At 40.3% G+C, this 115,343-nt stretch carries 91 protein-coding genes, 2 tRNA genes, 1 other RNA gene, 13 pseudogenes and 1 riboswitch (2 of these 108 running past the window's edge); of the genes and pseudogenes, 32 read left to right on the plus strand and 75 right to left on the minus strand.

Going from position 1 to position 115,343, the window contains the following annotated elements:
- From RS130_RS17970 to malQ, 10 genes and pseudogenes are all read right to left on the minus strand, one after another.
- A protein-coding gene (locus RS130_RS17970; protein WP_316027063.1) for an ABC transporter substrate-binding protein crosses the window boundary here: on the minus strand, nucleotides 1-203 show its beginning. 961 nt of this gene lie to the left of the window's left edge; 203 of the gene's 1,164 nt are visible here — the first part of the coding sequence; it begins with the start codon at nucleotides 201-203; its stop codon lies beyond the left edge, outside the window.
- A gap of 22 nt (nucleotides 204-225) precedes the next feature.
- Nucleotides 226-3,036 carry a DUF349 domain-containing protein gene (locus tag RS130_RS17975; RefSeq protein WP_316027064.1) on the minus strand — a complete coding sequence of 937 codons (2,811 nt, stop codon included), beginning with the start codon at nucleotides 3,034-3,036 and terminating at the stop codon, nucleotides 226-228.
- Complete coding sequence (locus tag RS130_RS17980) at nucleotides 3,026-3,319, minus strand: YeaC family protein (RefSeq protein ID WP_316027065.1); 294 nt, start codon at nucleotides 3,317-3,319, stop codon at nucleotides 3,026-3,028. The genes RS130_RS17975 and RS130_RS17980 overlap by 11 nt, the downstream gene beginning before the upstream one ends.
- 3 nt (nucleotides 3,320-3,322) lie before the next feature.
- Entirely contained in the window at nucleotides 3,323-3,649 is a 327-nt protein-coding gene (locus tag RS130_RS17985; RefSeq protein ID WP_316027066.1) for a hypothetical protein, read from the minus strand.
- 73 nt (nucleotides 3,650-3,722) lie between these two features.
- Nucleotides 3,723-5,390, minus strand: a pseudogene (locus RS130_RS17990) (alanine/glycine:cation symporter family protein).
- A 45-nt stretch (nucleotides 5,391-5,435) separates the two neighbouring features.
- A complete protein-coding gene (locus RS130_RS17995) occupies nucleotides 5,436-6,566 on the minus strand; it encodes a M14 family metallopeptidase (RefSeq protein ID WP_316027067.1) in 1,131 nt (376 codons plus the stop codon).
- 427 nt (nucleotides 6,567-6,993) lie between these two features.
- A complete protein-coding gene (msrB, locus tag RS130_RS18000) occupies nucleotides 6,994-7,377 on the minus strand; it encodes a peptide-methionine (R)-S-oxide reductase MsrB (protein WP_316027068.1) in 384 nt (127 codons plus the stop codon).
- A pseudogene (gene glgX, locus RS130_RS18005) lies at nucleotides 7,378-9,464 on the minus strand (glycogen debranching protein GlgX).
- Between the two features lie 5 nt (nucleotides 9,465-9,469).
- Nucleotides 9,470-11,657: pseudogene (glgB, locus tag RS130_RS18010) on the minus strand (1,4-alpha-glucan branching protein GlgB).
- 58 nt (nucleotides 11,658-11,715) lie between these two features.
- Nucleotides 11,716-13,911: a 4-alpha-glucanotransferase gene (gene malQ / locus RS130_RS18015; RefSeq protein ID WP_316027069.1), complete on the minus strand. Its 2,196-nt coding sequence runs from the start codon at nucleotides 13,909-13,911 to the stop codon at nucleotides 11,716-11,718.
- 608 nt (nucleotides 13,912-14,519) lie between these two features.
- On the opposite strand from malQ, the gene gap reads away from it, so the two are divergent.
- Both gap and RS130_RS18025 read left to right on the plus strand, forming a co-directional pair.
- A complete protein-coding gene (gap, locus tag RS130_RS18020; protein WP_316027070.1) occupies nucleotides 14,520-15,515 on the plus strand; it encodes a type I glyceraldehyde-3-phosphate dehydrogenase in 996 nt (331 codons plus the stop codon).
- A gap of 234 nt (nucleotides 15,516-15,749) precedes the next feature.
- Nucleotides 15,750-16,586, plus strand: a complete 837-nt coding sequence (locus RS130_RS18025) for a D-hexose-6-phosphate mutarotase (protein ID WP_316027071.1) — start codon at nucleotides 15,750-15,752, stop codon at nucleotides 16,584-16,586.
- Between the two features lie 319 nt (nucleotides 16,587-16,905).
- Here RS130_RS18025 and RS130_RS18030 read toward each other — a convergent pair whose 3' ends face one another.
- A complete protein-coding gene (locus tag RS130_RS18030; RefSeq protein ID WP_316027072.1) occupies nucleotides 16,906-17,655 on the minus strand; it encodes a hypothetical protein in 750 nt (249 codons plus the stop codon).
- 439 nt (nucleotides 17,656-18,094) lie between these two features.
- Between RS130_RS18030 and RS130_RS18035 the strand changes: the two genes are divergently transcribed.
- Together RS130_RS18035 and RS130_RS18040 are read left to right on the plus strand one after the other, a co-directional pair.
- The gene (locus tag RS130_RS18035; RefSeq protein WP_316027073.1) at nucleotides 18,095-18,463 is read left to right on the plus strand and encodes a glycoside hydrolase family protein; all 369 of its coding nucleotides are present in this window, start codon (nucleotides 18,095-18,097) and stop codon (nucleotides 18,461-18,463) included.
- Entirely contained in the window at nucleotides 18,393-18,881 is a 489-nt protein-coding gene (locus RS130_RS18040) for a glycoside hydrolase family protein (RefSeq protein WP_316027074.1), read from the plus strand. Before RS130_RS18035 ends, RS130_RS18040 begins: the two co-directional genes overlap by 71 nt.
- Before the next feature lie 102 nt (nucleotides 18,882-18,983).
- Here RS130_RS18040 and RS130_RS18045 read toward each other — a convergent pair whose 3' ends face one another.
- The 4 genes from RS130_RS18045 to pnp form a co-directional block, all read right to left on the minus strand.
- Entirely contained in the window at nucleotides 18,984-19,133 is a 150-nt protein-coding gene (locus RS130_RS18045) for a hypothetical protein (protein ID WP_316027075.1), read from the minus strand.
- Nucleotides 19,130-19,453, minus strand: a complete 324-nt coding sequence (locus tag RS130_RS18050) for a hypothetical protein (protein ID WP_316027076.1) — start codon at nucleotides 19,451-19,453, stop codon at nucleotides 19,130-19,132. Before RS130_RS18050 ends, RS130_RS18045 begins: the two co-directional genes overlap by 4 nt.
- A 174-nt stretch (nucleotides 19,454-19,627) precedes the next feature.
- Nucleotides 19,628-19,804 carry a hypothetical protein gene (locus tag RS130_RS18055; RefSeq protein ID WP_316027077.1) on the minus strand — a complete coding sequence of 59 codons (177 nt, stop codon included), beginning with the start codon at nucleotides 19,802-19,804 and terminating at the stop codon, nucleotides 19,628-19,630.
- A gap of 204 nt (nucleotides 19,805-20,008) precedes the next feature.
- On the minus strand, nucleotides 20,009-22,129 hold the full coding sequence (gene pnp / locus RS130_RS18060; protein ID WP_316027078.1) for a polyribonucleotide nucleotidyltransferase: 2,121 nt from the start codon (nucleotides 22,127-22,129) through the stop codon (nucleotides 20,009-20,011).
- Nucleotides 22,130-22,439: 310 nt separating this feature from the next.
- On the opposite strand from pnp, the gene RS130_RS18065 reads away from it, so the two are divergent.
- Nucleotides 22,440-22,922 carry a LamG domain-containing protein gene (locus RS130_RS18065; protein WP_316027079.1) on the plus strand — a complete coding sequence of 161 codons (483 nt, stop codon included), beginning with the start codon at nucleotides 22,440-22,442 and terminating at the stop codon, nucleotides 22,920-22,922.
- Nucleotides 22,892-23,338 (plus strand): family 16 glycosylhydrolase, encoded by a 447-nt coding sequence (locus tag RS130_RS18070; protein WP_316027080.1) that lies wholly within the window; start codon nucleotides 22,892-22,894, stop codon nucleotides 23,336-23,338. Before RS130_RS18065 ends, RS130_RS18070 begins: the two co-directional genes overlap by 31 nt.
- A 364-nt stretch (nucleotides 23,339-23,702) precedes the next feature.
- On the opposite strand, the gene RS130_RS18075 is transcribed toward RS130_RS18070, so the two are convergent.
- From RS130_RS18075 to hemA, 6 genes are all read right to left on the minus strand, one after another.
- A complete protein-coding gene (locus tag RS130_RS18075; RefSeq protein WP_316027081.1) occupies nucleotides 23,703-24,521 on the minus strand; it encodes a SirB1 family protein in 819 nt (272 codons plus the stop codon).
- Nucleotides 24,522-24,601: 80 nt separating this feature from the next.
- A complete protein-coding gene (locus RS130_RS18080) occupies nucleotides 24,602-24,979 on the minus strand; it encodes a SirB2 family protein (protein ID WP_316027082.1) in 378 nt (125 codons plus the stop codon).
- Between the two features lie 14 nt (nucleotides 24,980-24,993).
- Complete coding sequence (locus RS130_RS18085; RefSeq protein ID WP_316027083.1) at nucleotides 24,994-26,556, minus strand: DUF3369 domain-containing protein; 1,563 nt, start codon at nucleotides 26,554-26,556, stop codon at nucleotides 24,994-24,996.
- A gap of 102 nt (nucleotides 26,557-26,658) precedes the next feature.
- Nucleotides 26,659-27,531 (minus strand): peptide chain release factor N(5)-glutamine methyltransferase, encoded by an 873-nt coding sequence (gene prmC / locus RS130_RS18090; protein WP_316027084.1) that lies wholly within the window; start codon nucleotides 27,529-27,531, stop codon nucleotides 26,659-26,661.
- A 12-nt stretch (nucleotides 27,532-27,543) separates the two neighbouring features.
- Nucleotides 27,544-28,629, minus strand: coding sequence for a peptide chain release factor 1 (prfA, locus tag RS130_RS18095; RefSeq protein ID WP_316027085.1), 1,086 nt, complete (start codon nucleotides 28,627-28,629; stop codon nucleotides 27,544-27,546).
- Between the two features lie 68 nt (nucleotides 28,630-28,697).
- Nucleotides 28,698-29,960, minus strand: a complete 1,263-nt coding sequence (gene hemA / locus RS130_RS18100; RefSeq protein ID WP_316027086.1) for a glutamyl-tRNA reductase — start codon at nucleotides 29,958-29,960, stop codon at nucleotides 28,698-28,700.
- Between the two features lie 123 nt (nucleotides 29,961-30,083).
- Between hemA and lolB the strand changes: the two genes are divergently transcribed.
- The 7 genes from lolB (at nucleotide 30,084) to ychF (ending at nucleotide 35,453) form a co-directional block, all read left to right on the plus strand.
- Nucleotides 30,084-30,713, plus strand: coding sequence for a lipoprotein insertase outer membrane protein LolB (lolB, locus tag RS130_RS18105; RefSeq protein ID WP_316027087.1), 630 nt, complete (start codon nucleotides 30,084-30,086; stop codon nucleotides 30,711-30,713).
- Complete coding sequence (ispE, locus tag RS130_RS18110; protein ID WP_316027088.1) at nucleotides 30,704-31,612, plus strand: 4-(cytidine 5'-diphospho)-2-C-methyl-D-erythritol kinase; 909 nt, start codon at nucleotides 30,704-30,706, stop codon at nucleotides 31,610-31,612. The genes lolB and ispE overlap by 10 nt, the downstream gene beginning before the upstream one ends.
- A 54-nt stretch (nucleotides 31,613-31,666) precedes the next feature.
- Nucleotides 31,667-31,741 (plus strand) — tRNA-Gln (locus RS130_RS18115).
- Between the two features lie 111 nt (nucleotides 31,742-31,852).
- The gene (locus RS130_RS18120; protein ID WP_316027089.1) at nucleotides 31,853-32,800 is read left to right on the plus strand and encodes a ribose-phosphate pyrophosphokinase; all 948 of its coding nucleotides are present in this window, start codon (nucleotides 31,853-31,855) and stop codon (nucleotides 32,798-32,800) included.
- Between the two features lie 205 nt (nucleotides 32,801-33,005).
- Nucleotides 33,006-33,644, plus strand: coding sequence for a 50S ribosomal protein L25/general stress protein Ctc (locus RS130_RS18125; protein WP_316027090.1), 639 nt, complete (start codon nucleotides 33,006-33,008; stop codon nucleotides 33,642-33,644).
- Nucleotides 33,645-33,649: 5 nt separating this feature from the next.
- Nucleotides 33,650-34,246, plus strand: a complete 597-nt coding sequence (gene pth, locus RS130_RS18130; protein ID WP_316027091.1) for an aminoacyl-tRNA hydrolase — start codon at nucleotides 33,650-33,652, stop codon at nucleotides 34,244-34,246.
- Nucleotides 34,247-34,361: 115 nt separating this feature from the next.
- A complete protein-coding gene (ychF, locus tag RS130_RS18135; protein ID WP_316027092.1) occupies nucleotides 34,362-35,453 on the plus strand; it encodes a redox-regulated ATPase YchF in 1,092 nt (363 codons plus the stop codon).
- Between the two features lie 153 nt (nucleotides 35,454-35,606).
- Here ychF and RS130_RS18140 read toward each other — a convergent pair whose 3' ends face one another.
- The 4 genes and pseudogenes from RS130_RS18140 to RS130_RS18155 all read right to left on the minus strand — a co-directional run bounded on the left by RS130_RS18140 (nucleotide 35,607) and on the right by RS130_RS18155 (nucleotide 42,566).
- A complete protein-coding gene (locus tag RS130_RS18140; RefSeq protein WP_316027093.1) occupies nucleotides 35,607-36,611 on the minus strand; it encodes a zinc-binding dehydrogenase in 1,005 nt (334 codons plus the stop codon).
- Nucleotides 36,612-36,776: 165 nt separating this feature from the next.
- The gene (locus tag RS130_RS18145; protein ID WP_316027094.1) at nucleotides 36,777-38,180 is read right to left on the minus strand and encodes a TolC family protein; all 1,404 of its coding nucleotides are present in this window, start codon (nucleotides 38,178-38,180) and stop codon (nucleotides 36,777-36,779) included.
- Entirely contained in the window at nucleotides 38,173-41,370 is a 3,198-nt protein-coding gene (locus RS130_RS18150; RefSeq protein ID WP_316027095.1) for an efflux RND transporter permease subunit, read from the minus strand. The genes RS130_RS18145 and RS130_RS18150 overlap by 8 nt, the downstream gene beginning before the upstream one ends.
- Before the next feature lie 10 nt (nucleotides 41,371-41,380).
- Nucleotides 41,381-42,566: pseudogene (locus RS130_RS18155) on the minus strand (efflux RND transporter periplasmic adaptor subunit).
- 120 nt (nucleotides 42,567-42,686) lie between these two features.
- Between RS130_RS18155 and RS130_RS18160 the strand changes: the two are divergent.
- The gene (locus RS130_RS18160; protein WP_316027096.1) at nucleotides 42,687-43,628 is read left to right on the plus strand and encodes a LysR family transcriptional regulator; all 942 of its coding nucleotides are present in this window, start codon (nucleotides 42,687-42,689) and stop codon (nucleotides 43,626-43,628) included.
- An 84-nt stretch (nucleotides 43,629-43,712) separates the two neighbouring features.
- Here the strand turns inward: RS130_RS18160 and argS are convergent, their stop codons facing one another.
- The 4 genes from argS to RS130_RS18180 all read right to left on the minus strand — a co-directional run bounded on the left by argS (nucleotide 43,713) and on the right by RS130_RS18180 (nucleotide 48,983).
- Nucleotides 43,713-45,449 carry an arginine--tRNA ligase gene (argS, locus tag RS130_RS18165; protein ID WP_316027097.1) on the minus strand — a complete coding sequence of 579 codons (1,737 nt, stop codon included), beginning with the start codon at nucleotides 45,447-45,449 and terminating at the stop codon, nucleotides 43,713-43,715.
- Nucleotides 45,450-45,480: 31 nt separating this feature from the next.
- Nucleotides 45,481-47,067: a peptide chain release factor 3 gene (gene prfC / locus RS130_RS18170; RefSeq protein ID WP_316027098.1), complete on the minus strand. Its 1,587-nt coding sequence runs from the start codon at nucleotides 47,065-47,067 to the stop codon at nucleotides 45,481-45,483.
- Between the two features lie 163 nt (nucleotides 47,068-47,230).
- Nucleotides 47,231-48,145, minus strand: a complete 915-nt coding sequence (locus RS130_RS18175) for a nucleotidyl transferase AbiEii/AbiGii toxin family protein (RefSeq protein ID WP_316027099.1) — start codon at nucleotides 48,143-48,145, stop codon at nucleotides 47,231-47,233.
- A gap of 1 nt (nucleotide 48,146) precedes the next feature.
- Nucleotides 48,147-48,983: a type IV toxin-antitoxin system AbiEi family antitoxin domain-containing protein gene (locus RS130_RS18180; RefSeq protein WP_316027100.1), complete on the minus strand. Its 837-nt coding sequence runs from the start codon at nucleotides 48,981-48,983 to the stop codon at nucleotides 48,147-48,149.
- Between the two features lie 901 nt (nucleotides 48,984-49,884).
- Between RS130_RS18180 and RS130_RS18185 the strand changes: the two genes are divergently transcribed.
- The 4 genes from RS130_RS18185 (at nucleotide 49,885) to RS130_RS18200 (ending at nucleotide 52,581) form a co-directional block, all read left to right on the plus strand.
- Entirely contained in the window at nucleotides 49,885-50,151 is a 267-nt protein-coding gene (locus RS130_RS18185; RefSeq protein WP_316027101.1) for a helix-turn-helix domain-containing protein, read from the plus strand.
- A gap of 113 nt (nucleotides 50,152-50,264) precedes the next feature.
- The gene (locus RS130_RS18190) at nucleotides 50,265-50,882 is read left to right on the plus strand and encodes a hypothetical protein (protein ID WP_316027102.1); all 618 of its coding nucleotides are present in this window, start codon (nucleotides 50,265-50,267) and stop codon (nucleotides 50,880-50,882) included.
- Nucleotides 50,883-51,108: 226 nt separating this feature from the next.
- Nucleotides 51,109-52,092 carry a hypothetical protein gene (locus RS130_RS18195; protein WP_316027103.1) on the plus strand — a complete coding sequence of 328 codons (984 nt, stop codon included), beginning with the start codon at nucleotides 51,109-51,111 and terminating at the stop codon, nucleotides 52,090-52,092.
- A gap of 234 nt (nucleotides 52,093-52,326) precedes the next feature.
- Entirely contained in the window at nucleotides 52,327-52,581 is a 255-nt protein-coding gene (locus RS130_RS18200) for a helix-turn-helix transcriptional regulator (protein WP_316027104.1), read from the plus strand.
- 52 nt (nucleotides 52,582-52,633) lie between these two features.
- On the opposite strand, the gene rimI is transcribed toward RS130_RS18200, so the two are convergent.
- The 21 genes from rimI to RS130_RS18305 all read right to left on the minus strand — a co-directional run bounded on the left by rimI (nucleotide 52,634) and on the right by RS130_RS18305 (nucleotide 76,723).
- On the minus strand, nucleotides 52,634-53,092 hold the full coding sequence (gene rimI / locus RS130_RS18205) for a ribosomal protein S18-alanine N-acetyltransferase (protein WP_316027105.1): 459 nt from the start codon (nucleotides 53,090-53,092) through the stop codon (nucleotides 52,634-52,636).
- Complete coding sequence (locus RS130_RS18210) at nucleotides 53,089-53,667, minus strand: hypothetical protein (protein WP_316027106.1); 579 nt, start codon at nucleotides 53,665-53,667, stop codon at nucleotides 53,089-53,091. The genes rimI and RS130_RS18210 overlap by 4 nt, the downstream gene beginning before the upstream one ends.
- A gap of 39 nt (nucleotides 53,668-53,706) precedes the next feature.
- A complete protein-coding gene (locus tag RS130_RS18215) occupies nucleotides 53,707-53,928 on the minus strand; it encodes a hypothetical protein (RefSeq protein WP_316027107.1) in 222 nt (73 codons plus the stop codon).
- A 1,028-nt stretch (nucleotides 53,929-54,956) separates the two neighbouring features.
- Nucleotides 54,957-56,405, minus strand: coding sequence for an Ig-like domain-containing protein (locus RS130_RS18220; RefSeq protein WP_316027108.1), 1,449 nt, complete (start codon nucleotides 56,403-56,405; stop codon nucleotides 54,957-54,959).
- Nucleotides 56,406-56,526: 121 nt separating this feature from the next.
- On the minus strand, nucleotides 56,527-60,060 hold the full coding sequence (locus tag RS130_RS18225; RefSeq protein ID WP_316027109.1) for a TonB-dependent receptor: 3,534 nt from the start codon (nucleotides 60,058-60,060) through the stop codon (nucleotides 56,527-56,529).
- Between the two features lie 595 nt (nucleotides 60,061-60,655).
- Nucleotides 60,656-62,977 carry an alpha-amylase family protein gene (locus RS130_RS18230; RefSeq protein ID WP_316027110.1) on the minus strand — a complete coding sequence of 774 codons (2,322 nt, stop codon included), beginning with the start codon at nucleotides 62,975-62,977 and terminating at the stop codon, nucleotides 60,656-60,658.
- Nucleotides 62,977-64,392 (minus strand): arylsulfatase, encoded by a 1,416-nt coding sequence (locus RS130_RS18235; protein ID WP_316027111.1) that lies wholly within the window; start codon nucleotides 64,390-64,392, stop codon nucleotides 62,977-62,979. The genes RS130_RS18230 and RS130_RS18235 overlap by 1 nt, the downstream gene beginning before the upstream one ends.
- Nucleotides 64,393-64,429: 37 nt before the next feature.
- Nucleotides 64,430-64,651 (minus strand): beta-galactosidase small subunit-related protein, encoded by a 222-nt coding sequence (locus RS130_RS18240; protein ID WP_316027112.1) that lies wholly within the window; start codon nucleotides 64,649-64,651, stop codon nucleotides 64,430-64,432.
- Nucleotides 64,648-66,270, minus strand: coding sequence for a beta-galactosidase small subunit-related protein (locus RS130_RS18245; protein ID WP_316027113.1), 1,623 nt, complete (start codon nucleotides 66,268-66,270; stop codon nucleotides 64,648-64,650). The genes RS130_RS18240 and RS130_RS18245 overlap by 4 nt, the downstream gene beginning before the upstream one ends.
- A complete protein-coding gene (locus RS130_RS18250) occupies nucleotides 66,242-67,711 on the minus strand; it encodes a sugar-binding domain-containing protein (protein WP_316027114.1) in 1,470 nt (489 codons plus the stop codon). The genes RS130_RS18245 and RS130_RS18250 overlap by 29 nt, the downstream gene beginning before the upstream one ends.
- A 66-nt stretch (nucleotides 67,712-67,777) precedes the next feature.
- Complete coding sequence (locus RS130_RS18255) at nucleotides 67,778-68,080, minus strand: hypothetical protein (RefSeq protein WP_316027115.1); 303 nt, start codon at nucleotides 68,078-68,080, stop codon at nucleotides 67,778-67,780.
- On the minus strand, nucleotides 68,062-68,835 hold the full coding sequence (locus RS130_RS18260; RefSeq protein WP_316027116.1) for an alpha-1,3-galactosidase-related protein: 774 nt from the start codon (nucleotides 68,833-68,835) through the stop codon (nucleotides 68,062-68,064). The genes RS130_RS18255 and RS130_RS18260 overlap by 19 nt, the downstream gene beginning before the upstream one ends.
- Before the next feature lie 52 nt (nucleotides 68,836-68,887).
- Entirely contained in the window at nucleotides 68,888-69,073 is a 186-nt protein-coding gene (locus RS130_RS18265; protein ID WP_316027117.1) for a hypothetical protein, read from the minus strand.
- Nucleotides 69,033-69,659: a glycoside hydrolase family protein gene (locus RS130_RS18270; RefSeq protein WP_316027118.1), complete on the minus strand. Its 627-nt coding sequence runs from the start codon at nucleotides 69,657-69,659 to the stop codon at nucleotides 69,033-69,035. The genes RS130_RS18265 and RS130_RS18270 overlap by 41 nt, the downstream gene beginning before the upstream one ends.
- Before the next feature lie 1,760 nt (nucleotides 69,660-71,419).
- Nucleotides 71,420-71,495, minus strand: a tRNA-Trp gene (locus tag RS130_RS18275).
- Between the two features lie 127 nt (nucleotides 71,496-71,622).
- Entirely contained in the window at nucleotides 71,623-72,459 is an 837-nt protein-coding gene (locus RS130_RS18280; RefSeq protein ID WP_316027119.1) for a phosphotransferase, read from the minus strand.
- A 15-nt stretch (nucleotides 72,460-72,474) separates the two neighbouring features.
- Complete coding sequence (gene pnuC, locus RS130_RS18285) at nucleotides 72,475-73,089, minus strand: nicotinamide riboside transporter PnuC (protein WP_316027120.1); 615 nt, start codon at nucleotides 73,087-73,089, stop codon at nucleotides 72,475-72,477.
- The gene (locus tag RS130_RS18290) at nucleotides 73,089-73,346 is read right to left on the minus strand and encodes a hypothetical protein (RefSeq protein ID WP_316027121.1); all 258 of its coding nucleotides are present in this window, start codon (nucleotides 73,344-73,346) and stop codon (nucleotides 73,089-73,091) included. The genes pnuC and RS130_RS18290 overlap by 1 nt, the downstream gene beginning before the upstream one ends.
- Before the next feature lie 70 nt (nucleotides 73,347-73,416).
- The gene (locus RS130_RS18295) at nucleotides 73,417-74,133 is read right to left on the minus strand and encodes a TonB-dependent receptor (RefSeq protein WP_316027122.1); all 717 of its coding nucleotides are present in this window, start codon (nucleotides 74,131-74,133) and stop codon (nucleotides 73,417-73,419) included.
- Complete coding sequence (locus RS130_RS18300) at nucleotides 74,130-75,563, minus strand: TonB-dependent receptor (RefSeq protein WP_316027123.1); 1,434 nt, start codon at nucleotides 75,561-75,563, stop codon at nucleotides 74,130-74,132. The genes RS130_RS18295 and RS130_RS18300 overlap by 4 nt, the downstream gene beginning before the upstream one ends.
- Before the next feature lie 88 nt (nucleotides 75,564-75,651).
- A riboswitch (TPP riboswitch) is annotated at nucleotides 75,652-75,755 on the minus strand.
- 101 nt (nucleotides 75,756-75,856) lie between these two features.
- The gene (locus RS130_RS18305; protein ID WP_316027124.1) at nucleotides 75,857-76,723 is read right to left on the minus strand and encodes a hypothetical protein; all 867 of its coding nucleotides are present in this window, start codon (nucleotides 76,721-76,723) and stop codon (nucleotides 75,857-75,859) included.
- Between the two features lie 416 nt (nucleotides 76,724-77,139).
- Here RS130_RS18305 and RS130_RS18310 point away from each other — a divergent pair.
- Together RS130_RS18310 and RS130_RS18315 are read left to right on the plus strand one after the other, a co-directional pair.
- Nucleotides 77,140-78,104, plus strand: a pseudogene (locus tag RS130_RS18310) (tRNA(Met) cytidine acetyltransferase TmcA domain-containing protein); the annotation flags it as partial.
- A gap of 162 nt (nucleotides 78,105-78,266) precedes the next feature.
- Nucleotides 78,267-79,103: a GNAT family N-acetyltransferase gene (locus RS130_RS18315; RefSeq protein WP_346433347.1), complete on the plus strand. Its 837-nt coding sequence runs from the start codon at nucleotides 78,267-78,269 to the stop codon at nucleotides 79,101-79,103.
- A 365-nt stretch (nucleotides 79,104-79,468) separates the two neighbouring features.
- Here the strand turns inward: RS130_RS18315 and RS130_RS18320 are convergent, their stop codons facing one another.
- From RS130_RS18320 to RS130_RS18360, 10 genes and pseudogenes are all read right to left on the minus strand, one after another.
- Entirely contained in the window at nucleotides 79,469-81,313 is a 1,845-nt protein-coding gene (locus RS130_RS18320) for a spermidine synthase (RefSeq protein WP_316027127.1), read from the minus strand.
- A 383-nt stretch (nucleotides 81,314-81,696) separates the two neighbouring features.
- Complete coding sequence (locus RS130_RS18325; protein WP_428982867.1) at nucleotides 81,697-82,980, minus strand: tetratricopeptide repeat protein; 1,284 nt, start codon at nucleotides 82,978-82,980, stop codon at nucleotides 81,697-81,699.
- Nucleotides 82,980-83,591, minus strand: a complete 612-nt coding sequence (locus RS130_RS18330; RefSeq protein WP_316027129.1) for an energy transducer TonB — start codon at nucleotides 83,589-83,591, stop codon at nucleotides 82,980-82,982. The genes RS130_RS18325 and RS130_RS18330 overlap by 1 nt, the downstream gene beginning before the upstream one ends.
- Before the next feature lies 1 nt (nucleotide 83,592).
- A complete protein-coding gene (locus tag RS130_RS18335) occupies nucleotides 83,593-83,991 on the minus strand; it encodes an ExbD/TolR family protein (protein ID WP_316027130.1) in 399 nt (132 codons plus the stop codon).
- Between the two features lie 12 nt (nucleotides 83,992-84,003).
- Nucleotides 84,004-84,528 (minus strand): MotA/TolQ/ExbB proton channel family protein, encoded by a 525-nt coding sequence (locus RS130_RS18340; RefSeq protein ID WP_316027131.1) that lies wholly within the window; start codon nucleotides 84,526-84,528, stop codon nucleotides 84,004-84,006.
- 1 nt (nucleotide 84,529) lies between these two features.
- Nucleotides 84,530-85,882, minus strand: coding sequence for a MotA/TolQ/ExbB proton channel family protein (locus RS130_RS18345; protein WP_316027132.1), 1,353 nt, complete (start codon nucleotides 85,880-85,882; stop codon nucleotides 84,530-84,532).
- Nucleotides 85,883-85,887: 5 nt separating this feature from the next.
- Nucleotides 85,888-86,653, minus strand: a pseudogene (locus RS130_RS18350) (DUF3450 domain-containing protein).
- A gap of 642 nt (nucleotides 86,654-87,295) precedes the next feature.
- Entirely contained in the window at nucleotides 87,296-87,490 is a 195-nt protein-coding gene (locus RS130_RS23910) for a transposase (RefSeq protein ID WP_428982868.1), read from the minus strand.
- 108 nt (nucleotides 87,491-87,598) lie between these two features.
- Entirely contained in the window at nucleotides 87,599-87,724 is a 126-nt protein-coding gene (locus tag RS130_RS18355) for a hypothetical protein (RefSeq protein WP_316027133.1), read from the minus strand.
- Between the two features lie 215 nt (nucleotides 87,725-87,939).
- On the minus strand, nucleotides 87,940-90,945 hold the full coding sequence (locus RS130_RS18360) for a TonB-dependent receptor (protein WP_316027134.1): 3,006 nt from the start codon (nucleotides 90,943-90,945) through the stop codon (nucleotides 87,940-87,942).
- Between the two features lie 268 nt (nucleotides 90,946-91,213).
- Between RS130_RS18360 and RS130_RS18365 the strand changes: the two genes are divergently transcribed.
- Nucleotides 91,214-91,483 (plus strand): late competence development ComFB family protein, encoded by a 270-nt coding sequence (locus RS130_RS18365; protein ID WP_316027135.1) that lies wholly within the window; start codon nucleotides 91,214-91,216, stop codon nucleotides 91,481-91,483.
- A gap of 12 nt (nucleotides 91,484-91,495) precedes the next feature.
- On the opposite strand, the gene ffs is transcribed toward RS130_RS18365, so the two are convergent.
- Nucleotides 91,496-91,591, minus strand: an RNA gene (gene ffs, locus RS130_RS18370) — signal recognition particle sRNA small type.
- Nucleotides 91,592-92,027: 436 nt separating this feature from the next.
- Between ffs and RS130_RS18375 the strand changes: the two genes are divergently transcribed.
- Nucleotides 92,028-92,495, plus strand: a complete 468-nt coding sequence (locus RS130_RS18375; RefSeq protein WP_316027136.1) for an Lrp/AsnC family transcriptional regulator — start codon at nucleotides 92,028-92,030, stop codon at nucleotides 92,493-92,495.
- A 10-nt stretch (nucleotides 92,496-92,505) separates the two neighbouring features.
- Here the strand turns inward: RS130_RS18375 and RS130_RS18380 are convergent.
- From RS130_RS18380 to pspA, 6 genes and pseudogenes are all read right to left on the minus strand, one after another.
- Nucleotides 92,506-94,025: pseudogene (locus RS130_RS18380) on the minus strand (sigma 54-interacting transcriptional regulator).
- Between the two features lie 84 nt (nucleotides 94,026-94,109).
- The gene (locus RS130_RS18385; protein WP_316027137.1) at nucleotides 94,110-95,162 is read right to left on the minus strand and encodes a YcjF family protein; all 1,053 of its coding nucleotides are present in this window, start codon (nucleotides 95,160-95,162) and stop codon (nucleotides 94,110-94,112) included.
- On the minus strand, nucleotides 95,159-96,589 hold the full coding sequence (locus tag RS130_RS18390) for a YcjX family GTP-binding protein (protein WP_316027138.1): 1,431 nt from the start codon (nucleotides 96,587-96,589) through the stop codon (nucleotides 95,159-95,161). The genes RS130_RS18385 and RS130_RS18390 overlap by 4 nt, the downstream gene beginning before the upstream one ends.
- 71 nt (nucleotides 96,590-96,660) lie before the next feature.
- Nucleotides 96,661-97,125: an envelope stress response membrane protein PspC gene (gene pspC, locus RS130_RS18395; protein ID WP_316027139.1), complete on the minus strand. Its 465-nt coding sequence runs from the start codon at nucleotides 97,123-97,125 to the stop codon at nucleotides 96,661-96,663.
- Nucleotides 97,122-97,358 carry an envelope stress response membrane protein PspB gene (gene pspB / locus RS130_RS18400; RefSeq protein WP_316027140.1) on the minus strand — a complete coding sequence of 79 codons (237 nt, stop codon included), beginning with the start codon at nucleotides 97,356-97,358 and terminating at the stop codon, nucleotides 97,122-97,124. Before pspB ends, pspC begins: the two co-directional genes overlap by 4 nt.
- Before the next feature lie 43 nt (nucleotides 97,359-97,401).
- Nucleotides 97,402-98,069, minus strand: a pseudogene (pspA, locus tag RS130_RS18405) (phage shock protein PspA).
- A 210-nt stretch (nucleotides 98,070-98,279) separates the two neighbouring features.
- On the opposite strand from pspA, the gene pspF reads away from it, so the two are divergent.
- The 6 genes and pseudogenes from pspF to RS130_RS18435 all read left to right on the plus strand — a co-directional run bounded on the left by pspF (nucleotide 98,280) and on the right by RS130_RS18435 (nucleotide 104,684).
- Nucleotides 98,280-99,377: a phage shock protein operon transcriptional activator gene (gene pspF / locus RS130_RS18410; protein ID WP_316027141.1), complete on the plus strand. Its 1,098-nt coding sequence runs from the start codon at nucleotides 98,280-98,282 to the stop codon at nucleotides 99,375-99,377.
- Nucleotides 99,361-100,995 (plus strand): ABC transporter substrate-binding protein, encoded by a 1,635-nt coding sequence (locus RS130_RS18415; protein ID WP_428982803.1) that lies wholly within the window; start codon nucleotides 99,361-99,363, stop codon nucleotides 100,993-100,995. The genes pspF and RS130_RS18415 overlap by 17 nt, the downstream gene beginning before the upstream one ends.
- Nucleotides 100,992-102,023, plus strand: a complete 1,032-nt coding sequence (locus tag RS130_RS18420) for an ABC transporter permease (RefSeq protein ID WP_316027142.1) — start codon at nucleotides 100,992-100,994, stop codon at nucleotides 102,021-102,023. The genes RS130_RS18415 and RS130_RS18420 overlap by 4 nt, the downstream gene beginning before the upstream one ends.
- Nucleotides 102,010-102,907: pseudogene (locus RS130_RS18425) on the plus strand (ABC transporter permease subunit). The gene RS130_RS18420 and the pseudogene RS130_RS18425 overlap by 14 nt, the downstream one beginning before the upstream one ends.
- On the plus strand, nucleotides 102,904-103,902 hold the full coding sequence (locus RS130_RS18430) for an oligopeptide/dipeptide ABC transporter ATP-binding protein (protein ID WP_316027143.1): 999 nt from the start codon (nucleotides 102,904-102,906) through the stop codon (nucleotides 103,900-103,902). The pseudogene RS130_RS18425 and the gene RS130_RS18430 overlap by 4 nt, the downstream one beginning before the upstream one ends.
- On the plus strand, nucleotides 103,899-104,684 hold the full coding sequence (locus RS130_RS18435; protein ID WP_316027144.1) for an ATP-binding cassette domain-containing protein: 786 nt from the start codon (nucleotides 103,899-103,901) through the stop codon (nucleotides 104,682-104,684). The genes RS130_RS18430 and RS130_RS18435 overlap by 4 nt, the downstream gene beginning before the upstream one ends.
- Before the next feature lie 68 nt (nucleotides 104,685-104,752).
- On the opposite strand, the gene rplS is transcribed toward RS130_RS18435, so the two are convergent.
- The 6 genes and pseudogenes from rplS to gshA all read right to left on the minus strand — a co-directional run bounded on the left by rplS (nucleotide 104,753) and on the right by gshA (nucleotide 109,744).
- Nucleotides 104,753-105,112 (minus strand): 50S ribosomal protein L19, encoded by a 360-nt coding sequence (gene rplS, locus RS130_RS18440; RefSeq protein WP_158972930.1) that lies wholly within the window; start codon nucleotides 105,110-105,112, stop codon nucleotides 104,753-104,755.
- Nucleotides 105,113-105,131: 19 nt separating this feature from the next.
- A complete protein-coding gene (gene trmD / locus RS130_RS18445) occupies nucleotides 105,132-105,911 on the minus strand; it encodes a tRNA (guanosine(37)-N1)-methyltransferase TrmD (protein WP_316027145.1) in 780 nt (259 codons plus the stop codon).
- Complete coding sequence (rimM, locus tag RS130_RS18450) at nucleotides 105,911-106,441, minus strand: ribosome maturation factor RimM (RefSeq protein WP_316027146.1); 531 nt, start codon at nucleotides 106,439-106,441, stop codon at nucleotides 105,911-105,913. Before rimM ends, trmD begins: the two co-directional genes overlap by 1 nt.
- A 34-nt stretch (nucleotides 106,442-106,475) precedes the next feature.
- Nucleotides 106,476-106,724: a 30S ribosomal protein S16 gene (gene rpsP / locus RS130_RS18455; RefSeq protein WP_316027147.1), complete on the minus strand. Its 249-nt coding sequence runs from the start codon at nucleotides 106,722-106,724 to the stop codon at nucleotides 106,476-106,478.
- Nucleotides 106,725-107,437: 713 nt separating this feature from the next.
- Nucleotides 107,438-107,980 (minus strand): annotated as a pseudogene (locus tag RS130_RS18460) (transglycosylase SLT domain-containing protein).
- A 184-nt stretch (nucleotides 107,981-108,164) separates the two neighbouring features.
- A pseudogene (gene gshA / locus RS130_RS18465) lies at nucleotides 108,165-109,744 on the minus strand (glutamate--cysteine ligase).
- 424 nt (nucleotides 109,745-110,168) lie between these two features.
- Here gshA and RS130_RS18470 point away from each other — a divergent pair.
- The 3 genes and pseudogenes from RS130_RS18470 (at nucleotide 110,169) to RS130_RS18480 (ending at nucleotide 112,237) form a co-directional block, all read left to right on the plus strand.
- The gene (locus RS130_RS18470; protein ID WP_316027148.1) at nucleotides 110,169-110,534 is read left to right on the plus strand and encodes an Hpt domain-containing protein; all 366 of its coding nucleotides are present in this window, start codon (nucleotides 110,169-110,171) and stop codon (nucleotides 110,532-110,534) included.
- Nucleotides 110,535-110,604: 70 nt separating this feature from the next.
- Nucleotides 110,605-111,280, plus strand: a pseudogene (locus RS130_RS18475) (TIGR01621 family pseudouridine synthase).
- Nucleotides 111,281-111,286: 6 nt separating this feature from the next.
- Nucleotides 111,287-112,237, plus strand: a complete 951-nt coding sequence (locus RS130_RS18480; protein WP_316027149.1) for a ketopantoate reductase family protein — start codon at nucleotides 111,287-111,289, stop codon at nucleotides 112,235-112,237.
- A gap of 75 nt (nucleotides 112,238-112,312) precedes the next feature.
- Here the strand turns inward: RS130_RS18480 and RS130_RS18485 are convergent, their stop codons facing one another.
- Nucleotides 112,313-113,272 (minus strand): DUF4862 family protein, encoded by a 960-nt coding sequence (locus RS130_RS18485; RefSeq protein WP_316027150.1) that lies wholly within the window; start codon nucleotides 113,270-113,272, stop codon nucleotides 112,313-112,315.
- 199 nt (nucleotides 113,273-113,471) lie between these two features.
- Between RS130_RS18485 and RS130_RS18490 the strand changes: the two are divergent.
- A pseudogene (locus RS130_RS18490) lies at nucleotides 113,472-114,453 on the plus strand (transposase).
- A gap of 709 nt (nucleotides 114,454-115,162) precedes the next feature.
- On the opposite strand, the gene serB reads toward RS130_RS18490, so the two are convergent.
- Nucleotides 115,163-115,343, minus strand: partial view of a phosphoserine phosphatase SerB gene (gene serB / locus RS130_RS23915; RefSeq protein ID WP_428982805.1) — the 3' portion only. Its footprint extends 209 nt past the window's final position; the window shows 181 of its 390 coding nt (coding positions 210-390); its start codon lies off the right edge, out of view; its stop codon occupies nucleotides 115,163-115,165.

Raw genomic sequence — 115,343 nt, forward strand, 5'->3', positions numbered from 1 at the left:
AACGCATCACCGACGGCTTGATAAAAATCGACTTCACTTTGCCAAAATGGAAATGTGTCATCAGCGTTGACCAATAAAACAACCTCTGTTTGTGAGCTTTGCCCATCATCAGCTAAGACGCTAGAACAAAACACACTTACAGCAAAGTACAAGCCCAGAGGCAAACAGAAGGAAATCATTGTCCCTATGAATTTAAAGTACATAACGCTTCCTTGTGGAAATACTCTAGACTAGGTAGACTTTTTCTAAGCGTGGTAACAACTGTATACTGTCATGATCTAACACTCCACCACTTATCCAGCGCTTTAACAGCGTACTGAGCTCGACCCCCTCACCTGTTTGAAGTTTTTGCGCCATTAACTGCATTTGTACATGTTGTCGAGTGGCCGCTTCTTCCTTGGGAGACTCTATTTGCGCTAATATTTCCATTTGTAAAACAAGTGTATGGCGGTCAACTGAATCTACTAAATTGACGAAGCTTCCTTGCCAAGACTTAGGCAACACATTGATTCTATCTGTTATGTCTGGATCGCCATGCCAATCTTTCAAAATGGCAAATATGTCTCTAAAGTGCTGACGTTTTTCAGCGCTTTTAATGGCCGCTAATTTGTCCCTCTGCCTTTCTACTGCAGTTTGTAAGCGCCTTTCAATATCTTTTTGTTGCGCAATAGGCAAGGCAGCTGCTAGGGCCAAAATATCCGACCTATTTTGCAGAGCATTTTGAATATCAGCTTTGTCTTCTGCTTCAAACAATCTGCCTTCAAGTTCTGTTACTTGCTGTTTGACTAACTCAACCTGTTGTTGTTCCCGCTGTTTATGTTGTTGATTCTCAGCAGTTCGCCTAGCAAACACGTCATCATTTGCTTTTCTAAAGGCAGGCCACAATACCGCTTCTGCTTTTCGTCCAGCGTGCTCAATCGTTTTCCATTGAGTTTGCAGAACTTTCACTTGCTCAATTGCCTCACTCACCGACTCTAACTCAACTAAAGCCTGTGCTTTGTCTAATAGTTTTTGTTTTTGCTCTTGGTTAGCTTGGTAAAACTGATTAACTTTCTCTCGTAACGGTGAATACAACGCTTGATACTGATCAAACACGGTGGTTCGTAGCTTATAATCCACCTCACCTATTTTCTTCCACTTTTGCTGTAAAGTCCTTAAGGATTTCGCCAACTCTGACGTGGCGACAGTTGAATCAGCCAGCGCTTGCAGGTCTGTAATAATTTTCTGTTTGGCCAATAAATTCTGTTGCCGCTCTTGTTGTTGCTTATCGTAGTGCTGGCGGCACGGTTCAAAGGCCTTTTCAATGGCTTGGTCAAAAGCTTGATTAAGAGCCTGATCAGACTCAGAGTCTAATTTTCCTAGGCTATTCCATTGTGCTCTTAGCGCTTTAATTGCCCTTGCTTGAGCGTCGATAGCAAAAGGTTGCGTAATCAATCGCTCAACCTCATTAAGTAACGCAGGCTTACGCGGAGCAGCGATGTATTCTTGCCAGTCTTGCAGATTCTCAATTTGCTCTTTCACTGACATAAAAGACTTTTCAAGCGACTGCTGCTGTTTTTCGGGCAAAGCATCAAACCACACTTGGACTTTTTGATACAAGCCCATAGCCGCCTTAAATTTACCTTGACGCACTAAACTGTCGACCGCTCTAATTTTGTTTCTACAGCGGGACACTTCTGCATTAACGGCTTGTTTTAATTGCTTTAAGGCCAATTGCCATTCTTTATTTCGGCTATTCCAACGCTCAATTAGCGTATTCGGTAATTGAGATTGGTAATTGCCTATTGCCTGTTGCCATTGTTTTTTTGTTTCGTAGGCAAAGTCTTGTGCCGCCTCTATCTGACTTTGATCAGTTGGCAAAGTTAAGTCTGTAAACTTAGTTAAAATTGACTCAGCAGCGTGAATCGAATGTTGGAACTCAGCCAAATTAGCCAATGTATTTTGACCTGTCATTAACTTGTTCTGCAATTGCTCTAATTGTTTGTGCAGCTGCTGATCATGCTTATCGACTTGATGAATCAACGATTGAAGATCCTGGCTATGTGTCGCTAGCTGCCGGGCCAACGTGCTTGCTTCTGTTTCCGTAATGTCACTAATTCGTGTAGCCAGTTGCTCAGACAAATGACTCAAGCTCTGGTTGACGTTTTCAGAAACACTGTTGATGCTCGAGCGCAACGCTTTGTCTGCTAATTTTGCTTGCCATTCGGGTAACAGTAAATCTATGGTGCGTGTCACTTTTTGCGAAATGTCAGCGTATTTCTGTTCGAGCTCTTGGCGTTTAACGTCTGTCAAACAAGAAAACTGACTAGTTAAGCGTTGATATTGTGCCACTAAATCTGTTTGTTGCTGTTGAATAAGCGGTAATTCATTACCGTCTTTCAAGGCTAAAAGCCGAGACAAGATCATTTTAACCTGCTGCTCTATTTCTAGGGGTAAGGACTCCGCCACTAACCAATCATCTAAAATACGCTTGCTTTGAACTTTAATCGCTTCTACTGGGCTTTTTTTAATGAGTCTATTTAGTAGTTTTCTTTGCTGAGTCCCATCACGTAACTGCTCTAGTAAGCGCAATTGCAATGGCTCATTTTGACTCTCGAGTAGCAATTTCTCCTGTACTTGAGGCTTATCTAATTTTTGCAACAACTCTAACGTCAAATCAGTATCTTGCTGGATCCAGTTTTGTTGCAGTAATTTTTCCAGCAAGCGATTGTCTCGACATTCCTGCACAAACTTACGTTTATCACCAGCGCTCAATAGCTCAGTTTGATCAGCTAATAACGTCTCTTCAACTACTCTTTGCGCTCGTTTTAATACTCTCTCGTTCTTAGAGATTTCCGACATTTTGTACCACAAAACAAAACTATCTAGTTTTTGCAGTGCTGCCAAACTGACATTTACGTCGGCATCATTAAATGCTAATTCATGTAAAATAGATTTCTGCTCAGGATCTTGTTTATTCAGATTGTCGATGGCCTGAATACGTATTTGAGGATTAGGACTTTGATGTTTGGAACGAAAAAGATGTTTAAAGATCATCTTGTTTAAACCGCGCTATTGTTTGATTGTTGGTTGAGTTGTTTGCAAACTCTTGTTTGAAGGATTCACGGCTTTTATGCACTATTTCGCCATTTTCACCCACAGTCATATGCTGCTCAGATTTTAACACCTTGGATTGATACATCATCACTGCTTGCATACTGGTTTCACGTTGCGATTCAGTCAATGGCGAGCCATCTAACCACTTTCCGGTTTCAACGGCTTGTCGCAATTTTTCATACACCTGAGGTGACATATTGCGTAAAAGAGCGTCTTGTAGCATAAGTTAATCTGACCTTTTCAAGAATACCAATCGCACACGATTGACGATATACCAAACAAAGCCAATAATTGTCACTGCGACAGCCAGTTTATATTGCAGATCTTGTTGAGCCGAACCGCCCCAATACATAAAACCGAACCCGGCTACAAATAGTAACATGGCCACCATAGATTGGGTTTGTATGCTTTGTTTCTTCAAATATTTTCTTAAATCCTGCTGACGAGCGATATCTTCAGCACTCGCATTGCCTAGATTAAAATCACAATGCTGACAACTCTTTGCTTTATCTGAAATTTTTTTATTACAAGAAGGGCATTCAACTACAGCCATACTTTTCACTCCGTTAATACATTGAAAAACGCGGCATCTAGCCGCGTTTTTTTACTTAAATACAATTTATCAGTTATTTATCTTTATTAAATCTGTCCCAGTAATCCGCAACTGAGTCTTTCATTTCTTTACGCAATAAGAAAATACCAAATAAATTAGGTAATGTCATGACAACAATTGCGACAGCAGACAAAGTCCAAACTAAGGTGGTATCTGATACAGCAGCCCACACAAAACCAGCAACATAGATCACGCGATATGGCATAACCGAACGAGGCCCAAATAAATACGTCATTGCCCTATCGCCATAATAAGACCAAGCAATGGCGGTAGAAAAGGCAAACAATAACAAACCAACAGAAACGATATACTTACCAGATTCCCCAAAGAAACCTTTGGTGAAGGCTAAAGCAGTCAGACTAGCGGAGTGAACAAGTGACTCACCTCTTACAATAATGCTCTTCTTAACCAGTTTACCGTCTTCAACGTTTAAGCTACCAGAAAAGCTATCCACTGGCTCGCCAATGGAGAAAGTAACATTATCGGCAAATGAGCGAGCGTTGATAATAGTAAAATCACCGCTGACCGCCTTACCATCAAGTACTTTAATCTGCCCATTAAAATCGGTGACGTTATGCCCTTCTAGACCATTAATATATTTATACAAAGCTTCTTTGTCTGCAGGATTAGACTCGGAATAGTTACCCGCCAATATGTGCATATCAGAACGATCGAAAGTGTTCATGTGTTTTTCTTTCCAAACACCAGAAGACAAAATAACCAAACCTGTAATAGTACAAATAATAATAGTGTCGATAAAAGGCTCTAGAATAGATACCATGCCTTCTGATACTGGCTCTTCTGTTTTTGCTGCGGCATGGGCGATAGGCGCTGAGCCTTGACCCGCTTCATTTGAAAACAACCCACGATTTACGCCTTTGTTAAAAGCATAAGCGATTGTCGCTCCTAAGAAGCCCCCCGTTGCGGCTGAGCCGGTAAAAACATCAGAAAAGATAGAAGCAAAGGCTGGCCCAATATTTTCTACATTGGCAAAAATAACAGCAAAGGCCCCCACGATATAAATTAATGCCATTAATGGCACTATTTTAGAGGTGACCGCGGCAATTCGGGTAATCCCCCCAAAATAACGAGCGCAAGTAGAATGCCTAAAACACTTCCCACAATAAGTGGATCAAAACCAAAAGTTGCTTCCACACTGGTCGCAATACTGTTACTTTGCGGTAAATTACCAGTACCGAAAGAACTGACAACGGTTGCTACTGCAAAGGCAATAGCCAGCCATTTCATATTTAATCGTTTGTCCATGTAGTACATAGGTCCCCCCGCCATGGAACCATCAGGCGTTTTGTCTCTATATTTATGAGACAAGGTTACTTCGACAAATTTGGTCGTCATACCAAAAAAAGCAGTCGCCCACATCCAAAATAAAGCCGCCGGTCCACCTAGGAATAGGGCAAAAGCCACCCCTCCTATATTTCCGGTCCCCACAGTTCCTGACAGTGCAGTGGTTAATGCCCGAAAGTGAGTTGTATCGCCAAGGTGCATCATCTTTATCAAACTTCCCCGTAACAACTTTCCACGCATGTTTAAAATATCTAACTTGTGGAAATTTAAGGTACACAGTAAAAAATAGCCCCGTACCTAATAACACATAAGGAAACCACCACGCGCCCCCTAACATGCCATCTAACAACTTTAAAAAACTATGAAACGTTTCCAATTTATTCCCCTTTTAAGCTCATTATTATTTTTAATATATTTTTTATTATTGATTTAACTGAGCCAATACTGCTCGCATAGCAATTAAAACATCTTCTCCAAGCTGTTTACAACGAGCCGGAGACCAGCCGTAAACAGAGTCAGGTAATTCAATATTGTCTTTAAATGGCATTTCCAATGTATACGACAAACAGTCAAATTCATGCCCTATTGCATTGGCAGCCAAGGCTAAATTACCCTCGCCTTTTTTATCCTTTTCATAACCGTAGACATCTTGAAATTCCGGCGTGGCATTCAACAGCGCCGTTTTAAAGGTATTTTCAAGTGCCATCAGTCTATCGTTATAGTTTGGATTGCCTTCACAGCCAGCCACAAAGTTATAGGGTAAGGCTTCATCACCGTGCACATCTAACAACATATCAACGCCAGTTTGGTGCATTTTTTGTTTGACCAAGTACACTTCAGGGCTATTTTCCATCGTAGGATTTGCCCACTGACGATTTAAATTAACTCCCTTGGCGTTTGTTCTAAGGTGTCCGCGAGCAGCCCCATCTGGATTCATATTCGGTACCACATAAAATACAGCTTGCTCTAGCAATAACCGTGACAATGCGTCATCTTCATCTAATAATCGCTCCAACAATCCTTCTATTAGCCATTCGGCCATTGTCTCGCCAGGATGCTGCCTAGCGGTAACCCATATGGATTTCTTACCTTCTTCTGGTTGTCCAACAATTAACAAAGACATATCTCGATTGTCTAACGTAGCGCCCAAATACACGGGTTTACAATGAATCGATTGTTGCGCCCAAGCGAGCAAATCTAAATGGCGCTCGTAACTGTAAGGTGCGAAATATGCATAATAGACATGATCAAATTCGGGTGTGTGTTCAATCGTTAAATTATTACCATCAAATTCTGTGTCGACTCGAAACCATTCTTGTCGATCGTAAGATGCCACCGCCTGATAATTTTCCCAGCCACCAGGATAAGCTGACTGAGCCAAATCAGTGATAGTAATGGTATGGGAAATAAAGCTTGAGCTTTCTAATTTGAAATGAAACCACTGGTAAAAATCTGACTGGTTATCTTTTTGAATACTAAGTTGAATATTATTGGGGTCATCAGCAAGAATAACTTGAATATTCCCGCTATCAAAATTGCTACTAATTCTCACGTTTTCAATCCTATAAAGGTCATACCGTTAATCTATCACAATCTGGATTCACTCGCCTAGAGCCTTTAATTAATTGCTCAGAATTGACCTTAAAACAAACACAATGCCAGCAGACTTTCCGCTAGGTTGACGAAATTTCAAAAGCAACAACCAATCCTTCACACCGGCGTTTTGTGAAAAACCGCTGGATATATTCTGAGAGATCACTCACCAAGATGGAATGCTATAAACTGTAGTGCCCCGCTTGCCCTTACCGTAATCACAAGTGCAAAACGCTAGCCAAACCACACTGAGCGTTGTCACAACACCTTGAAAATAAAAAAGGACCCATAATAGGTCCTTTGCAATGAGGCTAGTTTTCATAGCATCAATATAATCCGTTACCTACCTGCTACACCAGCTACTTATTTACCAACTATATACTTAGCTACTTGGCAGAAAACTGAAGAGATACCGAATTAACACAATATCGTTTACCACTGGGCTGCGGTCCATCATCAAATACATGACCTAAGTGCGCATCGCAATGTTTACAGACGATTTCCACTCGCTGCATGGCCAAAGAATCATCAGCATGGTACTCAACGTTTTGCTCGTCACTTTGGGCGGAAAATGAAGGCCATCCACAACCTGAATCATACTTAGCCGTTGAATCAAATAACTTGCTATTGCAACAGGTACAAACGTATTCGCCGCGACCGGTTTCATCTAATAATTTTCCAGTAAAGGGTCTTTCAGTACCTTTCTCTCGGCACACTCGGTACTCTTCATCGGTCAACTTTTGTCGCCATTGTTCATTTGATAATTTCATTTATTTCTGATCCTTAGGCACACATTGGAATACACAAATGCTACGACCAGCTTGAAGATGTTTGTGCTTAATTTTAACGTCAGGTTGGTCAGACCATTTTGCGTAACGGGTGTCTAACTTTATCTGCCAACTGTCTCCTTCACAAAAAGTAGGTAATTGAAAACATACGTCATGATCGCTGGCATTAAAAATAAATAACCAGTGTTCTTGATGTATTGATCCTTCAACTGGCCGCCCTCTTAGTTCCAAAGCAAAAGCTTGGTTATTATGATCTTGCCAATCATCCTCTACTTTTCTCTCACCATCTGGTCGATACCAATAAATTTTCTCTACATTATGTCCACTTTTGAAATCATCATCCTTCAAATTTAAATGATGTAGGATTTCACTTTCTTTTCGCAAGTTAATGACCTTTTGGCAAAACACTAAAAAGTCTTTCTGGGTTTCATCTAATGACCAGTTAAACCAATTGATTTCATTGTCTTGGCAATAGGCGTTGTTGTTACCTTGTTGTGTACGGCTAATTTCATCTCCACCCAAAACATGGGGCGTACCCTGCGATAATAATAAGGTCGCAAATAAATTCCGTTTCTGTCTTTCCCTCATTTTGCGGATTTCTTGGTCTGTGGTTTCGCCCTCCTCACCATAATTGGCTGAAAGGTTATGCCCATGACCATCTCTATTCTGCTCGCCGTTAGCTTCGTTATGACGCTCTGCGTACGTGACCATATCGTGTAAAGTAAAGCCGTCGTGATAACTCACATTGTTAACTGAGGTTAAAATTGAACGGTTCTCTTTCGAAAATACGTCTCTGGAGCCTAATAAACGCGTAGCAAAATCACTAGTTTGCCCCTTGTCTCCGCGCCAAAATGAGCGCACTGTGTCACGATACTTATCATTGCATTCCAGCCAATTCGACGGAAACTGACCTAAACGATATCCACCATGTCCTATATCCCAAGGCTCGGCAATCAACTTAGTTTCAATTAAAACCGGATCTTGACGCAAAGTTCTAAAAAACCTGATAAGTTTGAAAACTCATAGGGATCTCGTCCTAAGCTAGCCGCTAAATCAAACCTATACCCATCGACTCCCATTTCTTGAACCCAATAACGTAACGAGTCCATTACCATTTTTTGAACATAGGGAAAAGCGGTATTCACGCTGTTACCACAACCTGAGTTGTTCACGTATTTCTCGTAATCTACCGCGCCAAATTCATTACGTTCAAACAAATAAAATGAGGAGTTATCAAAGCCTTTGAAGGACAAAGTAGGTCCATCACTGCCCCCTTCAGCTGTATGATTAAACACAACATCAAGCACGACCTCAAGACCAGCTTCGTGCAAACAATCTACCATGGTTTTAAATTCAGCTACCCCGTCATTAACCACATACCTAGGTTCAGGACAAAAATAGTTAATGGGGTTATATCCCCAGTAATTGGTTAACCCTTTATTAGTAATAAATGGCTCTGGCATAAAAGCAAAAACAGGCATAAGTTGCACGGTCGTTATGCCTAGATCCTTGAGGTGTTGAATAATTGCAGGATGACAAACACCTAGAAATTTCCCTTTATGTTTATTGGGGACATCAGGATGTAACTGAGTGAGCCCTTTGACATGTGCTTCGTAAAGTACCGTGTCTTCCAATAATACCTTAGGCTTGGCCACTCTGTTTTCTGATACGGGCGGCGCTAACACTACGCCTTTCGGGATCATGTTTTGGCTATCACCTTGATATTTTTTGCTATCCCATAACAAAGGTTTGCTCAGTGCTTTGGCATAGGGATCGATCAACAATTTATCATGATCAAATTTCATCCCCATATGCCTGTGATTATCTCCACGCACCCTATAACCATAAAGCAAACATGGTGCAGTGTTATCTAAAAAGCAATGCCAGACCTTGCCCGTTTTAGCGGGCATCGGAATGACGGCAAGTTCTTTCTCGGATTTTTTATCAAATATACAAAGATCCACACCATCTGCAAGCGGGCAATGCACGGCAAAATTCACCCCTTTTTCGAAAATGTTAGCCCCTAACGGATGCGGCTGCCCCGACAAGATCTTATAATTTGGTTTCACAAAAACTATCCTTTATAAATAATAAATAAACTCGCAAGAGGCGGTAATGGTACAGGTATTGACTGTGCCTGATTATTCCAAGGAATAGCAGCTGATTTGGTTTTCTTAATGGTTTTATACCCACTGCCCCAATACTTTTTGTCATCTGTATTCAAAATAATCTGATACTCGCCTTCATCCTGTACTCCGAGTCTAAAGTCATCGTAAGGAACAGGCGTAAAGTTGGTAAGTACATATATTTTTTGATCTTTGGATTTTCTTACCATCGACAATACGCTCTGATCGGCATTGCCATGATCAATCCAATCAAATCCTTCGTGACTATGTTCTAGCTCATACAAGGCTGGGTACTTACGATAAGTTTTATTTAAATCTCGGTACAGGTCTTGTATCCGCTTGTGTTTTTCAAACTCCAACAAATGCCAATCAATCGAACTTTCGTGATTCCATTCTTCAGATTGACCTATTTCGTTGCCCATGAAATTTAACTTTTTGCCAGGATGACCATACATAAAGCCAGCATAAGCTCTTAAGTTAGCTGCCTGTTGCCACTCATCGCTAAGGCATTTTGCGTAATAATGAGCCTTTCCCGTGGACCACTTCATCGTGAGAAATAGGTAACACAAAACTCTCATCAAATGAGTACACTAAGCTAAACGTGATCTCATTGTGATGATAACGACGATAACTCGGATCTTTAGCAATATAGTGCAATGAGTCATTCATCCACCCCATATTCCATTTAAAGCCAAATCCTAAGCCACCTTCGAATACAGGTTTAGACACTTTAGGAAATGAAGTGGACTCTTCAGCTATGGTAATAGCGTTCGGGTATTTTGCATATACTTCTCTATTCATCCATTGCAAAAAGCTGATGGCTTCGTAATTGTGATTGCCTCCATCAACATTAGGGATCCACTCGCCATCATCCCGCGAATAATCTAGGTATAACATAGAGGCGACTGCATCTACTCTCAATCCATCAATATGGAATTTATCTAACCAATACAAAGCATTGGCAACGAGGAACTGACGCACGGTGTCTTTACCAAAATCATAAATGCATGAATTCCAATCTGGATGCCACCCCTTACGTGGATCTTCATACTCGTAAACGTGTGTTCCGTCAAATCGCGCTAAACCATGACCATCCTCTGGGAAATGCGCAGGCACCCAATCAATAATCACCCCGATATCATTTTGGTGACACTGGTCGATAAAATACTTGAAATCATCAGGTGAACCAAAACGGCTGGTAGGTGCAAATAATCCGACGGGTTGATAACCCCATGAACCGTCAAATGGAAACTCTGAAACTGGCATTATTTCGATATGGGTATAGGCCATATCTTTAACATACGGGATGAGTTCATCAACCAATTCACGATAGGTAAGGAATTTTTGATTTGACTCTGGGTACAGGTTTTTCCATGAACCAAGATGCAGCTCATAGAAACTCATAGCCTGCTTATATTTATCTTTTTTAACTTTATTGACCCATTTATCATCATTCCACTGATATTGATTATGGTCGTACACGACAGAACAATGAGACGGATATTGCTCCGCTGAAAACCCTACTGGATCAGCTTTATGTGGCAAGTCAGCACCATAGGCATCTTTAATCTGATACTTGTATTTTGCCCCCGCACTAATGTCAAGGGACGACTAAGACCCAATAGCCAAAGTCTGTTTTTTGCATGGGTAGACATGAACCATTCCAATAGTTGAAATCACCAATTAGTGAAACAGCACTAGCATTAGGCGCAAATACAGCAAATCGTGTAGCCTGAATAGGCTCTTCTAGACCAACATCAAGAGAAACTAATTGCGCACCAATTTGTTGGTAAAGATTCTCAGGACTGTGATCGACAAAGTGTTCTGCATGGTAGGCTTGTTCTTGAAACTGATAAGGATCAATAAGTTGGTAGTCTCCCCAAGCGTTAGTCACGTTAAATGCGTATGCTACTGGTGCTTGTTCTACGGTAAATGAACCTTGAAATAAATAACTGTCATCTGCATTTTTCAAACTACCAAGTTCTCTACCCGTACCAAGATCCACCAGCACAACTGATTTTGCACCCGGTATCCAAGTAGTAACAGAAAATAGAGAGAAGAATCTTGAAAATGCGCGCCCAAATGGGCAAAAGGAAATGTACAACTGGCTTTAGATAGAGCGTATTCTAACTGCATATTTTCGCCTTTTAGTGGGTAGCTTTGCCATCGCAACAAAGCTACATAATGAAACTAATCACACTGAGGATGTTTTTCTAACCTCTGTTAAATTAGCTGCTAGTTTGTTTAATGATGCATCAGTAAAGATGTCTTGTAAATTAGATGTTAATTTTCGACGCCAATTAGGGTATTCATTAAAGGTCCCAGGAACATTAACGGGATTATCCATTTGTAACCAATCTTCTAACTGTAAACTTAATAACTCACTTGATCCACCCGCCATGTGCAATTGCATGCCATTATTTAACGCCTCACTCATACCCACATAATTCACGTCAGAACTAATATCTTGACTGATTGAAGAATGGCCATGTAACGTATCTAAAATCGCTTGTTTATTTTCATGGCGATCTGCGTATAAGGTTTGCAAAATTTCTTCTGTGGGATACAAACCGAGTTCTTTACCTAGTTGTAGGTCATGACAATGCCAAAACCCCGATAGTGTCGGCATGTCATGTGTGGTAAGGGTAGACATTGATTGTTCTGGGTAATGTGCAGGCGAATAAAATCCACCATCCTCGGCTTGCTCAAAAAAGAACACACGATAGGAATAAACACCGTTTTCGGCTAGTTTGTCTCTGATTTCTGGCGGTACAGTCCCTAAATCTTCACCAATTACCATGCTTTGATGACGGTGACTTTCTAAGGCTAAAATACCTAAGAGGTCATCTACAGGATAATAAACATAGCCGCCTTGTTTGGCGCTATTCTCTTTCGGCACCCACCATAAACGTAGTAATGCCATTACATGATCAATTCTAAGGGCTCCAGTAGCGTGCATATTAGCGTTAAATAAATCAATAATAGGCTGATACTGTTGTTGATAGAGCTTTTCTGGATCCATCGGCGGCAATCCCCAGCTTTGTCCCAAAGGCCCTAAAACATCTGGAGGCGCCCCAACACTTGCATCAACACAATATAAATCTTGATTACCCCATATTTCGGCACTGCCTTCACTAACACCGACTGCCAAATCTCGGTATAAACCAATATGCATGTTATTGCTTGTGGCGATATTATTTGCTTGCTCTAACTGCAGCGCGGCCTGCCATTGCAGCCATAAATAGAACTTAATTCTAGCGGCATATTTTTTGGCAAAGGTTTTCACTTTGGGCAACGAGTACTCAGCATACTCTTTTGGAAAGACTGGCCATCCCCAACTATCTTTACCTTGTGCCGCCAAATGCTCTTGCAATGCATCGTATACAGCTAAAGTCTGTAAACTCTCACCACCGTCAGCAATGAAAGACTTAAAAGCCTTATTTAACTTACTATTGCTTGATAGGTATTTCTTATTTTGGTAGGCAAAAACAGCTTCTAAGGCCTTAAGTTTTAAGGCTGTCACAGTCGAGTAATCAACTAAATCAGTATCTCTGGCTTCTTTTAGTTTTGCCTGAAATTCGTCATTATTGACAATAGCTTGTACCGCAGTTTGTGTATATCCATCCACTGCCGTTACATCAATATAGATAAAATTTAACCACCGACGAGACGACGGCCCATAGGGACTGCAAACATCAGGATTAGCAGGATACAAAGCATGTATTGGATTTAAGCCAATAAAATGTGCGCCTTGTTTAGCGGCGTTTTCTAATAGGTAACTTAAATCCGTAAAATCTCCAATCCCCCAATTAGTCTCACTTCTTAAGCAATATAGTTGGACACTTAAGCCCCACACTTTTTCACCTTGAACTAACGCTTCAGGTTTGAAGCACGCAACTGGCGCCACGATCAAACGCATAGTCGCCAACTCATCGTCATCAATCACCAATGCCAACGAGTGGTAACCTAAAGGCAAGTCAATTGGTAAATCAATAATGTATTCTTGAAACTCAATATCTTCAATATGGCAAACATTGGCTAATTGGCCATCAATAGGCGAAAACGTAAATGATTTGACTTGCCCCTGCTCTGTTGTAATTTGAGCCTGATATTCGTCTGTTACCAGCTCTATGGGTAACCGCACCGATATTTGTAAATCCTGATTGTTGCGAATAACTTGAACAGGGTTAAGAGGCGAGAGCCAGCTTTTATTAACAGAATCTTCTATCTGCTTCTCAAGTAACTCAGCGTTATCAACCTGATAACCCATCACCTGCAATAATTTTTTCTTGGTGCTCATATCTATTGTGGTTGGTTTACCCCAAGCATCAGTGTAATTAGATTCTATTCCACAATTGGTCACTAGATAGTCTATTAAAGAAGCCGTCATTATTAATTTATCCCTTAGATGTTTAGAACACTATTATCAGTCATATTTCTGCTGTAAGCCAATTGAATACGTTTTCAACATTGAAAGGCGATTGCTTACAAAATTACCATGTCAACTGGGAGTAAAATGGTTAAAAGATGGGGACTATTTAACCACTTATTTCGACCACCTATTCATTTTACCTAAAGACAATTCAAGCTATATCAATTGTTCTGCTTCTTGAGCAATTGTCTAGCGCACTTCATTTCGGCCCTAGTGACTCATTTAGCTGAGGTTATGTAGACAAAACATATTAAATCATTGAATTATATTGATATTGCTTAGCGTAAACTACTGATTAGCTTAAACGGGACTTCTTATCCAGAACTCTAGTTACTTAAAGTAACAACATTCGCGCAAGATCTATTCGAAATTTACCGTAGATAGCCCTATATTGGTTGCGGTCAATCCACCATTTTGCCGTGTTTTTGCACATATCTGTAATTAAATAACATATATTCGGGAATATTTTGCCTTATTTGTGCAATTAGTCCATAATTTTGTAATTATATTTCAGGGGGATAAAATCCCCCTACACGCCATTTTATCTAATTACAGAGGAGCACGGCATGACAATTAAGGTAGGCATCAACGGTTTTGGACGTATCGGTAGATTTGTATTCAGAGCGGCTTGTGAGCGCGATGATTTAGAAGTAGTAGGAATTAACGATCTACTAGACGCTGATTACATGGCTTACATGCTTAAATATGACTCAACTCATGGTAAATTCAACGGTACAGTTGAGGTAGTTGACGGACAATTAGTGGTAAATGGAAAAACAGTTCGTGTAACTGCTGAGCGTAATCCTGCGGATCTAGCTTGGAACGCCATCGGAGTGGATGTAGTTGTTGAATCAACTGGTCTTTTCTTAACCGACGAAACTGCACGTAAACATATTGAAGCCGGAGCCAAAAAAGTCGTATTGTCTGCGCCTTCTAAAGATGCAACGCCTATGTTTGTTATGGGTGTTAATGCTGACTCTTACGCTGGTCAAGACATTGTATCTAATGCCTCTTGTACCACTAACTGTTTAGCACCACTAGCTAAAGTTTTAAACGACAATTTCGGTATTGTTGATGGATTAATGACGACAGTTCACGCAACCACAGCGACGCAAAAAACAGTTGATAGCCCTTCTGCTAAAGATTGGCGTGGTGGACGCGGTGCGTCTCAAAACATCATTCCTTCGTCAACTGGTGCAGCTAAAGCGGTAGGTAAAGTTATTCCTGAGCTAAATGGTAAACTGACTGGTATGGCTTTCCGTGTTCCAACTGCTGATGTTTCAGTTGTTGATTTAACAGTAAACCTAGCAAAACCAGCTTCATATGCTGAAATTTGTGCAGCGATGAAATCAGCTTCTGAAGGTGAATTGAAAGGCATAATGGGTTACACAGAAGATGCTGTAGTATCTCAAGACTTTATTGGCGATGTACGTACTTCAGTATTTGACGCAACAGCTGGTATCGCACTAACAGACACCTTCGTAAAACTTGTTTCTTGGTACGATAACGAAATCGGCTACTCTAACAAAGTGCTAGATTTAGTTGCTCATATTAGTAAATAATAATTGAAACTATAAATTTGCCGTTTAAAATAAGCGGCAAATTAAATGAAAAAGGCGACCACACAATAGTCGCCTTTTTTGATCTATGCCAATAATCATTGAATTGACACAGCCTCGGGCAAGTAAATGACGGCTTTGCGCTTGCTCATACTAAGCGAGGGTGCGAACAGAAAAGCCAACAAGCATGCACTTTCAACAATGAAGGGTAAACATTTATAGCTAACAGGACCCACTATGCTACTGACTGACTCAACCACCATAATTACTCGGTCTACTATTCAAATTCTACAAATTGATAACGCTCTCGCTACCGCAGAGATATCATTATTTGGCGGTCATATTCTCAGTTTTGTACCCAAACGTGACAATAGAGAGCGCTTATGGGTCAGCCCGAAGGCAGCACTTGACGGTAAAAAAGCTATTCGTGGCGGCGTGCCCATATGTTGGCCTTGGTTTGGCGATCATAAAGATAGCCACTATCCTGCACATGGCTACGTGCGTAATCAAAACTGGCAAATAATCAATAGTAAAGACAGCACGACAGGCACAACAGTTACGTTAAGACCTAACGCCAGTGTCGATGATGGCTTTAGTGGCGATGCGCAACTTACTTTAGTGGTAGAAGTAGGCGAAAATCTAACTATTCAACTACACACAGAAAATTTGGGGAATCACACTTTCAGTTATAACTGTGCATTACATAGTTACTTTTCAATAGTGGATATTAACCTATGCCAACTGGCCGGAATAGAAGGGGTTTATTTAGATAAGACCCGAGGTTATGATAGTTTTGATACGCCAGCACTTTATAATTTTAGCGAAGAAACCGATAGGGTTCATTTGAATAAAACACCACAAGTAGATATCACAGATGGCCCTTTATTAACTAGCGTATGCTCTACAGGTCACGACAGCATAATTGTATGGAATCCATGGCAGAAAAAGTCCATTAGCATGGCTGACATGAGCGATAATGGCTATTTATCTATGGTGTGCGTCGAAACTGCTATTACCCAAGGTCAAACGGTAAATCCTGGAGAGACCCACGTAGTAGAACAAGTTATTAGCTAGTGAATTGGCTGAAAATTCTAGCTATGCAAAAAGGGCATACTTTAAAATATGCCCTTACTTAACTAGAGCTCTGGATAAGAAGTATCGTTTACGCTAAGCAATATCAATATAATTCAATGGCTTAATATGTTTTTGTCTACATAACCTCAGCTAAATGTTGCTCGGCAACGAAATTTTTGGTGTATAGCAAGGCAGATTGTTGTACGCAATAACGTGTTATTGCGTACAACAATTCAACGCCGCTCGACGCAAAAAGAGCGTTATCGAGAGGTTCGGCTTACCCTGGATTCAGGTTATTTACACATTTCTTTGTCAAATATTAGAATCGGTAACCTATTCCCAAAGCAATCACTGGGTAGTATTCGAAGTCTGAGATATCTTCTTCAAGATTTGCCTTTTCTTTGTTAATTTCTGCACGAAATAATTGAGCTTCAGCGCTATCCCCTGTAACGTCAAATGATGAATTTGGATCGCCAACTCGCTCTGCCGTTCCACTATAATTTAGTTCTACCTCAGGTGTACCGGAAAACAACACGCCTAGCTCGAATGAAAACATCCAGCCAGTCGGATCCGAGTTCCCCCAACCTAAACCAAAATACCCGGCTGTTCCACTGCCCAAAGCGACAGACGCCTCTAAAGCTAATGGTTTGTCTCCTGAGCTGCCACGGTATTCCTGATCACCAATTTCAAATATTTCGGAACCGTCACTAGTAGCACTGCCCCTTAGCTCATTACTGTTTGAATAGGCGCCACCAGTGAAACGAAAGGTTCCTCCAAAAGGGCGTACATCAAGTAATATGCCATAATTTGATAAATCTAACTCACCGTTATAATCAATGCCATCTTCCTCGAAATCATCATCGTAAGAGAAGCTATTACCCTGTAATCGAAAGTTAAAATAGTCATTCACCCGGTAATCTAGCTCGAGACCTGGACCTAATGTCCCAACTTTCACACTTAAACCTACACCTGCAGAATTACTGTCCTCGGCAGCCGCGGTAAAAGAACAACAAATAGCTAAACAACTTGCTGCTATGACTGATTTAGACCTAATTTTATATGTGCTCATAGTGTTCCTTTAGTTGGATTGTGTTTTATAAATTATTGTTAATTATCAAAATTACTTACTCAGATAGAGCTTAAAGGGTAAATTATTTGCAACCAAGAATACATTATATTTTTTCATAACAAAGTGTTGAACTTAACAAGTGACACAATGCTAAATGGATTGAGGTAAACTCGAGCGATGTCAACTAAAATCCACTTTTAATTAACAAACTTTACATTTAAATGCATTTTGTTAAAAAATGCTGCTCAATCTATCATCAACTTACATGTGAACTGCTAGAAAAATCGTGGCAACAATAGCTATAAAACTGTGTGGAATTATGCCGCCCCGTTATAAGAATATAACTTACCGCCGTACTACTACATCTACAATGATACTGTTATTAATGAGCGCAGATGACCAAGAAGCGCCGTTATTAACAAGAGAGTAGTTTAAAACTTTGTTCGGTTTTGCTCCTCATAATGATATTGACAGACAACATCTTCGTTTTGGCGCGCCTGAAGATGTCAATTGTGGCGCTAAATTGTTAGCCCAAACCGTGGTTTCTTATGCTGACTCACCAGATGGACCTTGGACACCGGCAAACAAGGTCATAATACCGAACGGAGCAGAAGGCGAATGGGATCAAAATACCGTACACGACCCCTACCCTTTGGTGCACAACGGCAAAATTTATCTTTACTACAAAGCTGACTTTGGCCGTTTTCGCGATCAGCCAAGAAAAAAATCTAGTACGCATGCAAGGTTTAGCCATTGCAGACAACCCACTAGGCCCCTTCACCAAACATCCATTGAATCCACTGATTAACTCAGGACACGAGACAACATTATTTCCTTTTAAAGAAGGCATTGCCGCTATTGTTATTCGAGATGGCAATGAAAGTAACACCATTCAATATGCCAAAGACTGGGTTAACTTTGAAGTAGCTGCTCATACCGAGCTATTACCCAATGCCGGAGGCCCATATGTGCCAGATGCCTTCACAGATACAAAGTATGGACGTGGGATTACTTGGGGGATTTCTCATTTCACAGCAGTCAATGGCTATAAGACCAATCACTCAATGCTCACCCGTTTCGATACAGATTTAAGCCTTGATATCGATGATCAACAGATGAAGAGCCACGGTATCATAAACACACCTGAATACCATTGGCGTCATGGCTTAACTAGACAACAAAAGAAACGCATTGCAGAACAAAACAAACAACTAATAAATAAATAGCGCGCTAAAGTCGTCCTAAGAAAATATAAAAAAGGAGCACTAATGCTCCTTTTTTATGGATAACCTGACCGTACTATTATATCCACCATATTGTACTAAATACTAAGCAAGGAGCTTTTTAGCTTGGGCTTGCCAAGTGTTATATCCTCGCACTTTTTCAAATTGTTTTAATGCAGTTTTTACTGGGGCGGGAGGATTAGCAATTTGCGCTAACGTCGTAATACCGGCCTCGGCTAACTTTTTCTGAGTCATTGGGCCAACACCAACGATTGACGCAACGCTTGGTTTTTTACCACTCTAGGTTTTGCTGGCGCCGTTCTTGGTTTAGCCGCTGCTGGGCTTTTGGCGACGGTTCTTTTAACCGCTGCTCTGACGGTTTGTTTGGGTTCGGCAGCAGGGCTTTGGTTGACTGCAGTTAACTCAGCAACACGCTTATCGAAGTCAGCCTGCAGTTTCGCTAGCTTTTTGCTAAATCCGGTCTCTCGTTCTTTGTGTAACTTACTTTTTAGTTTGCTAGACTTTTTACTCAATTTATCGACTTGACTGGATAAATCGACTATCTTTTTTTCCAAGTCTTTTTGTGTTGATTTTAGTTTCTTAATCTTTTTCGCATCTTTTTTATCGGTTTTAGCAGTATTTTTTTAGTCACAACTAAGCTCTCTTTAATGGATTGAGGTTACATTTCAAAAATGTTGTGATGTAGCATTACACCTTTCATTTATCGAAATAATAAATTAGCGAATCGCTTAATCTTCAGATTGATGCTCCGCTATAAAGCGACGAATATATTTTCTTAATTCTCTCGCAGCACTGCTATCTAAATCGTCACAAAGCGACACAAAATCGTCACGTTCTTTACCGTTAATACGAATAACTAACTGACTATCTTTTTTGCCTAATTTCGAAGGTTGCTTTTTTGTCATTTCACTTGGCCTGTTTACTAGATAGCTAACATTACGTAGTAAAATCACGCAATGTATATACAAACAATATACCTTGTCGATAATTTAGTCAACATTTTGCGGAGCCATTTTTCTATAGCTTGTCATCCCTGTCAGCAGTGCGCACTACAAACAAAAAAGGAGCCTTACGGCTCCTTTATTATTTAGGCGTTATTTAACGATAAATTATTCGTTACCTTCAGCTGGTGTTTCTACAGGTGCAGGCTTTTCTATTAAGTCTTTAATACTTAAGCGAACACGGTTCTGACGGTCAATTTCAACAACTTTAACGTCAAGTATTTGGCCTTCTTCTAAGAAGTCAGACACCTTGTTAACACGCTCATGAGCGATTTGGGAAATATGTACTAGGCCTTCTTTACCCGGTAAAATTTCAACAAATGCACCAAAATCGACTATACGTGTAACTTTACCTGAATAGGTTTTACCCGCTTCAACTTCTGCAGTCACTTGTTCAATCTTGCTAATTGCAATTTGCGCTTTCGCTAATTCGGTAGCAAATATCTTAACTGTACCGTCATCTTCGATTTCGATATTACACTCAGACTCTTCAGTAATAGCACGGATCATCGCACCACCTTTACCAATCACGTCACGGATCTTATCTTTATCAACTTTCATTTTGTAGATACGTGGAGCGAATTCAGACATCTCTTCACGGTGACCAGAAATAGCTTGATCCATGACACCAAGAATATGCAGACGTGCTTCTTTAGCTTGCTTAAGCGCAACTTGCATGATTTCTTTAGTGATACCTTCTATTTTGATATCCATTTGTAGTGCAGTGATACCATTAGTCGTACCAGCAACTTTAAAGTCCATATCACCTAAATGATCTTCATCACCTAAGATGTCTGAAAGTACTACGAAATTCTCATCGTTTTTCACTAGACCCATTGCAATACCAGCAACAGATGCCTTAATTGGTACACCTGCATCCATCAGTGCTAAAGAAGTACCACAAACAGAAGCCATTGATGATGAGCCATTTGATTCCGTGATTTCAGATACCACACGTACTACATATGGAAAATCTTTCTCAGACGGCATGACCGCTTGAATACCACGTTTTGCCAAACGACCATGACCAATTTCACGACGCTTAGGAGAGCCAACAAAACCAGTTTCACCTACACAGTATGGAGGGAAGTTATAGTGAAGCATGAAACGACTGTCTTCTTTACCGTTTAAACCGTCAATCATTTGTGCGTCACGCTCGGTACCTAACGTAGCTGCAACGATTGCTTGGGTTTCACCACGTGTAAACAAAGCAGAACCGTGAGTACGAGGTAACAAACCAGTTGCCACGTCTAAAGCACGGATCATAGCAGGATCACGACCATCGATACGAGGTTGACCAGCTAGAATACGTGAACGAACTACGTCACTTTCAAGCTCATGAACTAATTCAGCAACTTCTTTCGCATCTTGCTCTTCATCAGCAGCAGTAATTGCTTCAACTGTTTGATTAGTCAAAGCAGTGATGGCGTCTTTACGCTCCATCTTGTCAGAAATTTGGTAAGCTTCAGTGATACCCGCTTCAGCCAACGCTTTGATTTTATCTTTCAGCACAGTATTTTCTGCTTCTGGTGCCCAATCCCACTTAGGAGTATTCACTTCAGCAGCAAATTCATTTACAGCGTTAATCACTGTTTGCATTTGTTCATGGCCATACATCACCGCACCCAGCATCACTTCTTCTGACAACACGTCAGCTTCAGATTCAACCATCAATACCGCGCCTTCAGTACCGGCAACCACTAAGTCTAGGTCACTTGCTTCAAGCTCAGATGTACGGGTATTTAATACGTATTGTTCATTAGTATAACCAACACGAGCAGCACCAACTGGACCGTTAAAAGGCATACCAGAAACAGCAAGAGCGGCAGATGTACCGATTAACGAAATGATGTCAGTAGGTATTTCTGGGTTTGCAGAAACAACAGTCACAATAATTTGAACTTCGTTCATGAATCCGTCAGGAAATAATGGACGAATTGGACGATCGATTAAACGAGAAGTTAATGTTTCATATTCTGAAGGACGACCTTCACGCTTAAAAAACCCACCAGGAATTTTACCCGCAGCGTACGTACGCTCTTGGTAATTAACTGTTAGCGGGAAGAAATCTTGACCAGGTTTAGTGTCTTTTTTACCAACAACGGTTACTAAAACTGTTGTGTCATCCATGCTTGCCAATACAGCAGCAGTGGCTTGGCGAGCAATTACGCCAGTTTCAAGAGTAACAGTATGCTGACCATACTGAAAAGATTTAGTAATAGGAGTCATTTTTATCCTTTAAAAATTTAATGTCGAATAACCCAATGGAGTTATCCATATATGCTTTGTTTTTATCGCTTTCAAATGCGGCGCATAGTATAGCCGCTCAAACTCAGTAAAAACAGTAATGGTTTATTAATTAACGTCAAAAATGAGATTTTTTAGATAAAATGACAGGATCATACATATCCAAAGAATAGGGATATTTTGAAAGATGCCACCCATTGCCTTGCAATAACCCAAACATCATATGTTTATATTATTAATAACTTTATTTTGCTAAACTAACTACAATGACTTTACAACGGTGGATTAAGTGATGAGATATAAAACAAACAAATATGCAACTGTCATACTAAATGTAGCACTAACCTGCTTTACCTTTGTTTCTTACAGTTATGCTGAAGATGTGCATCCCTTAAACGCATTAGACGGTGAAAATTGGCAACTAGATCCTAGCCGCTCAGACGAGTTTAATGGTACATCCATAGATTATAATAAATGGATTAAGGCGCCTAAGCATGTGCAAACTTGGAGTTGGGACAACGATAATAACGCGAAATTAAGTAATGGCCAGCTAAGCATACAAATGACGTATTCGCCCCACAGCAGAAATATCAGCAACGCCTGCTCGCAAGGCGACTCCATTCCTAACTCTGCGCTTTACTTCAAATCAGCCATGCTACAAAGTAAGGCAGCTGGCACTATCGGTTATTACGAAGCTCGGATTTTAGGATCTAAAAAATTTCTTGGCTTCTCCCTGCTTTTTGGATGTATAGCCAGTTCGATGACACACAATTAACCGAGGGTGCAGTAAGATATAGTGAAATTGATGTAGTAGAAATGCAGCAAAGGCAAAACTTTAAAGTTGGCAACGAAAAAATAACCGATCACAACTTACACACCGCCTTGACGAAGAAAAATGCCAAAGCAAACTCAACGGGTAGAGACTGGCGCCGGCCTAGTAAATACCATGAACAAGAGAATGTACATGTGCTAACCGACGATCCTGGCCAGCAATATCATGTCTATGGGGCCAAAGTGAGCGAGCAAGAAATCATTTGGTATGTGGATAGAAAAGAAGTAGGACGAGCAGAGAATAAATACTGGAAACAAATTCCAATGCAAGTTGCCCTATCTTTAGGATTAAGAAAACCATATACCGAATTTAAATGTAATGGCTTTATCCCCATCAATCCCATTGACAATATTCCATAGGCTTCGATCCCAAAAAATTCAATCAAACCGCCCCAAGCATGACGGTCGACTACGTTAGAGTGTGGACTAAACACAACTAGCCTGAATTTTGGATAAGCCGAACCTATCGATAATGCTCTTTTGTGTCTAGCGGCGTTGGATTATTTAGTAATAACACCTTATTACGCACCACAATCCGCCTTGCTAGACACAAACATATTAAGTCATTGAATTATACTGATATTGCTTAGCGTAAACGATACTTCTTATCCAGAACTCAGGTTAGGTGGCATGGTATATTGTTTAAAATCGAATATGTTCAGATTCCTGTTAAAACGTAACCGCTTTTCCCTTTAATACAGCGACAATGACATGTGCCATTAACTCAATGAAACACGACTGGCAACTGCTCATTTAATTGCTCTAACTGCACTTGTAATACTTCTGCACAAGGATCTTTCGGGCATTTTCGAATGAAATATTGATAGTCTGCAATGGCCACTTGGGTACAATCTAATTTATGCAATAGAAAGCCCCTATCCCTTCGTTCATATGGATTATTCGGACAAAGCGCCACTAAGAATTCAACCACCATTAGCGCGGGAGCATATGATTTTTCGTTCATGTAGCAGGTTTTCAAATTATGTAAAAGCTTAATAATTGTTTCTGCACAACTCGCTTCATTTAGCGCTTCCTCAGGCATCACTTCATTCTCTATTTCTTGCAAAATAGAGAAATACAATGCATGTAAATCCTGCCTTTGCAACTGTTTGCCATTAAGAGGATCTAAATAAATAGTGTCTTCGTTTTCAAATTGACACTTGAGAATAAAGTGTCCTAAAAAATTCACGCCACACACATTAAACCCCACGGCTTTGGCTAACGCTTCAAATACGATAGATAAGGTGACAGGAATACCTGTACGATAATCCATCACTTGGTTTAGCAAATTAGGCGGTAGCGAAAACTCGTTTTGCTCGGTACCACTGAACGCCAAATTAACGTAAAAATACCGGATAAACTTATGAAAAGAACTAGAATTTAAAATGAAGGGATCAATATGTTGTCTCGCATCATTCGCCCATTGTCGAATAGTGCTCAAATAAGACTCGGGACAAAACGTCCCGGCTTGAAAAATATTAGCTAACCGCAAACTTGCCATTAAACAATCATTGTCTGCAATGGCCTGTTTTAACTCTCTCACTTACCTTCCCCAATAAAACAATCCCTCTTTTTTATCGGGTTAATGCCGCAGATCTTTACTACTAATTAAATAAAATCTACTTATCCAAATAATAGAGGGGTTTTACTCACTGCAACCATTCCGGCAAAAGCAACCCAACTCAACGCACCAACAAAACCTACGATGCGCATTAAGGTCGTTTGTGCAAGTTTTAGCGCCAAAATAACCATAAAAACATACATGACTAGTGCAAACAACTTTTCGGTTACCCAAGCATCAACGAAAGGGTATTGCTGCAATAATACACACAAGGTAGCGGCACTCAATAATAGTAACGTGTCCACAACATGGGGCAATATTTTAAGCCATTTCTTTTGTAACATGGGAGATTTTAAAGACAGCAACAAAAAACGTAACAAAAATAAAATAACGCTTAAAGCGATTGCGGTTAAATGCAGGTGTTTTACAAAAGTATACATAGTATTAGAAAACCTTAGATTGTTCGTTCAATTGCAGTGTTGCCGTCGTCTGGCAAGTTTTGAATAATTTGCTCTATTTCTTCAATATTAGTCAGTAAAATATCCACTAAATTGGGATCGAATTGCAGCCCTTTTTGACTTTTGATGATCTCCACAACCTGTTTGATATCTCGCTCTTTCTTGCTATATAAAGTATCAAATGCATCAGCTAAACTTGTTATACGACAAAATATATGAATATTACTGCCAGACTTCCCTTGCGGATATCCATTACCATTCCAATATTCGTAATGATCTCTGGCAATTAATGCAGCAGTTTTAATAATTGGGCGGTTTGAATCTTTAAGTAAGTTATAGCCAATTTCGGCATAACTACTCAATGTTTCCCATTCTTCACCATCAAGCTCACCGATATCAATAGCAATGTCATTAGGTAATTTGACTTTACCGATATCGTGTAACGGCACGGCTAAACATAAGGTATTTAATTCTGCTTGAGATAACCCTGCGTGTCGGCCGATTACATCGCATATTTTCACCATGCGTTGAATGTGCTTCCCGACTCCAAAATAGTGTTCCATGGCTAGACCAATACGTTCAATGACTTCCTTTTGTGTGTCTTCAATCTCTTTGGTTAACATCACATTGTCAAAAGCCACTTGCACATTCTGAGAGAATATTTCAACTAATCGTTTATCCGATTCGTTCAATGCTCTTGGCAAACCAGACATATACAATAAAGAGCCGGTTTGAGACTTACTGCCACAATAAGCAACCAAGTACTCATTCTCGAACACTAAACATTTATTTTGATATGCTTTTTTACAAGACGCTAGTTCAGCGCCAGTGATAACTTGTTCAAGTTTTTCACCTTCTTTGTTTTCATATGCTCCTTTTCCAGTAAACACGTACAACTCGCGTGAATCATTTGATTCGAAAGGTTTAGGGCCCGCCACGGCTGCAGTTAAATAAACTGCACCTTCGGTCCCGCCCAATATCGAGCCGAGTTGTTGTACGATACCTTCGATAAAATTTTCAAGAGACAAAATACTGAACAAATCGGCTGAGCCTGAAATAATTTTCTCTAAGCCTTTACGATTTTCTTCAATAGAATTGATGTCACGGTAGGAGCGTAATGCAGAAATGACAACAGTAAAAAGTTTTTGTGCCGTTAATTCCGTTTTTGATTTGTAGTCATTAATATCATAATTAATGATCACATCTCGTTCAGGCGCCTGACCAGGTTGGCCAGTACGTAGAATGATACGAGTAAAATGGTTGTGTAAATCATTTCTAATAAAATCTGCGACTTTCAATCCCGCATCGTCCGTTTCCATGACGACATCTAATAACACCACAGCAATGTCATTATGCTCACGGAACATCTGCATGGCTTCTTGGCCATTGTGTGCACTGATAAATTCCAAGCTTCGGTCTTGGAATACGAAATCGCCTAGCGCTAATTTGGTAACGGCATGAACTTCGGGTTCATCATCAACAATCAACACTTTCCATCTAGCAGAACTACCGAACTCTTCTTCTTCAGTATCCTCTGCAAATAAAATTTCATCAGACATAACACATCCTGTCAATCCACGAGGCCAAACAAATTTTAGTTAGCACAAAATAAAGGTAACTGAGCATAAGAACAAGCTATATCGTTAATTATTAAGATAAATTTATAAAAATCTAGCTAATGTTACTCGTGGTTGATTGTCAACATCCCGTTCCGTACGTATCTTATCAAAGCCATGTAATTCAAGAAGTTGGGCAACAGCATTGGCTTGTTGGTAGCCATGTTCAATCACTAACCAGCCTTTAGGGAACAAATACCCAGTACTTTGTTGCACAATTAATTTGATGTCATCTAACCCATCCTCACCAGAAATCAGTGCACTTTTTGGCTCAAACTGAACATCGCCCTTTTCTAAAAAAACACTATTTGATTCAACATATGGTGGGTTAGTCACAATCAAATGATATTTCTGCTGTTCAACTGCTGAAAACCAATCGCTTTGCTTAAAGTCCACGCCCGTTAGCTTGTTAACCAGCGCATTTTCTTTTGCTAGCGCAACAGCAGCATGACTTTTATCGACGCCTGTGACTGTCCAATTGATTTGCTCTAAGGCCAGTGACAAGGCGATTGCGCCAGTACCGGTGCCTAAATCCAATACCTTAGCGTTGTTAGGAATGGGTAATGCTAACGCCACTTCTACCAAGCATTCTGTATCGGCTCTGGGAATTAAAGTGGCGGGAGATACTTTTAGGCGTAATGACCAAAAGTCCCGATAACCCACAATGTAAGCTACAGGCTGACCAGTTAGGCGTTGTGCGATAAATTGCTTAAAGGTTTTCTGTTGCTCAAGCGTTAACTCTTTTTCAGGCCAAGTGAGTAAATAAACTAACTCACAGTCTAATGCGGCGCAAAGTAAGAGCTTACTGTCGATAATAGAGGAATCATAGTCACCATCATCACTCACCCTATGGCTGCTTAATTGGTGTTTAGCCCACTGTAAAACCTGAGCAATAGTTTGTGGACTATCGCTCACCATTGAGTATTTGGGTTATTCATCTGAAAGCGAAGCAAGTAAGTCGGCTTGATGCTCTTGGCGAATAGGCTCTAAGACTGCACCTAATTCCCCAGCAATAACGTCGTCTAAACGATAAAGTGTTAGATTAATTCTATGATCTGTCACCCTACCTTGCGGGAAATTGTAGGTACGAATGCGTTCGGAGCGATCGCCACTAGCCACCAAATTACGGCGAGTGGAGGTTTCTTCCGCTTGACGCTTCTCGTCTTCAAGTTGGGTTAATCGAGCTTGCAGCACAGACATGGCTTGGGCTCTATTCTTGTGCTGTGAACGCTGATCTTGACACTCAACAATTAACCCCGAAGGTATGTGAGTAATTCGAATGGCCGAGTCGGTTTTGTTTACGTGCTGACCACCCGCTCCTGATGCTCGGAAAGTATCAATTTTCAAATCAGCTTTATTGATTTCAATCGCTTCTGACTCTGGTATTTCTGGCATCACTACAACCGTACAAGCCGAAGTATGCACTCGACCTTGAGATTCTGTCTCTGGCACTCGCTGCACTCTATGCCCACCAGATTCAAATTTCATAATGCCATACGCACCATCGCCTAGAATATTAGCAATCACTTCTTTGTAGCCACCATGTTCACCTTCATTGGTAGTCACGACTTCTACTTTCCATCCTTGCTTTTCAGCATAACGGCTGTACATGCGGAAAATATCGCCAGCAAAAATAGCGGCTTCGTCACCGCCGGCACCTGCGCGTATTTCGACAAAACAGTTGCTGTCGTCGTTCGGATCTCGAGGCAACAATAATACTTGTAAATCTTGGCTTAACACTTCGATTTTCTGCTTAGCGGTTTTAAATTCTTCTTGGGCCATTTCGCGCATTTCTGCGTCGTCTTCTTGCATCATTTCTTGTGCTGATTCAAGATCTTGCTGCGCTTCTTGATAATCCCGAAAACACTTCACGACATCTTCTAACTGAGAATACTCTTTAGTTAAACCACGATATCTGTCTTGGTCGGCAATCACTTCGGCCTCACCAAGTAAAGCTTGCACTTCTTCAAAGCGCTCAACTAGTGTTTCTAATTTATGTTGAACAGATTCTTTCATTATTTTCCTGTAAGCATTGACGTCATACGTCTTAACTAAAGTGTTGGTTAGATTTTTTGGATAACATGTTAATTATCCAGATTTTTCAGCCCTAATGCATCTTTTAATATTGCCAAACTTTGGCTGTCTTGTTCATTTGCGGCTTTTTTTAATGCCTTTGTTGGAGCATGAATTAAGCTATTAGTCAGTTTGTTGGCAAGCTCTATCAACACTTTATCAGCTTGTTTGCCATCCGCTAATTGATTGATAGCCCGATTGACGAGAGAATCCCTTTGTTCTTCACTTTGATCTCTAAAGTTCTTTAACACGTCAATAGATGACTTGCCTTGCTGCCACTGCACAAACTGCTGAACCTGTTGTTCTACCATTTCATTGGCTAATAGCGCAGCATCTTGTCTTGACGCTAGGTTTTTTTCAACTATCTGTTGTAAATCATCCACTGTGTACAAATACGCATCATCTAATTCAGCGACTTCTGCTTCCACATCTCTAGGCACCGCTAAGTCAACCAAGAACATAGGTTTGTGCTTGCGTTCTTTTAAAGCACTTTGCACTAACCCCTTACCTAAAATCGGCAGTTGGCTCGCTGTAGAACTAATGACAATGTCGGCATTTTTCAAATGACTGGGAATTTGCGCTAACGTCAGTACATCACCGCCCAATGGTTCAGCGATAGCTTGGGCTCGGGCTAGGGTACGGTTTGCCACTGTTAGCGATTTTACGCCTTGTTCAGACAAATGTTTAGCCACTAACTCGATAGTATCGCCTGCGCCAATCAACAACACTCTACTTTTCTCTAAAGAAGAAAATATGTGCTTAGCTAATTGAACCGAAGCATAAGCGACTGAAACTGCGTTAGCGCCAATTTCTGTTTCACTACGAACCCGTTTAGCAACAGAAAACGTATGTTGAAACAGACGCTCAAAGTCGCTACCAATCACCCCAGAGTTTTTGGCATCGGTAAACGCTTGTTTAACCTGCCCTAAAATTTGCGGCTCCCCCAACATTAGAGAATCTAAGCCACACGCCACCCGCATAATATGTTCGGCCGCTTGCTGCTCTTGGTGCATATAACTGTTATTTTTTAATTCGTCTGCAGCAATGCCATGAAAATCGGCCAACCACTGCGTAATATCAGCCGCTTGTTCTTGGGCAATTTGTGCGTAAATTTCTGTACGATTGCAGGTAGAAACGATGACTGATTCATTGGCCCCTGTTATGCTTTTTAAAGAGGCAAGCGCATCCACTAGAGTATCTGCAGAGAAAGCTATTTTCTCTCGCAACTCAACAGAAGCCGTTTTATGATTGATGCCAAAAGCGATTAGGGTCATTGATTACTATATAAATTACTACAAAATTTTCGCGGCATTGTACGCAAAAGGTAAAAGTATTGAAAGAGCAGTCACTTGTATGTTCATATTGTACCCCTAAATTTTATACTTTCAGAACTTAAATTGAAACAAACTCTCCTTCATAGTCGTTTATCTACATCATATCTGTCATGTTTAATTATTAGCAGCCTAATTTTTATTTTATTCGGTTGCGCGCAACCAGATCTTTCACAAGTAGACATTAACTCCTTGCAACATCAACAAAAATTGATGCAACTGCAAAAATGGCAAATCAAAGGCAGGCTTGGCTTTACTAGCCAACAAAAAAAACAAAGTGCCAGTTTTAGTTGGCAACAAGATAACCAAACCTACAAACTAAACCTAACCTCTATTATTGGCACCTCGCTACTAAAAATGACCGGCAATAGTCAACAGGTCACGTTAGAGGCTGATGACCAAATATACCAAGACACCGATGCCAGTTTTTTAATATGGCGTATCACAGGTTGGCAAATACCGGTGAATCAATTTCCGACTTGGGTGAAAGGTCAAATAACTGAAAATGCTGAAGCGGTCACTGCAGATCAAGGTTGGATCACACAAATCAAACCCAATTGCGAAAGCTGTGAAGATTGGCTGATCAACTACGACAATTATAAATTAGTAAACAATATATGGTTACCTCACAGTATCAGTTTCATCAATCGTAGTAATAATAATAGATTATTAATAAGAGTAAATTCATGGTTATAAATGCCTCTCTACACCCAATAAAAAACCAAGCATCCCCATCAACCGGGCTCACATGGTGGCCTAGCCCTGCTAAATTGAACTTGTTTTTACATATTAATGGCCGCTATCAAAATGGCTATCATCAATTGCAAAGCTTGTTTCAATTATTAGACTTTGGCGACAAAATTGCGTTCGAAGTAAACGCCAGTGGACACATTACCTTAGCCCAATCCATCCCTGGGGTTGCAGACCAGGACAACCTAATTGTCAAAGCAGCCAAATTATTGCAAAACCACGTGTTGCCAGAAAAAGCCAAAAATTTAGGTTGCCATATTCACCTAAATAAAGTCTTACCCATGGGCGGTGGCATTGGTGGAGGTTCCTCTAATGCGGCCACAACGCTAGTTGCACTTAATTCTTTATGGAAGCTTAATTTACCTGATGAAACCCTAGCTGGCATTGGACTGCAATTAGGTGCTGACGTCCCTATATTTATCTTTGGTAAAACAGCTTTCGCCGAAGGAGTCGGTGAGCAACTGCAAGCGGTTGAGTTACCCCAAAAGTACTATTTAGTGGTATTTCCAGATTGCCATGTTTCAACAGCAGAGATTTTTCAACTAGCAGATTTACCTCGAAATACCGCAAGAATAGAGTTTAGCGACTACAAATTCGACAATACACACAATGATTGTCAAGAAATAGTCTGTGAACGCTATCCGAATGTTGCAAACACATTACAGTGGTTGTTAGAATACGCGCCGTCGAGAATGACCGGTACCGGTGCATGTGTATTTGCTATTTTTGAACAGCAACAAGATGCCCTAAACGTGCAAGCTAAACTGCCCAAAGGCAGTACTAGTTTTGTTGCGCAAGGTCGAAATATTTCGCCATTGTATGCAGAGAAACAGCCAAATACATAGATACAGCCAAGATAATTGGTATAGTTAACATGCGACTCGGGATTAAAATTTATTTGGGGTATAGCCAAGTGGTAAGGCAGCGGGTTTTGATCCCGCCATTCGTTGGTTCAAGTCCAGCTACCCCAGCCATTTTTACTGATTAATGTATGCTGCATGAATTTTTAATTTTAGCTTCATCTACAAACTAAAATTAAAAACATCCAGCCACCGCCTAAAATTTATGCACTGAGGAATTGAATCGTGCCAGATATGAAGATTTTCGCTGGAAATGCAGTACCTGAACTAGCTCAAAAAGTGGCAGACAGACTCTACACTAAACTTGGGCACGCAAGTGTTGGTAGATTTAGTGACGGTGAAATCAGTGTCGAGGTACATGAAAATGTCCGTGGTTCTGATGTATTTATCATTCAATCAACTTGTGCACCTACAAACGATAACTTAATGGAATTGATCGTGATGATCGATGCATTTCGTCGTGCATCGGCTGGTCGTATAACTGCGGTTATCCCTTACTTTGGCTATGCTCGTCAAGATAGACGAGTGCGTTCAGCTAGGGTGCCAATTACAGCTAAAGTAGTGGCTGACTTTTTGTCAAATGTGGGAGTGGATAGAGTATTAACTATCGACCTACACGCCGAGCAAATTCAAGGGTTCTTTGACGTACCGGTAGACAATGCCTTTGGCACGCCAATTCTACTTGATGACATGCGTCGCCGTAATTTTGAAAACCCCGTCGTAGTATCTCCTGATATTGGTGGTGTAGTACGTGCTAGAGCGTTGGCTAAATTAATGAATGACACAGATTTAGCTATCATCGATAAACGTCGTCCTAAGGCCAATGTCGCACAAGTTATGCACATTATTGGTGATGTACAAGATAGAGACTGTATTATTGTCGATGACATGATTGATACGGGTGGCACACTTGCTAAAGCCGCTGAGGCATTAAAAGCACATGGCGCAAAAAATGTGTACGCCTATGCCACTCACGCTATCTTCTCAGGTAACGCCGCACAAAATATTCGTGACTCCGTTATTGATGAAATTATCATCACAGACAGTATTCCCCTTGATCCGGAAATTGGCGCAATCCCTAAAGTCAAACAGCTTACCTTGTCGAATATGCTAGCCGAAGCTATCAGACGAGTGAGTAACGAAGAGTCTATTTCGGCTATGTTCGAATACTAAACTCCATTAATGTTAAAAAAGGCGACTTTTGAGTCGCCTTTTTTATGTCTTCATATTGTGTCGGCCTACTGCTAGTGTTAATATTCGCCGCCCTTTTTTGAGGGTGTAATGGATTGTTATTTTAAAATAGCGACAATACATTATATTTACGTAGATTTTGGTCGCAAAAATCTACACACATTTACTTATATTTGGAGTTATCTCAATGTCTGATGGAATTTTTACTCTAGACGCAGAAGTCCGTACTGATTTAGGGAAAGGTGCGAGCCGCCGCCTACGTCACGCTGGTAAAGTACCTGCTGTCTTATACGGAGCGGATAAAGAAGCCGTTTCTTTAACACTTAGCCATAACAAAGTTTTTCTTGCTCAAGCATTTGAAGCTTTTTATTCTCACGTTTTAACGCTAAACATTGCTGGCGAAAGTGTAGAAGTATTGGTTAAAGACATGCAACGTCATGCGTTTAAACCTCTAGTTATGCACCTTGATTTCTTGCGTGTTGATGCGAAGAAAGAGCTGCATACTAACGTACCTTTACACTTCATTAACGAAGACAAAGCCGAGTCAATTAAAACTCACGGTGGCCATGCTGAGCACCATATGGTTGACGTTGAAATTAGCTGTTTACCAGCTGACCTTCCTGAGTTTATTGAAGTTGACTTGAATAACGTTGAATTAGGTCAAACTCTTCACCTTTCTGATTTAACCCTACCTAAAGGTGTTTCTTCAGTAGAGCTTAACAAAGGCGAAGATCATGATTTAGCTGTAGTAACAGTTAAATTAGCGAAAGGTCCTAAAGCTGAAGACGAAGACGACGCAGCTGAAGAAGAAGCAACTGAGGAATAAGTTGCTTGGCTGAATCTGATAACAGTATTCAGTTAATCGTGGGCCTAGGTAATCCGGGCCCCGAATATCAGCATACCCGGCACAATGCGGGTTGGTGGTTGGTTGAATCACTAGCAAAAACTTACAACTGCACATTAAAACTCGAAAACAAATTTTTTGGCTACACTGGTCGCATCTCGATTGGCGGTCAAGACATTCGTCTATTAATCCCCACAACATTTATGAATAAAAGTGGTCAAGCTGTTGCAGCTATGGCTAAATTTTATCGTATTCCCCTCTCAGGGTTATTAGTTGCATTTGACGAGTTAGATTTACCTCCCGGCGTTGCAAAATTCAAAATTGGCGGCAGTTCAAGCCAAAATGGTATTCGCGATATTGTCAGCAAAATGGCTAATAACCGTGACTTTTTGCGCTTACGCTTAGGCATAGGGCACCCAGGCGATAAAAATCGCGTAACGGGGCATGTGTTAGGAAAAGCACCACAAAAAGAACAACAACAAATCGAAGAAGCGATCGACGAAGCAATACGCTGTGTTGAAGTATTAGTGAAAGACGATTTAAAAAAGGCGATGAACCGCCTGCATTCTTTTAAAGCAGAATAGATTGTTGGCCATAAAACCAAGAACATACTGACTACAAACGATTTATAAAAATTAACTTTTATTGGCTAATTACAGTATCAAGCGGTCAATATTATACGGATAAGAGGATTACAGAATGGGTTTTAAATGTGGCATTGTTGGCCTACCAAATGTAGGTAAATCTACGCTTTTTAATGCATTAACTAAAGCAGGCATCGAAGCGGCAAACTTTCCATTTTGTACTATCGAACCTAACACAGGTGTCGTTCCTGTTCCTGACTTGCGTTTAGATAAGTTGGCTGAAATCGTCAATCCTAAGCGCATCATTCCTACAACAATGGAATTTGTCGATATTGCCGGTTTAGTAGAAGGCGCGTCTAAAGGTGAAGGTTTAGGCAATAAATTCTTAGCTAACATCCGAGAAACAGACGCGATTGGTCACGTAGTTCGTTGTTTCGACAATGAAAATATCGTTCACGTAGCCGGTAAAGTTAGCCCTAAAGATGATATTGAAATCATTAATACCGAGCTGGCGTTGTCGGACCTAGACACCACTGAAAAAGCGTTATTCAGAGTAGCTAAGCGCGCTAAAGGTGGCGACGCAGACGCTAAAGCCGAAATGAAAGTGTTAGAGAAAATCAAACCACATTTAGATGAAGGCCAGTTACTGCGTTCACTAGATTTGGATAAAGATGAAATCAAAGTCATCAGTTATATGAATTTTTTAACACTCAAGCCAACCATGTACATTGCAAACGTAAATGATGATGGTTTTGAAAATAACCCTTATCTAGATCAAGTAAGAGAAATTGCCGCCAGTGAAGGCGCAGTAGTAGTGGCTGTTTGCGCTGAAATTGAAGCAGAAATAGGCGAACTAGACGAAGAAGAAAAAGCCGAGTTTATGGCCGACATGGGGTTAGAAGAACCTGGCTTGAATCGCGTAATTCGCTCTGGCTACGAACTATTAACTTTGCAAACTTACTTCACAGCAGGCGTTCAGGAAGTGAGAGCATGGACCTTCCCAGAAGGCTCCACTGCCCCGCAAACGGCAGGGATTATTCACACAGACTTCGAAAAGGGTTTTATTCGCGCTGAGATCATAAGCTACGAGCATTTTGTTGAATTCAAGGGTGAACAAGGTGCTAAAGATGCTGGAAAATGGCGCTTGGAAGGAAAAGATTATATCGTTAAAGATGGTGACGTAATCCACTTTAGATTTAATGTGTAAACTTAATTCACCGTTTACTAAAGGCTCTTATTTAGAGCCTTTTTTATGCCTGCAATAAGCAGATACATGTGCAAGTTAGCCTACCAGACTATGTATTGAGCTAGATTACGCTTAACCCAACCCACGAATAGAACACGTTACACGTCTAATTTTCTACCCTGTGACTGATACAACTTGTTTTCCAAATACATCCCCTTGCAACTGGCGCTGCAAGGCTTGAGTAATTGCCTCAGCTTCGTAGGCAATAGGAATAATAGATGGTGTTTTAATGCTGCCATCATTCACACTGTTCATGAGTAAATTTCCCATAAAACTCATACGTTGTTGGGCACATAAACTGTGGGTTAAATACGCACCACTAAGAGAGACGATATTGATCATTGGCGCCTTAAAGAATAACAAATCTGGCGGTATAGCAGGCAAACCATTTAAACAGGCAATTTTTCCACAAAAACGTACTAGCTCAATATTCCGAATGGTGTTATCGCCACCTATGCTATCAACCACTGCATCAAACTCACTATGACCAAGGGCCATTTTGAATTTCTTTAGTAACTGTTTGTCGTTGTAGTCAAAACACTCATCAGCACCTATTTTTTTCAAGTAGGTGTGCGTTTTTTTTGCTGCTGTAGTAAATATAATGGCGCCTCTTTGTTTGGCAAACTGAATAGCAAATTGACCTACCGCCCCTGCCCCAGCTTCTACTAGCAACTTTTCGCCGCCTTTTATTTGTAACTTGTCTAGGGCAACGAGTGCAGCCATCCCAGCACTAGGCAGCGCTGCGGCTGTTTGTGGCGATAACCCTTCAGGCAATTTGGACACAGCAAAATTAGGAACCGCTACGTAATCGGCTAACATTCCTTGTTGCCGAATATTGGCATGCCACATAACTTGATCGCCAACATTGGGGCTAACATCAACAGGCGCATCAACTACAGTGCCAACCGCATCTAAGCCCAAAACGTGGGGATACTGCCATTCAGCAAAACCACTTTTTGCTAATTTCGCGTCGATAGGATTTAGGCCAACGTATTCAACCCGGATCAGCAGTTCACTTTCTTGGCGCACGGGTGTGGGCACTTGTTGCTTACGCAATATAAAGTTTTCTTCAGCTTTTGCCAAAGTAATTGCTTGCATCGAATTTGCTACGTTAGCCATGTCTATTTACCTATTTTACGACTTTATTTTAAAGCAGTTTATCTAATAACTTGCTAGCTGTTAGTTTACCTTACCGCTTAGCATACACGCCTTAGATACTACTTTACCAAGGTGTTATTTTACCAAGTGCTTAGTTAATTAGTTTGAATACCAGTATACACAACACTACTGCACTAAGGTTCTACTCCAACCACCACTAAAGGCTTTGTAAGTGGATATTTTAGCCAGCATATAAGCTATTTTTGCATCTACCGAAGCTTCCTGCGCCACTAACGCATCTTGACGAGCTGACAGCAAGTCAAGAAATGGCATTTGCCCTTCCTCGTACATAGCTTTGGCTTGATCGTGTGCTTGCTCAGCGTAAAACAACCTTTTATCAGCAAACTCATGCAGGGTTTGTGACTGCTTCATACTAACTAAAGCAGTTTGTGATTCTGCTATTACACTGACAATAGTATTTTCGTATTCGGCTAGCGCAGCTTCAGCTAATGAACTCTGGGCCTTAGCCTGAGCTTTTAGCGCGGGCCAACTTAAAATTGACCAATTGAGCTGTGGTGTCACTGACCAAGCATCATCATTCTTAGATAATTGACTGCCCACTGGGTTAAGTAATCCAGCAAATCCAGATATGGATATATCTGGATACAACGCCGCATCTGCTGCATCAGACAAAGCACTTTGTTGCATGAGCTGATAATGAGCGATACTAATTTCAGGCCTTAGGCTCACCGCTTTTTCTGGTTGCACTAAGGTGACGGGTTGAATCAAGTTATTGGACAGTAAATTTTCTTCAAAGCTTAGCTGTATTTGTTCGGGTGTCTGCCCCAACAATACTGCCAATGTTGCTTTGTTTTGGTAAAGTGCTGTCTCAATTTTCGGTAACAATGCCTTTTGTTGATTTAACTGAGCATAAGTGCGGTTTACATCTAATTTTGATGCGAAACCTTCATCAACTCTAGCTTGCAGTACATCAATACTGGCTAGAATAGCGGCAATCTGTTGATTAACAATTTGTCGTTTGAGCTGATTACCTTGCCATTCAAAGAAACTTCTGGTGACACCACTCACAACCTCAGCCGCAAGTTGGTGTTTTTGTTGCTGTACCTGCAAGCTGTTAGCTTCGGCTGCCTGAATTAGGGCAGAAATACGACCAAACAAATCAAGTTGCCAAGTTAAATTAGCGCCAAACCTAGCAGTGCTATCAATGTCACCGGCGACAGATTCTCGCGTAGCTGCAGCTTGTAAGCCTCCTTGAGGCCAATACTGGGCTTCTTCATAGCCTAACTGTTGAATAGCGGCTTTGAAACGAAGTTGAGCAGCGGCCAAGTTGCGATTTGATTGCAACGCAGTAGCCACTAATTCATCTAATTGTGCACTATTGTAACTTTGCCACCAATGACTATTGGCATCATTTTGGGCAAGCTCTGCTGCGTAGTTTTGCTCTGCAAAGAAGCTATTTTTCAAGGTGCTTGCTTGCTCTGAATGTTGGCTACTTGCGCAGCCAGCTAGTGTTAAGGCCATGGCTAAGGCAGAAAGCTTAGCTTTTGACATAAGATTAAGCTTACCCATGAGTCGCTTCCTTATTATTTGTTACTGCATTTACAGAAGTTTGGCTGTCGCTAGTTGTTTTTGAAGCCGTTTCTTTTGCCACCAAGGCGTAGAATACTGGCGTAAACAACAAGCCAAAGATGGTCACCCCGATCATGCCTGAGAATACCGCGACGCCCATCGCTTGACGCATTTCAGCACCTGCTCCAGAGGCCAACACCAATGGAATAACACCCGCGGTAAAGGCAATTGATGTCATCAATATTGGTCGCAAACGCGTGCGTCCAGCTTGAATAATGGCATCTAGTCGACTTAGCCCAGCGTCTTGTTCTTCTTTGGCAAATTCAACCATCAAGATGGCATTCTTACAAGCCAATGCCACCAGCACTATCAGCGCAATTTGTGTGAATATATTATTGTCACCGCCAATTAGCCACACACCAAATAACGCAGAGAATATCGTCATAGGTACAATTAATATAATCGCTAATGGCAAGCGTAAGCTTTCATATTGTGCAGCCAATACCATAAAGACCAATAACACGACTAACGGGAATATGTAGACCATAGTATTACCCGCAATGATCTGCTGATAGGTCACCTCAGTCCATTCGTAGTCAATGCCGTCTGGTAAGTTTTTAGCTAACACTTCTTCAATCGCTTGTTGCGCTTGATCAGAGCTATAGCCCATTGCAGGGTTGCCATTTAACTCTGCGCTTGGGTAGCCATTGTAGTGCATAACACGATCTGGACCTCGGGTAGGCGTAGCGCTTAGCACCGCGCCTAAAGGCACCATATCACCTTTAACGTTGCGCACTTTTAGATTGAGGATTTGTTTTTCGTCTAATCTAAATTCAGCGTCCGCTTGAGCGTTAACTTGGTATGTACGACCAAACATATTAAAATCGTTCACGTACATTGAGCCTAAATAAATTTGTAGAGCATCAAACACTTGGTCTAAAGCAATACCTTGTAACATGGCTTGTTCGCGATCTATTTCAATATCCATTTGCGGCACTTGAATACGGAAGCTAGAAAATAACCCCATCAATTCTGGACGTTGATTCGCTTCTTTAATCACAGTTTGTAAGCTATTAAATAAAGTTTCAAAGCCTTGGTTACCACGATCTTCGAGTTGTAGCTTAAAGCCGCCCGTTGTGCCTAACCCTAAAATTGGCGGCGGTGGGAATACAGCCACAAACGCTTCATCGATTACAGAAAAACGTTTGTTTAGTTCTGCAGCAATAGCCCCTGCCGACATGCCCGGACCTTGACGCTCCGAGAAATCTTTCAGTGGCGTAAAGATCACTGCACTATTGGTACTATTAGTAAAACCATTAACCGATAATCCTGAGAATCCAACAATGTTCGCCACACCAGGAACTTCTTTGGCAATTGCCGACATTTGTTTCACTACATCTTCGGTTCTATCCAAACTAGAGGCATCTGGCAACTGTGCGATGGCCACTAAATATTGCTTATCTTGAGGTGGAATGAACCCGCCTGGAACAGTGTTAAACAAGGTAGCCGTAGAGCCTAATAGAGCAAAGTAAACGACCGCCACAATAATGCTAAAACGAATTAACTTTTTAATCGAAGCTTGATATGCAATCGAGCCTTTTTCGAATAAACGGTTAAAAGGAGTAAACAGAAAACGACCAAAAATTTTATTTAATACACGAGTCAGAATGTCTGGCTTGGCACCATGTGGTTTTAGTAACAACGCTGATAAAGCAGGTGATAACGTTAGCGAGTTAAAAGCTGAAATAACAGTGGAAATCGTAATCGTTAACGCAAACTGCTTATAAAACTGGCCTGTTAAACCAGTAATAAAAGCGGTCGGAATAAATACAGCTAGCAAAACAAGCGCAATAGCAATGATTGGTCCCGTCACTTCGGTCATAGCAACACGAGTTGCTTCGTATGGTGTTAGGCCTTTTTCAATATTACGTTCGACATTCTCTACCACGACTATGGCATCATCTACGACTATCCCTATGGCCAATACTAGACCGAACAACGATAAAGTATTAATACTTACACCTAACCACTGCATCACCGCAAAGGTACCGATAAGCGATACTGGTACAGCAATTAATGGAATGATCGACGCGCGCCATGTTTGCAAAAAGACAATAACCACTATTACCACCAGTGCAATGGCTTCGAGTAAAGTGGCTATGACCGCTTCAATTGAACCACGTACAAATACAGTTGGGTCATAAACTATGTCGTAAGCGACATCTGCTGGAAAAGCCTTAGATAAAGATTCCATCGTGGCACGCACTTGATCTGACAATTCAATGGCGTTAGAACCAGGGCGCTGAAATACCGGCATAGCGACTGCGTCTTGCCCGTTCAATAATGAACGCAAAGCATAGTTATCTTGGCCAATTTCCACTCTAGCAATATCTTCTAGACGAGTAATCGCTCCGTTATCGGCCACTTTAATAATGATTTTTTCAAACTCTTCGATGCTATCTAAACGCCCTTTAACATTCAGCAAAACTTGGAACTGAGCAGAGTTTGGAACGGGTTGTGCACCGATAGAGCCAGCGGCTACCTGTTGGTTTTGTTGCTGCAACGAACTCACAACATCGCCAGCGGTTAGTTGTCGAGCCGCTAATGCATCTGGGTTCAACCATACTCGCATTGAAAATTTACCACCACCAAACACACGTACTTCACCTACACCACCAATTCGTGCGATTTGATCCTTAACGTATAAATCCGCGTAATTAGACAAATAATCGGTTTCGCGGCTTTTGTCTGGTGAAAATAAATGCACAACCATGGTTAAATTTGGCGATGCTTTTTTAGCCACCACCCCAAGACGTTGTACTTCTTGAGGCAAACGCGGCACCGCACTGTTGACTCGGTTTTGAACACGTACTTGGGCTTGATCCAAATCGGTGCCTAGTGCAAAAGTCACAGTGAGCGTCATACGACCATCACTGGTTGCTTGCGAGCTCATGTACAACATGTTTTCCACGCCGTTAATTTCTTGCTCTAACGGAGTAGCTACAGTTTCAGATATGACTTTAGGGTTGGCACCTGGGTAGTTAGCAGTCACCACTACTGTTGGTGGTACCACTTCTGGGTATTCACTAATAGGCAGTTGAAACAAAGAGATTGCGCCACCGATTAAAATAATCAGGGACAATACGGCAGCGAAAATCGGCCGTTTTATAAAAAAGTGAGAAAAGTTCATTAGCTGGCTCTTATTGCTTAGCAGTTAATAGAAGTGAGTTTGCTTGCGCATCTAGAGTGAGCGCTACAGCGTCAATATTTAATTCTGTATTACGTGGCGCAATCGGCATACTCAGGTCCGACTCGAGCTGGGCCATTCACAGCAATTCTATCCTCTGCACTTAAACCAGAAGTAATAGCACGAAATTCACCGTACCGATCACCCACGGTAATTAGCCGGTATTGCAATGTATTGTTTTCGTCGACCACCAATACAAACCTGTTTTTAAGATCGGTACCTATCGCTCTTTCTGGGATTAATACTTGTTGTTTAGCTTCTTGGCTGGCCAAACGAATTCGAGCAAACGCACCACTGCGTAATTTGTTGTCTAACACATCAAACACAGCACGAACCCGTAAAGTTCCCGTAGATGAATTAATTTGATTATCAATAAAATCCACATTTCCTAGGTAATTAAAGCTATCAGCACCAATCAATTGCATCACAACGGGCAAATTGTCTTGCGCTGACGTTTGCTCAAAATGACGATTCCAAGTACGTTCATCTATATCAAAATAAGCGTACATTTGTTGATCTGACACAATATTGGTCAATGTGCTTTGATTAGCGTTAACAGTATTACCCTTAGTAATTTCCGCACGAGAAATAACACCATCTATGGGTGCGGTAATTTTGCTAAACTCTAGATTAAGTTGGGCTGTCACCAACTGTGCTTGAAGCGCCGAAATTTGCGCTTTGGTTCTTTTAACGGCTGTCGCTCTTGACTCTGCTTCTTCTGATGAAATTGCATCACGTTTACGCAAACGTACTGCCCGAGCAGCCTCACTTTGCGCTTGCTTGTGTTCTGCGTAAGCACTCATCACTTGCGCTTGTAAACGCTCAACCTCGGCAACGAATGGTCTTGGATCGAGGCTAAACAACAAGTCCCCTTGTTTTACTTTTTGCCCTTCTACAAAATTAATGGTATCTACAACACCCGATACACGTGGTTTTAACGCAACCTGCTGCGGAGCTTCTAAACGTGTTGTATAAGTAAACCAAGGCTGCACAGGCTTAGATACAACTTTCGCTACATCAATTGGCGTAAGAGGTCGTTGTGCTGGCGCAGCTGCCTGCTCAGGCACATCGCTACATGCTACTAGCATGGTAAGTAGTGCACTGATAATAAGAGTTTTTCTGTGTTGAATGCGTGACATATTTAGTTCCTGCGAAATTAATTGCGGCGATAATAAGATGTATTAACCATATTAAATAGTCACCATTTGACATTTTATTAGTGCTAAAATGGCACCAATATTAATTTTAAGAGAATAATTGTGGACACAACCAGTCGACTAATGATGTTTCTAGACGTGGTAGAATTGGGCAATTTTGCTAAAGTGGCAGAAATTCGAAATATTGATCGCTCAGTTATTTCTAAACAAATCAACAAATTAGAAGAAGAATTGGGAGTAAGGTTACTAAACCGCTCGACACGTACTTTCTCATTGACCGCAGCGGGCGCTGAAATGGTTAAAAAGGCCACCGAATTGCGTTTTTTGCTGAGTGAAACTCTGCAAGTAGCAGAAAACTACCATACAGAGCCCAAAGGATTATTACGGATCACCAGCTCCTCTATTATTGCTAGGCGTTATTTACAGCCAGTGATCAATGATTTTCAACAACGTTTCCCGCAAGTAGAAGTTGAACTACGAGCAGAAGACCGAATGGTCGACGTTGTGGGTGAAGGGTTTGACTTAGCCTTTCGTGTAGGTGAGCCCAAAGTGTCAAATTTGATATCTCGACCCATCGCACGCAACCGTCTAGTAATATTGGCGAGCCCAACATTTATTAATACCTACGGAGAGCCCGCAAACATTGAGGAGCTGGCGAAACTGCCAGCAGCGAGCTATTCAAGTAACAGTTTACGAGTGAATGAAATCTCCTATATTAGCAAACAAGGTAATGAAATTTCTGTACCAATGAATAGCACTTATAGAGCAAATGATGGGGATTTACTGTTGCTAAAAATACTAACGGGCAATGCATATTTCGTCGCCCCTTCCTTTTTGATCGGCAATGAGGTTAAACAAGGTTTATTAGTTCCGATTTTAACCCATATTAAACTACCTGAATTTCGCCACTTGTATGCCATTTACCCACACAGAGATTTACCGGTACGAACACGTTTATTTTTTGATGCTGTTCGAGAGCATATTGGCAAAGATAAACCCATTTGGGAAGAGAACATTCATGGCTTTGATAACATGTATCAATAATGGCAATACAAACAAAAAACCGCCAACAGGCGGTTTGTCAATTCAAGTAGCGTATAAGTTTACCTCTTGGTTTATAGCGAAAGCCTACATTTTTTCCATAGTATCAATACCCAGTAAATCTAAACCAGACTTAAGGGTTTTAGCGGTTAATTGAGCTAACATCAAACGGCTATTTTTAGTTTCTTCGGCTATACCCTCTTTTAAGATTGGGCAAGCTTCATAGAACGTCATAAATAAACTTGCTAGTTCATAAATATAGGTACACAGCACATGAGGAGTGGCATCGCTGGATACTTGTTTGATAGCTTCAGCATATTGCATTAATTTTACGGCAAGTAGCGCTTCTTGGCTTTCCTGCAAAATGATATCCGCTTCTAGGTTTTCATTCGTTACTTGCGCTTTCCTAAAAATACTTTGCACACGTGTATAGGCATATTGCAAATACGGTGCGGTATTTCCTTCAAAGCTAAGCATAGTATCCCAATTAAACACATAATCTGTTGTACGATTTTTACTAAGATCGGCATATTTAACCGCACCGATACCGACTTTACTGGCAATCAATTTACGCTCTTCGGCAGATAAATCAGACTCACGTTTGTTAATTAACGCTTCAGCACGTTCTACGGCTTCGTCTAACAAGGCAGCTAATTTGACGGTACCGCCAGTTCGAGTTTTAAAAGGTTTGCCGTCATTGCCTAGCATCATGCCAAATGGGCAATGCTCATAACTTTGGCTGTCTTTGATAAACCCTGCTTTACGGGCAACAATTTCAGTTTGTTTAAAATGTAGAGCCTGACGGGCATCGGTGAAGATTAACGTTCGATCTGCGCCTAATACGCCATTTCGATAACGAATAGCGGCTTGATCGGTGGTGGCGTATAAATATCCGCCTCCTGTTTTTTGCACAATATAAACGGCAGGATTACCGTCTTTATCAGCCATTTCCGGTAAAAATGCTACTTGTGCGCCTTCACTTTCTACAACGACACCCGCTGCTTGTAGATCAGCTACGGTATCGGCTAAATCATCGTTGTAGGCACTTTCACCTTTAATGTCTTCCGCTTTAAGCGTGACATTGAGCTTCTCATATACTTCTTCGCTGTGTTTAATCGACACATCGATAAAGTTTTGCCATAGCTGCATGCACTGAGGATCGCCACCTTGTAGCTTTACCACAAAGTCTCGAGCTCGGTCTGCAAAACCTTCTTCACTATCAAAACGTATTTTAGCTGCGCGATAAAAATCTTCTAAATCAGATAAAGCGGTTTCGGCCACTTCGTTAGCAGCTAGTTTGTCATTTAAATGGGCTAGCAACATTCCAAACTGGGTTCCCCAATCGCCCATATGATTTTGACGAATTACCTTGTGCCCTAAGAACTCTAACGTTTTAGTGACGGCGTCACCAATGATAGTGCTGCGTAAATGTCCGACGTGCATCTCTTTAGCAAGATTGGGGGCCGAGTAATCTACGACTATGGTTTGGCTGTCTTCTGCTTCGATAGACAAACGAGGATCCAAATTGGTTGCTTTTAACCGAGTGGCCAGCCATTTAGGGCTTAAATGAATATTAATAAACCTAGGACCGGCAATTTCCAATTTTTCTACTACGCCATCTAACTCCACAGCATCCACAATTTTCTGCGCGATTTCCCGAGGATTTTGTTTCAGCACTTTAGATAAAGCCATGGCCCCATTGAACTGATAGTGACCAAAACCAACCCTAGTGCTGCGGCTAAGCGGCGCAGGACTGTCTTCTGGCGCGCCGACTGAGGTTAAGGCGGTTTTAAACTTTGCTAATAAAAATGTTTGTATATTCATCTGTAATCTTCGTCCAACAAGCCTAATTCTATTAGTGCTCTCTAGTATTGTGGAATGTAATGTCTGGGTAACGCTCTTGTGCTAAGGACAAATTCACCCGAGTTGGTGCTATATAGGCTAAGTTGTCTCCGCCATCTAATGCAAGGTTTGCCTCTGCTTTACGCCTAAAGTCGTCTAATTTGGCAGGAGTTTCAGCCGTAACCCATTGGGCAGTATAAACATTTATATGTTCGTACATTGCATCAACGTTATATTCACCTTTTAGCCTTGCGACAACGACATCAAATTGCAGCACACCAACAGCACCTACAATCAAATCGTTGTTTTGCAGTGGCCTAAAGACTTGCACTGCGCCTTCTTCGGAAAGCTGTATCAAGCCTTTTTGTAACTGTTTCTGTTTTAGCGGATCTTTTAAACGAATCCGTTTAAACAGTTCAGGTGCGAAGTTTGGAATACCAGCAAAGCGGAACTTTTCGCCGGCGGTAAAGGTATCCCCTATTTGAATAGATCCATGATTATGCAAGCCAATGATATCGCCCGCATACGCTTCTTCAAGTAGTGCCCTATCTCCAGCCAAAAAGGTTAACGCATCTGAAATTCGCACGTCTTTACCTATACGGCTGTGATGCATTTTCATGCCTTTTTCGTATTTTCCAGACACGATACGACAAAATGCGATACGGTCGCGGTGTTTTGGATCCATGTTCGCTTGGATCTTGAACACAAAACCACTGAATTTTTGTTCACTCGATTCAACTTTGCGATCGCTGGTTTCTCGACCTTGAGGCAATGGTGCCCACTCAGTCAAGCCATCTAACATATGATCAACCCCAAAGTTCCCCATAGCAGTGCCAAAAAAGACTGGAGTCAGTTCGCCTGCCAAAAACTCTTCATGATTAAATTCATGGGACGCCCCTTGCACTAGTTCAAGCATGTCCCGAAGCTCTTCAGCGTACGAACCAATGGCATCGTCTAGTTCTGGATTGTCGATACCTTTAACGATGCGAACGTCTTGAATGGTGTGCCCCATACCGGTTTGATACAGAATAGTTTCATCACGTAGTAAGTGATATACACCTTTAAACTCTTTCCCCATGCCGATTGGCCAAGTGATTGGAGCACATTTTATATTCAGGACATTTTCTACTTCGTCCAATAAATCAATAGGATCACGTGTGTCCCTGTCAAGTTTATTCATAAAAGTGATAATGGGAGTATCACGTAAACGCGTAACATCCATTAACTTAATCGTTCGTGCTTCTACGCCTTTAGCTGCGTCAATAACCATCAAGCAAGAATCAACCGCAGTGAGAGTACGATAAGTATCTTCCGAGAAATCTTCATGGCCTGGGGTATCTAGTAAATTGACAAGGTGGTCACGATACGGAAATTGCATCACTGAAGTAGTAACCGATATGCCCCGCTCTTTTTCCATCTCCATCCAGTCAGATTTAGCATGCTGCCCTGACTTCTTACCTTTTACAGTGCCGGCTTTTTGTAAAGCATTCCCGAATAACAGTACTTTTTCAGTTATGGTCGTTTTACCCGCATCCGGGTGAGAGATGATAGCAAACGTTCTTCGTTTATTGATTTCATTGATAAAATTGGCTTCAGCCATGTATCTAAATTCCCATTTTGTACAAGTATTTGTACAAATAAATAAAGTTAACTCTAAGCCCTGATTTCCAAGTTGTCTGCCACGGCCTACAGCCAGCAAAACCTCCCATCAAAGCATTGAAAAATTTGAACGCTATTCTAGCAAAATGACTAAGCGTTATAAATCAAACACCCAGTACTTCTTTTAGCTTTTCTAACGCTAGCTTATGTTTATCATCTGGCATTTTGGCCAGATTAATCTGTTTCCATTTAATGGCCGGAAGATCACTTACATCTTCAAGCTCAAGTAAAGCCCAATCCGGCTCACGGTTTTTAAACGATAGTAAAAAACCTTTTTCACTATCGGTAAGCCCTTGGTGAATAAGCTCCACCAAACGCTCTCGAACAGCTACCAGCTCTTCAAGTGGTACGTCCGTCTCGGCCATATTTGCAAATTCACCTGCATAGATGGCTGATATATCTTTAAATTGCGGCCTTAACAATTCGGCCATAGGCCTATTGTGGCTGGCGAGATAGATAATTAATGCTTTTCGTATCTCGTCATTTAGGCATTCATTTTCCAAGAGCCACTTCACATCAAATAAATCTCTTGGGTGCTGCCTGTCTAATGCCGCACAGATTTTGCCAGCATAAAGATCAGCTAGAGCCACGACAGGCACTTCTGCATAACCAAACTCATCTTCTACGGCGGCGCATACTTCCATCATTTGCGGTTCGTAAACCGTGCCTCTAAATACGGCTGATAACTCCACTTTAATCTGTACACCATTGCGGCCAACAATCAGCCTTAGCGAATCACGTTTTGACTTATAGGCCTCGGTGAGCTCTATATCTTTAAGCGCGGCCTTTAAATCCGCGCTAATAGCATCTAGCGCTTCACTAATATCTTGTAATGCTTCATCACGCCCTTTCATCGGCAGATAGACCAAATCAATATCAACCGACAAGCGAGGAAAATCTCTAACAAACAGATTGATAGCCGTACCGCCTTTAAGCGCAAAGTATTCTTGCTTGGCGACGAAGGGCAAAACCTGCATCAATAACTGCACTTGCTTGTAATAAATACTGTTTCTGTCCATCTTAGTTTTCGCTTTCCTTCGCCATATGTGACGGCACAGTGATCAAATAATCTGTATCCAATTTACCGCCTTTAGCCACAACACGCTTGCCTGAGCCTAAGTCATAATCCTTGACGTTTAGCTTGTTAAACCAAGGATAGGATTGACGTGTAGCCAACCAGAAAAACAAGCGTTTAACCTTGACGCTTTTACACGCTTTTAGAAGCGTATCGAGCTTTCTAGGCGATAAGTTCACCAGCCCCTGCATAAGCTCATCAGCATGCTCAAAGGTCACGTTCTCTGGCAGATCCATCAGTAACTCTAACATCGCTTTCTCTGGACATGAGAAATATACAGGCGGTAATTCAGCCTCCCACTCATACGCTTTGATAAAAGCTTTGTCAGGTAACAAACCTTCAGGCCATAACCTGCTTGTACTATGCCCTTCAAACTCAAATGGCAATGACAAACGTGCCATCCATGTCGGCAATTTACCTGCCGCATAGAGATGAATATGCGTTTCATTGCCCAATGACAAATACTGCGACAAACCAGATAAAGAAAGCGCTGATAACCCGCCAACCACAACGGGCGGCACACCAGCCCCCTCGTTTTGCTCCATACGCTGCATAGAAGCAACTACGCCTTCCCAGCTCACAGAGCGGGAATACTGGCTATATACACCTGTTGCTAACAGCAATAGGGTGTCTGTTTTTACAGCATTATCTATGGCATGAGCGCTTAAGCCCTGCTCGGCCAGCCACTTTTTAGTGGCCAACATGCCATAAGGTAAAAGCACTTTAAGCGACTGCTTATATGCGCCTTTTACGCCATCGTCCTGTAAAGTTGTGCTATTCACTAAGCGCACCGACCTTTCTATGGTTTTTGGCTATCAAGCCACTAAAACATCTAAATAGTTTACAATTTATACTATTTGCGGCGAAAAACGCCGCAAATATCAATGAGTATAAACTATCACAATCCAAATAAGTTTACCAATGTTATTTTATACGGCGCATTTCGCCGTAAAAAGAAGAAAACTTAAACCCGCAGGGTTCATGATTACCTGACATCAGTACTGAAAGTAGCGAAAACCAGCCTTATTCAAACTTTTGTGGCTTAAGCCTGACGACAGCGGAGACAGTACCAGCGAAGTATGAGCGGTATAGCCGACAGGCCTCTTAAGCCCCAAAAGCGCAATAGCATTCCCCTTACCCCATAAGAGTAAGAACTTTGACTGTTTAATGGTTCCAGAAAATATGCACTTCCTTATAACCCGTCTCAATGCTGAAGATATCAGTGCCAAGGGGTATGTCACGCCCCAATTATCAACGCGCGCATCTCATTATAATAAATCTGAATACGCTGAGATCTGTGGTGTCTGTTTCGGTATAACTAATAGGACATAACAGCTTACAAAATAAACAGGTTATATAATAATTTGCCAGCGCATTGCACACGAGAACACTGAGAAATCACTTTCACATTGTTATTTCATTCATTGTGATAAATAAACCCTACTCAACATTTGTCTATTTTCTTGACATTGAAGATGACGCTAATTCTTGCATCTACTAATGGAGCATTTCAATAAACTACTATGTAGGTTTTCCATCCCTATACGACCCCAGAGTCGCTCATACTGCCCCGAGACAAACTCCATAATAAAAATATAAAATAAAGTATTTACTAAAACTCCAGATTAATTTATATTCGAACAAGGTAAATTTTCATCTCTAAAATTATTCAGGGTTTTATTTATGTCACGTAGAAAAATGTTAAGTGGCGCGCAATTAAAAGCACTTCGCAAAGAGTCAGGGTACACCCAAGGAGAGCTCGCTTCACGGATAGGAATTAGTCGTGAAACAGTTTCTGCTATAGAAAATGACAAACCTGAAACCATGAACAATATAGGCATGGAAGTCATCAGCAAGTGGTGGTCAATTTGTCGTCAGAAAGCCTCTGAACAAACAAGAGAGTCATTTTTCTCTACTGTCATGGATTATTTTGGCTTTAATTTAAGTTAAACATACCTTACCCTAAGGCTATGTTGCTACGCGCCTACTTACCCAAGTTTGTTACAGCCCTTTTCGGAGGGCTTTTTATTGCTTTAGGTATTTTTTCCTTTGGCGATGCTCGCGTGTTTGATCATATTTTTATAGCAGTACTAATCTTTACCGCATTTGTCTGTCGAGAGAATATAAACGTGGTGTCTGTAGTTGCTATCATAACCTTTCAATTGGTTATTGATCAGTTGGCTTGGCCACTGATGAACTTACTACCTTATTTTAAATTTTTCCTGTATATAATTGCTTTTGGCCTCATTTACTACCTTCAACACGACAAACTTATCTACCTGATTTTACCTGTAACAATTTTAACGGCGTTAACTGAAATATATTGGCAAGTAACCGAATATTCTGGTCCACAAATTACTTGGTATGTATGGTTAATGATATCTCAACTTATTGTTAGACACCTTCTATTCATTCGAGTGGCTATCGTTGATAGTTACTTTTCTAAGCAAGGGGTTTCAATCAACTTAGATTGGGTTATCTACAAGTTAGCAGCATTAACAGTGCTGGTTCAAGCAATTATGTTACTTGAGTATTTAGCTCGACATTTAGGAGATTTGTCAGATCTACTAATGATGTATGCCGCGTTCCCTTATATCGTTCAATGCATAGGAACCATTACAATATGGGTAGTGTTTCACGAAAGTTACAAACTATTATTACCGAAACTATTGAAAGTATAATTTGATTTTTCTATGCCGTGGAAAAGCAGTATATTCCTGTCATGTAGGTCTCCTACCCGCTAGCAATAAGTACTTAAATAGCTATTTGTACAGAATAATTTCCACTTAACCCAATTAATTGAAATATTGACTACTGCATTAGATTAGCAATTCCTCTCCACATCTGTAAAAAAACCGACATAATCCATAGGTGGGAATTTTCTCATCCAAATTTTAAGGAAATGTTATGAAAGGTTTAAAGATCGTACTATCAACAATTGCACTAACTTTGACATCAACTAGTAGTTTCGCCTATTTAACGGTTCAAAATACACAACAAACTGATTTTAAAGGTGTTAGCCAACTAGACTTATCGACTGAAGTAGCCGTCAGCAGCTCTCGTCGCACGCCACCTGTTACTGAATTAGCGGTCAGCAGCTCTCGTCGTACTCCGCCTGCAACTGAATTAGCGGTCAGCAGCTCTCGTCGTACTCCACCAGCAACCGAATTAGCCGTCAGCAGCTCACGTCGCACGCCGCCTGCAACCGAATTGGCCGTCAGCAGCTCTCGTCGCACGCCGCCTGTAACCGAATTGGCTGTCAGAAGCTCTCGTCGCACGCCGCCTGTAACCGAATTGGCTGTCAGCAGCTCTCGTCGTACTCCACCAGCAACTGAATTGGCTGTCAGCAGCTCTCGTCGTACTCCGCCTGTTACTGAATTAGCGGTCAGCAGCTCTCGTCGCACGCCACCTGTTACTGAAGTAGCTGTCAGCAGCTCTCGTCGTACTCCACCTGTTACTGAATTAGCGGTCAGCAGCTCTCGTCGTACTCCGCCTGCAACCGAATTAGCGGTCAGCAGCTCTCGTCGTACTCCGCCTGCAACTGAATTAGCGGTCAGCAGCTCTCGTCGTACGCCGCCTGCACCCAAATTAGCCGTCAGCAGCTCTCGTCGTACTCCGCCTGCAACTGAATTGGCTGTCAGCAGCTCTCGTCGTACTCCACCTGTTACTCAATTAGCCGTCAGCAGCTCTCGTCGTACTCCGCCTGCAACTGAATTAGCGGTCAGCAGCTCTCGTCGTACTCCGCCAGCAACCGAATTAGCCGTCAGCAGCTCTCGTCGTACTCCGCCTGCAACTGAATTAGCGGTCAGCAGCTCTCGTCGTACTCCGCCTGCAACTGAATTAGCGGTCAGCAGCTCTCGTCGTACTCCGCCAATTTCTTTGTTAAGTTAGTATAGGGTGATAAAATCATACCTAAAAAGACAATAAATTGGCCTCGATGACAGAGGCCAAAAACATTTACCTATATAAATCATAAAGTTACAATTTTTTTTATAATAATTTTCTTTTGTGGAACCGAATCCACATTTAGTTGCATACAATAATTCCCGAGATAGAAAAATTGAGTCAAAAATTAATAATAATTATGACTCTGCTGTTGTTTCAATAATCGAAGAGGAAATTTATATGTATATTAGCGGCATAGATTTAAGAAAAATGCGTTTAGACGCGGGGTTAACTACGGTTAAAATGGCTAAACTAGCCAATGTTAAAACACGTAAAACTTACGAAAACTGGGAAAAAAATATTGGTTCACCGAGTATGAATCAATTCATAGAAATGTGTGTGGGTTGTAATTACAACTCAGCTAAATTTGTTAAGTTAGCAGTTGAGCACCAAGGCAATCCAGAAGCACTTAACGTGACTGCTGCACGAAAGTAAAAAAGAAAAATTTAGTAGGGGGAAGCTAGCCTTCCTCCCTATCAACGCCCAGTTATGGTTGATAGAATCTTAATTCTAAACACATTATATAGGCATCTTCAGTGCCCACTTTTGCAGGATAATAATCCCTTCTAGTTTCGACAATATTAAACCCTACAGATTCATATAAACGAATAGCCGCAAAATTAGACTCTCTGACTTCTAACCACACTTTTTGAATATTATCTCTTCGACATGATTCTATAAAGTGCTCGAGTAATTTTCGTCCCGCTCCTTGCCCCCGGTTTTTCTTGTCTACCGCAATATCAATCAATGTGGCTTCATCCACCACTTTCATGCCTATAAAATAGCCTAAAAATTGATCTTCAAATTCTAAATAGTAAGCAAAATAAGGAGGAGTTAAGCAATCATCGTATACATTACGTGACCAAGGTTTGAATTGACTATTAGAATGAATTTGAAACCCAAGCTGGCTATTCTCTTCGGTTAATGGGGTAAAGTGTAAGCTCATTGTTTGTTAGGGTTATGACAATCTTGAATGATTTGCCACAATAACTTTTTATTGAGTGGATCTTGAAGTATAGGCAAGTCAGGAGTAGACAAAAATTTCCCTTCCAGTTGTATTTTATCCTTAATCTGCCAAGCCAGTGAGTAATCAGAATATTCAATTAACTGTGTAGATTTAACGAACATTTTATCTTTGCCCTCAAGTCCAATCGCTAACAGAATATCTTGCACAAATAATGAATATTCAGTAGCAGAGAAAGACAATAATAGCTTGTCTATTTTGCGAACTTTATTATTGGGCTCAGCCACCACAGCTTGTTCCCTAGGTAGTTCAGTCTTTGCAGTATTAGACTGTTTTAACGCAGCTAACCGACTTAACGCATTCTTGACTGAATCCACAGTATTTTCATTTTGACTAACTGTCCCATCGGGAACAAAGTGATTAGTTATAGGTTCATGATCACTTTTTTCATCAAGTCCGGTTTTTGTTTTAAGCAAGCCCCACAGCTGAATATCCATCTCTGTCAAAATGGCTTTTTGGTAATTGCTTAACTTTATTTTAGAAGTTTGCTGCATCAAACAAGATTAACATGAAAAAGCTCAATTAACGTAACAATTTTAATTACTTGCGCATCGTTTACTTAACCTTCCAGTTAGGATCATAAATATGCGCGGCTTTAAATTTTGCTCAAACTCTTTAATTGATTCAGGATATTGATCTGCTAGGTCATAACTTTCTGATAGATCATGTCTAACATCATATAATTCCATTTTGCCTGTAAACATAGGTTGCTTGATGGCCTTAAATTCACCATCTCTAATAGCTTGACGCGATCCCATTCGTAAAACTCCCATCACACCTGCAATAAACTATTAAGTAATAATCGAACGATACGAAGTCGTCAGCCAAGCCACCAATACCAATACCAATAATATCATCAACTTATTATTGCCTATGGCTAAAGAAATTGTTTTCAAAAACTTAATTTTAGAAACGTTCAGTTTAATTGGTTGTTTATTCTCTTGCCCCTAAAAAATTACAGAAAATAACCCTAAAACTCCAATGATGAATTATTGAAGCAAACTTGTTAAACATTGCCACAAAGGCTATGACACCTGTTCGCTCATTTTCATATTTGGTTGATTAAAAGGTCATACTCGTCATGGGAATGACATAAAAAGTCGAACACAAATGAAATGCAAAGGACAAGACAAATAACCTGAATCCTGAATAGGCCGAACCTCTCGACAACGCTCTTTTTGTCTCTAGCGGTGTTGGATTGTTTAGCAATAACACGTTATTACGTACAACAATCCACCTTGCTATACACGAAAAATTTCGTTACTGATTAACAGTTAGCTGAGGTTATTTAGACAAATAACATATTAAGTCATTGAATTATATTAATATTGCTTAGCTTTAACTAGTATTTAGATTAAACGATACATCTTATCCAGAACTCAAGTTAAATAGGTAAGTTGATATTGTTCAGGCCAATCAACAGACACTGCCCAAATTAGCCCGTACAAAACACCGTATAAAAGGCACGAGATAAGCATAAAAGGCTTTCGACGCCTATAACGGCTTTGACGATGATCAGACAAATAGCTAACCCAAGGCCCAATCATAGTCGCTAAGCTGAGAAGAAAGGGAGCAATTCCCAACTCATTTGATAAAATGGGGAATGCTAATATCCAAATGCCTTGATTAATAAAGAATATTTAGATGTGCCCTGTGTCTAAGCTTTAATATTTAAACATTGAGTTGTTGGTGACATAAGGTCTTTCAATAATTGGCAGTCTTTTTCTTTAAAAAAGGCGACAATAAGTTTGTCGCCATAAAATATAAACAGAACGACCAATTAAGCCTAAGATGCAGGTACTTGATAGATGACCATATCATCAATTATCACATCTGACGTCGTTGCCAAAGAAGGCAACTCCCACTGCAACCAAATCACTTGACTATTGTCCCAAGGTTTCGCCTGAAACGGTTCAAACTCGATATACTGCCACTCATCACTTACTGGAATGTCAGCAGTTACATCAAGTGTATCTGCATGCCAACCACCTACCCATGCACGCGCGAACAATCTAATTTGACTGGGAGAATCCCCCATATTTTTAACCCAATATGCCAACTTAAAGTAATTGTCACCACCAACACCAATCTCAGGAATAGCAGGATTACCACCAGACCAATCAATTAGTCGGGTATTCATACCAGATCCCGCTGAAGCTTGAAGGCGCATAGCGTTTGAATCATTTAACCCAAGTGGTGAATCAGATTTACCTGGATTGCCGTTCCAAGGCCAAGCAGACACATTAGTGAAATCAAAGTTGCTATTAGCTGCATTATTACAAGCAATATTATTGGCGATGGTGACACTTACCTGATCACTTAATCCTTGATCATTGGTTGCCGTAATCGTAACCGCATCTGGAGAAGCCGAACCAATTGCAAAGGTTAACAATCCATCATCAGATACTGTAATTTTGGTTTCATCAGAGCTAGTCCAAGAAACTGGATTAGTAAATCCACTTTCTACAGGTAGTTGCTGAACAGACAAGGCGTAAGTAGCACATTCAGGTAAGTTTGCTGCTGCCCCTATATCCATGCCCATAGAATCAGTAATCACCATACCAATTGGGTTTGGAATATCAAAGGTCACTTCTACAGGCACTGTCACTGTAGCTTGTGCATTATCAACTGATGTCGCTGTTAAGCTAGTAGTACCTTCCACTAAACCTGTCACTACACCGTTAGCATCTACAGTCGCAATACTGGTATCAGCAATTGACCAATTCACAGACTGGTCAGTAGCAAATACGGGAGAAATATTAGCTGAGATAGGCAAGTCAAAATTAGGTGGGACTAAAATTTCACCATGACTTAAAGACAAAGCTTCAACCGGATCTTTCACCCCTACAACAGTAACCGAAATATCACGTGAAATTTCATTTCCATCAGCATCACGCTGTGCGCCACCACCATTTTCAATAATATAGCTGTATTGGTAAGTTAGCTCTTCACCCAATACCACCATACGAGCAAAAGCGTCAGTATCAATGACTAAGTTGTTGCCAGTCACCAATATCGCGTTTTCTGGCGGCACTAACGATTCATCATCACGATAAACATTTCGTAAAACTACGGTTTCTCCCTCGGAAACAGAAGAACCTTCCAAAAGGTCGTGTACATATACACCAGACTCTTCGTTCACAGACACAACCACAGGTCCGTCAAATGTTATCTCCTCTGTTCCACTTAACCCTGTTGAAACACCTTTTTCAGCACCACCACAACCAGTAAGCACTAAACCAATAGCCGTTGCTATGGATATTTTTTTAGTAAGTTATTATTCATCTTACCTCTCCAATTTATAAGACGACCGATCACTACCAGCCGTTAAAAAACAATAAATACAAACCACAGTATTAGAATTTAACGCGAGCACTTATCCGAAAGTTACGACCCGTTTTAAACTGTGCGAAGATCTTACTTTTGTCCACATCGCCATCAGTCATGGGATTACCTTCGTCATAAAGAACGGACTCACCATTGGCATCTACATGCCCTAAATCTAAACTCTTAGAAGTAAGGAAACTCTTAGTCACATCATCTGTCAAATTAAGCGCATGAAAACTAAAGCTCACATTTTTGCTGTAGTTATAATTTGCACTTAAATCTAAACGACTACTGGTATCTTGCCATTTAGCGGTAGTAGCCGACTCAGACATAAATTGAACACCGGTATATCTATGTGCTAAGCGCACCTCAACACCGTCTTTATTCCAAAATACAGTGCTATTGGCTGAATGTCTTGGTGTCCAAGCTTGAGGAAGTGGTGCTAGATATGTGCCTGTATTTTCGACAAATTCAGGATCGTTTTCTGAATCTTGGAAGGTATAATTAAAATTAACACCTAAGCCAGAGAGTAAACCTGGTAAGTTTTCAAAGGTATCTGTATAGCCAATTTCAATACCTTCAGTGGTTGTACTTTTACCGTTTCTTTGCACCCCTACGTTCAACTCATGGCAGCCAAATTCGAATGCTTGCTGTGTTTGGCTTTGCGTATGTCGAACTGGCATACAGCCGTCGGCTGGTGTTTGTCCATCAGGTGCAATGAGTAACTCATCAACAGCGATACTTTCTAAGTCATATTCTTCACGTATATCTTTCCAGTAATAAACATCATTGACACTTTGCAAGAAGTTACTCATGTTTTTCTTGAAGTAAGCAAACGACAACATGCCCGTTTTATCAAAATACCATTCAATCGATAAATCGAGGTTTTTTGATTCGAGAGGTTTTAACGACGCGCTACCAGTGCGACCCCAACCACGATCTCCCCAAATACTTTCATTAATTGTGGCACCGGGTGTTAACGCATTAAAATTAGGACGAGCCATAGTTTTTGATACGGCAAAACGTGCAATGACTTCTTCGTTAACTGCATAATTTAAGTTAAAACTTGGCAACCAGACTTCATTCTTAGATTCGCCTGAGGTAGCAAAACTACGTTGCCAGTTTTTGAAAGCTTCGCCACCCGTATATTTATTCGAGCTAGGCACGTCTACATTATTAGTAGAATTGTCCACCCAGCGACGTATCCGCCACGGCATACGAGGGGCGTTATAGTTTTCAAAATCCACGTGAGAATTAAACGGGTCATTACGGTTAACACTGACTACATTACCGCTCGCATCATAGGTCACGTCCAACAATTGCGCGCCTGTCCCCCCATTTAATAAGATCCCGTTTTCATCCCATTCTGGATGCCAATTTTCAGCCTTTGCAATATTTCCATCATATAAATGAGTCAGATACTCTTCGTGACAACCACCATTTAAAATGACATCAGCTGGTAGCGCATTACTGGTTGCGCCAAAGTCACAATCAGGTAATGTTGTGTTAGCGAGACCTTTTCGATAGATTAAATCGTATGGGGTCAAATTATTATTACTATTGTTATAGGTAACAGACGTATAAGAACTAGCTTCAATCTCGGTTTCTACATACCGCACACCAAAGTTACCGGTTAATCTAGAATCCATAAGTTCAAAATTGAATTTGGCATATGCAGATTGATTATCTTGACCAATCACTTTTGATCCTGCTGGATTAGGTATTAATGCAACATTTTCGTTCCCCAAGAACGCAACAGAAAGTGCCTTTTCTGGGTCTATTAGCCCCCAGCCCGCTCGTAATGGAAAGTTGTCGTGAGCCACATCATCCATAAAGTTATTAACTGGAAACGATTCTGCACTCAAAAACTCGGTTATTCTTATATGTTGCGGGCTACTACCAGACACAATTTCTTGCCCATCAGCATTAAACACAGGTACTTCCGTGCCGGTTAAAGATTGTTTATCAATAAGTACATCTTTTTCACGTGACGAATATTTGTAACCGAATTCAACTTTAATGATCGGACCAAACTCAACATCCCAATCAAAATCTGCAAACAGAGACTTGTTAGTGTCTTCGTTGACATTATTGTACATAGTCAAGCTACTTAAATGATGTACAGGAAGATCGAACGGATTGAATTGGGTGTTGGTCACAAATATAGAACGTTGATCTTCTGTAACCGGTGGTAATGCTCCTATTGAAGAACCAAAAACGAAATTACAGTTGTCAGTGCCATCGGTACAATCATATCCCACGGGCTCTACATCGGCTCCTTCTATGCCGTCTAATCCCCCATTTAGTGTATTCCATGTGGCCGTACCGGCATTTATGTTACGAAGATTCTCATCTGTGGTTTTTGAATAACCGGCGGTTAAGTCAAGGCGTAAATATTCAGTAATGTCTTGAGCTATTTTTAAGGTGGCAACTTTACTTTCAACCTCTTTACCACCAATACCACGATTCATTGCACCTTTAGTGCGACGCGATGTGTTTTTTAGCAAAATCTGACTTCGACTATCAATGGTATACCAATCACTTTCAGGATCATCGACTAAATTACCTGTGTCATCATTTGAAATCGTGGTATTAAAACTAATAGTATGTTTGTCTTCTTGAATATCTTGTTTGGTGTAACTTAAATCTAACTGAACATCAGTACTCTCTGTGGGCAAAAACTGAATACCCAAAGTAGCTGTTTTTCTATCGCGCTGATTCAGATTCAAACTATAGCTATTATAAGTTTTATGAAATGCTCGCGTATCTTCAGCAAGAAGGCTGCCAGTCGCGACATCGTAAGCATGCCCAGCTTTAATAAGTGCACTTTCGTTATCGTTCCAGTTTCCCCACATGGAATCGCTACGTGTGTGCGCTGTTTCCGTGGCTGCAGTTAATACAAAACCTAAAGTGTCGTCTAAAAACTTATTAGAAAAAGATGCACTTAGCTTTCCATCTCCTTGATCTGAATAGTCATTATATCGCCCCTGTACAGTGAACGATCTGATAGGATCTTTTACTGACAAAGGTTTAACCGTTCTTAAAATTACGTTTGCTCCTAAGGAGCCTTCGTCATGATCGGCTGATGGTGTTTTGATTACATCAATAGACGACAAAATGTCTGATGAAAACGAACTTAAATCAACACTTTGATTAAAGTCAGGACTATCCCCACTGCCAGACAAACCACTAGTTAGTGCCACGCCATTTAAACTAATTTGATTTAAATGTGATGCTGCACCACGAACTGAAATACGCGTCCCTTCACCATCTTGTTCTTGCACCGATACACCAGTAATTCTAGATAAAGCATCAGCTATATTTTGATCAGTTGATTTACCGATGTCTTCTGCATGTATAGTATCGATTACATTCTCTGCAAAACGCTTTTGGTTGATGGCTTTTCTTAAGCTGCTAGCAAAACCAGTCACTTCAATGACTTCTACTTCATCTTCATTATCTATTTTATTTTTTTCAACATCAGTTTGAGCATCTTGTGCATATGCCCCCATTGACGCTGCTAGAGCGAGTGCTAATGCACTTAACTTAAATTTTGAATTCATTAATGTATCTCCCAAGTTACTGTGCCAATGTGTTACCTCATTTACTCTTAGCCGACTTAGTTTTTACTTATTGAACCTAGCCAAAAGCTGAACAAATCTACCGTAGCCTGTTATTAGTTTCATATTAGGCAAATAACACACACAAAATGTACTCGTTTACATTTTTTATTACAAACATTATTTTAACTTTTTCAAACAATTAGTTAACAAAAAAGGATAAAAACACGTTGCACAGCACAATTACTAGGACAATGGAGTCAGATAAACATTAACTCTATTTTACCCACTTACCGAGTAGAAAAATAACGTCTACATATCTGTACCTAAAATCGAGTAGAAAATTTGATTTTGATTCGAGCTGAATCAATAGACGACAAAAAAAAACCATAAATTAAACTAATAAGCCTGATTGCTAACCAAGCTCTAATACCCTATATTCCACCTTCCTAGTTATAAACAAGTAAAAGATTAACTACTGTAGTTGCTATTTTTACCCCTGTAATTGAGCAGACAAACAAGCCCCAATAATACAAACAACACATATAAATTTATCCCCCCTCCTCCTTGACCATTAGTTCTTGGCATCGGTTCTGTTTCAGGTAGTGGGATCGGAGTTGAAGGTGTGCCAAGGTACTTCTGATGTTTCACTGGCTGTAAAGGTTAATGCTAAAAAGCGGGTTTCCATTGGCGCTAAGACAAAAGTTAAATTAGATGTTTGACCCAGTAGCAAATTATCTGCAACTAATTCGAACCCTTCATCTCGGCTTGATAACGTGACTGTTGATAACTCTTTTCCAGCGTTAACCAATGAAGTTACTACGCTTCCATCCTCTCGTTTGGCACTGCGCCATGCTACTGTTTTTGTGCCTGTATGATTTAATTGCTCTACGTTAAATTTAGGCAGTAAATTGTCCTCCTTCGCTTTATCCATCAGTTGATTATGTAAATCAGTTTCATCTGTATATTCAACAACTAAACCTTTACCTGCTGTCAATTCTACAGCCCGAGCCATGCCATATTCGTTGTACTGTAAACTCTTCGCATCTTTAAATACCACACCACCTCGATCAACATATGCTTGAATGGCGGCAAACTCAGCGTCAGTTACGTATTCAGTTTGACTGATCACTACTATGCCCCAATCATCGGCTTTTTTATTCAGAATGTTTTGTGTTACAAAACCCAAGGCCATGCCATCAAAATATAGATGTTTATAACTATCACGAATGGAAGTCATATAATCTTGTTGGGCAATTGCACTGCTTTCTGAATAAAAGATCCGAATGGGTTTCGGCTGATTTTGCAACAAAACAATATCTTCGCCATGGGCAGACAAGTCCATAAAAGTGCGAGTAACTGCATGTAAAACTAAAGGTTGTTGAGAAGCCGCCACTATATGTGATGAGCCATATCCTCCTCGTTTTAACGTTGAACCGTCTGCGTCCCTTCCCCATACCCAAGTAGAAGTGCCAGACAATCCATGAGTTGCCGCCAACCAATAAACAGCCGAAACATAGTTAGGATTAATATCTTTTAATTGAAAACCGCCATTCATTAAAAAGTGGTTCTCAGAATCCCACAGTAGCTGTCCTAGTTGTACCGAACTAAAAAAGTCAAAGGACATCATAGGACTTTGCCAGTCAAAACTATAATCCGTAAGATATTCTGGTGTTTTCCATGCGTGGGTATAACTGGATTCAGCATCAAAACCGATAATATCGCCAAGCTCTAATAGTGCTTCAAAATCCATACCATGATCACGGGCATTTTCGTTCCACAACCAAGGCATCAGTTTTATGTGAGTTTTTGCTTCACTATCATGTTTATCAATTTCGTCATTCAAAAATACAAACCAATCCACTACCCGAGATTGATTAAATCGAGCCCAATCAAACCAGATGGCGGTACCTTTTAAGTTACTGGCGATGGGAATCGCTAACTCAACGGAATCAAAATCATTAAAAGAGGTATCCCACAAATTATTTAAACTAGCAATTTCACCATGTTTATCCGCTAACCAAACTCGAAACTTAGCCATTGTGGAATTAGATACAGGCCCACTATTCCACTTTCCTTCCTCTGTGAAAAAGCTAGGTTCATTGAACAACATGTAACCTAGTTCGGTGGATCGTTGACCTTTTAATTCTGGGACAAAAGCATCAAACATTGCAGAGTAAAGCAATCGAGCATCAGGGTTATCAATATCAAATTTACTAAATAAGCGCTCGCCTACGGTAAAATCCACATAATTCTCATGCGCCCAGTTTGGAATAGCAGAATGAGAGACAAATACCTGTCCAATTCGCTTGTCATCCTTTTTAGCTTTTACATCTGCTATGGCCCATTGATTAACGTCAAGTTGTTCATTAGTAATATGATTTGGCGCAATATATTGACTACTTAGATTGCCAAAATATTGATTAGTGGCTTCTTCGTCTGTTTTCCAAGTATAAGAAGCAATAAATACAGGCTTACCATCTTGCCATAGTTGCCCGTCACTTAATTCCACTTTGCCAAAGTCAGCCACTACCGCAGGTTTACGAACAATATCCCCAGCAATCACTAAAGTCAGTTCATCAATAGATTGACTCAACAAGGTATTTACTGAATCTCGTTCAAACACGGGTAACGCAGCTGCGTGCGCGGCTGGATCAGATTTATAAACAGGGTGGACGGCATAGAAAGCTTCATTTGTACTTTGATTGACTTCGTCCCAATCCGCCCAAATTAAAAACTGTTCTGCTGTACGTATTGTCATTTTTTCTCGTTCAGCATCTATTTTTTGATTTTCAGCTTCACTAATCAAGGCTTTTAATGTTGTTATTTTTTCCTCAATACTTTGTGCACAGGCAAACGAAGAACAAACTAAAAGACTGGTAACTAGCAGGTATTTAACGCGTAATATTAGCTGCTTCATTATTTACCCCCAGTGTTTTTTTTGGTTTTCCATACACCACCAGCGAAGGGGTAGCGAGAATTTAAGGTGCTTTCACGTTTTAAAATCAACTCTGCTTGTGCAACCAACTTAGGATGAGCAGCGGCGACATCTTTTTGTTCTAACAGATCATCCTCTAAGTTGTACAGTTCTGTTTTATATTGATTGGCATAACGCACGGCTTTCCAATTATCCATTCTCACAGCCTGTCTAAAACCTTTAACGGTTGTACCCTCTTGAATTTCCCAATATAAAAATTCATGCTTAGTTTGTTTTTCGCCTAAGGCTTCCGGTAAAAATGAAATGCCATCACTCTGCATTGGGGTATTGGTATTGGCTAACTCAGCTAATGTTGGCATCACATCGTAAAATGCCGCTAGATGATCAGTTTTGCCCGGTTTGATTTTACCTTTCCAAAAGGCAATGGCTGGAATACGTACCCCACCTTCGTAGACGTCACGTTTATAACCTTTTAGCCCTCCAGAACTTTCAAAAAAGTGGCGATCGTGATGGTTTTCATTGTGCGGGCCATTATCACTAGTGAATAAAATAAAGGTGTTTTCCAGTTCACCTAGTTGCTCTAATTTATCTAACAAACGTTGAATCTGTTGATCTAGCATTGTGATTCGAGCGGCGTGTCTACGCTCTATTTCTGGCCATTCTTGTTTATGTTCTGGGTATAAATCATTTTTACTTAAAAAGAACTCATGCGCATGAGGAGAGCGATAACTCATGTATAAAAAGAAGGGCTGGTTAGTTTTTTTACCATCTAGAAAACCTAATGCATGATTAGTACGAAACTCATCTAAACATGAATACTTATTGTAATCGTAAAATGCTGAGCTTGTTCTACCGTCAATGGTTAACCAATGTTCACGTTCATCATACGTATCGCCAGAGGCAGATTTACCCCATTGCTCTTGCAATGCATAATCAAATCCGCGGCCTTGGGCCCAAGTTGAGGTGTCTTCTGGTACACCCAAATGCCATTTACCCACCATACCGGTTTGATATCCAGCATCTTTTAACATTTCTGCCAGCGTAACTTCATTCTTTTTAAGGGCAACCCTGCCCCACTTACCTTCCTCGCTGTAACCATGATTTCCACGAATACTGGCATGTCCTGTGTGTTGGCCTGTCATCAATACCGCTCGTGAAGGCGCGCAGACAGATGTACCAGCATAAAAATCGGTAAATAACATGCCTTGCTCGGCTAATTTATCTATATTGGGGGTTTTAATGACCTTTTGACCATAGGCACCTAATTCGCCATATCCCATGTCATCGGCGAGTAAAATGATGATATTGGGCTTTTTGCTTTTTTGAGTATCAGCCGCTTGTGTATTAAAACTCAATATACTTAAGCTAATAACTAATATAATTAATCGAACATTCATTGTTTAAAACCTTTTAATTTTATTACGGGTGTATTCTTCATTCTTGTTCGGCAAACAAAGTAAAAGAGTATTGGTAGTGTTTATCCAGTAATCGATATCTCTTGATAGGTGCCGCCAGAGCACTCCAAGAATCAGTTCCCCCTACACCGGCTTGCAGAAAATCGATGTTTACAGTCAGGTAATCGGCAGCCGTTAAATCTGTGGTGACTTTACTACTGGCAATATTCTCAGCTGTCCATGGCCATACCGAGACACTCAAGGGTTGTGCCCCCTGACTGCCATAGTTAACCCTGTTTTATTCGTTAAAGTTAACCATTCGACATCAGTGTGGTTACCATTTTCTTGAGGTTTAACATAGGAATGAACAAAATCTAAAACAGTCCCCTGATAAACATCTACATCAGCAGCTTTGCTTCTATCACTGTAATTTTCGAAAGGTCCACGTCCATAAAAAGACATATTTGTTAGCTGTTTAGCTACTTTAGCCGTCATACCTACTTTGACTAATTCAGGAACTTGTTCAGAGATATTTAAATCCATTGAAACATTAACTTTACCATCACCCAAAATAAAATAACTTAAGGTCAAGTGAACCAATTCTTGATAACTATATTTTGCCGATACCATAACTTGATTATGCTTAGTTGAATCCACAGTAAAGTCATCTAACTCCAGATTGGCTGGTAGGTCTTTCCATATCGCCATTTTTTTATGGGTATTCCAACCAGCTTTATCATTATCAGTTTGCGGGCGCCAAAAATTAGGCTCTAAAGCCTGAACAAAAATTGGAATATCCTTGTAACTGTATGCCTGTAGATATCCAGAATTTTTGTCAAAGCGAAGCTGCGCCACATCAGATTTAACTAACAGAATGCTTTCATTATCGGTAATTTCTAATGCAATATCGCTAGTGTTTTCTATTGGTTTAGCTTTATGAAAAGGTAACTGAAATTGTTGTTTCGCGATCTCAAATCCAGCTTCACTCCACTGATTATTTTGTAGAGAATGCAAAGTGAGTTTTAGCCAATACTTAGCCCCTAACTTTATAGTGGGGTTAACGAAAGGTATGGTTAACTCTTTGCTTTCTTGGGCAGCTAATGCAAAGTTTGTTACCTCGCCTTGTTGAATTTGTTCTCCGTCCTCAGACAAAGTCCAACGAAGCTGATAATGCTTTAAGTCATCGAAGAAAAATCGGTTTTTTAATAACACTTTGCCTTTTGATAAGTCGACTTCAGTCACTTTTATGGGCTGGAAAACATATTTTGCTTCCCACAAAGCTGGTTTTGCATCGCCGTACGAATCAACTACACCATTGATACAGAAATTTCCGTCGTTTGGAGAATCACCAAACCAACCTCCATAAACCAAGACATTTTCATTTTGCTTCGTTTTTTGTTCAATACCTTGGTCTTTCCAATCCCATACAAAACCACCCACTAAGTTGTCACGCTGCCAGATAAGATCCCAATACTCGCTCACATTACCAAACGAGTTGCCCATAGCGTGGGCATACTCAACCATCAATATAGGACGTTTAATATAAGGGCTATCAGATAAGTCTTTTAATTGTTCAATAGATGGATACATGCGACTGATCATATCCACCCAAGGTAAGTCTGTTGGGTTGGCCAGTTCGGCAGTTAACTTTTCCGGCTCTGCCACATGATTCCAACGATTTATCACTCTTTGATATTCAGGGTGCTCAGGGGTCCCTTGCGCACCTTCGTAGTGGATAATCCGGGTGGGATCTGCATCTTTCAACCAACTAGACATGCCCGCAAAATTGGGGCCAGTGCCAGCTTCATTTCCAAAAGACCAAGAAATGATAGATGAATGATTTTTGTCGCGTTCAAACATACGGATAATCCGCTCTGACATAGCATGATCTCCACTGCGGCATATTGGCTTGTAATCCGCCCACTGTATGCGTCTCAATGTTTGCTTCATCCATCACATACAAACCATATTCATCACACAAGTCATAAAAATATGGATCGTTGGGATAATGAGATGCACGCACTGCGTTAAAATTAAAACGTTTCATCATTTCGACGTCTTTGCGGATCTCTTCCCGAGTAACCGTTTTACCACCCGTAGGACTGTGGTCATGACGATTTACACCAATGATTTTAATACTCTGGCCATTGACTAAAATTTGTCCTTTTTCGTTGTACGACACTTCTCTAAACCCTACTCGAGTGCTTCTTACGTCTTGAGTTTTACCATCATCGTCAATAAGTGAGAGTGTCAATGTGTATAAATAAGGGGTTTCCGACGTCCAATGTTTAGGCTGGCTAACTGTTGCTTGAATAATGTTAAATGGATAGGAATCTCGTTGAGGATGTATCACCCTAGTCAGTATTTTTGCATCTTCTTCTAAGCCATCCAATTCAATAAGCTTACCTTGATGGTTAAATAATTGGGCTGACACTTTCCAGCCAGTTAAATCGGCTTTGGCTAAATTGCTCAATTCTGGCTTAATCTGTAATTTGGCACTTTCAAACTTGTCATCAAAGCGCGTTCTTACTGCAAAATCATTAATGGCTACTTTTGGTTGAGCCAATAACAACACTTCTCTATGGATACCGCTCATACGCCAGTGGTCTTGGTCTTCTAAATAACTACCATCACTCCAACGTAAAACCTGTACTGCTAGTTTATTTTTACCTGTTTTAATAAATTGACTAATATCAAACTCAGAAGGCAATCTAGAGCCTTGGCTATACCCTATGCGTACACCATTCACCCATACATAAAACGCCGAACTTACTCCGCCAAAATGCAATATGACCTGTTGTGACTGCCAATGTTGTGGAACAGTAAACTCCCTTAAATAAGAGCCAACAGGGTTATCTCGGGTGACATTGGGGATTTGAATGTCTTTAATATCTGATAAAAAAGGATAAGTTTTATTACTGTAGATGGGAGTACCAAAACCTTGCATCTCCCAATTTGAAGGCACACTAATATCACTCCAACTTGAAGCATCAAAACCTTCTTGAAAGAATGTAGTCGGTCTTTTAGCCACATCTTCGACATAGTTAAACTTCCACTGACCGTTTAAACTAATTAACTTTGATGCTTGTCTATCGTAAGTTTTAGCGGCCGATACGCTCTCGAAAGAATAACTCGTGGCACGAGCGGGTAACTTGTTGACTTGAATAACTTCTGGGTTTTCCCAATCATTTTTAAGCCATACATTAGGTTGACTAGTGCTAGCTAAATCGACAACTTGTTGAGCATTGTTGTTGCAAGCGACTAAAATTAAGCTTGCAACTATCCCGCCCGCTACGCAGCAGGTTTTAAAAATTTTATTCATTAGTGTCCTCTAAGGCAGCGAAACGCTGCCAATAGGTAAAGGTTCTATGTTTGTGTTTATATAGCGTTAGTGTTTATGTGGTGTTTCAGTTTTGAAGCCAACATATGTATTGTTTTCTTCAATTACCACATTGTCACTGTAATTCACATTAAAGAATTCTTTGTTAAGCTTGCGCGCAGGATAAGCATTGGTTTTAACAATTCTATTGTTGCGAAATACTAAGCCATCAACGGAGAATAAATCTAAAATCAATCCATTGTCATAAACATTGAACGTGTTGTTTTCAATAAGAATATTTTTGTTATAACGAGCTTTATCACGATACTTCTCTGAAATACCTGCGGCGACGTCTAAAACAGCATCCCCCACACACCAAATACTGAATTATCGAAAGTATTGTTGCGGATAACCACGTCACTTACGCCACCTTGTTCAAACCAAAACTCTGCATCACCTTCAAATAAAATTGCCGCTCCAGGAGAATGAAAGTAATTGTCTTCCACAACTGTTTTACCTCGACAATTCAACAACATGCCTCGAGCTCTGTTACGACGAATAGTGTTACCTTTTATTAATACCGTAGGATAGTCACGGACTTCTGCAACCGAATCACCTACGGCAAAACGTTTATCTAACGTGTCTTCAAATACCACGCGGGTGATTTCTTTGCTGATCCTATCAACTTGAGCCACTTGATTGGTACCATAGGTAATCATACTTGGGCCTTGAACCAGCTCTAATGTGTCGCCTTGGTCAATAAAACGAAATCCAAATTGATGTGGGTGCTGTACACGTACTTCAATGGTTTTGTCATCGATGATTGAATCAACCATGGCGTATATACCGTGAATATTGGTAGCATCATCTTTTTGATTTTCAAACAGGTTGTTTATTAGATTAATTTCCCCCGTACAATTTACGAAATGGGTCGCGTCTGCAGTAGTACTAATATAACGAGTACCAGAGGGGGTGACGGCGCTATTTTTGACTGTGACATTATGGCAATTTTCTCCCAAAATCCCCATACCGCCAGAGTGATGTAAGGTGATATTGTCGAATACCACATCTGCACTTTCAGTCACGGTAAAACCTACGTAATCACGTCTTGCTGGCGCAAACGTCATAATATTACCCACAGTGCCAGACACCTTGGGGTGTTTAATTCGGATCTTACGTTTACCAAGGTAAATGTTCAGCTAATAGCGCTCCATCAACACCTATGTCATATACCATATAAGCCGTTTCACGTTTGTCTACGTCAAACTCTAACAAACTTTTATAGGTATACTTTTTCTCAACATCTTTACGACGTTCTAACCTTTCAAATACAGGATATCCAAGGTGGTAATTCTCGGATACCAACAAACTCCAAAATGCCACCGCGGGTAATTTTATAGGGAAACTCCTCGCCCATTTGTAAATCCATAAACCCTTCACCAACAGCTAGAATTTTACCTTCTTGATGAAAAGGACGTTCGAAATCTACAGAGAAGTTTCTAAAGCTTACATGCTTAGAGTCCTTAACCAAGAAAGGATTCATAAATCCGTGGAAAACAAACTCTGAACCTTGTCCGTCTATTTCAATATTTTCTATGCCGTCAAAAGGAAACCCTACTCGTTTTAACCCCTCGTCATTATTGCTCACATATAAATAATGCTCTTGTGCTCTAGTGGGATAAAAATCATAGCGCCCCTTTGGAAATACAATTTTAGTCGCCTTGCTTTGTTTAGCTTTTTCGATAAGTTTTACCACAGCATAGGTGCTATCGGACTTGTCGTCTTTGCTAATACCATAATCCGCAACATTAAGTACTGTATTACTTGCTGCTACAACACTCGTTTGTTTAGTGTTTACTTGAGCACAACCAAGCAAATTTAAGCCACCAGTGATCAGTAATACCAAAGCGGTTGAGCGATTAAGTGTTTTATTCCAATTAAAGCCAGTCATTTATTTACCTATTTTTAGCAGTGAAATAGAGAAAAATGCCAAAAAAGCTAATTTCTATAATTACGATGACATATTTTTAACATGTCTACAGGCCAACTTGCAACAACAATCTAAACGTTTACATTTGATTCCCAAAACTAAGTAGCACTATTTTTTAATGAAGATTATTGGAGCTAGATAAAGAAATTATCCGTTAGCTGACCAATATAAAGAATCTGCGTGTTTGAGTGGGAGATTGCACAAATAGAACAAATTAAATCAACACTTAGACACACCATGGGGATTCCATACTTATGGCCAATCATCAGCGAGGCTTAAGTCTTTCTATTAAATTATTTCCACTCAATACTAGAAAAATCAGTTATTTGAAAGTACTGCCTTCACTAAACCTACTTGGTAAGGCTACAATGTTATCGACTGTCCCATGTTTTGTTGCGTTAACATATTGACAGAATTGACTATATTATTATTGCTTAAATCACGAATAAAATCGTTTTTTCTACCTTCCATAGTTCACTAAACTGACTACAGTTTGATTATCAATATTAACCACTTGTCGCCACTTTACTGTTTTATCAGTGCTTTTTACTGCACTTTGTTGCAGTACTCACCCACTAACATTTGTGGTAACAGGTCTCGTTCTGCAACTAAGTGCAAAGCTAAATCCAGTATTTTTCTATCTACTAAATCAACTAATAATTTGCCCTTTGACGCTTTCAGAACGGTAGCGTGTGATTGACCATATTCATTAAGCTTCAGACTGTCCTGCTCAACAATGATACTACCAGCTGAATCTAATAACCTTGCAAAGCTGATAATTCACTAGATGTTACATACCTTGCATTTCTCACTACAATGACAGGCCAATCAACTTGTTGTTTATTTGAAATATTTTGAGTTACAACCCCAATGACAATCCTTCAAATGCAATATTTTCGTATACCTAGGCTAGTCATGTAATGACTTTGATTAATTGCAGAGGTATTTGAAACAAAGTATCCACTAGAACTAAAAAACTGAGGCTTTACAGAGCTAATCTTTGGATGTTTTTGCTCAGCAGTCACTTCCATGATTGAAAAAGTAAAGGGGCAATGCATAAGGAATAAAGCGTTTTCATGTTATTTCTCGTACTGAAGCAATATTTATCTAGCGCATACTAAACATATCAAACCTAACAATATAAACGTTTACACAAATAAATATTCCAATAAATTTTTTATTCGAAATAAAACTTAAAAATAAAAAGCTAGAGCTGCAGTGGGTAATTAAATGATTTAACCTCAGTTCTAGATAAGAAAGGTCGAAATAGTAGAATATTCAAATATATTTTAAGTAGTTATAAAAATACTGTTTAATATCAAGCTACATTAGGGTAAGTGATGCTATTTTTGTTCAAATCGAGCTATTCATAATGCTGTCTAGTCGCTTTAAACTCATGATGAATAACGCTAAAAGGGGCGTATATAGCGTTGCCTTATCCAAATGAAGGGAATTTAACCAAAGAGTTATTAATAGAAATATCAGGGGAATAAGGTAAGCTCGCATAATTCTTGTACATGCCCCTTCGAGCGTATTCTACGGCTCAACTTGTTCCAATTAGTAGCATGCGGACTGTCCATGCCCTCACCTACTTCGTATGTTCAGGAATATTCCGGACATTTTTGTCGAACCGTGAGGTTCTTTTCCTCCACCCAAAGGTTTCTGGGCTCTAAAGAACAGGCATAAAAAATCGCAGCCTTGTGCGATTTCTGTATATTTGTTGGCAGGGGTGGAGGGATTCGAACCCCAACCGTCGGTTTTGGAGACCGCCGTTCTACCAATTGGAACTACACCCCTTCTGACCGGCTGAATTATACTTTATGCCCCGCCAAAGGTAAAGCAGTTTTAGCGCATATTGTCAGTCAGCCATACTGTTCGCACATTTTTTAAACTAAATGATTGGATTAAGCACAATTAAGTAGGCTCAATTGAGACTAGCTTGTTTATCTGCCGCCATGAACCACAGTTTATTAGTGAATTCGACTAAGGGCTTCATTAGGCCAACTTGACTAATCACTCGTGCTAACGGCAAATCAGAGAGGTTTGCATACTCTAATAATAATATTTGCTCACATTCTATACTTGCTGTATTGACCAATAAACTAGACGCTATGTCAAAATAACGATTTGAAAATGCAGCATATTCCCAATCGAAAATGACTTCACTAGGACTTAATAGCACATGTTGTAAGGACAAATCGTTGTGACACACGCAAGAGTTAGATCCGTGATTGGCATTGTCTGCGGAATACCAAATATCAGTCCATTGACTAATATTCAGTTGTTCAGCAGCCGATAATTTGAGTTTAGCAATAGCAATATATTCTTGCCATTTTTGTGGTAAATCTAATGGCAAGAAATTAAGAATTGGCGTATTACCAAGCTTATGTATTCGTAAAAGAGAGCGAGCTAACTGGCGGTACTTGTGTGCTACATCTACTTGCTCATCAAGCAAAGATTGCCCCTCTACCCAGTCATCCACCTGAAACTGATGCTTATTCGATAAGTAACAAGGCTGAGGAGCTAGACCTAGCTTGGCTAGTTCTTTCTGCCTCAAAAACTGCTGCCTTCTATCAATTCCCCCGAGTTCATCTGGGCTAAATATTTTCACAAAATAGCGCCGTTGGTTATCTATTAATTGATAACTTTTATTTACTGCTCCACCAATGATCTCTACCAATTGACAATTGCTGGAAAACACTCCTGAAGCATGTAGTTCTGCATATATCGGTTGCAGTACCTTAATATCTACCTCTTGCACTTGGTATGACCTTGATTAGTTTTCAGCTAATTTAGTTGGCGTCTGCTGCGTTTTACCCCAATTCACATAACCATACACAGCAAAACCAAAATACAAAACTGTCAGTAATGCAGTCAGATATAGATCTTTAGCCAAATATAAATATACGGATATCGAATTAATTACAATCCAATACAGCCAGTTTTCACGTACTTTGTGGGCCACTAATACTGTGGTAAATACACTAAATACAGTGATAAAAGCATCTAAATATAGATAATTTGCATCAAATATAGAATTAGCGAGTTGAGCTAAAATGACACTTACTACAACTAAACTGGCAATTGCGCTAATATGCCTTGAATAAGGCCAAGTAATTACCTGAATATCTCGCTGTTGCGGTTTATTCCACTGCCACCAACCATAGACAGCCATGCCTATGTAATAAACATTTAGTAAAGTGTGAAATGGCAACGATACTTCCCAGAATAAATAAGTAAAAATACTGGTACTAACAAATGCACAAGGCCAACACCAAATAATTTGTTTAGCCGCTAACCAAACGTAAGCTAAAGCTAACAGCACAGCCGCCAGCTCTAACAAAGACTGCTGCTGAAATTGATTGGATATTAGCTCAAGTATTTCACTCACTAGATTTCACTCGACATCTTGTCACCGTTTAAAAACTTACAAACGAATATTCCTTGGCCAATTTCTTGGTGGCTGCGTTGCATTTCTTCAGCCAATAACTGCATGGTAGATAAATACTCGCCACATACTGTGGTACTGGTGGCGGTAGTTACAACTTTTAGATTGTCATAACTATTTAAACGGTCAATAAAGGTTTGGATCGGGGCTAAATATTGTTCGTTTAATGGGTACATAGATATTTCGGCGACTAATTTCATACTTTTCCTTAAATAAATACGAAGCATAACTTGGGCGTTAACAACAGTTAAGGCCCAATTTTTTCATTGATTAATAACTATATTTTACGTTTATGCCAACGCGGCGTGGTTCACCAAATTGCTCATAAACATGCGGAGTCCATTGATCAAGAGGATCATTACCAAAATAAAATCCTCGATTAGCATAGTCTTTATCAAACAGGTTACGGGCATAAAAACTGACACGCCAATCACTCATAACATAATCTAAACTGGTATGAACCAAAGCGATGCTGTCAGAACGATTATCGTGACCAAATGAATAATAAAAATCGTCTTTAGCATCCACTTCAAGTAACCACTTTAGGTTCTGTGACAGATCGGTAATGACGCCTAAGTTCACTTGATACTTAGGCGCGTGGGCTTGCTCTCTGCCATCAATAGTTTCTAAAACATCATTGACTTCACGCGTCATTCCTGTCACTTCAGTTCGTAAATAACCTAAGTTGGCAAATAATTCGACGCTATCTGAGGCAAGGTAATTGATGCTAACTTCCATTCCGTAGTTTTTACCATCAGCTGCGTTGTTGATAAAATCGATAAACGATTGGTCTTCTACAATGGAGTTTTTAAACTGTACATCATCACGTTCTTGATAAAAGGTACTGAAATCGAGGGTCAAAGTGCCATCTTCATTAGTCCCCTTAATACCAAACTCTAAGCCTATTAATGACTCAGCAGCAAATTCCACATTATCTAATACAGCTTGTTGTAAAACGGGATTCTCGATGTCGTCTAGCTTGCTCATGGCCTGGCCGTTAACTCCCCCATTTTATAACTTCTTACTAAGCTTAAATACAACATACTGGTATCACCTACATTTTGGTGATAGCTCAACTCTGCCCCCCAGTCATCATGATCTAAGTTTCTATCTAGAGAATTAGAATCTACATAAGACAATTCTTGTGAGGCTAATCGTAGGCTAGAAGTTAGCCATTGGGTATCAGATAACACGTGTTTATATTGGCCGAATAAAGCGTAATTTTTTCTATTCACCGAACTTAAGAATGGGCTGCTCAACCATGTATATTCACGTTGTAAATCTTCATCTTCCTTAGAATAATACAAACCAACAACCCAGTCGTTATCTACACTATCTTTGCTCGATAGCTTAATTTGTACAGAACTATCTTCACGCTCTCTGAAATAATAATCGGTAGAAGAATATTCAACGTACCAGCCATCTGGATCATTGACTGTATCCTGCGGCGCATATCCCACAAACGTCCAATCTTCATCATAGCCGTAAACTAAATCTGCTTGCATGGCACTGGCTTGAATTTGTAAATTTGCCCACTCTAAGCCTTGGTAATCGGCTGTCACGCCTAATGCTTCACTTTCTTGACTGTCGACCACAGGTTCATCTGACAAGGTAGTTCTATCTCTCGCGATAGAGAAAGTATCGTAACCATTATCAACATCAATTAAGTGCAGCACTGTTTTAATCGATAGGTTATCTGATACTTGCCAATTCAGCTTCGCTCTTGCAGTAAGTTCATCGATGCCATTAGTGTCGTCTCGGCCTAAAAACGTATTGTCGATAAAACCGTCACTTTTGTTTTTATGTACTGACAACCTATAGTCAGTTGCATCACTTATAGCGCCACCTGCGGCCACACCAACATTCCAACTATTGTAGTTAGCCACACCAAATTGAGCATTGATACTCGGAGCGTCAGAGGCTTCGGTAGTGATAACATTGATCATGCCGGCTAATCCATCAGCACCAAAGCGTGCACTATTTGGTCCTTTAAAAATCTCTACTTGTTGTACATCAAACGTACTGGCACCCGCCATTAGGCCTGAGTAATTAATACCATCTACTAAATAACCAACCGACGGGTTAACTGGATCGGTAAATTGACTACGCTCACCAATACCACGAATTTGCACGAAACGGCCGCGACTTGCGCCAGATGCAAAATTGACATTGGCAGCACGATTTAATAATTCTTCTATATGTTGAGCCTGACGTTGCTCGATGACTTGTTCGGATAATACAGAGATGCTAGCGGCCATTTCTGACAAAGGCGTAGAGGTCAAAGCTCCGTGAACGGTAATTTTTTCGACTTCTTGCGTATCGGCATATTTTTGGCCTGACGCTTCTTGAGCAAACACTTGTGAACTGGCTAATACAACACTGATTAAGCTAGCCAAAGATTTTTTACTGAAATTCATTCTAGGATCTCTTCATTAGGGAGTGAAAAGATCCGGCTTTACGGCAGATAAATGGGGGTTATATTTTTGCTATTTATTCTTGCTACTTATATAAGTGCCTTACCATTCCTACGCCGGCATTATCCGGATCAGGTTTAAGGGTTCGAAATAACGATTTCAATCTCAGCCGCTAGGGCACCCCTTGGTTTTAAGTAAGAAAATCTGTGACTTACTTAAGTGGTGGCATTCTAACAGGCAAACACATAGGTGCAAGCCGCTTTTAGAACGATAAAAGCATAACTATTAGTAAATTTTCATTTTGACCAGTTTCTGAGTGGAGAAAAGGCTCCTTCCTGAGTGATCCACACATCTCCTTTGGGCGTTACACATAAACCTTCTACTTGTTTGAATCGATCTAACAAAAAAGATTTCACCAATTTAAAATCTTGGTTGAGTATCGCGACAAAAGGATAAAATCTGCCGAGACCTTTTAGTTCGTACCCTAGCAAAATAAACCGTTTATTTTTGGCGTCATAATCACCACCTGTCACAATATCAGGTAAACCTTCAATTGATTGAAATGGTCGAATTTTTTGTTCTAAAACATCCTTTTCAAGTCGGTAAATATACAAATTGTTGGTACGCCAACTTTTAGAAAAAAGATAAAGCTGCTGCCCCATACTAACAATCGATTCAGAATCAAAATCGTGATTTAAATACTCATTCCCTTTGATTGAATTATCTAAGTAGTGGAGCCTAATGGTATTCTTTACTTGACCTAAATCTTGCTTATCAACTGTGTGGATCTGTACGAACTTTCGCTTACCATTGTTATTGCCAACATCACCGATATAAAAATGTTTCTTGTCGCCGGTTAACGACTCCCAATCTTTATTCTTAATATTTATAGGAAGTGACGACTGCAGATTACCGCTATCATCCAATTGATAAATAATAGGCTTATTGCCCGAATCATTTACGGTATAAGCACTGCCATCTTCTGGGCAATATAACGCTGACGTTTCTCTAAGCTCAGCAGGCAATGGCAACTCACTTAGAATACTAAAGTTAACGGTATTTTGAGCCACAGAGCTACATGCAGTTAAAGAATTAAACAATAAGACGATCAGTAGTAATCGATACAACAATGGCACTTCCTCACACATTTGCGGTTGATTCACAACACTACGCCAAAATGCTTAAATATATAATTGAGTTTGAACTATACATCTAACCCTTATTTATTTTGTAAATCAAGACGTTCCAATGGATAGCCAATATAATTTATGTGGGCTGTATTAGCACCTATGGAATCGAGAGTATAAATCCCTTGCAAAAGACACGCTTTATCCAAAGGTCAGAATAGACAAAAGATCAATTGGGCTTTTGTAAATGTCAATGTCTGCTATTAGAATGGCAATATGCCGTCGTAAAATAGGCCTACATATTTAACAGATAAAATCACATTCGTATTCTTATCTATCTTTGCTTAAACTAGCGCCTAATTATTCCTTAATTAATAAAGAATCAGCACACTTTGACAAGCCAATTAAAACACTGGTTAACTACACGCCAGCCTCCCCTATGCCACCGACAATTGTTAGTTATAAGTGGCGAAAAAGACTGGGCTAGAGACATTGCCTACACAACCTTTGTTCAGCCAAAGCAGTCTAGTGTGCTATGGATAGGTGACCATCCTTCAGAGGTAGCTAAAATACAGGTCAAAAATTACCGCACCGAATTGGGTCGCGAGTATGATCATGTGATTTTTGACGCGTTTGACGGGTTTAGAGCTAATGCGGCTATGGCCCTTAGTGGAACCATAAGATCTGGCGGACTCATGATTTTATTGTGCCCTGAACTTAACGAATGGAAACACTACCTTGATCCAGAACATATTAATCGCGTTTCTTTTGGTTATCGTGCAGATGACTTATATAGCCATTTTTATCACTACCTTGGTCAAATGATAAAGAAAGATGATTCAGTGGCTATGCTATCAAAACAAGAATTCATATCGCCTTCACCTGCTATACACGCGAATATAACTGCTCCATCATTTCATCAGCAAAATCAAGCAGTAGAGGCTATCTGTAAGGTGGCAACTGGCCACAACCACAGACCGCTGATCCTAAGCGCAGACAGAGGTAGAGGAAAGTCCTCTGCTTTAGGCATTGCAGCGGCCAAGCTATTGCAAACAACAACTAAAAAGATACTAGTTACCGCACCACTCTTATCGACCACGGAACAACTATTTCATCATGCTAAACGCCTCTTGCCGAAATACCAAAAGGTAAAAAACCAGTTATCATTTAATGATAGTTCTTTGCAATTCGTCGCATTAGATAAACTGTTAGCGAGTGAAGAACAAGCCGACCTCTTACTGATTGATGAAGCGGCGGCCATTCCCGTAAACATGTTGTTGAGTCTGTCTAAAAAATTCTCTCGTATCGTATTTTGCACGACTATCCATGGATATGAAGGTAGTGGTCGGGGTTTTGAATTTAGATTCAAAAAAGATTAGCAGAGTTGAAACCCGCGTTTAAGAGCATACATTTGAGTGAACCGATCCGTTGGTATGTTGATGATCCTTTAGAAAAGTTTTGGTTTACGGCGCTATGCTATTCCTCCCACCATGAAAGCGATACGCAAACCAAGTTGACTCACCATCCAATTGTTTGTCAACAACTCGACAAACAAAGACTAGCCCATTCACCGGAATTATTGAGCAAGGTTTTTTCGCTATTAATTGATGCTCACTATCAAACAAGCCCAGATGACATTCAACGCTTACTAGACGCTCCTGAATCAATTTGCTTCATTATGTTTCAAAACAACAGGGTATTGGGCGTTGCACAAGTCAATCAAGAAGGCGGTCTTAAACTAAGTGGATTAGCACCAGCTATTACTCAAGGGCAGAGAAGAGTTAAAGGGCATTTAGTGGCGCAGAACATTGCGAACTTATACAATGACGAGGCTTTTTGCACTATGCGCCAATGGCGGATCGGCAGAATTGCTATACACCCTCACTTGCAACAAATGGGTTTAGGTAGTGAGTTAATCGCATTCATTAAACAACAAGCGATAAAACATCAAACAGATTTATTAACCACTGCGTTCGGTTGTAACTCTGCATTATTGAAGTTTTGGCAACTAGCCGATTTCGAGCTAATAAAACTAAGCAATAAAGTAGAAGTATCTAGTGGTGAACATAGCTGTATATGTGTTTATTCGTTACATCAAGACGCCCAGCATACGGTAAATAATTTAACCAAAGAGTTTACCAACGAGTTGCAGTTTCAAATAGATAAAGCTTGGAAAACAATGCCCTCGACCTTGTTGGCCGATATATTGCGGTATATCGATGAGCATAATAGCGTGTCGCAAACTGACATTGTGAAACAGTACTGTGAAGGTTTTCGAAATTTAGATTCATCACAACGAGTAATAAGAAATCATATTTTTGCCAATGCTAAGGAACTGAATAAGCTAACCGATAGTGAACAAGGCATACTGGTAGCCTGCATCCTGCAAAAACAAGTCATATGCAGCTCTATCTAAAGAATTTGCACTGACGGGGAAAAAGCAAATCGAAAACGCCATTAAACAAGCACTTTTAAAAATGACTAATTGAGCGTTGATTAAATCTCCTATAGCGGCAAACATTGAAGCACAGGTCATCAAAAGGCTGATCTAGCCATCCAACTTGGAATTTCTAAATAGATAAGCATGAATCAATTTACCCTGAGTTGTGGATAAGAAGTATCGTTTAAGCTAAGCAATATAGTTCAATGATTAAGTATGTTCGGTCTAAAGAACCTCATCTAAACGTTCACACGGTGACAAGGTTTTTGGTGTATAACAATCGAACGCCGCTAGATACAAAAAGAGCGTTATCGAGAGGTTCGGCTTATCCAGGATTCAAGTTAATTTAGTACTTTCAAAATAGAAAATAAACTAGAGTAATCGTCAGTCCATTGTATCGTCTTGCTATTTTCTATTCTCAAACGACTACCTACGTTTCTAAGGGTGTGAGCATTTAATAACTCGCTATTATTACTTAGCAGCACCCATTCAGCATCATGTTCAATTTCTCCCCCAGAGGTTGAAAAAAACATCACTTGTTTAGTCAATAAGTCAGCACCTGCCATAACGACGGGTAACAAAGTCAAATGCCTATTAGAAATATGTAACATAATTGCACCATCATTCTTAAGGTGTTTTTCATACAATAAGAAAGCTTGCTGTGTTAACAAATGAGATGGTATTTGATCACCAGAAAATGCATCCACCACGATAACATCAAAGTTATTAAGCTGGCCGCTATCTGCTTCTGCTTGCAGGTTTACCCTAGCATCACCTAATGTGATGTTAACGGTAGCCTTCGAATCTTTGATAAAACTAAAATAGTGATCGGCAAATTTAACTACAGCAGGGTTTAATTCGTAAAACGTGTATGCATCACCGTCATTAGCATAAGCAGCTAATGCTCCAACACCTAGCCCCACTATCGCTACATTTAACTTTTGCCCCTTAGACAATTCAGTTAAGACCCGCTCTACCCCGGTTGACGGCCGATAATAGCTAAGAGGTGTATTCGCTGTCGCAGCGACTAGAGACTGCCCCCCATGAGCTGTAGTACCATCCACTAACCGACGTTCCCGTACATTTCCGTCAATCACTTCTTTAACCGATAACACACCGTAAAAATTGCGTTGTTTAATAACATCATATTGCTGATAAAGCGTGTTCATATAGATGAATGTACAAGCAAATATTAAAAAAGCAAAGAAGCAACTAATCGAAAGCCAATAGTGCGACACTGTCCTCGTTGAAGAAGAGCTAACACGACCTTTAGAGACTAAGTCACTTTTGTAAATTGCTGATAAGCCAAGCATGACAAATACAAAACAAAGTGCAATAGGATATTCTACAAAGTCAGTAAAACTCACCTGAGCGACGACCGAAACTAAAAAGCTCCCGAATACTCCCCCTAAAGACAAGATCAAATAGAACAACGTAGGGTTCTTATTTTCAGGCTTTAAATAACTGAGCTCGCCGTGACAAATCATAGTTGCAGCCAACAACACAAATAAATAAATGAAAATTTGCGTAAATATATCGAACTGCCCGCCAATAAAATAAATAAATAACCCGAGAAATATTGCTAGTACGTAAAGAACTAGCCAAATTTTCCGTTGATAAAGCTTCCAATCACTAAAAGCTAAAACGTAAGTGGCTAAATAAACTGCTAAGGGAGCAATCCACAGGAATGGCATTGGAGGAATATTTTGAGTCATAGCATTAGTACTAGATACCAAAATTACAACCCCTAGAGCTGACAAACAAAACCACATTAATATTACAAAAGAAGAAGTTGCTTGGTTATCACCTTTTTCCTTTAATAAACTCTCTTTTAAGGATGTGGCTTTAAATAACATAAAGCACACCACGACTAGGCAAACCACAAAAATGCCATAGCTAATTGACCAAATTAGTGTTTGAGTAGATAAATGAAGAACAGGCTCAACTATAATTGGATACGATAATAAGGCTAAGAAAGAGCCAACATTAGACATTGCATAAAGCAGATAAGGATTCCTCGCATTGCCTTCACTGCTAAACCAACTTTGTAGCAGTGGACTGGTCGACGCTAATAAAAGAAAAGGAAAACCAATACCCATACTTAGTATTTTTACAATTTCAAGCGTGGGTAACTTTCCATCCACTAACACGTGCAGACTAACAAACTCTATAGGTAAGCTTGTCAAACTTAACAGCAATAAAAAGAGGTGAACCTTTACTTGTAGGCTTAAAGAAAAATACCTCGCCAACAGAAATGCATAAAAATAACCCGCTAACAAAAAAAACTGGAAAAAGAGTAAACATGATGTCCAAACCCCTGCTCCCCGCCAAACCAAGGCAAAAGTATTTTTGAGGCAATGGGTTGAATTTGAAAAACTAAAAACGCACTAATAAAAACCGTTACAAAATACTGCATGTAAATCTACTAAATAGGATGTGGAGGAACTAAGGATGTGCATTGTGACTGAGATAAACGTTATTCGAGCAGTACTACATAACTAAACCCAAACGGTTAGGATCAATCACTTATTCAAACAGAATAAAAAAGCTCCCTAAGGAGCTTTTTTTACTAAAGTGTTATACCGTTATTTTTAGCTTTCTCCTTAATAAAAGGTTCCCAGCTTCTGGCATTACGACTCGTAGATTTTTCTTTTTTCGCTTCAAGTACATGTTTATACGCAGCTTTGTATTTGCCTTGATAAAAGTTAGCTTCCATCATAATCATATGGATCCTACCTTTATTGTCAGCGCCTTCATCAAGAGCCCTTTGCAGCGCGACTAGCGCTTCATTAGGTCTTTCAGCAATGTACAACATATTACCTTGTTTAACGAATAAATCTGGATCTGACGCTAACTCTCCCGCCTTTCCATAATATTCAGCAGACTCTTTAAACTCTTTAGCTTGCTGATAATTAGAGGCTAGGTTAGTCAAAATGTTATCAGTGGTTTTTACAAAACCAGATTTAACATGCTTTTCAAGAACAGTCGCCGCTTTGTATGGAATGTCATTCATAGTATATAACTGGCTTAAGGCTTTTATTTCAGCCGGCTTAGTTATAAAACCTTGATGATAAGCCAATTCAAACGTAGCTAACGCCTTTTTATGATCTTCAACTAACATGTAAAACATGCCTAATTGAGTCCATAAATTCTTGTCATCAGGAAACGTCTTTACTGCTTCTTCTTGCACTTCAATTGTTTCTTTATACATTTTACGACTGTAATAAGAAGTCATTTTAAGTGCATAAGCTGTTTTATTCGGCTTCTCAGCTAAAGCAATGGCTTTATTAATAGGTTCAATGATCTCAGCGAACTTCTGAGTCTGGTAATATGCATTGGCCATTCTGAAATAAACATCATAGTCTTCTTTACACGTTACCTTTAACCATTCTTTGTACCATTTAACTGCTTCATCATATTCACCTTCTTGAAGGTTCAAATCCGCAATTAGCTTAATACCACCGACTTGCTCTGAATCATTAAGCTGCTTAGATTCTACCGCTTTAATAAAATATTTAAGCGACTCCTTACCTTTTCCAGATCCAGCCAACAACTTACCGATAAAGTTATCGGTAAATGCACGATCAAACGGTTCGTCCGTATCTATTTCTAGAAGGGTCTTTAACGCTTCATCAACTTGATCTTGGTTATAGAAATCTAACGCTTGACCGACTTTTTTACCTGTTTTTTGACCCGGTATATTAGTTTTACCACGAACATAACCAGGACAAGCGATTGGTCCTACTGGTTTAGCTTTAGCCCCTGCGTTAGCTTGCGCTAAAGCTAGGTTTGGGACAGATACCGCTACAGTAATGGCTGAAACCGCACATAAATGTTTTAAATATTTCTTCATCATGATTGATCCAACTTAAAGTCCAATTGTACTGTTAACCCAAATTGCTTCATCGGTTTCCCGTCTTCAATTTTAGGTTTATATTTCCACTTACCTAACGCTCTTCTCGCTTCACGATCGAATACGCGTTTCGGGTCCGCTTCAATTACCTTAACATCTTCAACCCCGCCAACTTCGTTGATAGTAAAAGACAGTTTTACCCACCCTTCCTTACCATCTCGAGCAGCTTGAACTGGATATTTCGGCTCAATACGTACTATTGGTGTAGCTTCACCATCTCTCATAGCACCAACACTACCAATGTCAATCGATGCTCCGCCAACATCAACAGTAGGCATATTAAAACCTAATCCGTCAGTATTTACATCAGCCACATCAGGTTCAACAGGTTGAATCTTAGGTGGAGCTGTAGGTGGAGGTGGCGGCGGTGGCGGTACCCTTTGACGCACTTGCGTGGCGTCATCTGGTGTGGCCATCACGATATCGATTACTGGCGTAGGTGCTACTTTTTCAGCTGGTCTTGATGAGTTAGCAATCAATTTAGCCATGATTACAAACAAACCAAACGCAATTACGCCACCTAGTAATATAGAAACAATTAATCTACCCATATTAACTACCTGCCGTTGCGATTGAGATGCGATCTATGCCTGCTGCTTTGATTTGATCCATAACCTCAATAACGACACCGTGCTCGGCCCCTTTATCGGCTTGAATTATAATCACGTCAGAAGGTTGCTCTGCCATCAAGCGTTCAAGGTTAGCTCGAACACTATCAACATCAATGACCCTTTTATCCATCCAAACATCACCATCTTCAGTTACCGCGATGAAAATATTTGCATTTTTGGGCATTACAGCCAGCGCACCATCAGGTTTATTAACATTAACCCCCGCTTCCTTAACGAAAACGGTAGTTACGATAAAGAAGATCAGCATGATAAACACTATGTCTAGCATAGGTGTCATATCTATTTCTGCGTCTTCTTCTACTCTAACTTTTCGACCCATAAGATCCTCTCTTTAATGATGGGGCAGACTATCTATAAGCTTCACTCTAGCCATTTTAACTCTAGCTTCTAATCGAGAACTAAAGAAAACGCCAGACAAAGCAGCAACCATTCCAGCCATAGTTGGAATCGTAGCCATAGAAATACCTGCGGCCATTAGACGAGGGTTACTTGTACCCTGAGTCGCCATAGTCTCAAACACACCGATCATACCGGTAACTGTGCCTAAAAGACCAATTAGAGGACACATAGCAACAAGAGTTTTAATTAATAACATTCTTGCACTAAGGCCATCTGAAGCTTGCGAAATCCATGTGTCACGGATTCTATGCGCATACCATGAAGTTGTATCTGTTCTGGCATCCCAATCAGAGATAATTTGATCTCTTAATTTAGGGAATACCGAAGCTAAATACCAATAACGCTCAATCATTAAAACCCACATTAGAAAGAGCGCTATAGCGACAACGTACAGAACGTCACCGCCGGCAGCGATAAAGTCCCTGACAGACTCCCATAGTTCTATCAGGTATAACATATTAAGCTTTCTCCGACTCAGCGTGAGCTGCTACTATGCCAGCTGTTTGCTCATCTAAAATATGTACTATAGATTTGCTACGCCCAGACACAATACTGTGAGTTAACAATAATGGTAATGCTGCAATAATACCTTGAGCAGTAGTTACCAATGCCATTGAAATACTACCAGCCATCAATTTAGGGTCACCTGTTCCGAACAAAGTAATTTGTTGGAAAGTTAAGATCATACCAAGAACCGTACCTAACAAACCTAGTAGAGGTGCAATTGCGGCGAAAATCTTAATAACGTTAATACCGCTATCGATTTTAGGTAACTCGCGTAAAATAGCTTCGTCTAGTTTCAACTCTAAAGTTTCAACATCAGCAGTTTTGTTTTCTTTATACACTGCAAGAATACGACCTAGCGGATTACCACTTGAAGGATTCTCGATATTCTTAACTTGAGAACGAATTTTTCCACTTACGATTGTTAAAGTAATAATTTTAAACAAACCGATAAGTAAACCAATTGCTAACATGACAGTGATTACATAACCCACTGTACCACCAGCGTGATAACGTTCAGACATGGTTGCTTTCTCTTTCAACAAGCCAAGAATCGCACCACTTGAAGGGTCAGCATAAAAAGCGACCAATCCAGATGTTGCAGATTTCATGTCTTTAGCAGAAGCAAGTAAATGGCTATCAGGTTGACGACCCAAAGGTTGAACCTTTTCATTTTGGTCATCGTAAACCAAGTAACCTTGCTCACCTACTAAGTTGAAAGTACCAATACGTACAACTTCTTGCTGATTAGAACCACCGTCCAAGCTAACAACTTCAGTAGTGAAGCGAGAAACTTGACCAGACTCTGTCATCTCAGTTTGAAGTGCAAACCATAGGTCTTCTAATTCTTTAATGTTTGGAAGGCCTTTAGATTCTTCAGACATACGCTTCAAGAAAGCACCACGCCCTGGGAATTCAGCACTAACAATCGAAGTAGAGATTTGACCATAAGCTTCTGCAGATGCTTGACGAACTACACCAAACATCTCGCCTAAGGTTCCCGTAGCTTGAGTCAATTCAACTTCTTTTTCAGCAAGCATAACTTCGTTATCAGAAAACTGCTTCTGTAACGCATCGCCGCGAGCTTTCTCAGCTTTAAGAGCAGCTTGCGCTTTTCTTACTAAAGCTTGCTTATCAGCACGGGCTGATTGAAACTCTGCTTCACGTTGTTTATTTATTTTCGCTTCAGAAACTCGATTTTGTTTTACTTCCTGAAGTAACTCTTCTAGAGAACCAGCAGCTTGTGCAGACGAAGCTACCAAAGCTAAAGATACGGCAGTTAATATGGATTTAAATACAGTTTTCATCAATATTACTCCGCAGCTGTAATTGGTAATTTAAGAAGATCAGGTGGCAACAATTTATTTGCCATACGTACAGCGATTACAACTGAGCTAATATACTCGTCACCAAGTGGCTCCCAAGTTCTAGCACTGTTATCCCAAACCCACGCATTTTTTTGATCTAATGAAAGCGCTAATAATGCAGTACGGCCTAGGTTGAAGAAATCAACTGTAACTTCAGTTCCTTGATAATCCAACGTACCTTGATATGCTCGAATAGCTCGACCATATTGGTTTTCTACTTGATAAGCTTCAATTACCTGACGGAATTGTTCTGAAGTCGTTACGTTTGAGTTACCCATCACGTCTCCGAAGACGCTCAACTCTTTGCTTACGCTCTTCTAGATTAATAGGAATGTCTAAATCGATAAATTTCTCTAAGCTATCTATCATTCTGAACATTAAAGGAACTACGCCGCGCTTAACGCCATCGATTCCATCAATTTGGCGTTGAAGTGAATCAATACCACGTTGCTGATCAGCAACAAGGGTTGCAACATAATCGTTATAAACTTTTAAAGTTTCAGTTTCGTCAACAACACCACGGTACTCAACAAATAACTCTTGAGATTGCTCATAAAGTTTATTTATCTTTTCTTGGGATTTCGCTGCAGCCACATGAATAATTGCTTCTTCTTTTTGAAGATCATTTAAAGGGTCTGCAGAGACAACGGTGCTGCTACCGAGTGCACAAGCACCAACAACGGTAGAAGCAATTAGGTTTCTCTTGCTCATTTTGGACATATTCCCAACCAATTTTTATTTTGAATCCTAGTTACATAGTAAATATTACTAACTAGGGGCTATTAAGCTCTGTTGTTTAAGGAGCTTAGTGAAAAGAATTAACACTAAGACTAAAGAATATTCACACGGATAACCTTAAATTGTCAAGGTACAACTAGGGGCTATCGTTAACATTTAATAAAATTTTTTGGTTGCTTTTTTCGAATATTTAGGAATTTGTGATACTACCCAGAGTTAATTCTCACAATTGGATAGTTATTAGACAATAGTCTAACTAAGTAAATTATCCAACGACAAGATTTACCATTAAAGATGGTGTAATTCTTGACGCACTCTGAAATTTTTCTGGTTATAGCGCAATACGAATACCATATATGGACCCTCTCCAATTGCAGAACACCATTTTGATTTACTAACAAAGTTAATTGCTGCCATATATTCGACTTTTTATAAGCGTATCTATCTGTTATAGCCTTAATAGTTGTTCGCATCTTTCTATCTCATCAATCCGGCGGCCTCGACGGCTCTTGATATTGTCTGATTGGAGTAAGACGGTTATGAACCGTTAATCATCACTTTGTTGGCTAATACCACACAGGCTTTACTGAAACTTATACAGGTTAAACAATCTCGTCACCAACGACTCACGCTGTCACCTTTATCGCCGATATGCCTCAGTGCTGATCGTACGCCACTAATAAATTGTGTGCATGAATACGCATTCCCTCGCTTACTGATACCCAATAATCTTGGTTTATCACCAGTGGTATGTTGCTTGAGAACTAAACCAAACCACGCAGCTAAATGTCGGCCACTGCCAAATTTCAGGCCTTACTCTATTCCTGCAAATAATGCAGTGACGATTAATGGGCCAATACCTGCCATGCTCATCAACCCTTGACATGTGGGGTGTTCGGCAGTGACTTTTGCAGCTGCCTATCTAGTTTTTTTCAGGCGAAGTTGCTGTGCTTTAAGTTCCTCTAAAAACAAACGCAATTGCTCTCGAACCACAGCACTTAAGTCATTTTGCGTATCATCTAATATCTCTGGCAAGTTGTTCATTCAAAACGCTTGTTCAGCGCCAGAATAAGCGCATGTAAACTCTAGCTATAAGGCGACTTATTATTACGGCTTGGTAGGACTAAAGAGCTTTCAGGAGATATATGCTTAGGCCAAACGAGCTCTCACTAATTTAATACGCCACTTTAGGTAGGCGTAAAAAAGAGCCAGTCCCAAATGGAACTGACTCTTTAGTCGTTTTAACTGGCTATTTTAAATTAAAAGCGAGCTTCTAAACTAATACGAACCGAACGAGGAGCTTGGAAACTATAAGCAGCACCGTGCCACTGGTTAACAACACCTTCACTAGCTTCGTAATGTTCATTCAATGCAACTGGCTCTTGGTTATTGAACAAGTTAAACACATTAAACGAGGCTCTCATATCTATATCTGATACTTCAAAAGCATAAGCCACAGATGTATCAACGTTAAATGTCCAAGGTGTTCTACCCGCTGTCCCTCGAGAGTGCTTAGTATACGTTCCAGTTAATACACCTTTATCATCAGTATCGGCTAAATAGAACAAATCACCCCAACCACCATTTAGATTTGGATCATCAGACGGATAACCTTGACCAAATAAGCTTAATGGACGACCACTGGTTAAAGTAGTGTTCCAACCAACTGTTAGGTTCTCAACCGGCTCCCAAGTACCAAACATTTTGAAAGCATGACGACGGTCATTAGGCTGATAACCATCAGCGCCATCCATTAATGCAGGAAAATCAAAATCTTGAGTAATACCTGCATCGGCCTGACCGATATCTGATTTCACCGCACCTTCGAAATTACCTACACTGCGTGACCAAGTATAAGTGAAAGTATAACGTAAGTTATCACTCTGGTACTTAACCATGCTCTCTAACGAAGTATATTCGTTATTCGCTTTAGGTAAGCCCATTGTCTCAGCACTGTATGTAGTAAGTGATCCTGCATCTGGTACACCGTCGTCATCAAACTGAGAATCGCCCCAATCAGTGCCATTCCAATAGTAACCATCACTATACCAGCTCGAATCAGAACCTGGGTTCACCATTACACAATATGGGAAAGCATAACGACCACAGTAGTCATCTAACGCTGTCACTACTTCACGATACATACCTTTAAAACCGATAGTATATTCGTCGTTTAGTACTTTTTGATAGCCGATAATATATTCGTCTTTCGAGAACGGGTCGGCTTCTTGCGCTTGGAAAATGTCTTTTTCAGGTACGACCGGTGTACCACTTACTTGTTGAGAATCTTGCAAATTACCTACGCCCAAAGCTTCTGCTAAAGGTGTTAACCCTGTAGGTGCACCAGTAGTAGCATCAACGCCAGTAAAGGTATAAGCAGTAGTTACATCACTTACACCAGACGCGGCACGGAAAATAGTGTTATTCGCTACAGGTAAATAATAGCGGCCATAAGTTGCGTAAACCTTAGAATCACCATCACCTTGAGGGTCCCAAGTGATACCTAAACGAGGAGCAACATCAGTTTTAAAACTTGTAAGTAATTTTTCAGTGGTTCCCCAGCTATCAAATTCATCTACACGTAGACCTATATCTAAGGTTAGGTTATCAGCAACTTCCCACTTATCTTCAATGTAATATGCTGTTAACTCTGAATTAAAGCTACCACCACCATCAAAAATACGATCTTCTACGTAGTCAAAAGCTGAGCCTGTATCATTTTCAAGCGCACCATTATCGGCTTGGAAATCTCCGCCGGCTGCTAGAGTTTTATAATCATAGCTGTGTCCGCCGATTGGGCGACTGATACGCGATGAGTCACGCTCTTGGTAATCGATACCAGCAACGACAGTATGGTCACCAACTGTGTATTCAATATCTAAACGATACTGCTTATTTTCATCGTTATTAGCACCAAAACTACCACCAGCACCACAACCTTTCACTGGATTGTTAGTAGTACGTGAATCAGTAACAGTAGGACACACTAAATTAGACGCTTGTGTTTCATACTCAGTTTCAATCATACCGACTAAAGCGGTAACAATTAGATCATCAGTAATGAAGCCTGTGTAACTTAGACTTTTAGCTTCACCACCACGCTTTAATAGTGCAGAGTCAATCATATCGCCGATTTGGCCGTTGGCACCCACATTTCCATCATAATCATATACCACTCGGTCAATATCACGACGGTTAGAGTATCCAAATAGACTCAAACGATGGTCTTCATTGATATCCCAATCAATTTTACCACCCCAAAATAAATTATCTCCACCTGAAGCTTTTTCAATACGATATTGGTCATTAGGAGAAAACTCATCTCCATTCCAAGTGTAAGTCTGCTCAACGTCTCTAGGGTTTAATAAGGCATAGAAAAACAAAGTATCTTCAATAATGGCGCCAGAAGCAGAAACCGTGAAATCTACAGTATTATCACTGTCATGACGCTCATCTCTAAATACTCGACCTGATGCGCCTAAGCCTCTAGAAAAGCTCCCTTCTTCTTGCAAAGAGTCTGGTTCAAATTGTAAAATAGCGGCAAATTCCCAGTCATTAGAACCGCCTTTAGTGATTGAGTTAATCGTACCACCTGTTGCTCTACCATATTTAGCAGAATAACCACCGGTTTTAACTTGGAATTCCTTGTAGAATTCAAATGGAACTTCACCACACCCTAAACCTTGGCGGGTATTAGTTACTTCAAGACCGTTAATATAACAAGCATTTTCAGCTACCGATGAACCACCGAATGAAGCCGTATTACCAAATGCCGAATCGCCTTTAACGGTACCCGGAGCCAATAACGCTACCGAAGTGATATCTCTCGCTACAGGCATTCTAGCAATTTCTATATCACCCAAAGTCAAACCTGAGTCTGATGATGACAAATCGATAGACGAATATGAAGAGCCAACAATGCTAATAACTTCTGTTTGGCTAGAAGGTACCGCTACTTCAAAGTTAGTAACAGAGTTTTGACCTAAAGAAACGCGCACTTCTTCTTTGGCTAGTGTATTGCCATCTTTAGACACAACGACCTCATACACCCCAGATGGTAATTTAGCTAGTCGGTAACTACCGTCGGCATCTAGCGATATAGTTCGCGTTGTACCCGTTGCGATATTTTTAGCCATAACAGTAACGCCGTCAGCCACACCAGATGTAATAGAAACTGTACCTCTGATATCTTCTGCTTTTGCTACATTCATACCTAAAACAGTTGTTACAGCCAACGCCGCAACCGTCTTTTTAAATTTAAACATGTATGTCTCCCTGGACCACAATAAATGTGTATATAGTGTGTCGTTTATACGACTTTTTGAATAAAAGGTAGTGAACCTCGGACCAGATAATATACAGAACAGGTATGACGGTCAACCGAACTAATTAAAAAACTAATAAAACTGTTATTACATATAACAGATTACCTAACAATGTGATTTTATTACAAAAGTACAATAATCGTACGATTTCCCATATTTGAATATTGCTATATAGTGGTAGCGCAAGTTTACATTTAGGGAGTTTACAATGAAATTAGATGACGACATTCATAATTATTATGAACAGCTGGTATTAGAAAGAATTGCATTTTTGGGCTTGGATAAAACCAAAGACAGCGACTATTTAGCAGACCTATGTTGTTTAGCTCTAAACCAAATTCCACCGCGCTATATTAGATTTGAAGTCGACATGTCTTTCTATCTGCCGTCTAGTGAACGCCAGCAAATGGAATTAAATACGATTTCTGCCATCGATCAAGCAATGAGTTTTTTGGACGAGAAACAAAAGGATAAATAAAGATTGGTGGTGCCCTCTCAGCCACACCTCGGCACATGAGTCGTTTGCTGCGGCTGCTCCTTCCATGCCTGACCGGGTTCACAAAGTATCATTGCGAGGGGACCGAAAGGCCACCATTGAAATTAAATAAAGTCATATACTTAACATCATTTAAGGGGGCGCATTATGCAGAATGAGTTGGGTATATGCAACCTAATTTCACAAAAAACTTGCCTCACCTTTTTCGTGAACTTTAGCGCATAGCTCACTTGTCTATTTTAACTGTCACTTGATGCTTAAATTAAGTAGTTGTTATTACTTATAACGCCATACTGAATAGCTAATATTATCTCACGTTAAGCGTTTTAAGCGCGGTGCACTTAAAGCAATTGAAGATAACGGGCCCTCTTAGTACCTTTATACTCTTATGGCCTCACATCATATAGAAAATATGATTAGTATTGACCCTAATCAATAAATATAGGACATTCATCCTAAAAAGCTTGATTATACAGTCATTATTGTTCAAGCTGTTAGTTCAGCCATTTAGCCGCAATTAAACCCTATGAAACTAGACAAATTTGACCGAGAAATACTAAGAGTCATGCAAAAAGACGCCACCATATCAATGGCGGATTTAAGCCAAAAAGTTGGCTTATCTCACACACCATGTTGGCGACGTGTAAAACGTTTAGAAGCGGAAAAAATTATCCTACAGAAAGTGACTTTATTGGATAGCAAAAAATTAAACCTCGGAGTATCGGTGTTTATTTATGTCTCTCTTAAAAATCATGATGGAGAATCGTTAAATGACTTCGAGAAAGCCGTGCAAAGTATTGATGAAATAGTCGAATGCCACACCACAAGTGGCGACAAAGATTACCTACTTAAAGTGATTGTTGAGAGTATTGAAGAATACGAATTTATCTTAAAAACTAAATTAACTAATTTGCCGTTAGTGGATCATCTAAGCTCTACATTTGCCTTAAAAAAAGTAAAAAATACAACTGAACTGCCCATCAAAAATGAGTAATTGAAACTACTTACGGTTTACTAATGGCGTACTCTCTTAATTTGTTTGCGATCGCAGTGTGGCTTAATCCTAACTTCTTGGCTAATAACCTAGTACTTGGATAGTAAGGATATAATCTGGTAAGAATATCTTTTTCATAGCGCTTCACTTCATCATCTAAACTGCCTTCGAACTCGACTGCAATATCAATGTGTACATTGGGACTAGCCGGTAGGCTAATATCTTTGATAGTCAACTCATCACCTTGTAACAATGATACCGCCAAAAGTACCGCATTCTCGAGTTGCTTTACGTTTCCAACCCAAGAGTAAGCTTGCAAGTATTGCTTACAACTAAGGGATACCGTAGGCGGTGTTCGACCAATCTGAAGGCTTTGCTCATTCAAAAAGTGATCGACTAACGCAGGTATATCTGCTTTACGCTCTTTTAGGGATGGGATCACCATACTGAGTTGATTGAGTTGGTAGAATAAATCTTTTCTAAACACATTCTGTTCGATTAAGGCTGCAAGGTTCTTTTCTGTCGTACAGATTAATCGAACATTCATCTGCTTTTGGCTAACAGGCGAATTTTGGTTGGTCCGTGCAAGTGCGTTCAACAGGCGCCCTTGTGACCCTAAAGGTAACTCGGCTATTTCTTCAATTAATAAGGTCCCTTCATTTGCCTCTGTCAGTAGTCCCTTATTCTTAGTTTCATCGCAACCAAACAATATTCGATTGGTTTCTGCTTCTGTCACTCCAATACAATTAAATGTAAAAAAGGTTTATCATGTCTGGCACTGCCTTGTTGACAGGCCTTAGCTAACAATGTTTTGCCACTACCGGTTTCGCCAAAAATTAAGATTGGTGCGTCTAATTGGGCAAGACGTTTAGCATCTTTCACGAGTTGTCTCATCTTTTTACTATTAGCCGACAGGGATGAAAAACTATCGACATTGTAGCGCTGAAAATAATTGAACTGTTGCCCTAATCTAGATTCAGATTTGAACAGCAATACCGCGCCAGCCAAAATGTCTTGTGTTTCAGAGGCTGGTACCTTTACCGGCAAAATATCTAGTAAATAATCTTGCCCCAAAAAAGTAACCAGTTTTGATTCTGACTCTGGCATTTTGTTTTCAAGCCAGCGATAAATATTAAACCCTTTTACTAACTCGCTGATGTCTGTTCCTAGAATTTGCTCTTTTGGTTTACCAATACTGGTCACTACCACGTCATTGGCTAACATAACTCTTGCTTTTGTGTCTACGGTAAGAACAGGATCGGGTAGTGTTTGCAATAGCGCTTGTAATTGATATTGCTCCCTTTCGGTTGGCATAAAAGGCGTGGTTTTAACATCTTCTACCCCATCAAGTAAGCGAATTTTGGGCATCAAATGCTGGAAATTAGCAAATTCAATATTGGGGAAATTTAAGAATATTTTTCCCTTCTCATCAATTTCAATGCCCCTCAGATCAATTTCATATTCAACTAAAATGTCCAGTACATCCTGGGTAATACCTACCCTATCTTTACAACTTACTTCCAATCTCATAAATAAACCAAATGCCAGCCATGTCTTTAGGTGTAAAGATTTTATTACAGATATCAAGTCTTAAACAATCGTTTAAACGAATAATCAGTGGATCTTTCGATTCAAATCTTCAAGAAGTTGTTTGGTAATAACCGTTAAGTTAGGTTTACTCACAGATAAACATGGCATTGGCCTACATTCACTCATCGCTCTTAAACCAATTCTTGCGGTTAATACGCTAGCACCTAACCCCTGGGCAATTCTTGAAGACAATTTTCCGGTAATACCCGCACCCAATGCATAATTACCCGCATCTGACAAAATCTCTGCTGCACCAGCGTAAACCATAGTATGAAAGATATTCTTAATTAACTTAATCCTGCCCCAATAACCTACTTTCACACCATATACTTCACTAACTTGATTAATCATTCGAATATTTCGCCAAAGCACAATCGCCATATCTAACAGCGCAAAAGGGCTAACAGCAATCATGACTCCAGCAGCCGAGGCGTTTTTGGTCATGGTTTTTATCGCTAGCTTATCAACCGGGCTAAGCACCTGATTTTCAAACAAACACAATACTTCATTGTCAGTAAGGTGATCCTCTAACTGTGAACGCCAAGCCTGCACCCTTGCTTGATGTTCAGTAGGCAGCCGTTGTGCTATTTGCATACAATGTTTTTCGGCCAAACCAATTGCCTGAGAATGGAACATCTGCTGTGTAGTGTTTCTACTCGCTTGCTGTATTTTTAAACGTTTTAAGCCTCGCCATTCTTTCCAAGCGAGCTGGGTCAACAGCAGAAGTAAGCCAACAAAAATGACCAACCATAATCCGGCGAGCCAGTCTCTTTGTTGCGTCAACTGTATAACAAATAAAACTAGCTCAGCAATACTGCCAACCATGACCAAAATACATAGAATCAAGAACCATTTTTTAATCGTGCTTTTTGAAGAAGTCGTTGCACGCTCTACCCTAACGTCGTCATCCCCTAACTCATTTTTGGCAGGCACGACGGATTCTTTTGACGGCTCTGCAGTTGCCGTTGCATTACTTTCTTGCTCTGCCATTGGCTGAAATTCAACGTCTGCTGTGATAATTTTTGCCGTTTTTAGTGCTGACTTTTGATCCTTATTCACTGTTTGTTTGTTAATCATCTTAATTTATCCGCCAATAAAAAATCTAACACTTGATCCATTCGAATATGCGGTAAAGCGTAGCTGTTAACTAATTCAGGTGGCATAAACTTGGGAAATTCAAATCGTTGTTGCTGCCAAAAATCTAAACTGGGACAGGCAGTGGGTACTTCACCAGGATACAACGTAATTAACTCACCGTTGCTGTTAACACCTCTTAGCGTGGGAATATCTTCACCATTTACCTTACTAAAACCAGACTTTGAAGCACGTATTGCAGAAATAGCGGTTGATTCACTGACAACGCCATCAAACTGAATTTTCTTTCTCGCATGACGTAACATGTTATCCAACAGCTTAATCAAATTAACCTGTTGATCAGGCGTAATATGGTCAGCCTTGCTGGCAGCAAACACTAACTTATCGATTTTTGGCTCAAATAAGCGATTGATTATATTTGAAGGCCCATATTGAAAGCTCCTCATCAACCAGTCGAGTGCCTTTTGCAGATCTTGAAAACTACTATGCCCATGGTTCAGTGCGCTTAAGCAATCCACTAAAATAATCTGTCGGTCAAAATGTCTGAAATGATGCTTGTAAAACGGCTTCACTACTGCTTCTTTATACTGTTCAAAGCGGGAAATAATAACAGCTAAATTGCTACCGCTTGGCGGATTCGACAGATTTAACCTGTGATTTTCTATCAAGACTTGAGGAATAGGAAAGAAATGTAGCACTGGCGCATTAGCTAACTCTCCTGGCAATATAAACCTGCTAGGCTGTATTAACTGATACCCTTCGAACTGACATTGCTGTAAATATTGGCGATATAACCCCGCTACTTTCTCTAAAACTAGCTCGTCGGCTTTAGCACTAAAATCGACGTTTTCTAATGCTTGTAGAAACTCCAGAGCCAATTTTGCACGCCGAGTATCAGTTAATTCTCCATCACAATGCACAATCCACTGTTCAAAGTTCATGTCTAGTAAGGGCAAATCTAATAACCATTCACCTGGATAATCGGTGATATCCAGCGTAAGCGTACTGTCATCCACTAAATACTGACTTAACCCCTTAACGTTTCGGTACTTTATTTTTAAGCGGATCTGCGAAACGCCTGTTGTCGAAGCAGGCCACTTGGCAGGCGATTCTGTTAAATCAGACATAGCCTGCTCGTAGGCGAATCGATTGAAGGTCAAATTAGGTTGAACATCTCTTCTAACGCCAATTAGCCGTTGTTCAGACAAGACCGAAAAGAATGGTAAGTACGCTTGTTCGTTCGCCTCGGTCAACTGATTGACTAACGAGGTGATAAATGCAGTTTTACCACTCCCGCTTAATCCAGTGACGGCCAAATTAATATGATTGTCGACTAGTCTCGACGCAGTTAACTTTAGCGTTTGTTTAGCGCGTTGAATTTGGGGATGTTTAAGAATTGGGATATGCATAAGACTGGATATAGAACCTTTAACAATCTACGCTAAAGTGAGTCAAACTCTATCACTCACTTTGCCTGTTATTATAATTGGTTAATTTCTCGATTAAGCTGATATTCGGAAGATGTCACATAGGTTTCAACTTTTCTGAGGCGATTTTCATTAGAATCAAAGCGTTGTTTAATGTCGAATAAAGCCTGAGATGGCAACTCACCCGCCTGCCATACTTTAGATTTAACCACCACTTTTTCCACTTCATCGTCTGGCACATTATGCCAACCTTTACCAGCCTGCTTATTCACCGTTTCTTTGTTTCCAAAGACTTGTTGGTGAGATTGGTGAGCCAAATGGCCGGGTTTCTTTTCTAAAATAAACCAAGCAGCGATATAAGCAAAAAAGATAAAAGGCGCAGCCAGTAAGAAAAAACCTGACACCATCAAGATTCGAACTAACCAAGACTCCATCCCAAAGTACTCAGCTATTCCCGCACACACACCGGCTATTTTACCCTTGCTAGGATCCCGATACAGCGTTTTACGCAGGCTCATACTTTGTTTCTCCACTGCGGCGCTTCAGCATCCAAAATAGACTCTAAAGTATGAATACGATCAGTCATTTTATCGGCTCTATTTGCTAACTCTTGTAAGCTTGCATATTGCTCGGCGGTCAAGCCTTGATTGATTTGTTTTTTACTACGGTAGTGCATAATTAACCAAATTGGCGCAACAAATATCAAAAAAATAACGATAGGTGCAACGATAATTCCAACCACATCTTCCACAACTTTTTCTCCTTTTTATAATAGCTTGGGTATGACTAACTGTTTACTTTGACGCTTTGGACTGCATTTTCTTTTTCAGCGCAGCTAATTCGTTGTCGATCTCTTCATCAGATTCTAACTCAGCAAACTCATCGGCTAAGGTTTTCTTACCCAAATCATAGGCTTCAACTTGCGACTCTAAATCATCAATTTTACGTTCGTACTGGTCAAAACGCCCCATAGCCGCATCCACTTTTCCACTGTCCAGTGTTCTTTTACTTCTAAACGGGAGCTCACAGTTTTCTGGCGTAAAATAATAGCCTTTTGACGGGCTTTTGCGTCTGCTAATTTATCTTGCAGTTGCCCTACTTCGTTTTGTAATTTAGTTATTTGTTCGTCAATTGCACTCAATTCTGCTTGCAAGGTCACGATGAATTCATCGCATTTTTTCTTTTCTTGCAATGCAGCTCGAGCTAAGTCTTCTCGATCTTTACTAATCGCCAGTTCTGCTTTTGATTTCCAGTCATTGGCTTCTTCTTTAATTTTACTAATTTGCGAAGATATATCTTTTTTAGCAGCAATAGTTTTAGCCGACGCGGAACGCACTTCAACTAAGGTGTCTTCCATTTCCTGAATGATTAATCTAACCATTTTTTCTGGATCTTCGGCTTTATCCAAAATTGCGTTAATATTTGAGTTCACTATGTCTGTGAAACGAGAGAAGATACCCATAGTTTTTACCTCTTAAGAATGTTGGTCAAATTTTAGTATTTAAGCTAAGTGCTCGTCTACATTTATGTATTCAATTACTAGGCCAACATTAGTTTTTAACTAAACTACTGATTTTAAACAAATATAAATTTACACCCGTACAAAGTAGATCTACAATAATCACTAACTAGACTATATCTTAGTCGTTTAGACCACTTTTTAAGGATATTGATGAGTCGCTTTCGCCAACAAGACAATTTGCTAGGACAATCAAATAACTTTTTGGAAGTACTAGAACAAATTTCACAAATTGCTCCGTTAAATAAGCCCGTGTTAATTATTGGTGAAAGAGGTACAGGTAAGGAGCTTGTCGCCGCTCGATTGCACTTTCTCTCTAAAAGGTGGGAACAAACTTATTTAAAGCTAAACTGCGCGGCATTAAATGAAAGCTTGTTAGAAAGTGAGCTATTTGGTTATGAGGCAGGGGCATTTACCGGGGCATCAAAGCGCCGAGAAGGAAGGTTTGAAACGGCCCACAACGGTACGTTATTCTTAGATGAATTAGCCAATACCTCTGGCATGATCCAAGAAAAGTTACTGCGCGTGATTGAGTATGGAGAATTCGAACGCGTGGGTGGTTCTCGCAGTGTCAGTGTAGACGTACGACTCGTTGCAGCAACCAATGAGGACCTGCCTGCACTAGCCGAGTCCGGTGAGTTCAGAGCAGACTTGTTGGACAGACTGGCCTTTGATGTTATTACATTGCCGCCTCTAAGAGAGCGTAAAGACGACATCATGATGTTGGCCGAGCATTTTGCAATAAATATGGCTAGAGAACTAGAAATGGAATTATTTAGCGGTTTTACAGAAAAAGCGAGGCGAACATTGTTAGATTACCACTGGTCAGGTAATATCCGAGAATTAAAAAATGTCGTGGAAAGAGCGGTCTATCGTAGTAATAACCCTAACCTGCCAGTACATCAAATTGTTTTAGATCCATTTGAATCAACCTACCGCCCTAAAGGTAGGATAAAAACCCAAGATAGGATCGCATCAATAGTTGACCAACCGCAAGCATCCACTGTAGTAGAACCCTCAAAAGTAGACGCTCCAATTATTAATCAGCCTACCGAGCAAATATTTGAGTTTCCAGTTAATTTAAAAGAGCTTTCACAGCATTTCGAAATCGATCTAATTAACCAAGCCTTAGCAGACAGTCAATTTAATCAAAAGAAAACCGCAGAAAAGTTAGGATTAACGTATCATCAACTACGTGGCTACTTAAAAAAATATAATCTACTAGATCAAACAAATGAAAACTTGGATTAAAAAGACATTCTGCGCGCAAACCGTACTCATTTTAACCATCAGTCTAATGCTCTGCGGCTGCGATGAATTAACGGCTTCATATACAGATCCCAACAGTTTAATTTATTGCTCAGAAGGCAGTCCCGCAAATTTTAATCCTCAATTAGACACCTCAGGCACAACGGTAGACGCCTCGTCACATCAAATCTATGATCGCTTACTTGATTTTGATCCAGTCACTGGCGATGTTGTACCAGCTCTGGCCACCAGTTGGTCGGTAAGCAAAGACGGCAAAACCTATACCTTTCAATTAAGAAAAGGGGTGAGTTTTCACCAAACCAAAACCTTCACACCTAAGCGCAAATTCAATGCTGATGACGTGTTATTTAGCTTCAATCGCTGGCGCTTAAAAGACCATGCATACAATAGAGTTTCTGGTGGAAAGTACCCTTACACGGATAGCTTAGGCTTAGATAAACTAATTAAAGACATAAAACGTTTAAATGGTTATCGCGTTGAAATTACTCTGCACAATCGAGAGAGTTCTTTCTTAGCCAATCTGGCCACTGATTTTGCAGTCATTTTATCAGCCGAATATGCTGACGTATTAATCAGTAGAAATCAAAAAGAGTTAATCGATCAACAACCCGTTGGCACTGGTCCATACAAGCTACTAAGCTTTCATCAAGACCGATACATCAAATACAACATGCATCCTGATTATTGGCGAGATATTGACTTAGTCGATAAGTTGATATTTGATATCACCCCGTCAAGCTCATTACGGTTGGCAAAGTTACTTACCTCTGAATGCGATGCGATTGCGCTGCCAGCGCATAGTGAACTAGAAGTGATCCTCCAACAAAAACAATTAGAGCTCGACGAAAGACCTGGACTCAATGTGGGTTTTTGGGCATTTAACACATCAAAACCGCCCTTTGACAACCCTCAAGTACGTAAAGCTCTAGCCCTAGCCATTGATCGAAATGCATTAATAGAAGCCATCTATTTCAATACGGCCATACCTGCAAAAAATATTGTTCCGCCTACATCATGGGCGTATCAGTCAGAAATAAAGTCTCTTGCTTTTAACCCCATTACCGCTAGAAAAATACTAAGAGAACAAGGCATAGAAGAAGGTTTCACAATGACCGTATGGGCAATGCCAGTTGAGAGAACTTATAATCCCAATGCGTTGAAAATGGCGGAGCTTATTCGAGCTTATCTGCAACAAGTTGGCATTACCGTTAATATTGTAAGTTTTGAATGGTCTATTTTTAGAGAGTACTTAACGCAAGGATTGCATGATTCTGTGCTCATTGGATGGTCAGCCGATAACGGTGACCCAGATAATTTTTATCGTCCGTTATTGTCTTGTGATGCAATCCAATCCGGCACCAACAGAGCCATGTGGTGTTCTGCTGAATATGACAAATTCATCAATCAAGCCCTACAATATGCCGACATACCAGACCGAGCTTATTTTTATGGCAAGGCCAACGAGTTTTTGGCTAAGGAAATGCCTTTGATCCCTATCGCCCATGCATCTCAATACCAAGCCTACAACAAAAACGTCGCAGGTTTAGTCATCAACCCTTACGGTGGAATTAGATTTGGTGGAGTGAAAAAACTCAAATGAGAAATGTCTTATTCCGTTATTTGAGCCTGACCCTTATTACGCTAATAGTATTAAGCTTTGTATCATTTAGTTTAGCCTATCTGTTTCCCGGTCATCCCATAGAGAATTTAACAGGTTTAAAGTTAGATGATCTAGTACGAACTGAATCTACACAATTTGCTTACCAATCTGGCGAGAGTTTACTATTTCAATATTGGCATTACATGGTTGAACTGTACCATGGCAATTGGGGATATAGTTTTAGCTCAGGATTGCCCTTGTATGAAGAAATCGCTTATGTATTGCCGGCAAGTATTGAGCTCAGTGCATACGCACTAATGCTGTCAATAATAGTTGGTATACCCTTAGGTTTTTTGGCGGCTTTACATCACCATAAAATAGCCGACTACTTTTTACTTTCGGTCAGTGTAATAGGCTATTCCATCCCAGTATTTTGGCTAGCTTTGCTGATAATTTTAATATTCTCATTGCAGTTTGGATTGTTTCCATTGTCGGGCCGAATCAGCCTTTATTTCGAAGTACCAAACGTTACAGGGTTTATATTAATCGATGTACTTTTATCAGATATGCCCGATAAGCGCACCGCCATTATTGATATCGTTCGGCACTTATTTCTTCCCACGTTATCTATTGCAGTCGTAACAACCACTTTGATTATTCGTATCACACGTCGTTCAGTCATAGAAACAATGAATATGGAATTTATAAAAGCCGCTTATGCGAGGGGTCTATCTTCTCGACAAGTTATTTTTCGCCATGGAATACGCAACGCGTTGATCCCAATTTTTCCGTTACTCGCAATGCAATTTACTACGCTACTTACTAACGCTATGATAGTTGAGACAATTTTCTCTTGGCCGGGCTTAGGTAACTGGCTGATCCAAGCAATATATCACCAAGATTACCCAGCCATTCGCGCGGGTATGCTGACTGTGTCGGTATTAGTTGTGGTATTTACTATGTCCATTGAATTAACCATACGCTTAATGGATCCTAAACGAAAAAGATTAAAACATGCCACGATTTAGTTTATATCAAGAAGAATATCACCCGTCCCCGCTACAGTTTACTTGGCTAGAATTCAAGCAAAATCATATCGCTGTGGTAGGACTTTTTTGTTTGCTTTTCTTTGTGCTAATTACTATCTTTTGCCCATTAATCGCCCCTTTTGACCCAAGCTATCAACAAGCAGGTGACTTACTCATACCACCAGCCTGGTACGCAAATGGTGGTATCAGCCATTTATTTGGCACAGATGCATTGGGCAGAGACATGTTATCTAGGGTCATTCATGGCTGTCGAATGACATTTGGCATCAGTGCCATACTCGTTATTCTAGCCATGATAGTGGGTGTCGGTTTAGGAGCCATAGCCGGAATGAGCAATGGATTTAAATCGAGTTTCCTAAATCACACGTTGGACTCCATCCAAGCAATTCCCACCTTATTAATCGCAATTATTATCGTCGCCATATTAGGAATAGGCTTGGTCAATAGTATGTGGGCAATAATGTTAGCGTTAATCCCCCAATTCGTTCATCAAACCCGAGAGTTTGTCAGCGCCGAAATGAAAAAGGAATATATATTGGCGGCAAAGTTAGACGGTGCGAATAATAGTACAATTTTCTTTCGCTCTATCATGCCTAATATGGTTGAAGCGCTCGTTGTACAGGCCACATTAGCATTGTCAGTTTCGATTTTAGATATTAGTGCACTCGGTTTTCTAAACCTAGGGGCGCAATCCCCTTCACCAGAGCTGGGCACCATGGTGTCTGAGGGAATTGAAGTGGCGTATATTGCGCCATGGGCAATTGGCATCTACAGGTGGCGCAATATTTTTAATGATGGTGTCTATCAACCTCGTGGGTGATGGCTTGCGCTCAGCTCTAAGAAATAGGCTGCTGCAATCATGAGCCTACTCGACATTAAAAATTTCACCTTAGAGATTGATGTTTCCGGGGAGTGGGTTAAAGCCCTAGATAAAATTAACCTCGTCATCAATGAAGGGCAAATACACGCCCTAGTGGGAGAATCAGGGTCTGGCAAAAGTCTCATTGTTAGAGCCATTGTGGGAGCCTTACCCAAACGCTGGAAAGTGACGGCTGACAGAATGACGTGGCGTGGACAAGACTTACTCAGCATGACCGTCAAAGCGCGGCGAAACCTGATCCGTCAAGATATTTCAGTTATCTTCCAGAATCCTATTGATTCATTAGATCCGCTGTTGCCGTTGGGCGCGCAACTTCATGAACTCTTGATTAATAAAAAAATTAAGCAAGTATGGTTTTGGAACAAAAACAAGCAAAAGCGAAAGCTTGCTATCGAGCTACTACATAAAGTTGGGATCAAGAATCACAAGTTATGCTTAGCAAGTTACCCACATCAAATATCCACTGATGTACTGCAAAAATTTATGATTGCCATGGCCTTAGCGTCAGAGCCTCGATTAATTATTGCTGATGATCCGACTAAGGGCATGGAGGTTAACTCAAAAACTCAGATCCTAAAGTTACTCAGTCGTGTTAATCAAGTGCGCAAAACCAGCATTCTATTTGTAAGCCATGACTTACTAGCCATTTCCAGCATAGCGCACTACATGACCGTTTTGTATTGTGGGCAAACGGTAGAAACCGGAGAACTTAAAAAGCTTAGAAAACGGGCTTTTCATCCATACACCCAAGCATTACTAGACAGTGCACCGAGCTTTAGAAAAGATCTGCCTCCTAAATCTAAACTGACATCTTTAGCGAGAACCATCCCCACCCTTCATCACTTACCAATTGGTTGTCGGCTAGGGCCTAGGTGTCCAAGGGCAAGGAAAGACTGTGTGATAACGCCTGCAGTACGCAGAGTGCATACTCATCACTATAGTTGTCACTTTCCACTGCATTGGGAAGCGAAACAATGACTTTAATTAGTGTACAAGAGCTAACATTTCAGAAGCAAGAATCTAAGTTTTTAACGACTACACCTGATTCTTTTGAGCTTGGACCAATCAACTTCGAAGTAGAAGCAGGCGAGACATTAGCAGTAGTTGGTGAGAATGGGTCGGGTAAATCCCTATTAGCCAAATTACTGGTAGGGTTAGATAAACCTAGTAGTGGTAGAATTTTGTTAAACGGCCACGACTTACAAAACTCTAATTTGAAACAGAAATGTCACGACATACGAATGATATTTCAAAACACCAATGAATCTCTCAACCCTAGTTTAACATTAGCCACTATTTTAGATGAACCGTTACGTTTAAACACCCAACTGACACAAGTAGAGCGCAATCAAAAAATTGACCAAACATTGAAACAAGTCGGATTAATGGAAGATCACAAGTTTTTCTATCGACATATGTTATCTGACGGTCAAAAGCAGAGGGTGGCATTAGCGCGGGCCATTATACTCGACCCCAAATTAATTGTTGCCGATGAGCCATTTGCCGCACTTGATCCATCAGTTCGTTCACAAACTGTTAATCTGCTAATGCGCCTACAAAGAGAGCTTGGTTTAAGTTTTATATTCATATCTCACAATTTAGGCATAGTCAGACATATCTCAGACAAAGTTATCGTCATGAAGAAAGGTAAGGTAGTTGAAACAGGTAAAACGGATGTTATTTTTAATTGGCCAAAAGACGACTACACCAAAAAACTAGTAGAGGCTCATCAAAACCTAATTAATCACCACAATGACTGATAGTTAAAAGCAAAAACCCGCCAATTGGCGGGTTTTCTTATAAGTTAACGGTAACGCAAAAAATTAAATTAACCTAGCTTCTCTTTAATACGTGCAGAACGACCAGAGCGTTCACGCAAGTAGTAAAGTTTAGCGCGACGAACAGCACCACGACGTTTCACTTCAATAGAACTGATTGCCGGGCTGTGTGTTTGGAATATACGCTCAACACCTTCGCCGTTAGAAATCTTACGAACTGTAAAAGCAGAGTGTAGGCCACGGTTACGTTTAGCGATTACTACGCCTTCGTATGCCTGAAGACGTTCTTTTTCGCCTTCTTTAACGCGTACTTGCACAACTACTGTGTCACCAGCAGCGAATGCTGGAACGTCAGTTTTCAGCTGCGCTTCTTCAATTTTCTTGATGATATCTTGATTTACTTTACTCATCATATCCTCTCATTCTAGGTTAACTGTCATTATGCTGCGGCAAACTTTGTAGATAAGCATCTAACAATTTTTGCTGCTCCTCAGTCAGGGCTAGATCGTTTAATAATTCAGGGCGTCGTTGCCAAGTTCTACCTAGCGACTGTTGTAAACGCCACTGCCTGATTTTTGCGTGATCACCACTCAATAACACCTTAGGAACCAGCTCACCGTCCAAGTTTTCTGGCCGTGTATAGTGTGGACAATCTAATAAACCATGACTAAATGAGTCTTGTTCAGCTGATTGTTCATGGCCTAAAACACCGGGTACAAACCTTGAAACTGCATCCATTAAGATCATTGCAGGCAATTCGCCACCGCTCAACACGTAATCACCTATCGACCATTCCTCGTCAACTTGTGTTTGTATTACCCGTTCATCGATACCTTCATACCGACCTGCGACTAGAATCAAACTTTCATTTTCAGAAAGCTGTTTCACTCCTGCTTGATCTAGCTTTTTCCCTTGGGGAGAAAGGTAAATCACTTTAGTTTTTCTTCCCGCCGCCGTTTTGGCAGCTAGAATAGCATCTGTAAGAGGTTGAACCATCATCAGCATGCCAGGTCCACCACCGTATGGCCGGTCATCAACAGTGCGATGTTTGTCATGGGTAAAGTCTCTTGGATTAAAACACTCTACTTGCAACAATCCGTTTTTAACGGCTCGCCCTATCACTCCCTGTTGGGTAAACGTTTGAAACATTTCTGGAAACAAACTGACTACACCAAACCAACGATTAGCTACCTGACTAGGTTCTTGCATTAAAATGCCGGATCCCAATCAACTGTGACCATTCTCGCCTCTCTGTCCACTTGCTTGATGACTTGCTCAAACAAATAAGGAACCATGCGTTCTTTCTGACCAAAAGCATCATTCAAATTGGCTTTAACTAACATTACATCGTTAGCACCAGTTTCAAACAATTCTTTTATAACACCCAAGTTATAGCCTTTATCGGTAACAACCTGCATGCCGACTAATTCACGCCAATAAACATCGCTGTCATCTAATTCAGGTAGCAGTTCTGCTTTAATAGAAATCTCGAGATTTTTGATACTTTCAGCATCATCTCGCGTTTCAACCCCAATCAGTTTGGCAACTAAACCTTTATTGTGGGTTCGCCATTGGTCAACGACGTATTCGTTGCCTTCTTGCACTTGACCCAAAAGCCAAGGAGTGTAAGCAAACACGCCCTCTAAATCATGAGTATAAGATGTAACTTTGACCCAACCTTTAACACCATAAGGTGCGCCGATTTTGCCTATTACCAATGTGTCAGATGCAAGACTCATTTATCTATACCCTTTAAAATTTTCACAACTGCAATTAAGCAGTTGCTTTTGCATCTTTTACCAAGCGTGCAACACGGTCAGATAAGCCTGCGCCTACCCCAACCCAATGCGAAACACGGTCTAGATCTAAGCGTAAACGCTCTTCTTGACCCTGTGCAGTTGGATTGAAAAAACCAATGTTTTCAATAAAACGACCATCGCGTGAACGACGACTGTCTGCAACCACTACTTGATAAAATGGACGCTTTTTCGCGCCACCACGCTGTAAACGAATAGTAACCATATATGCCTCAAACTCGTTGTAGCGTTAACGTTAACTTAATTTACCTTTTAATCTAACAAACAAGCCAGATAAAAGGCCGCCGTATTTTACGTATCTAGCCGATGATTGCAAGTATTAATACAACTTCCCCTCGAATAATATCAATTCTATTAAATAACGATGCATGCAAAACGAACCAGCAGTTTTTTCACAATGCTGTGTGCGGGAATCTTGTTCCTTTCCAAATGTCGTTAACCTAATGCAAAACCCGCTAGGACGTTCCCAGAAGCGAGTTTTAAAAGCTCATGCTCTGCGTTGCTCAAATTCTAAAGGGCACTGGCTTTTTCTACATAACGAACTATTCATCGAAAACGCTCACATTAGCGCCCTGATTATATGCGTTTAAATTCTCGCCGAGTGTAAGGTAATTTATTAGAGTTGGTATAAGGTAAGTTAATATTGTTTGAAAGGGGAAATGTGGGAGATAAGAAAACTACCAACAATTCTACGACTAATGCCTATTATTTGGGACTTAAGCAACACAGAGCAAACGCTGTTAAGACTTATCACTTTATCTTTGTATTATGTGCTAAATAACCTGAATCTAGGATAAGCCGTACCTCTCGATAACGCTCTTTTTGTATCTAGTGACGTTGGTTTGTTTAGCTTAAACGATACTCGTTATCCAGAACTCAGGTTAAATAGTAATGATAATTATCAATCAATATTCTAAGTTAGGAACTAACTAAACAACCCCAAAACCAGCCTTTAGACAAATCTTCTTCACAGTTTTTTAATTGTTGAGCATACTTTAAAGAACGGGCTTTGACTTTAACCGCTACATTTTTCAGCCATTGCTTTTTATGCTGACTGCCTCTGCGATAGCCCCCACCCTTCGTGGTAATTCAAATACTGTAACTGCGCATCCCACTTAGACACGCCGTTTATCTTATGGGTTTTACTAATAAACCATCCCATAAAATCCATTGCGTCATGAAAGTCAGTACGACTCGCCCAGCTATTATCCGTTTCACGCATATAATCTTGCCATGTGGGCGTTTTTGCTTGAGAGTAACCGTAAGCCGTACTTAGTCTCCCCCAAGGAATTAAACCAAAAAACACATACTTCTTTCCCGGGCGAGCTGTGGCCTTAAATGAACTTTCTTGATACATCATGGCCATTGGCACATGAATAGGTACCCCCACTTAGCTTTCATGTCAGAGGCACTATCGAACCAATCACTTTTGTCATAAAAAATATCGCAAATATTGTCTATATTTTTCGGAGGTTTCGTACTACAGCTAAAAAATGATAAAACGACAATTAGTAGTGACAAATTTTTTTAAGTTTTCTTTTATCTTTCTTGAACTTTTCCAACGTTAGCCACTCATAATTATCGTGTTTGATTTATTGTGTGTTCCTAGAAGTAATGTTAAGCCTGACTTGTTGTCAGGCTTTTTTTATTTTTTCGCAAAGTAACTTTGTAAAAACTCATCAAAGGATTGCATATCTTGCTGTTCAATCAATAATTGTTTTTGTAATGATTGACCAGCATGATTGATCAACTCTTGCTCATTCATATATGAATATTCTGCGGCACATAGTTGCTGCTTGTATTGCTCTGCTAAGGTTAATCCAAACTGACCATTATCCATGTTTTGGCTAAGTAAAACCTCCAGTATTTTTGCCGACGGCGTTAAACTAGCGTCCAATATTTTAGCCTTTTCTAATGCTAGAGCTTTGCTGTATTCTTGAGATGAATTGACCGCGTCCAACACTTTTGCCACTTCTGCCATTTCTTCAAAAATATTCAGTGCCCAATCAGTTAAGCTTATTAACTGACCTTCTTGGCTTAACTTCAAATTCGGATCTCGCCCATGATCAACAACCGCACGTAAATTCTCTTCGGTTTCTTGGTACAGCTCAGATTCAAAAAACTCACTGTGTTTAGTCAAACAATACACCAGAAAAACATCTAAGAAATAAAACTGGTTACGCTCTATGCCTACGGCATTAAACGGATTCACATCCAGCGCCCGCACTTCAATATAACTGACACCTCTATCAGCTAATGCATCCGTTGGTTTCTCTAAAGACTTTGTTGGTTGTTTAGGGCGAATAGGCGAATAAAGTTCATTCTCAATCTGCAAGATATTGCCATTCAATTGTTGATACTGGCCCTCTTTTTTAACCGTATATTTGGCGTAATTCTCAGATGGTTGATTGATCGCAGTTCGTAATGAATTAATATAGCTATCAACTTGGTTATAACAAATGTTCAAGCCAGATTGAGCACTATTGGTATACCCCAAATCACTCATACGTAATGATGTAGCATAAGGCAAATATAAGGTACCACTACCTAACTTTTTAAAAGGCAAATTTGTTTCTTTACCTTTAATAAAAGAGCCACAAATTGCCGGGGAAGCGCCATATAAGTATGGAATAAGCCAACAAAATCGTCGGTAATTTCTGATCAAAGCGAAATATGCTGCAGAAATTGTATCCTTATTTGATGGTTGCCCAAGTGCGGCTAACCATTGCTGCCAAAACTCATCAGGTAAAGAAAAATTAAAATGTACGCCAGAAATCGCCTGCATCATGCTGCCATAGCGATTTTTAAGCCGAGTCGATATAAACTCTTCATTTTTCCAACATTTGAAGATCCAAAATTAGCAATCGGGATCGCGTCTTGGTTTTCAATAAAACAAGGCATACTCATTGGCCAAAGTCGTTCTTCGCCGATATTACTCATCACAAACTTATGAACGTCAGTTAATTGCCCAATGGTTTTATCAATCGACACTTCTGGTGGCGTAATAAACTCTAATAGAGACTCTGAAAAGTCTGTGGTGATATATTCATGAGTTAACGCAGAGCCAAGCTCTTTCTGATGTGGCGCCTGAGATAAGCCCCCACTTGCAGTGATCCGTAAAGACTCTCTTTCCACGCCATGACGTATTCCAGATAACGTATGACTGATTTTTTCGTCTTTCAATAAGCGTAATCGCTCGCTGAATGAATTTCTATTTTCTTGCAAGGTACTGTCCAATATTAATAAGTAACAACTCTTAGGCTACTGATGAAAGATGTAAAATTAGCTCTTGTCGCTTTACGCTGCACCCGAACTCACGGTATAAAATTCTGGCAGTAGTTTACCTGCTGTTTAGCAATAAAGTAACTACACATTAATTGAATTTTCATAGTAGCAATATCACGTAACAAATTTGCAGATTGACTGATAAAAGTCTGGTAACATCTTTTCTTCAATAAAATAGCTCAAAGCACCTTTCAGTGACTTATTCGTGCAACAGGCTGATATCACATACAGCAATCCCTCTTGAACGAATGGCGTTACCTTTTATCGAAGCTACCAGGGGAAGATGTCCCAAACACTCTCTCCAATCGAGAATGAAAAACGCAATTAGAGGTAGCTTGGCGGACAACACCTAGGAATGAACATTTTGAATCCAGATGAATTACCCATCTTCGATGTAGAATTTGCATTGAACCAATTTAGTGGAAATCAGGCGTTATTGATTAGAATTGTAGAAAAATTTATTCAACAAAATGAAGCCTTCTCTGAACAGTTAGCGAGCAATCTGCAGAAAGAAAGTAGCATTGAGACTAAGCGTCAAATACATACATTAAAGGGCGTGGCTGCTAATTTAGGCTTTAAACGCTTAGTCGCTACCTGTCACAAAATTGAGCCACAAGCTAGTTCTTCGACGCAAATAGAAGACTTTAGGAATTTGTTAGACGCGATAGAAATAGCACTTTTTGAGTCTAGGAATTATTGCAACTCTGCAACAAGTAGCGCGCATCATTAGCAATCAAAAGTTAAACTGAGCTCGAACTTTATCCAGCCAAAACATTTATGCTTTCTAAAGGTAACATCTATTGTTAATAAAAATACTTTATGACCATCCCGACTTTGTAATTATCGATAAACCAGTCGACATTGCAGTACAAGATGAAGCGGGACAAAGCGGCATTTTACCTGTTGTTTGTCAGCAGCTTAACTGTGAAAAATTATGGTTAGTACACAGGTTAGACAAAGTTACATCAGGTATCCTGATTTTAGCCAGAAATGCGTCCGCCGCTGCTGAGTTTGGACGACTATTCGAAGAGAAAAATTCAGAAGTTTTATCTTGCTATCGCCACGAAAAAGCCGAAGAGAAAACAAGGCACAATAACCGGTGGCATGAAAAAAGTACGGGATGGAAAATGGATGCTAACCACAACGCAGGAAAACTTAGCTAAAACACAATTTTTTAGTTATAGTCTTCTGCCAAATATTCGCCTATTTTTGCTTAAGCCTTTAACAGGCAAAACTCATCAACTACGAGTAGCGTTAAAAAGTCTATCCAGCCCTATTTTAGGCGACCAATTGTATACAGGAGACATTGCTGATCGCACCTATCTTCATGCTTATGGGCTAAAATTTACATTCAAAGAGCAGCTTTTTGAAATACAGTGCCCACCCAATTTTGGTCAACAGTTTTTAACTCATGAATTTATTAATATGAACCAAGAGCTGGCATCCCCTTGGCTAAAAGCTTGGCCTAAAGTGTAAGACAAAATGCAAACCTCAGAACAAACCAGCCAATTGAAAATAGCTATTGTGGGCAAAGGCGCGATTGGCGGACTCATCGCTAGCAAGTGTCAATCGCAAAAGATACCTTATCAACTTTTACTTCGGCAGACGTCATCTAATAAAATCGAGGTGGAGCAGTCACTACCCTTTATTTTAAAAATAGAAGACATACTAGGCAATACCCACACTCTAGCCACAAAAGTAGCAGAAATTGGTCAGGATAATAATTTTGACTTGGTTATTCTCCCCATTAAAGCCTATCAAATATCAGACGCACTACATTCTCTCAAGTCCACATTGTTACCCAATCAAGTCATCGTTTTGCTGCACAACGGCATGGGCACAATTGAAGAAGTCAAACAGCATTTTCCGAACAACCCTTGCATAGCCGGTACCACGAGTTATGGCGCGTACAAGTGCAATGCCAACTATGTAAAAGAAACTGGATTAGGTGAAACACATTTAGGCTGGGTTACACCGCTACGTTCGGCGCAATCAGCAAAAATTAAAAGGGTATTAGCTAGCCTACTGCCCCCTACCATTTGGCATTCAGATATATCGCTCGCGCTATGGAGAAAATTAACCATCAATGGAGTGATCAACCCACTCACTGCTATTCACAATATTAAAAACGGCCAACTCGCAGAAGAGAAATATACCGAACAAATCAGCAGACTGTGCGGTGAAATTAGTTGCATTATGAACCACCTTGGATATACCGATTCAACAGCAGACTTAAGAGATTTGGTGATGAGTGTCATTCATAAAACGGCAAATAATTTTTCATCAATGCATCAAGATATTCAACATAATCGACCAACAGAAATTGATTACATCAACGGTTATATCTCCAAAGCAGCAGCAAGCTTAAGCTTGCCAGCAACAGAAAATAGTAAACTATGTGTACAAATAAAACGATTAGAAACCAGCAGCTAGTAGCGCTATGGTGAGTAAAACCGCCTAAGAGAAATTCGCTCTTGGCGGTTTACAAACTGACTGGTACAGCATTACCTATTTTGCGTAACGTTCTAATGCCGCTAAACAATCAGAGATATGATTCACCCTATCATCTAAAGACATGTCTCTTGGTCGAATGCCCAGTTTAATACCTACAATTGACAAGTTCTCAGCGTCACTAGCCGCTAAACTGCTTATCATTTCCTTCTCTGTCATTAACGAACCTACGGCACCCGCCATTAACTTTTCATTAGGGGCGGGAGGCATATGTGAGTCAGACCATGCTCCGTATTCGGTATTTTGATCAGAGACTCCTGAAAACATTAAACCCGCTAACAGCCCCTCTGATTTAAGCAACTCAATATGCTGATTCGCAGCACCGACACTACGTGCTTCAATGACTGACCGTCCCCAATTAACGACCATTCCGATATTCGCAGCACGTTCTGCATTCACCGCTTTGACAACAGCAATTTCATCTTTAATACTTAAGAAACCTTTAGCTGGTTTTTGACCTTCAACCAAAGTATCACAATGTTCAATTACTAATTGTGCTCCTTGCCAGTCCCACTGTAACATTATATCCAATGATTTTTTTAACGCGGCGGAAGAGCCTGATGCATGACTGCGATTCGGTGCTGTTTGAATTTCAACCGCTTGCACCGCTTGGCGACCTAAATGAGCATTTAACTGCCCTACAGCATTACAAGCTTTTTGCATAAATTCCAAGGCCTTACCTCTTCCGGCTTCATCATCTGAAGCAATACCGAAATTCGGATCTTTAGCAAGAGCCCCCATATTTCCCGGTACACAAGTGAATAAAAACTGCCAATTGGGATCAATATTCGTTAAAAACCATTCATCATCATGTGCATGTAGTTTGCCCACAAAAGGATGCTCTAAACCTTTGATATTAGGCCGCGCTTTTAATTGTTGATAATAATTTGTTTCTAAATCTGGATCCCAACTCGAGACGTTGGGAGAAGTGGCATATGCTCCAACAAAATACTGCACGATAACTTTCCTTATTTAAAATGAATAGTAAATACTAGCACGAACTAAATTTAGCAGTAGTACCAATTGATTTGAATAATACGGCCAATTATCTACTGAAGTGAACTTCCCCCCCCAATCAAGACACCCATAATTAAATTCGACGAATTCGCAATTTGAACTAGACTAAAGGGTAGTAACTCAACCAAGGATGGCCATGATGCCTCAGTCTCGTAAAAGCCAAATCAGTTTAGTCGACACCCCTTATTATCATTGTGTTTCACGCTGTGTTCGCCGTTCATTTTTGTGTGGTGAAGATACGTTGACAGGCCAGAGCTATGAACATAGGCGGACTTGGGTTGAAACACGCTTGCTTCATTTAAGCCGCATCTTTGCTATTGATATTTGCGCCTATGCGGTGATGAGCAATCACACTCATGTGGTGCTGTGCGTGAACAAACCTTTGGCTGAGCGCTGGACGGTGAAACAAGTGCTCGTTCGCTGGCATCAACTGCATAAAGGCACCTTGTTGTCGCAGCGGTTTATGCGAGATGACACGTTGAGCAAGAGTGAGCGGCATACCCTTCTAGAAACCGTTGAAATTTACCGGCTGCGTTTGTATGACATCAGTTGGTTGATGCGTAATCTTAATGAGTACATAGCCCGAGAAGCCAACAAAGAAGATTCCTGCACAGGCAGATTCTGGGAAGGACGGTTTAAGTCTCAAGCACTACTCGATAAATCAGCCCTACTGGCCTGCATGGCTTACGTGGACTTAAACCCCATTCGCGCCAATATGGCCAACACACCTGAGGACTCTGACCACACCAGTATTCAAACTCGGATACAAGCTTTGAGACACCACCAGCAACCCAAAGGTTTAATGCCATTTGTTGGCAACCCACAGGCAAAACATGCCGAGAGGCATCGCTTTTTCACTAAAAGATTACTGCGACCTCATCGACACCACAGGTCGTGTTATCAGAGATGATAAGTCAGGATTAATCGAAACACAGCAACAGCCCATTCTACAAAGGCTAGGCCTAAACAACGAACAATGGTTGACCTTAACCACAGAATTCGAAAAGCACTTTTGTTACGCTGTAGGCAGTGAACATTTAATGCGAAACTTCAGCCTACATACCCAACATCAAAAAATACGAGGCATAGGTAAAGCCAAAACCCTACTCAAACACGCTTAGCCCTTTTTCTAACTTCGCAGACCTTTATCAACATCACTGTTGAAGCCAGGCACGCCTAGCATTCACCACACCCCACAAAATCTCGTCATCATACCCGCAAACATCGTCAATTGGGTTGTCTTGAGCATAATTTAAACCGAATGGATTAGAAAAGCGGGAACTAAGATGGTTTAAGAGCCATTGCGACTATGGGTGTCTTATTTGAGTATTTTATTTGAGTATTACAAAATCACGTCATCATACCCGCAAACATCGTCAATTTAGTTGTTTTAAGCATAATTTAAACCGAATGGATTAGAAAAGCGGGACCTGAGATGGTTTAAGAGCCATTGCGACTATGGGTGTCTCAATTGGGAGAGTTACCACACCCCACAAAATCACGTCATCATACCCGCAAACATCGTCAATTGGGTTGTCTGGCGCATAATTTAAACCGAATGGATTAGAAAAGCGGGAGCTGAGATAGCTCAAGACCCATTGCTATTATGGATGTCTTATTTGAGTGTTGTTATTTGAGTGCATTATTTGAGTGTTGTTATTTGAGTGAGTATTATTTGAGTATTGGGGGTAAAGCTCGATCTTGTCATGGGTGTCTTAATTGGGGGAGCTGTGTTTGCTCACTTTTATTTATTTTTACTTTTTAGGGCTCTATTGCTGATTTCGCCTATTTTCATTTAGATATAGGGACGAGACTCGTCCCCTAAAGACATTATTGCTGCGCAGCTAAAACCCAAATCAATGCATCTAACGATCCTTTACTAATCGAAATATCGGCTTGCTGACGAACAACTGGCTTAGCATGACAAGCCACACCAAAAGCAGCAGCCCTCATCATGACCAAGTCATTAGCTCCATCACCCATGGCCATTGTTTGCTCAATTGGGATCCCC

The organism is Paraglaciecola aquimarina, from assembly GCF_032464635.1.
Classification (GTDB): Bacteria; Pseudomonadota; Gammaproteobacteria; order Enterobacterales; family Alteromonadaceae; genus Paraglaciecola; species Paraglaciecola aquimarina.

Coding starts and splice junctions, on each gene's coding strand:
- RS130_RS17975 (WP_316027064.1), bottom strand. CDS start 3,036: ATGATCTTTAAACATCTTTTTCGTTCCAAACATCAAAGTCCTAATCCT.
- RS130_RS17980 (WP_316027065.1), bottom strand. CDS start 3,319: ATGCTACAAGACGCTCTTTTACGCAATATGTCACCTCAGGTGTATGAA.
- RS130_RS17985 (WP_316027066.1), bottom strand. CDS start 3,649: ATGGCTGTAGTTGAATGCCCTTCTTGTAATAAAAAAATTTCAGATAAA.
- msrB (WP_316027068.1), bottom strand. CDS start 7,377: ATGAAATTATCAAATGAACAATGGCGACAAAAGTTGACCGATGAAGAG.
- malQ (WP_316027069.1), bottom strand. CDS start 13,911: ATGACGGCTTCTTTAATAGACTATCTAGTGACCAATTGTGGAATAGAA.
- gap (WP_316027070.1), top strand. CDS start 14,520: ATGACAATTAAGGTAGGCATCAACGGTTTTGGACGTATCGGTAGATTT.
- RS130_RS18025 (WP_316027071.1), top strand. CDS start 15,750: ATGCTACTGACTGACTCAACCACCATAATTACTCGGTCTACTATTCAA.
- RS130_RS18030 (WP_316027072.1), bottom strand. CDS start 17,655: ATGAGCACATATAAAATTAGGTCTAAATCAGTCATAGCAGCAAGTTGT.
- RS130_RS18040 (WP_316027074.1), top strand. CDS start 18,393: ATGCAAGGTTTAGCCATTGCAGACAACCCACTAGGCCCCTTCACCAAA.
- RS130_RS18045 (WP_316027075.1), bottom strand. CDS start 19,133: ATGACTCAGAAAAAGTTAGCCGAGGCCGGTATTACGACGTTAGCGCAA.
- RS130_RS18055 (WP_316027077.1), bottom strand. CDS start 19,804: ATGACAAAAAAGCAACCTTCGAAATTAGGCAAAAAAGATAGTCAGTTA.
- pnp (WP_316027078.1), bottom strand. CDS start 22,129: ATGACTCCTATTACTAAATCTTTTCAGTATGGTCAGCATACTGTTACT.
- RS130_RS18065 (WP_316027079.1), top strand. CDS start 22,440: ATGAGATATAAAACAAACAAATATGCAACTGTCATACTAAATGTAGCA.
- RS130_RS18070 (WP_316027080.1), top strand. CDS start 22,892: ATGTATAGCCAGTTCGATGACACACAATTAACCGAGGGTGCAGTAAGA.
- RS130_RS18080 (WP_316027082.1), bottom strand. CDS start 24,979: ATGTATACTTTTGTAAAACACCTGCATTTAACCGCAATCGCTTTAAGC.
- RS130_RS18085 (WP_316027083.1), bottom strand. CDS start 26,556: ATGTCTGATGAAATTTTATTTGCAGAGGATACTGAAGAAGAAGAGTTC.
- prmC (WP_316027084.1), bottom strand. CDS start 27,531: ATGGTGAGCGATAGTCCACAAACTATTGCTCAGGTTTTACAGTGGGCT.
- prfA (WP_316027085.1), bottom strand. CDS start 28,629: ATGAAAGAATCTGTTCAACATAAATTAGAAACACTAGTTGAGCGCTTT.
- hemA (WP_316027086.1), bottom strand. CDS start 29,960: ATGACCCTAATCGCTTTTGGCATCAATCATAAAACGGCTTCTGTTGAG.
- ispE (WP_316027088.1), top strand. CDS start 30,704: ATGGTTATAAATGCCTCTCTACACCCAATAAAAAACCAAGCATCCCCA.
- RS130_RS18125 (WP_316027090.1), top strand. CDS start 33,006: ATGTCTGATGGAATTTTTACTCTAGACGCAGAAGTCCGTACTGATTTA.
- ychF (WP_316027092.1), top strand. CDS start 34,362: ATGGGTTTTAAATGTGGCATTGTTGGCCTACCAAATGTAGGTAAATCT.
- RS130_RS18140 (WP_316027093.1), bottom strand. CDS start 36,611: ATGGCTAACGTAGCAAATTCGATGCAAGCAATTACTTTGGCAAAAGCT.
- RS130_RS18145 (WP_316027094.1), bottom strand. CDS start 38,180: ATGGGTAAGCTTAATCTTATGTCAAAAGCTAAGCTTTCTGCCTTAGCC.
- RS130_RS18150 (WP_316027095.1), bottom strand. CDS start 41,370: ATGAACTTTTCTCACTTTTTTATAAAACGGCCGATTTTCGCTGCCGTA.
- argS (WP_316027097.1), bottom strand. CDS start 45,449: ATGAATATACAAACATTTTTATTAGCAAAGTTTAAAACCGCCTTAACC.
- prfC (WP_316027098.1), bottom strand. CDS start 47,067: ATGGCTGAAGCCAATTTTATCAATGAAATCAATAAACGAAGAACGTTT.
- RS130_RS18175 (WP_316027099.1), bottom strand. CDS start 48,145: ATGGACAGAAACAGTATTTATTACAAGCAAGTGCAGTTATTGATGCAG.
- RS130_RS18185 (WP_316027101.1), top strand. CDS start 49,885: ATGTCACGTAGAAAAATGTTAAGTGGCGCGCAATTAAAAGCACTTCGC.
- RS130_RS18195 (WP_316027103.1), top strand. CDS start 51,109: ATGAAAGGTTTAAAGATCGTACTATCAACAATTGCACTAACTTTGACA.
- RS130_RS18200 (WP_316027104.1), top strand. CDS start 52,327: ATGTATATTAGCGGCATAGATTTAAGAAAAATGCGTTTAGACGCGGGG.
- rimI (WP_316027105.1), bottom strand. CDS start 53,092: ATGAGCTTACACTTTACCCCATTAACCGAAGAGAATAGCCAGCTTGGG.
- RS130_RS18215 (WP_316027107.1), bottom strand. CDS start 53,928: ATGGGATCGCGTCAAGCTATTAGAGATGGTGAATTTAAGGCCATCAAG.
- RS130_RS18225 (WP_316027109.1), bottom strand. CDS start 60,060: ATGAATTCAAAATTTAAGTTAAGTGCATTAGCACTCGCTCTAGCAGCG.
- RS130_RS18230 (WP_316027110.1), bottom strand. CDS start 62,977: ATGAAGCAGCTAATATTACGCGTTAAATACCTGCTAGTTACCAGTCTT.
- RS130_RS18235 (WP_316027111.1), bottom strand. CDS start 64,392: ATGAATGTTCGATTAATTATATTAGTTATTAGCTTAAGTATATTGAGT.
- RS130_RS18245 (WP_316027113.1), bottom strand. CDS start 66,270: ATGTCAGAGCGGATTATCCGTATGTTTGAACGCGACAAAAATCATTCA.
- RS130_RS18250 (WP_316027114.1), bottom strand. CDS start 67,711: ATGAATAAAATTTTTAAAACCTGCTGCGTAGCGGGCGGGATAGTTGCA.
- RS130_RS18260 (WP_316027116.1), bottom strand. CDS start 68,835: ATGACGTTTGCGCCAGCAAGACGTGATTACGTAGGTTTTACCGTGACT.
- RS130_RS18270 (WP_316027118.1), bottom strand. CDS start 69,659: ATGACTGGCTTTAATTGGAATAAAACACTTAATCGCTCAACCGCTTTG.
- RS130_RS18290 (WP_316027121.1), bottom strand. CDS start 73,346: ATGAAATTAGTCGCCGAAATATCTATGTACCCATTAAACGAACAATAT.
- RS130_RS18295 (WP_316027122.1), bottom strand. CDS start 74,133: ATGAGCAAGCTAGACGACATCGAGAATCCCGTTTTACAACAAGCTGTA.
- RS130_RS18300 (WP_316027123.1), bottom strand. CDS start 75,563: ATGAATTTCAGTAAAAAATCTTTGGCTAGCTTAATCAGTGTTGTATTA.
- RS130_RS18325 (WP_428982867.1), bottom strand. CDS start 82,980: ATGAAGAAATATTTAAAACATTTATGTGCGGTTTCAGCCATTACTGTA.
- RS130_RS18330 (WP_316027129.1), bottom strand. CDS start 83,591: ATGGGTAGATTAATTGTTTCTATATTACTAGGTGGCGTAATTGCGTTT.
- RS130_RS18335 (WP_316027130.1), bottom strand. CDS start 83,991: ATGGGTCGAAAAGTTAGAGTAGAAGAAGACGCAGAAATAGATATGACA.
- RS130_RS18340 (WP_316027131.1), bottom strand. CDS start 84,528: ATGTTATACCTGATAGAACTATGGGAGTCTGTCAGGGACTTTATCGCT.
- RS130_RS18345 (WP_316027132.1), bottom strand. CDS start 85,882: ATGAAAACTGTATTTAAATCCATATTAACTGCCGTATCTTTAGCTTTG.
- RS130_RS18355 (WP_316027133.1), bottom strand. CDS start 87,724: ATGAACAACTTGCCAGAGATATTAGATGATACGCAAAATGACTTAAGT.
- RS130_RS18360 (WP_316027134.1), bottom strand. CDS start 90,945: ATGTTTAAATTTAAAAAGACGGTTGCGGCGTTGGCTGTAACAACTGTT.
- RS130_RS18365 (WP_316027135.1), top strand. CDS start 91,214: ATGAAATTAGATGACGACATTCATAATTATTATGAACAGCTGGTATTA.
- RS130_RS18375 (WP_316027136.1), top strand. CDS start 92,028: ATGAAACTAGACAAATTTGACCGAGAAATACTAAGAGTCATGCAAAAA.
- RS130_RS18385 (WP_316027137.1), bottom strand. CDS start 95,162: ATGATTAACAAACAAACAGTGAATAAGGATCAAAAGTCAGCACTAAAA.
- RS130_RS18390 (WP_316027138.1), bottom strand. CDS start 96,589: ATGCATATCCCAATTCTTAAACATCCCCAAATTCAACGCGCTAAACAA.
- pspC (WP_316027139.1), bottom strand. CDS start 97,125: ATGAGCCTGCGTAAAACGCTGTATCGGGATCCTAGCAAGGGTAAAATA.
- pspF (WP_316027141.1), top strand. CDS start 98,280: ATGAGTCGCTTTCGCCAACAAGACAATTTGCTAGGACAATCAAATAAC.
- RS130_RS18415 (WP_428982803.1), top strand. CDS start 99,361: ATGAAAACTTGGATTAAAAAGACATTCTGCGCGCAAACCGTACTCATT.
- RS130_RS18420 (WP_316027142.1), top strand. CDS start 100,992: ATGAGAAATGTCTTATTCCGTTATTTGAGCCTGACCCTTATTACGCTA.
- RS130_RS18430 (WP_316027143.1), top strand. CDS start 102,904: ATGAGCCTACTCGACATTAAAAATTTCACCTTAGAGATTGATGTTTCC.
- RS130_RS18435 (WP_316027144.1), top strand. CDS start 103,899: ATGACTTTAATTAGTGTACAAGAGCTAACATTTCAGAAGCAAGAATCT.
- rplS (WP_158972930.1), bottom strand. CDS start 105,112: ATGAGTAAAGTAAATCAAGATATCATCAAGAAAATTGAAGAAGCGCAG.
- trmD (WP_316027145.1), bottom strand. CDS start 105,911: ATGCAAGAACCTAGTCAGGTAGCTAATCGTTGGTTTGGTGTAGTCAGT.
- rimM (WP_316027146.1), bottom strand. CDS start 106,441: ATGAGTCTTGCATCTGACACATTGGTAATAGGCAAAATCGGCGCACCT.
- rpsP (WP_316027147.1), bottom strand. CDS start 106,724: ATGGTTACTATTCGTTTACAGCGTGGTGGCGCGAAAAAGCGTCCATTT.
- RS130_RS18480 (WP_316027149.1), top strand. CDS start 111,287: ATGCAAACCTCAGAACAAACCAGCCAATTGAAAATAGCTATTGTGGGC.